General features: G+C 55.3%; 112 protein-coding genes (2 of these 112 running past the window's edge). 59 read left to right on the top strand and 53 right to left on the bottom strand.

Going from position 1 to position 115,343, the window contains the following annotated elements:
* The 26 genes from P0120_17900 to P0120_18025 form a co-directional block, all read right to left on the bottom strand.
* Window positions 1–911, bottom strand: the 5' portion of a protein-coding gene (locus tag P0120_17900) for a hypothetical protein (GenBank protein ID MDF0676186.1). It extends 328 nt beyond the left edge of the window; only the first 911 of its 1,239 coding nucleotides appear in the window; its start codon is at window positions 909–911; its stop codon lies off the left edge, out of view.
* A 2-nt stretch (window positions 912–913) separates the two neighbouring features.
* Window positions 914–1,600, bottom strand: coding sequence for a phage tail protein (locus P0120_17905; protein ID MDF0676187.1), 687 nt, complete (start codon window positions 1,598–1,600; stop codon window positions 914–916).
* 8 nt (window positions 1,601–1,608) lie between these two features.
* Window positions 1,609–2,850 carry a baseplate J/gp47 family protein gene (locus P0120_17910; GenBank protein ID MDF0676188.1) on the bottom strand — a complete coding sequence of 414 codons (1,242 nt, stop codon included), beginning with the start codon at window positions 2,848–2,850 and terminating at the stop codon, window positions 1,609–1,611.
* A gap of 21 nt (window positions 2,851–2,871) precedes the next feature.
* The gene (locus P0120_17915; protein MDF0676189.1) at window positions 2,872–5,928 is read right to left on the bottom strand and encodes a putative baseplate assembly protein; all 3,057 of its coding nucleotides are present in this window, start codon (window positions 5,926–5,928) and stop codon (window positions 2,872–2,874) included.
* The gene (locus P0120_17920) at window positions 5,928–6,323 is read right to left on the bottom strand and encodes a GPW/gp25 family protein (protein ID MDF0676190.1); all 396 of its coding nucleotides are present in this window, start codon (window positions 6,321–6,323) and stop codon (window positions 5,928–5,930) included. The genes P0120_17915 and P0120_17920 overlap by 1 nt, the downstream gene beginning before the upstream one ends.
* Before the next feature lie 14 nt (window positions 6,324–6,337).
* Window positions 6,338–6,739 carry a PAAR domain-containing protein gene (locus P0120_17925; protein ID MDF0676191.1) on the bottom strand — a complete coding sequence of 134 codons (402 nt, stop codon included), beginning with the start codon at window positions 6,737–6,739 and terminating at the stop codon, window positions 6,338–6,340.
* A gap of 3 nt (window positions 6,740–6,742) precedes the next feature.
* Window positions 6,743–7,390 (bottom strand): phage baseplate assembly protein V, encoded by a 648-nt coding sequence (locus tag P0120_17930; protein ID MDF0676192.1) that lies wholly within the window; start codon window positions 7,388–7,390, stop codon window positions 6,743–6,745.
* On the bottom strand, window positions 7,387–8,436 hold the full coding sequence (locus P0120_17935; protein ID MDF0676193.1) for a contractile injection system protein, VgrG/Pvc8 family: 1,050 nt from the start codon (window positions 8,434–8,436) through the stop codon (window positions 7,387–7,389). Before P0120_17935 ends, P0120_17930 begins: the two co-directional genes overlap by 4 nt.
* Before the next feature lie 29 nt (window positions 8,437–8,465).
* On the bottom strand, window positions 8,466–9,134 hold the full coding sequence (locus tag P0120_17940) for a LysM peptidoglycan-binding domain-containing protein (protein ID MDF0676194.1): 669 nt from the start codon (window positions 9,132–9,134) through the stop codon (window positions 8,466–8,468).
* Window positions 9,125–10,303 (bottom strand): hypothetical protein, encoded by a 1,179-nt coding sequence (locus tag P0120_17945; GenBank protein ID MDF0676195.1) that lies wholly within the window; start codon window positions 10,301–10,303, stop codon window positions 9,125–9,127. Before P0120_17945 ends, P0120_17940 begins: the two co-directional genes overlap by 10 nt.
* Window positions 10,304–10,360: 57 nt before the next feature.
* Entirely contained in the window at window positions 10,361–10,888 is a 528-nt protein-coding gene (locus tag P0120_17950) for a phage tail protein (protein ID MDF0676196.1), read from the bottom strand.
* 201 nt (window positions 10,889–11,089) lie between these two features.
* Complete coding sequence (locus P0120_17955; GenBank protein ID MDF0676197.1) at window positions 11,090–11,467, bottom strand: hypothetical protein; 378 nt, start codon at window positions 11,465–11,467, stop codon at window positions 11,090–11,092.
* Window positions 11,468–11,473: 6 nt separating this feature from the next.
* On the bottom strand, window positions 11,474–11,908 hold the full coding sequence (locus tag P0120_17960) for a phage tail protein (protein MDF0676198.1): 435 nt from the start codon (window positions 11,906–11,908) through the stop codon (window positions 11,474–11,476).
* Between the two features lie 42 nt (window positions 11,909–11,950).
* On the bottom strand, window positions 11,951–13,132 hold the full coding sequence (locus P0120_17965; GenBank protein MDF0676199.1) for a phage tail sheath subtilisin-like domain-containing protein: 1,182 nt from the start codon (window positions 13,130–13,132) through the stop codon (window positions 11,951–11,953).
* 13 nt (window positions 13,133–13,145) lie between these two features.
* A complete protein-coding gene (locus tag P0120_17970; GenBank protein MDF0676200.1) occupies window positions 13,146–14,390 on the bottom strand; it encodes a phage tail sheath subtilisin-like domain-containing protein in 1,245 nt (414 codons plus the stop codon).
* Window positions 14,391–14,417: 27 nt separating this feature from the next.
* Window positions 14,418–15,266, bottom strand: a complete 849-nt coding sequence (locus tag P0120_17975) for a Pvc16 family protein (GenBank protein MDF0676201.1) — start codon at window positions 15,264–15,266, stop codon at window positions 14,418–14,420.
* Window positions 15,256–17,502 (bottom strand): AAA family ATPase, encoded by a 2,247-nt coding sequence (locus P0120_17980; GenBank protein ID MDF0676202.1) that lies wholly within the window; start codon window positions 17,500–17,502, stop codon window positions 15,256–15,258. Before P0120_17980 ends, P0120_17975 begins: the two co-directional genes overlap by 11 nt.
* Window positions 17,503–18,330: 828 nt before the next feature.
* On the bottom strand, window positions 18,331–18,717 hold the full coding sequence (locus P0120_17985; GenBank protein MDF0676203.1) for a hypothetical protein: 387 nt from the start codon (window positions 18,715–18,717) through the stop codon (window positions 18,331–18,333).
* Between the two features lie 156 nt (window positions 18,718–18,873).
* Complete coding sequence (locus tag P0120_17990; protein ID MDF0676204.1) at window positions 18,874–19,203, bottom strand: DMT family protein; 330 nt, start codon at window positions 19,201–19,203, stop codon at window positions 18,874–18,876.
* Between the two features lie 202 nt (window positions 19,204–19,405).
* Window positions 19,406–20,293 carry a hypothetical protein gene (locus P0120_17995; GenBank protein MDF0676205.1) on the bottom strand — a complete coding sequence of 296 codons (888 nt, stop codon included), beginning with the start codon at window positions 20,291–20,293 and terminating at the stop codon, window positions 19,406–19,408.
* A 275-nt stretch (window positions 20,294–20,568) separates the two neighbouring features.
* Window positions 20,569–23,079, bottom strand: coding sequence for an excinuclease ABC subunit UvrA (gene uvrA, locus P0120_18000; GenBank protein ID MDF0676206.1), 2,511 nt, complete (start codon window positions 23,077–23,079; stop codon window positions 20,569–20,571).
* 34 nt (window positions 23,080–23,113) lie between these two features.
* Entirely contained in the window at window positions 23,114–24,709 is a 1,596-nt protein-coding gene (locus P0120_18005; GenBank protein MDF0676207.1) for an ATP-binding protein, read from the bottom strand.
* A 39-nt stretch (window positions 24,710–24,748) separates the two neighbouring features.
* On the bottom strand, window positions 24,749–27,088 hold the full coding sequence (locus P0120_18010; GenBank protein ID MDF0676208.1) for a DNA methyltransferase: 2,340 nt from the start codon (window positions 27,086–27,088) through the stop codon (window positions 24,749–24,751).
* 125 nt (window positions 27,089–27,213) lie between these two features.
* Window positions 27,214–28,269, bottom strand: a complete 1,056-nt coding sequence (locus P0120_18015; GenBank protein MDF0676209.1) for a Fic family protein — start codon at window positions 28,267–28,269, stop codon at window positions 27,214–27,216.
* Entirely contained in the window at window positions 28,266–28,508 is a 243-nt protein-coding gene (locus tag P0120_18020) for a hypothetical protein (GenBank protein ID MDF0676210.1), read from the bottom strand. The genes P0120_18015 and P0120_18020 overlap by 4 nt, the downstream gene beginning before the upstream one ends.
* Window positions 28,505–31,219 (bottom strand): DEAD/DEAH box helicase family protein, encoded by a 2,715-nt coding sequence (locus P0120_18025; GenBank protein ID MDF0676211.1) that lies wholly within the window; start codon window positions 31,217–31,219, stop codon window positions 28,505–28,507. The genes P0120_18020 and P0120_18025 overlap by 4 nt, the downstream gene beginning before the upstream one ends.
* Before the next feature lie 208 nt (window positions 31,220–31,427).
* Between P0120_18025 and P0120_18030 the strand changes: the two genes are divergently transcribed.
* The 6 genes from P0120_18030 to P0120_18055 all read left to right on the top strand — a co-directional run bounded on the left by P0120_18030 (window position 31,428) and on the right by P0120_18055 (window position 38,655).
* Entirely contained in the window at window positions 31,428–32,204 is a 777-nt protein-coding gene (locus P0120_18030; GenBank protein ID MDF0676212.1) for a class I SAM-dependent methyltransferase, read from the top strand.
* A 9-nt stretch (window positions 32,205–32,213) separates the two neighbouring features.
* Entirely contained in the window at window positions 32,214–33,833 is a 1,620-nt protein-coding gene (locus P0120_18035) for a radical SAM protein (protein MDF0676213.1), read from the top strand.
* A 201-nt stretch (window positions 33,834–34,034) separates the two neighbouring features.
* The gene (locus P0120_18040; protein MDF0676214.1) at window positions 34,035–36,101 is read left to right on the top strand and encodes a universal stress protein; all 2,067 of its coding nucleotides are present in this window, start codon (window positions 34,035–34,037) and stop codon (window positions 36,099–36,101) included.
* Between the two features lie 160 nt (window positions 36,102–36,261).
* Window positions 36,262–37,590: a radical SAM protein gene (locus tag P0120_18045; protein ID MDF0676215.1), complete on the top strand. Its 1,329-nt coding sequence runs from the start codon at window positions 36,262–36,264 to the stop codon at window positions 37,588–37,590.
* Between the two features lie 39 nt (window positions 37,591–37,629).
* Window positions 37,630–38,139 carry a DUF4149 domain-containing protein gene (locus P0120_18050; GenBank protein MDF0676216.1) on the top strand — a complete coding sequence of 170 codons (510 nt, stop codon included), beginning with the start codon at window positions 37,630–37,632 and terminating at the stop codon, window positions 38,137–38,139.
* Between the two features lie 195 nt (window positions 38,140–38,334).
* Complete coding sequence (locus P0120_18055; GenBank protein ID MDF0676217.1) at window positions 38,335–38,655, top strand: response regulator; 321 nt, start codon at window positions 38,335–38,337, stop codon at window positions 38,653–38,655.
* Between the two features lie 116 nt (window positions 38,656–38,771).
* On the opposite strand, the gene P0120_18060 is transcribed toward P0120_18055, so the two are convergent.
* A complete protein-coding gene (locus P0120_18060) occupies window positions 38,772–39,710 on the bottom strand; it encodes a hypothetical protein (protein ID MDF0676218.1) in 939 nt (312 codons plus the stop codon).
* Between P0120_18060 and P0120_18065 the strand changes: the two genes are divergently transcribed.
* The 17 genes from P0120_18065 (at window position 39,699) to glnA (ending at window position 56,782) form a co-directional block, all read left to right on the top strand.
* A complete protein-coding gene (locus tag P0120_18065; protein MDF0676219.1) occupies window positions 39,699–40,478 on the top strand; it encodes a reverse transcriptase domain-containing protein in 780 nt (259 codons plus the stop codon). The two genes, P0120_18060 and P0120_18065, sit on opposite strands and share 12 nt — an antisense overlap.
* The gene (locus P0120_18070) at window positions 40,426–40,902 is read left to right on the top strand and encodes a group II intron maturase-specific domain-containing protein (protein ID MDF0676220.1); all 477 of its coding nucleotides are present in this window, start codon (window positions 40,426–40,428) and stop codon (window positions 40,900–40,902) included. Before P0120_18065 ends, P0120_18070 begins: the two co-directional genes overlap by 53 nt.
* A gap of 325 nt (window positions 40,903–41,227) precedes the next feature.
* Window positions 41,228–41,800, top strand: coding sequence for an LPS export ABC transporter periplasmic protein LptC (gene lptC / locus P0120_18075; GenBank protein ID MDF0676221.1), 573 nt, complete (start codon window positions 41,228–41,230; stop codon window positions 41,798–41,800).
* A 64-nt stretch (window positions 41,801–41,864) separates the two neighbouring features.
* Window positions 41,865–42,380: an LptA/OstA family protein gene (locus P0120_18080; GenBank protein MDF0676222.1), complete on the top strand. Its 516-nt coding sequence runs from the start codon at window positions 41,865–41,867 to the stop codon at window positions 42,378–42,380.
* Window positions 42,377–43,159 (top strand): LPS export ABC transporter ATP-binding protein, encoded by a 783-nt coding sequence (lptB, locus tag P0120_18085; GenBank protein MDF0676223.1) that lies wholly within the window; start codon window positions 42,377–42,379, stop codon window positions 43,157–43,159. The genes P0120_18080 and lptB overlap by 4 nt, the downstream gene beginning before the upstream one ends.
* A 19-nt stretch (window positions 43,160–43,178) precedes the next feature.
* Window positions 43,179–44,687 carry an RNA polymerase factor sigma-54 gene (rpoN, locus tag P0120_18090; GenBank protein ID MDF0676224.1) on the top strand — a complete coding sequence of 503 codons (1,509 nt, stop codon included), beginning with the start codon at window positions 43,179–43,181 and terminating at the stop codon, window positions 44,685–44,687.
* Between the two features lie 43 nt (window positions 44,688–44,730).
* Window positions 44,731–45,069, top strand: a complete 339-nt coding sequence (raiA, locus tag P0120_18095) for a ribosome-associated translation inhibitor RaiA (protein ID MDF0676225.1) — start codon at window positions 44,731–44,733, stop codon at window positions 45,067–45,069.
* Window positions 45,070–45,235: 166 nt separating this feature from the next.
* On the top strand, window positions 45,236–46,114 hold the full coding sequence (gene rapZ / locus P0120_18100; GenBank protein MDF0676226.1) for an RNase adapter RapZ: 879 nt from the start codon (window positions 45,236–45,238) through the stop codon (window positions 46,112–46,114).
* A gap of 343 nt (window positions 46,115–46,457) precedes the next feature.
* The gene (gene pilM, locus P0120_18105) at window positions 46,458–47,564 is read left to right on the top strand and encodes a type IV pilus assembly protein PilM (GenBank protein MDF0676227.1); all 1,107 of its coding nucleotides are present in this window, start codon (window positions 46,458–46,460) and stop codon (window positions 47,562–47,564) included.
* Entirely contained in the window at window positions 47,561–48,118 is a 558-nt protein-coding gene (locus P0120_18110; GenBank protein ID MDF0676228.1) for a PilN domain-containing protein, read from the top strand. Before pilM ends, P0120_18110 begins: the two co-directional genes overlap by 4 nt.
* Window positions 48,118–48,762: a type 4a pilus biogenesis protein PilO gene (gene pilO / locus P0120_18115; protein MDF0676229.1), complete on the top strand. Its 645-nt coding sequence runs from the start codon at window positions 48,118–48,120 to the stop codon at window positions 48,760–48,762. Before P0120_18110 ends, pilO begins: the two co-directional genes overlap by 1 nt.
* 156 nt (window positions 48,763–48,918) lie before the next feature.
* Window positions 48,919–49,401 carry a pilus assembly protein PilP gene (locus P0120_18120; GenBank protein ID MDF0676230.1) on the top strand — a complete coding sequence of 161 codons (483 nt, stop codon included), beginning with the start codon at window positions 48,919–48,921 and terminating at the stop codon, window positions 49,399–49,401.
* Window positions 49,398–51,374, top strand: a complete 1,977-nt coding sequence (pilQ, locus tag P0120_18125) for a type IV pilus secretin PilQ (protein ID MDF0676231.1) — start codon at window positions 49,398–49,400, stop codon at window positions 51,372–51,374. Before P0120_18120 ends, pilQ begins: the two co-directional genes overlap by 4 nt.
* Window positions 51,375–51,620: 246 nt before the next feature.
* Complete coding sequence (gene aroB / locus P0120_18130) at window positions 51,621–52,730, top strand: 3-dehydroquinate synthase (GenBank protein ID MDF0676232.1); 1,110 nt, start codon at window positions 51,621–51,623, stop codon at window positions 52,728–52,730.
* Window positions 52,731–52,828: 98 nt separating this feature from the next.
* The gene (locus P0120_18135; GenBank protein ID MDF0676233.1) at window positions 52,829–54,616 is read left to right on the top strand and encodes an NAD+ synthase; all 1,788 of its coding nucleotides are present in this window, start codon (window positions 52,829–52,831) and stop codon (window positions 54,614–54,616) included.
* A gap of 359 nt (window positions 54,617–54,975) precedes the next feature.
* On the top strand, window positions 54,976–55,314 hold the full coding sequence (locus P0120_18140; GenBank protein ID MDF0676234.1) for a P-II family nitrogen regulator: 339 nt from the start codon (window positions 54,976–54,978) through the stop codon (window positions 55,312–55,314).
* A gap of 58 nt (window positions 55,315–55,372) precedes the next feature.
* The gene (gene glnA / locus P0120_18145) at window positions 55,373–56,782 is read left to right on the top strand and encodes a type I glutamate--ammonia ligase (GenBank protein MDF0676235.1); all 1,410 of its coding nucleotides are present in this window, start codon (window positions 55,373–55,375) and stop codon (window positions 56,780–56,782) included.
* A 43-nt stretch (window positions 56,783–56,825) separates the two neighbouring features.
* Here the strand turns inward: glnA and P0120_18150 are convergent, their stop codons facing one another.
* The gene (locus P0120_18150) at window positions 56,826–57,218 is read right to left on the bottom strand and encodes a hypothetical protein (GenBank protein MDF0676236.1); all 393 of its coding nucleotides are present in this window, start codon (window positions 57,216–57,218) and stop codon (window positions 56,826–56,828) included.
* A gap of 185 nt (window positions 57,219–57,403) precedes the next feature.
* Here P0120_18150 and P0120_18155 point away from each other — a divergent pair, with 185 nt between their 5' ends.
* From P0120_18155 to P0120_18195, 9 genes are all read left to right on the top strand, one after another.
* Window positions 57,404–58,168 carry a CBS domain-containing protein gene (locus P0120_18155; GenBank protein ID MDF0676237.1) on the top strand — a complete coding sequence of 255 codons (765 nt, stop codon included), beginning with the start codon at window positions 57,404–57,406 and terminating at the stop codon, window positions 58,166–58,168.
* Between the two features lie 86 nt (window positions 58,169–58,254).
* Window positions 58,255–60,090, top strand: a complete 1,836-nt coding sequence (locus P0120_18160) for an ABC-F family ATP-binding cassette domain-containing protein (GenBank protein MDF0676238.1) — start codon at window positions 58,255–58,257, stop codon at window positions 60,088–60,090.
* Between the two features lie 163 nt (window positions 60,091–60,253).
* Window positions 60,254–60,532, top strand: coding sequence for a type II toxin-antitoxin system prevent-host-death family antitoxin (locus P0120_18165; GenBank protein MDF0676239.1), 279 nt, complete (start codon window positions 60,254–60,256; stop codon window positions 60,530–60,532).
* Window positions 60,529–60,969, top strand: a complete 441-nt coding sequence (locus tag P0120_18170; GenBank protein ID MDF0676240.1) for a type II toxin-antitoxin system VapC family toxin — start codon at window positions 60,529–60,531, stop codon at window positions 60,967–60,969. The genes P0120_18165 and P0120_18170 overlap by 4 nt, the downstream gene beginning before the upstream one ends.
* Window positions 60,970–61,848: 879 nt before the next feature.
* On the top strand, window positions 61,849–62,217 hold the full coding sequence (locus P0120_18175) for a DUF2934 domain-containing protein (protein MDF0676241.1): 369 nt from the start codon (window positions 61,849–61,851) through the stop codon (window positions 62,215–62,217).
* Window positions 62,218–62,433: 216 nt separating this feature from the next.
* On the top strand, window positions 62,434–62,604 hold the full coding sequence (locus tag P0120_18180) for a hypothetical protein (GenBank protein ID MDF0676242.1): 171 nt from the start codon (window positions 62,434–62,436) through the stop codon (window positions 62,602–62,604).
* A gap of 55 nt (window positions 62,605–62,659) precedes the next feature.
* The gene (locus P0120_18185) at window positions 62,660–62,983 is read left to right on the top strand and encodes a BON domain-containing protein (protein MDF0676243.1); all 324 of its coding nucleotides are present in this window, start codon (window positions 62,660–62,662) and stop codon (window positions 62,981–62,983) included.
* 547 nt (window positions 62,984–63,530) lie between these two features.
* Window positions 63,531–63,812 (top strand): hypothetical protein, encoded by a 282-nt coding sequence (locus P0120_18190; GenBank protein ID MDF0676244.1) that lies wholly within the window; start codon window positions 63,531–63,533, stop codon window positions 63,810–63,812.
* A 14-nt stretch (window positions 63,813–63,826) separates the two neighbouring features.
* Window positions 63,827–64,684: an HDOD domain-containing protein gene (locus P0120_18195; GenBank protein ID MDF0676245.1), complete on the top strand. Its 858-nt coding sequence runs from the start codon at window positions 63,827–63,829 to the stop codon at window positions 64,682–64,684.
* A gap of 170 nt (window positions 64,685–64,854) precedes the next feature.
* Here the strand turns inward: P0120_18195 and P0120_18200 are convergent, their stop codons facing one another.
* From P0120_18200 to P0120_18225, 6 genes are all read right to left on the bottom strand, one after another.
* Window positions 64,855–66,426 (bottom strand): HDOD domain-containing protein, encoded by a 1,572-nt coding sequence (locus tag P0120_18200; protein MDF0676246.1) that lies wholly within the window; start codon window positions 66,424–66,426, stop codon window positions 64,855–64,857.
* Window positions 66,427–66,558: 132 nt separating this feature from the next.
* Window positions 66,559–67,149: a hypothetical protein gene (locus P0120_18205; GenBank protein ID MDF0676247.1), complete on the bottom strand. Its 591-nt coding sequence runs from the start codon at window positions 67,147–67,149 to the stop codon at window positions 66,559–66,561.
* Window positions 67,146–67,595 carry a hypothetical protein gene (locus P0120_18210; protein MDF0676248.1) on the bottom strand — a complete coding sequence of 150 codons (450 nt, stop codon included), beginning with the start codon at window positions 67,593–67,595 and terminating at the stop codon, window positions 67,146–67,148. The genes P0120_18205 and P0120_18210 overlap by 4 nt, the downstream gene beginning before the upstream one ends.
* Window positions 67,596–67,619: 24 nt before the next feature.
* Window positions 67,620–68,183 (bottom strand): hypothetical protein, encoded by a 564-nt coding sequence (locus P0120_18215; protein ID MDF0676249.1) that lies wholly within the window; start codon window positions 68,181–68,183, stop codon window positions 67,620–67,622.
* Window positions 68,184–68,220: 37 nt separating this feature from the next.
* A complete protein-coding gene (locus tag P0120_18220; GenBank protein ID MDF0676250.1) occupies window positions 68,221–68,613 on the bottom strand; it encodes a hypothetical protein in 393 nt (130 codons plus the stop codon).
* Between the two features lie 335 nt (window positions 68,614–68,948).
* On the bottom strand, window positions 68,949–71,228 hold the full coding sequence (locus P0120_18225) for a hypothetical protein (protein ID MDF0676251.1): 2,280 nt from the start codon (window positions 71,226–71,228) through the stop codon (window positions 68,949–68,951).
* A 64-nt stretch (window positions 71,229–71,292) separates the two neighbouring features.
* Between P0120_18225 and P0120_18230 the strand changes: the two genes are divergently transcribed.
* Window positions 71,293–72,978 carry a hypothetical protein gene (locus P0120_18230; GenBank protein MDF0676252.1) on the top strand — a complete coding sequence of 562 codons (1,686 nt, stop codon included), beginning with the start codon at window positions 71,293–71,295 and terminating at the stop codon, window positions 72,976–72,978.
* A gap of 587 nt (window positions 72,979–73,565) precedes the next feature.
* Here P0120_18230 and P0120_18235 read toward each other — a convergent pair.
* Window positions 73,566–74,405 carry a transposase gene (locus tag P0120_18235; protein MDF0676253.1) on the bottom strand — a complete coding sequence of 280 codons (840 nt, stop codon included), beginning with the start codon at window positions 74,403–74,405 and terminating at the stop codon, window positions 73,566–73,568.
* Between the two features lie 24 nt (window positions 74,406–74,429).
* Window positions 74,430–74,678, bottom strand: coding sequence for a hypothetical protein (locus tag P0120_18240; protein MDF0676254.1), 249 nt, complete (start codon window positions 74,676–74,678; stop codon window positions 74,430–74,432).
* 339 nt (window positions 74,679–75,017) lie between these two features.
* Between P0120_18240 and P0120_18245 the strand changes: the two genes are divergently transcribed.
* The 12 genes from P0120_18245 to P0120_18300 all read left to right on the top strand — a co-directional run bounded on the left by P0120_18245 (window position 75,018) and on the right by P0120_18300 (window position 85,430).
* Window positions 75,018–75,356 (top strand): hypothetical protein, encoded by a 339-nt coding sequence (locus tag P0120_18245; protein MDF0676255.1) that lies wholly within the window; start codon window positions 75,018–75,020, stop codon window positions 75,354–75,356.
* 172 nt (window positions 75,357–75,528) lie between these two features.
* Window positions 75,529–77,778, top strand: coding sequence for a phosphoribosylformylglycinamidine synthase subunit PurL (gene purL / locus P0120_18250; protein MDF0676256.1), 2,250 nt, complete (start codon window positions 75,529–75,531; stop codon window positions 77,776–77,778).
* Window positions 77,779–77,799: 21 nt separating this feature from the next.
* Window positions 77,800–79,230, top strand: a complete 1,431-nt coding sequence (purF, locus tag P0120_18255) for an amidophosphoribosyltransferase (GenBank protein MDF0676257.1) — start codon at window positions 77,800–77,802, stop codon at window positions 79,228–79,230.
* Window positions 79,231–79,250: 20 nt separating this feature from the next.
* Entirely contained in the window at window positions 79,251–79,604 is a 354-nt protein-coding gene (locus P0120_18260; protein MDF0676258.1) for a PilZ domain-containing protein, read from the top strand.
* A gap of 159 nt (window positions 79,605–79,763) precedes the next feature.
* A complete protein-coding gene (locus tag P0120_18265) occupies window positions 79,764–80,294 on the top strand; it encodes a TlpA disulfide reductase family protein (GenBank protein MDF0676259.1) in 531 nt (176 codons plus the stop codon).
* A 148-nt stretch (window positions 80,295–80,442) separates the two neighbouring features.
* A complete protein-coding gene (locus tag P0120_18270) occupies window positions 80,443–80,685 on the top strand; it encodes a hypothetical protein (protein MDF0676260.1) in 243 nt (80 codons plus the stop codon).
* 44 nt (window positions 80,686–80,729) lie between these two features.
* On the top strand, window positions 80,730–81,332 hold the full coding sequence (locus P0120_18275; protein MDF0676261.1) for a hypothetical protein: 603 nt from the start codon (window positions 80,730–80,732) through the stop codon (window positions 81,330–81,332).
* Window positions 81,329–82,153: a tetratricopeptide repeat protein gene (locus P0120_18280; protein ID MDF0676262.1), complete on the top strand. Its 825-nt coding sequence runs from the start codon at window positions 81,329–81,331 to the stop codon at window positions 82,151–82,153. The genes P0120_18275 and P0120_18280 overlap by 4 nt, the downstream gene beginning before the upstream one ends.
* Window positions 82,150–82,587, top strand: coding sequence for a hypothetical protein (locus P0120_18285; GenBank protein MDF0676263.1), 438 nt, complete (start codon window positions 82,150–82,152; stop codon window positions 82,585–82,587). The genes P0120_18280 and P0120_18285 overlap by 4 nt, the downstream gene beginning before the upstream one ends.
* On the top strand, window positions 82,584–83,639 hold the full coding sequence (locus P0120_18290; protein ID MDF0676264.1) for a methyltransferase: 1,056 nt from the start codon (window positions 82,584–82,586) through the stop codon (window positions 83,637–83,639). The genes P0120_18285 and P0120_18290 overlap by 4 nt, the downstream gene beginning before the upstream one ends.
* Before the next feature lie 380 nt (window positions 83,640–84,019).
* Window positions 84,020–84,439: a DUF393 domain-containing protein gene (locus tag P0120_18295; GenBank protein MDF0676265.1), complete on the top strand. Its 420-nt coding sequence runs from the start codon at window positions 84,020–84,022 to the stop codon at window positions 84,437–84,439.
* Between the two features lie 118 nt (window positions 84,440–84,557).
* Window positions 84,558–85,430, top strand: coding sequence for a hypothetical protein (locus tag P0120_18300; GenBank protein ID MDF0676266.1), 873 nt, complete (start codon window positions 84,558–84,560; stop codon window positions 85,428–85,430).
* An 11-nt stretch (window positions 85,431–85,441) separates the two neighbouring features.
* Here P0120_18300 and P0120_18305 read toward each other — a convergent pair whose 3' ends face one another.
* Entirely contained in the window at window positions 85,442–86,779 is a 1,338-nt protein-coding gene (locus P0120_18305) for a hypothetical protein (protein ID MDF0676267.1), read from the bottom strand.
* 209 nt (window positions 86,780–86,988) lie between these two features.
* On the opposite strand from P0120_18305, the gene recG reads away from it, so the two are divergent.
* From recG to P0120_18335, 6 genes are all read left to right on the top strand, one after another.
* Window positions 86,989–89,529 (top strand): ATP-dependent DNA helicase RecG, encoded by a 2,541-nt coding sequence (recG, locus tag P0120_18310; GenBank protein ID MDF0676268.1) that lies wholly within the window; start codon window positions 86,989–86,991, stop codon window positions 89,527–89,529.
* 7 nt (window positions 89,530–89,536) lie between these two features.
* On the top strand, window positions 89,537–89,857 hold the full coding sequence (locus P0120_18315; protein MDF0676269.1) for a hypothetical protein: 321 nt from the start codon (window positions 89,537–89,539) through the stop codon (window positions 89,855–89,857).
* Window positions 89,857–90,801, top strand: a complete 945-nt coding sequence (locus tag P0120_18320; GenBank protein ID MDF0676270.1) for a Ppx/GppA phosphatase family protein — start codon at window positions 89,857–89,859, stop codon at window positions 90,799–90,801. Before P0120_18315 ends, P0120_18320 begins: the two co-directional genes overlap by 1 nt.
* Window positions 90,802–91,310: 509 nt before the next feature.
* A complete protein-coding gene (locus tag P0120_18325; GenBank protein MDF0676271.1) occupies window positions 91,311–91,508 on the top strand; it encodes a hypothetical protein in 198 nt (65 codons plus the stop codon).
* A complete protein-coding gene (locus P0120_18330; protein ID MDF0676272.1) occupies window positions 91,487–91,645 on the top strand; it encodes a hypothetical protein in 159 nt (52 codons plus the stop codon). The genes P0120_18325 and P0120_18330 overlap by 22 nt, the downstream gene beginning before the upstream one ends.
* 90 nt (window positions 91,646–91,735) lie before the next feature.
* Window positions 91,736–92,800: a sugar-transfer associated ATP-grasp domain-containing protein gene (locus P0120_18335; protein ID MDF0676273.1), complete on the top strand. Its 1,065-nt coding sequence runs from the start codon at window positions 91,736–91,738 to the stop codon at window positions 92,798–92,800.
* A 67-nt stretch (window positions 92,801–92,867) separates the two neighbouring features.
* Here P0120_18335 and P0120_18340 read toward each other — a convergent pair whose 3' ends face one another.
* Together P0120_18340 and P0120_18345 are read right to left on the bottom strand one after the other, a co-directional pair.
* Complete coding sequence (locus P0120_18340) at window positions 92,868–94,358, bottom strand: class I SAM-dependent methyltransferase (GenBank protein MDF0676274.1); 1,491 nt, start codon at window positions 94,356–94,358, stop codon at window positions 92,868–92,870.
* A gap of 77 nt (window positions 94,359–94,435) precedes the next feature.
* Window positions 94,436–94,813 (bottom strand): cupredoxin domain-containing protein, encoded by a 378-nt coding sequence (locus P0120_18345; protein ID MDF0676275.1) that lies wholly within the window; start codon window positions 94,811–94,813, stop codon window positions 94,436–94,438.
* A 287-nt stretch (window positions 94,814–95,100) separates the two neighbouring features.
* On the opposite strand from P0120_18345, the gene P0120_18350 reads away from it, so the two are divergent.
* The 4 genes from P0120_18350 to scpB all read left to right on the top strand — a co-directional run bounded on the left by P0120_18350 (window position 95,101) and on the right by scpB (window position 98,573).
* Window positions 95,101–95,565 carry a hypothetical protein gene (locus tag P0120_18350; GenBank protein MDF0676276.1) on the top strand — a complete coding sequence of 155 codons (465 nt, stop codon included), beginning with the start codon at window positions 95,101–95,103 and terminating at the stop codon, window positions 95,563–95,565.
* Window positions 95,566–95,831: 266 nt separating this feature from the next.
* The gene (locus P0120_18355) at window positions 95,832–96,890 is read left to right on the top strand and encodes a pentapeptide repeat-containing protein (protein MDF0676277.1); all 1,059 of its coding nucleotides are present in this window, start codon (window positions 95,832–95,834) and stop codon (window positions 96,888–96,890) included.
* Window positions 96,891–96,972: 82 nt separating this feature from the next.
* Window positions 96,973–97,779, top strand: coding sequence for a segregation/condensation protein A (locus P0120_18360; protein ID MDF0676278.1), 807 nt, complete (start codon window positions 96,973–96,975; stop codon window positions 97,777–97,779).
* A complete protein-coding gene (gene scpB / locus P0120_18365) occupies window positions 97,776–98,573 on the top strand; it encodes an SMC-Scp complex subunit ScpB (GenBank protein MDF0676279.1) in 798 nt (265 codons plus the stop codon). Before P0120_18360 ends, scpB begins: the two co-directional genes overlap by 4 nt.
* An 80-nt stretch (window positions 98,574–98,653) precedes the next feature.
* Here the strand turns inward: scpB and P0120_18370 are convergent, their stop codons facing one another.
* The 10 genes from P0120_18370 to P0120_18415 form a co-directional block, all read right to left on the bottom strand.
* Window positions 98,654–99,532, bottom strand: coding sequence for a fatty acid desaturase (locus P0120_18370; GenBank protein ID MDF0676280.1), 879 nt, complete (start codon window positions 99,530–99,532; stop codon window positions 98,654–98,656).
* 275 nt (window positions 99,533–99,807) lie between these two features.
* The gene (asnB, locus tag P0120_18375) at window positions 99,808–101,745 is read right to left on the bottom strand and encodes an asparagine synthase (glutamine-hydrolyzing) (protein ID MDF0676281.1); all 1,938 of its coding nucleotides are present in this window, start codon (window positions 101,743–101,745) and stop codon (window positions 99,808–99,810) included.
* Window positions 101,746–102,159: 414 nt separating this feature from the next.
* A complete protein-coding gene (locus P0120_18380; protein ID MDF0676282.1) occupies window positions 102,160–102,444 on the bottom strand; it encodes a PqqD family protein in 285 nt (94 codons plus the stop codon).
* 118 nt (window positions 102,445–102,562) lie between these two features.
* Entirely contained in the window at window positions 102,563–103,642 is a 1,080-nt protein-coding gene (locus P0120_18385; protein ID MDF0676283.1) for a hypothetical protein, read from the bottom strand.
* A 129-nt stretch (window positions 103,643–103,771) separates the two neighbouring features.
* Window positions 103,772–103,972: a hypothetical protein gene (locus tag P0120_18390; GenBank protein ID MDF0676284.1), complete on the bottom strand. Its 201-nt coding sequence runs from the start codon at window positions 103,970–103,972 to the stop codon at window positions 103,772–103,774.
* Between the two features lie 29 nt (window positions 103,973–104,001).
* Window positions 104,002–104,316 carry a tetratricopeptide repeat protein gene (locus P0120_18395; GenBank protein MDF0676285.1) on the bottom strand — a complete coding sequence of 105 codons (315 nt, stop codon included), beginning with the start codon at window positions 104,314–104,316 and terminating at the stop codon, window positions 104,002–104,004.
* Window positions 104,317–104,407: 91 nt separating this feature from the next.
* Entirely contained in the window at window positions 104,408–105,160 is a 753-nt protein-coding gene (locus P0120_18400; protein ID MDF0676286.1) for a hypothetical protein, read from the bottom strand.
* A 13-nt stretch (window positions 105,161–105,173) separates the two neighbouring features.
* The gene (locus P0120_18405; protein ID MDF0676287.1) at window positions 105,174–105,776 is read right to left on the bottom strand and encodes an acyloxyacyl hydrolase; all 603 of its coding nucleotides are present in this window, start codon (window positions 105,774–105,776) and stop codon (window positions 105,174–105,176) included.
* A gap of 196 nt (window positions 105,777–105,972) precedes the next feature.
* Window positions 105,973–106,737 (bottom strand): tetratricopeptide repeat protein, encoded by a 765-nt coding sequence (locus tag P0120_18410; GenBank protein ID MDF0676288.1) that lies wholly within the window; start codon window positions 106,735–106,737, stop codon window positions 105,973–105,975.
* A 52-nt stretch (window positions 106,738–106,789) separates the two neighbouring features.
* Entirely contained in the window at window positions 106,790–107,212 is a 423-nt protein-coding gene (locus P0120_18415; protein ID MDF0676289.1) for a hypothetical protein, read from the bottom strand.
* Between the two features lie 196 nt (window positions 107,213–107,408).
* Here P0120_18415 and P0120_18420 point away from each other — a divergent pair, with 196 nt between their 5' ends.
* Both P0120_18420 and P0120_18425 read left to right on the top strand, forming a co-directional pair.
* Window positions 107,409–109,118 carry a SagB/ThcOx family dehydrogenase gene (locus tag P0120_18420; protein ID MDF0676290.1) on the top strand — a complete coding sequence of 570 codons (1,710 nt, stop codon included), beginning with the start codon at window positions 107,409–107,411 and terminating at the stop codon, window positions 109,116–109,118.
* Between the two features lie 24 nt (window positions 109,119–109,142).
* Window positions 109,143–109,997 carry a hypothetical protein gene (locus P0120_18425; GenBank protein ID MDF0676291.1) on the top strand — a complete coding sequence of 285 codons (855 nt, stop codon included), beginning with the start codon at window positions 109,143–109,145 and terminating at the stop codon, window positions 109,995–109,997.
* A 35-nt stretch (window positions 109,998–110,032) separates the two neighbouring features.
* Here P0120_18425 and P0120_18430 read toward each other — a convergent pair whose 3' ends face one another.
* Window positions 110,033–110,398: a response regulator gene (locus tag P0120_18430; protein MDF0676292.1), complete on the bottom strand. Its 366-nt coding sequence runs from the start codon at window positions 110,396–110,398 to the stop codon at window positions 110,033–110,035.
* Window positions 110,399–110,752: 354 nt separating this feature from the next.
* On the opposite strand from P0120_18430, the gene P0120_18435 reads away from it, so the two are divergent.
* A complete protein-coding gene (locus P0120_18435; GenBank protein MDF0676293.1) occupies window positions 110,753–111,325 on the top strand; it encodes a DUF882 domain-containing protein in 573 nt (190 codons plus the stop codon).
* A gap of 329 nt (window positions 111,326–111,654) precedes the next feature.
* Window positions 111,655–112,995 (top strand): ArsB/NhaD family transporter, encoded by a 1,341-nt coding sequence (locus tag P0120_18440; GenBank protein MDF0676294.1) that lies wholly within the window; start codon window positions 111,655–111,657, stop codon window positions 112,993–112,995.
* Window positions 112,996–113,001: 6 nt separating this feature from the next.
* Here the strand turns inward: P0120_18440 and P0120_18445 are convergent, their stop codons facing one another.
* The 3 genes from P0120_18445 to P0120_18455 all read right to left on the bottom strand — a co-directional run.
* Window positions 113,002–114,543: a DUF4403 family protein gene (locus P0120_18445; GenBank protein ID MDF0676295.1), complete on the bottom strand. Its 1,542-nt coding sequence runs from the start codon at window positions 114,541–114,543 to the stop codon at window positions 113,002–113,004.
* Window positions 114,544–114,767: 224 nt separating this feature from the next.
* On the bottom strand, window positions 114,768–115,070 hold the full coding sequence (locus P0120_18450; protein ID MDF0676296.1) for a cupin domain-containing protein: 303 nt from the start codon (window positions 115,068–115,070) through the stop codon (window positions 114,768–114,770).
* A gap of 99 nt (window positions 115,071–115,169) precedes the next feature.
* Window positions 115,170–115,343, bottom strand: the end of a protein-coding gene (locus P0120_18455) for an SNF2-related protein (protein ID MDF0676297.1). The gene runs 3,702 nt beyond the window's last position; only the last 174 of its 3,876 coding nucleotides appear in the window; its start codon lies off the right edge, out of view — the gene reads right to left on this strand; its stop codon occupies window positions 115,170–115,172.

Raw genomic sequence — 115,343 nt, forward strand, 5'->3', positions numbered from 1 at the left:
AATGCACGGTCAGTGTTAGGAGCAGTTTGATACATCCAAATACCTGCTGTACCGCTCGGACCCTGCCTGACCCGCATTCTATCGGTTACATCGAAGCTGAATCCTGGAGTTGGCGTACCGATGCCGACCTTGCCGTCTTTGGTGATATTAAAGACATCGCCTCCTCCGGCCGTCCACAAACTCAATCGTCCTCCTGGACTATTGGTAATCTCCACTCGATTCCCCAACCCTTCATTCGTCGAAAGCCGTAAGTAGGCTTGCCCACCCGATGACTCAAACAAACCGACCGCGTCCGCTGCAACCACGTGAAACTTGTGGCTCGGGGTTGTCGTTCCGATGCCGACGTTGCCGGTCACCGTTGCATTTCCCGTGACGCTCAAACTGTTTGCCGCAAGGTTTACCGTCGGATCGATAGCGCTGCCGGCAATTTTTCGAACGGTGCTGTCGACACTGCCGATGGTTCCACCGCCGTCCAACTTCACCTTCGCGAGCACAATGACGGAGCCGTCATTCACCGGGACTGTTGTTCCTGCTTCCACCAGAGGACGTTCCGTCGTACGCGTATAGTTATCGATTCCGCCTACAGTGTAATGGTCACCTGCGTCGAAAACCTCTTCGTATTTGGCCGTGATATACACATCCGCATTCGATCCAAACGCTGTGAGGTCTTTCGATTGGGCATCCAAGAGCACAAGTTCCCGCCCGTCTTTATCAATCGCCATTCCTGAACTAATGCCGATGATCTTGTCGGCGGACTTTGTCACCTGAAGTCCTCCGTCTGCTATCCCCCAGGTGTGCAGCAACTGGTTATGCCGTCGCCGCATATTCATGTGATACCCCTGCTCATCCGTAAAATCCTTCTCGACAAGAAACTGCGAAGTGAAATAATTCAGCCGTTTAACATCCGCCATGGTCAATCCTCCCCTTGAGCTGTCCCTAACAGGGTATCGACGCCGACCGTAGAGTGCCGTCCAATTTGCATACTTGGGAACATCGGGATGAGTTCATAAAACGTGTGCGCCGGCTTCTCCAGATCGATCAGTGCACGGGCAATCTCCATTTGCCGCTCTTGTACCGTCGGCGCAACTCGCGGCAGCGAAATCTTGACTCGGAAAAAATGAGGCTTTTCACCGCCGAGATCCATATCCACGCCGATGGTCGATCGAACCCCGATTTGTACGCCCTCGTCCTCCTCTTCAACCACGGTCGGAATACTGACGGTAAAAATCGACAGGAGATCCTGTAAATTCTTCTTGGTTCCGCGCCACCGGTACAACTGCGCAATCTTTGCGACAAATTCGCGTTGCTCGGTCACACCGACATCGGCGCGTAGACTAAAGGCCGTCCAGCTTGCCAGCCATGACAAGAATTCTTCCGGTGTCTGATAGGGATCGAAATACTTCGTGACCCCTGCAATGTTTTCTTCTATCCCTTGATCTGGAAACGGAACCCCCGTTTCCGGAAACTCTACGCCGTCTTGCCGACCAAGCAGAATCTTCTCAAAGGCAAGCAACCATTGTCCGAGATACGGATCTTCCTGGTAGATCGCCGGCAGAGACTGCACGAGGCTGCTTGCCGATTGTGTGGTTTGCGTGGTCATGAACCTCCTCATACATTTGTCGTTGCCGGATCTGTTCCTTTCGGAAGAACCAACGTAATATCGTCCGGCACCACGTCGGCATCGACCAATTCGTGAGAGCGAATTTCAACGGCACTCAAATCCCCGGCTTCATTGTATTGCAACCTGTCCCGATCACCGACACCGACGATGAATTCGTCGAGCGCTTTCTTCGTATTGGGATCGACGGTTTTGGTCACGAAATCGATACCCGGCAAGGTGTCGAGCAACTCGTAGATGTCGGAAACATAGACGTTTCGACCGAACGGCCACCCCTGTCCATCACGACCTCCGGACAAAGGATGCATAAATTGCCTGAGACTCTTGACGGCCTGGTCCCGTCCGACATCCTCATAGACATTGAGCTGTTGTCGGCTTGCCTGTGAATCCACCTCTTTTCTGACTGTGTAGGATCGTAAGGTCATGCCGTCCGTGATCAGCCACCGGCTCTGCGCCGTTTTGACCGAGATGGTTGTCTGTGAGGATAACGTCATCCCCACCGCATCGAAACGGCTCCTCAACTCACCGGACACGGTTCGGTCATCCAAATCCGCCTGAACGGCGGATGGAAGGCTGAATCGAAATCGATCTTCGATCGCATCCGGCGTAAGCACCAGTGTCAGCCGCACACGAACCGTCACATAGGTCGGTCCGACGACATGAACGCGGGTCGTCAATAATCGGCGTGGCTCCAGATCGGCCGCCACCTTCTGCATCAACTCGCGCGTCGGCTGTGGTGTGTTTTCCTGACCGGCCGGAACGATCACGACGCTGACATGACCCGGCTCATCGATCTCACCGGCACGAGCATTGCCCGATTCCAGATTGCGCCGAGACAGACATCGTGTTCGCACAATCGTGGCATCGGCCTTCAATGCCGATCGCTCAAAATCCTCGCGCGTCACGGCGCGATTGGACTCACGAAAGGCCGACACCGTCTCTCGGACTGCATCGGCCATCTTCGTTTTGAAGAGCGGATCCGTCTGGTCCGGCGCCTCCCAGCTTGGACCGTTCAGCAACCTCAAAAAGGCCAGCCTATTGGCATCTGTCACGCGGTTCACCCGATACAACAGCATCTCGGTAATGGACGCGAACAGCTCGATCAGCGTGATACCGGGATCCGACGGATTATGGTTGGTCCATTCCGGCGCGTATGTCGGAATCAACCTTCGCGCTTCTTCAACCAGATCGGTGTACGTCCGGTCATCGAGATTGGGGAGTTGTATCGGCATGGTGGCTCCACCTGTTCTTCATCACGCCTCTTCAGAAATCAACGCAATCTGATGCAGGCCCGAATAAACTAAGAATCGCCCGGTTGCGGTAACCGCTTGCAGGTCCACATCCGGCAAATCGGCGACGAGTTTCAGCGTCAATGATCGAACATGATCCACGCCGGAGATCGTTCCGAGTGCGGCATAGATATCCGATTTGCTTGGTTCACGACCAAATGCCCACCCATTCCCTTCCTGGCCTCCGACCAGAGGATGCAAAAATGCGGCAAGCCGATCTTGCGCAGCCTGCTCGACACGACGTGCTCCTTCCAAGGAAACGAGAGCAATTTCCACGGTAATATTGACCTTCACATAGAGTGGCCCGACCACTGCCACTGTTGCCGTCGGTACACTGTACCTCTCCAGATAGCTCTGAACGCGAGTCATGAGTTCCAGGCTCGGCAGAGGTTTCCCTTCACTCGAACGCGGCACGATCACGACACTGACCGCTCCAGGCGTTCTAGGTTTCGTATCGAGCGGATCATCGATCAGATCACGCAACGGCACACATTTGGCTCTGGCGACATCGGGAGACGCCAGAACGGCTAAATCTTCATAATCTTCCAGTGTCACGGCCCGCCCACGATGACGGATTGCACGTGGAGCGCGATTCAGGAGGTCTGCCGGAAGTTCAGCTTCAGCTCCCCCAAATGAGGCGTCGAGATTCGTCACCTTATCGACATAGGGAATCGTCGTGTTGAGTTGAACGATCGTGTCGGCCGACTTATTGCCTGCTATGCCGCCGCCGGTTTGATACCGCGCCATTCTGATATTCCCGATGCCGGTCGGAGGACCCAGTCCATTGACTCCATTGCCGAAACGAATTTCTCCAGTCGAGTGGTTCATCACATAATGCCGATCCCGCGGACCCGAACCGTAGAAATCGGGCACTTCATGCCAACGCACCCAAATCTCTTCTGGACGTCCGGTCGGATCGAGCAACACAGAAACGGCGTCCGCTCCCTCTTCCCGTTCAAGAGTCGCTCGCTCTGCGGCAGTCGCCATCTCCAGTTCACGTACTTCCAGCCGTTGACCGGCCAACACCGGAGAGTGTGCCGTCGAAAACCGCTGATTCTCATCCGCGTTTCCAGACCCAAGGATTTCATTGGTCACAGATATCAGTTGCGACGCCATCGCGGTATTGAGAACGACCTGCCGTATTTTCGGCACGAATCGATAGTCACCGGACTCCCACTGCGCACGAAGCCAGTACCGCTCGACTCCAAAAGCTGATCCCGATACAAGCCCTGCCGGAGGTAAGAACTCCACCAATCCCGGTCTCGTCAAATCTTGTGTTTCATCGCGCACGCTGATTGTTTGCCAACCGTGTCCATCCTTCATTTGCCACACCAGACGCGGTGACGACGCCGGAGAAGGGTTATCCAGCTTCGCCCCATAGATCACTTCACGAATTCGGACGTACAGGCTTATCGTATTATGAGGGAACGTTGCGCGGGATGGAGGAAGAGTCAATCCGAAGTACAATGTCGGATACGAGTCTTGCGCCGGTCGAAACGGAGCAAACGTCCTACCCGTGACATCCTCATACGAGAAATCATTGTATGTCACCACGGCACTCAGCGGAGTTGCTGCCGTCGTCAAGCTATACCCCACCGTCAATCGGCCGATCGATGGCGGAGCGAATGTTGCTGGAATGAGCTTGTACCCCTTCTCGGGGTGAGCCGGATCGATCAGTTCGAAGTGAGCATCGATACCGTAGTTACCCGATGTCAGTCGCACACGTAACCAGTAGCTCTCGACTCCCTGGACCGTCATCGGCATGACCGTCGTCGGCAACGTCAGCACGACAGTGCCGGATTGAGTGAAGGCGCGTGTCGTATCGGAAAACGTGGTCGCTCTTGTCTCACTGCCTGCGGTAGCCGTTCCTATCCCAAACCAGGTGTTGCCGTCCCAGCATTCCCACGCCAACTTCGGATTTCCATCGGTCCTCGGGGCCGGAATCCCAGATGTCGGATCCGTCAAGGTGATGGTCAGCGTGACCTTCGCGCCGGCCTGCGAGAAGGCATCTTTGCCGGCTATATACCATGCATCGCTGAACCTCGGCTTTTCTCCGAATGGATAGAAATCCTTGGTGGTATCCACCGGAGCCGCATCGGCAAAGGCGTGATCCACGGCCAGTCCGTCTTTCCCGACTGTGGTCTGCATCGTAATCGACTTCACTTGCGGCAACTGATCGGCGCGCACCGTCCCGCTTTGGGCTTGCCCTGCCGGCGAAATGGGCGTCGCTAATCGACACCGTATCCATCGACTGGTCCTTTTCCCTACGGCCTGCCTAGAGAGGGAAGACAACCCTGTCGTAAACACAATCTCGCCGCTTTTTGTCAGATCGGCCGTCCCATCGTTAGGCAATAGAGGAATTCCTGCCGCCCCGTCCCAGCTTTCCCACATGATCTTTCGTGGATCCGGGTTCTCGATGGGCTGATCCAGCACGATGCTGAGTGTCACACTCTTCAAATTGGAAACGCCTAACACCGCATCCTGCCCCAAATATGTGAGATGCTCGATCGGACGACTTCCTCGAAACGCCGGTACGCCGACGTCCACAGAGGCAGAACTGAGTCCGCTGAAATCATCGTACCGGTCGTACGCCGGTTCGCAGACGAAGATGGAGGTTAACTGCGCCGCTGTCACCACCAGTTCCCGCTCCGTCTCAAACACGACAGGTTCTTGTTTCCCTTCAGCCGGAGGAGCCGAGACCTGGGTCCCTTGAGGGACCACCCCGTCTACGACACTCCCTTGAGCTAATGAGAACGTAAGCGGCACCTGAGCTGATTGCGGAGGAGTCAACGACGCGCCAAGCAAATCCAGGAACGCAAGGAGATTTTTCTCCGGCACCTTATTGAGTCGCTGAAGGATAATTTCCGAAAATCGCCCGACGATGCCGACCAACGCTGCGCCGACACCTTTGGCCAGATCCGCCTCCGGATAGCCGGCCGTGTAGGTCTTCACTAACTCGCGCACCTGCACCACGATGTGCGATGTCGTACGGTGATCGATGAGAGGGGCCTGGCCCGACATCAGACCGCACTCCTTTCTAGATAGAACGGATAAACCAAATTGAACGCGTTATTCGTCGCGCGAACCTGATAGTCGACACTGATCAGCAGGACCTCTCCACCGTCATCCGGCGCTACATGTACCTCCACCACATCGATGCGGGGTTCGAACACCAACAGCGCATCGCGTACGGCTTGCGCCGCACTGCCCGCTGTTGCGGCGCTATTGATGTCAAAGACCAAATCATAAATGCCACATCCGAAGTCCGGACGCATGACCCGCTCGCCTTTCGCGGTTCCCAATATGATCCACACAGATTGCCGAACGCTTTCCTCATAGGCCGCAAGCGTGAACGATCCCTGTTCATCCACTGAAACCGGATACCCTATCCCGATACCCAGCAGCGGCCTGGACATGCTTTTCCCTCCTTTCATCCGATCAACACCGTGCCGACGGCAATGACCTTACCAACCGGCATATCCGCGGGATCGTTGCATGTCATCGCCATATCACCGTTCCGCGCAACCATTTTGCCGTTGATCCTCACCGTTGGACTTCCAAGCTTGATGGTCGCCCTGTTCGCCGGTGGGTTTTGAAATGCGGTGCCCGGCGGTGTTGGAACATGAGACGGTGTATTATCCGCCGTGCTGTCAATGGTGGCGGCCGGCTGGCCCATGATGTTGACATCGCTGCTGAGATTGCCGTTGATGATACCCGTAAATGGATGGGGCAGCGGCGTGGGCACAGGAGGACCCGTCGGCGCCGGAACCATGACGATATGAATATCGACCGCAACAATCCGGTCGTTTTTTTTGGCCGCAGGTTGTCCCATTGCTCAATTAATGTTCACGACTTGTCCTTTGATGTTCATCGTCGCACCGGCCTTCACATCCATCCCCGCTCCGGCTTCGATCTTGGTGTCAGCTGAGGATTTGATCTCTATCTGCCGGGCGTTCAACTTGATGCTTCCCTTGGACGCCGACAGGACGATATCTTTATCCGCCGTGATCGTAATTGTATTCTCGGCTGTATCGAAGACCACCGAATTGTTCCCGCTCTTATCCACAATTTCTATTTTTTCTTTGCCGTCCTCATCGGTCAGTCGGATGACGTGACCGCTGCGCGACTTGATGACACGAACATTGTTTTTCCCGTCGCCGTTTTCAGCCGGCGGCGCGTCTCTCCCGTTCCAGAGTGCACCGACTACATAGGGGAACCGTGCATCGCCCTGCTCGAAGGCGACGAGCACTTCATCATTCACTTCCGGGAGAAAATATATCCCCCGCTCGCTCCCTGCCATGGGAACCGCCATGCGCGCCCAATAGCCTTCCTCTTCATCGCTCAGCCATGGAAACTTGAGTTTCACCCGGCCCATTTTGTCGGGATCTTGATTGTTGGTCACAATTCCCACTACGACGCCGGTTGTTTTTGACGTCACAGCTTTTGGTCCCTCTCTATCACTGAGAAGGTCGTACAAATTCATACCGCATTCCTTCGAACCGTAAAGCGGGTGGTATACCCGCTTTCTCCACACCGATGACTGACTGCCGTGACATAATATTGCCCGCTGAACTGTTTCCCCAAACCGCCGAGCGTAATCACCTTCCCGGCCCGCAAGTCGGTCCGCCCCTGGCACACACCTTCTCCGGTAATAAATCCCAAGACCGATGCATTGATAGCGGCCTTGGCGACTGCATCCGCCTCCGCTTGTGTCATCACAGGACTATCAGTCGTTATCCCTATTGCGGCGCCGAATGCCCGTTTCGCCACCGCAGCCCCACTCCTCGATCCGCCCATTTTGGTCGTGACATTCGCTTCTCGTCCCACGCCGACCAACGCTTGTTTCTGTTTAGGATCCCAGCCCCGGACGGTCGTTTGATCGACCTGTCCGATCGAAGACAACCGTGAGGAAAATTCCATCAAATCATCTTTCAGCGTCAGCGTGAGAACACTCCCTTCCGCATTGGCGACAGGAAGGAAATTCAGCGTCTTGTCGTCGATTGTGAGGCCGTACTGGATCCGTCCGGCTCGCTCGATCAAAAATTCCATATCGGTTTGATTCGCCTGGAACACATAATCATATTGCACTCGGCTGTCCTTCGTGTTCGCTGAAAGGCCCGTTTCCTGTGCGATTTTTTTGGCAATGGCGCTATCCGTCTGCTTCAGGAACGTGCGGGACTTCCGACCGCGTTGGAGACGATGCCGACGATCGTATCCCCGCACCGTCATCTTCGGCAATGTAGACCAGGTGCACTCCACCTCTATTCCCGTGATTTCACCCTTCATGACAGAGGCCAGATCCGCTCCATACCCAAGCTTGATTTCTACCTCATTCCCGACGGCAAATTGTTGTTGATCGAGGATCAACTCCCCGGACGCCGCATCTGAGTTGAGGATTTCCATGGCAAACATGCCGGGGAGATCTACAGTGTCATCGACGGTGATGCTGACAAGCTCCACTTCAGGAGCCAGTGCTTGCCCATTCGTAAAAACCTTCACCGCCGGAACGGGCAGCCCTGAACCTGCCATTTGTTACCCCCCACTCCGTAAAGCTGCCTTCAATTCGTACCTGGAATGGACAACCGACGACCGATTTCAAGCCGTCGTGGATCATCCAGAGAATTGGCGTCTGCAATTCTCCGCCACATCCTAGGATCGCCGTACATCTCCGCCGCAATACTGCTCAATGTATCGCCTCGTTTGACCAACCTTGTCGTGAAGTCGGGATCAGTCTCCTGCTTATCTTTTTTCGGGTCTTTGTATTCCTTGAAAATCACGGACAATTCCGCCCGAACCGGAACCCCCTCGTTCGTAAACAACTTGAAAGTCTGTGACAACTGGGTGATCACTCCGATAAACGGGAAATCAGAATTATGTGGTGGAGCGCCTCCCCACAAGACCATGACCGCAGGAGGACGGTCTCGTTTGCGCTCGATTTGAGTCAAGGCGACCATTTTGTTCGTTTCTTGACGGACATCCCTGATCAGTTTTCCCCCTAAAGCCGATGGATCGGTGACATCATAAAAAAGATTCAGCGTGAGGACACGATTGTCGCCGCCACCGAATGTCAACGGTGGCGCATTCAAAGCTCTATCTGCAGACCCGTTCCATGTCACGGACTTAGAAATCGAATAGGTGTTGGGATTGAACAACACATGGAAAGCCCGGCTTTCAACCGGATGCCCATCTTTGTCCAACGGAGCAATTTTGATTTTTTCTAACGCCATCCATCCACTCCTCGTCGTTCACGCTCGGCAATCAGTTGACGAGCAATCACGCGACTCACCCTTTCGGCTAGGGCGCCGATGTCAACCTTCGCCTCCTGCGGACTCGTCGCAGACTGCTGTGCCGTGTGAGCTTGCGTGACGAGGTTCGGCACCGCTTCAGCCGGTCTGGCTTCACGATCCTGGCGCTGCATGACCCGGCGACTGAGATCGCGCAATGCCTCTTCTACGTTCTCTATCGAGCGTGCCCGCGTCTTCCACACCATCAGATTTACGTTCGCTTCTTCGGAAGAAGGAGACACACGAGAATATTGCCCGTTCGTTTGCATACGGCTCGACAGCCACGGCATCTGTTCAACTTGTCTTCCCACTCGCTCGGTCATGACGAACGGACCGGCACGTGGAGGCGACAATGACCCTGGCCCACCACGCTTCCCATGATGAGTGAGAGGAGACGCCAGACCGGCGTCTCCTCGCGGCGCATCGAACATGTTTTGAAGCGGATTCGCTTTCCGAAGAACCAACTTCTCTTCTGTGCCGGCTGATCCGGCATCAGAAGGAGACAGTGCCGCCGCTCGTATTTTGGATGACTCGCGCGACCGAACGGGACTCTGTTGGTGAGTCACCGGTTGAAGTGCCCCGCTCTGTCCTCCTCTCACTGATCCGACCGACACGTCTGCCTTCTCTTCGGCGCGATGAACCGAATGGCTCGCTCGTGGCATCTCCTCGTTGGTTTTGGCGCTCAGTTTCGGAGCCCCGCTTGCTGATGAAGGAGCGGCACCACGATGCGGCCGCCGACTGACCCGGAACAATTCTGCAGAAGAGGAAGGGAGCGGTTCACCGGTGACAGCGCCCGAGGGCGACGAAAAAGATGATGCGGTTAAACGTGGCAAACCGGTCACAGGAGGTGGTGCGATACGTTGTTCCTCATTTCCATCTCCATCCACCCCGGGCATTCTCAACACGAACCCGTTGGATTCGAAGGGGATACCGTCGCTGTTTCGACAGCGGGCCATCACCGGCTCCAGAAGGGGGAACCGTTTGCTCAGCCAGGCGACCGTGCGCGCATAGATTTCCTCTGGATGCCGCACGTCAACCACACCGATCGGGTGTGTTCTCCGCCGAATCAAACGCACTGCGAGAAGAGAAGGCTGATCTCCCCTCCGATCCATCTTATTCGCTCCGATATGTATTGCATCCTGCGGCTCATCCATGCCGACAGAGTTCCTTTACAACAGTTTGGCCGTTGCAGCGCCGATGCCTGCGGCCAGCGCAGCCAAGGCCGGCCGACTCAGACCGCGATGAACGAGTTCAACACTTTCGAATGCCACTTCTGCAGAACCCGCACGGAAATCGGGGCCCGTCCATTTCACGGGGAAGGCATCGGTAAAATTCCACCAGATCACGGGAATGGCTTGCTTATCCAGAAGATAGATCGTCCCGTTTCTGCGTTCGACCTGTCCCTTCGCCACATCCTGATGCCAACTCCAAAGCCCGAACAGTTGCGTCAATCCATGTTTGAGAATCAAAGACGGATATTTGGTCGGGCCGGCAAAACGGTGCTCATACTCATTTAAGCCGCCTTCCCGATAAGGAGTCGTTTCAGTCTCTACTTGTAACCCGCTGCATTCGGAAAAACTGCCGACCAGAATCCCTTCCACTTCGACAAGAAAATTGTGCGACTGGTATGGATCGAGACGCACTCCCAATAGATTGCTTGCCAGACCGGCGGCGGCATTGATTCCGAAGGATGGCATGGGTCTGTTTTCTCCTCTTCCACCTTATCTTGGGGATGTTTCATTATCCCCTCAGTGTTTCCCCTTGTTCGTTGAGCCGTTGATTGATTTTGGCGATTTCTGCCACCCATCGCCGGCGTTCGAGATGATCGAACCCGACAATCTGCTCATGCGGCCAGTGAAAATGATACGAAATATACGCTACCTCCTCGTATAGCCGCTCTAAGGGGTAGCGCCAGATTCCCCCACAGTACTCAGCTCCACGGAAAACTGCTGTTCACAGTGCGGACATTGAGTGCGGACGTGGCTGTGACCGTTTTCATTGATTCGCCGATAGAGATCCTGCAAATATGCCAAATCGGCGGCAAACAACCCTTCCATCATTTTTGGATTGATATGGTCGAGCGTCCCGAGCCTGGTCACCACCCGAGAAAGGAGGATGATCAACAAATACCCCGGATTCGCATGCACTCGTGGGTCTTTCAATGGAATAATTTCGTCGTACGCTGTGGCCAGACGCATCACGCCTTCTTTATGCATTCCTCCGGCGGCGTCCACATAGCCAACCGGTAATGTGAATGGAAATTCAGTCTGTACCATAGCGTCCTACGCTTTCTTCAGCTCCTCATGAGTGATTTCCAAGGTTTCAACAGCCACCGCTGTCCCGGTCGCATTCAACGATGGACCGGTCCATTTTGACGGCCATCCTCCCAAAAAGTTCCAACGAACCTTCTCGACGCCGGCTTCGTTCAGGAGAATGATCGATCCGTTCTTTCGTTCCGTCTTGCCGTCGATAACGGTCTTGCGCCATTTCCACAGCTCATCGGAGTCTGTGATCCCACGTTTGAGCGTGAGGGCAGTATACTTATTCAGTCCGCTCAACTTTCGCACATGATTAGGATCGGTACCTTCGCGATAATCGACGGGGTCCGTGCTGGAATCCAGGCCACCACACTCCTGAAAGCCCGCTTGGGTAATCCCATCGATCTCGACCATAAAATTAAAGTCGCGATAGGGATCTGTTCTTGCTCCTGTTGCCATAAGCACCCTCCTTATCCGGTTGATTGCGGTTGCCGGCCGCCGCTACGTAAGCTCTATATCTCTCGGGACCTCTCTGCTCCCAAGACGATGAATAATCCGCAAGACAACAAACTCAGCGGGAGACCGCGGAGCCAATCCCATTTCTGTGACGACCATTCCCGCTTCACGAACATCGGGTGGGTTGGTTTCCTCATCACATTTGATATAAAAGGCTTCTTCCACCGTTTGTCCTCGAAGCCCACCGGCACGCCATAAACCGACCAAATAAGTTCTGAGCTCCCGCCCTATCCGTACCCACAAACGCCGGTCGTTGGTTTCAAACGTGGCCCATGTCATATTCTGATCGATCCAGCGACGCACGGTGAGAATCAGCCTGCGCACGTTGATATACCGCCAATTGGGATCCCGGCTGAGTGTACGTGCACCCCAGACACGAATTCCTCGTCCGGGAAATGCCCGCATGACATTGATGCCTTCTGGATTGAGTTCATCTTGCATGCGATTGTCCACAGAAATTTCTACATCCAGCACACCCAATATTTCCTCGTTCGCCGGCGCCTTAAACACCCCGACTTTGGCATCAGTCTGTGCCACAATGCCTGCAACGTGACCACAAGGAGGCACAAATCGTCCATTCGATGCTTTGAGCCAGGGATAATACAAAGCCCCGTTGATCGGCTCTGCCTGCCCCAATCCAAGAGTGTGCCGTTGGACGAGTACCCCGACTTCCGTCGCATCATCCTGTAACGCATCCAACAGTGCCAGTCGGTTGCCATGCGTCGCGCAGTGGATCAACGCGTCGGATTGAACCCGCATCACGGCCTGTGCGTCCAGCCGGGCATTCGGCCGTTGCAAGAGCATGGCATCAGGCACTGCGACGAGATCGAGATCATTCAACGGTGCTAACGCCTTGATTGCATCCTTCAACGACCCCTCCCGATCTTTTTTCAGATCGAGGTCCGCGAGCACCACATAACAACGAAGGCCTCCGTTTTGAAAGAACCCCGACACGGCATCAGCTAAATAGCTGCCGGCTCGGCCATCAGGCTGCGTGACGAATTCAGCCTGGCGGTGGATGGAGAAGGGAACATTGGTGGTGATTCCCTTCTTCACCCGCGCATCCGCAAAACCGACAAACCCCGGGACACCGGTCGGCAGTTTCGCTTCCGGCTTGAGAAAGACCTCTTCCCGATAGACCCCAGGACTTTGATAGAGCGATGCCATCCGGGATTCCGCCTTACTTGCCTTGAGCCGCCGCCTGGCTGATGCGGAAAATCACAAACTCCGCCGGACGGACAATGGCCACACCGATTTCCGTCACCACTTGACCCAGTTCACGCAGCTCGGCGGGATTGGTCTCCGCATCGCATTTGACATAAAATGCTTGCTCCGGTGTCGTTCCGAACAGTGCCCCTGAACGCCAAACATTCGTCAAAAAGGCTGAGACATTCCGGATGATTTTCTGCCAGACCGCAGGGGTGTTCGGCTCAAACACAACCCATTGCGTCCCCTCACCAATAGACTTTCGCAGGAACAACAAGGTTCGCCGCACACTGATATACTTAAGGTCCGCATTCGCGTCTCCGCCGACCGTTCGCCCTCCCCATACCAAAATGTTGTCGTTGAGCGAGCGAATGCAATTGACGCCTTTGGGATTCAGCCCATCTTGATCGGCCTTGCTCAATGGCTGTGTGACGTTGAGTGCACCGAGAATGGGCTCATTGGCCGGTGTTTTGTGGACACCACGTTGCGTATCCACACGCGCATAGATACCCGCCAAATGCCCGCTGGGCGGAACTGCCAAGGTTCCATCCTCATTAGGCTTCTGCAATTTGGTGGCAGGATCGAACGCCTGAATCCAGGGGAAATACCAGGCTGCAAAATCGGTTTTCTTGGGCATCAGGCCGGCATCAGCCGCTGTCTTCGTCAACTTCGTTAAATCATCGGTGCTCGACGGGCCGTCGAGAATGGCAAACCGATCGGCTGTTTGGAAACAGTGTGAGGCGATCTTGTCGCGTAAGGCATCGTCGGTTATACCGGGAGCAGCTACAAGCGCAATTTCATCAATTGCCGAAAAAGCTCGCAGCGCATCATCCAGCTCCGCGCTATCCTTGATCCGCGCGACAAAACAGCGGCTTCCCCCATTGTTGAAAAACCCGTACACCGCGTGCGCCAAACGCCGGTGTCCCTCGTCAATCGCAGGACTTGGATCGGCGGTCTTGGGACCAGCTGAATCACCCACCAGACCGCCGAACGCTTGTGTGAACTGCGTCCAGTTGGCAATCAGCTTCGGCATCTTGCTCAACGTCGGCAAAGAGAAGTCGACGAACTTGGTGGCGGGCGCTTCGTCTTCGGCGACGAGATGAATCTTGTCCGGCACGATCCCGATAAAACCGGCTGTACTAGTGCTCACACCGGCGATCGCCTTAATGGCCGACGGCACTTCTTCAACATACACACCTGGTGAGAGATAGCTTGGCATAGGTCGTCCTCCTTGTAGGCCTATTAACTATGTCAACCGCACGTCGTAATTGCTCTGAGCCGATGCTGGAACCGTAATACCGACTTGTTTTATTGCCGCATCTTTTTGAACGCGCAAGGTATACGCGCCCGCCCGCATCATTCTGATGTGATATCGTCCGTCGACATCCGTGGTCGTGGCCATATTACTTTCGACAACCACGATCGTAGCGTCAGTCACAGGGCCACCTGTCGCATCCGTTACCCGCCCGCTGATACTGAAGAATTCGAGCCGAGTGGCCGGCTTTATTTCCTCTGCTTCGAGTGAGGTCCGCTCACCCACGTGAACCACTTCGGTCATCACAAGGGGGGCGGTTACCAGCGTGAACGGTTGCATTGCAATCGTGACCGTCACCGTGATGGATGGCCGGAGATGGTTCCCAATAGCTGCCCAAAATTCATGAGGGTCCTTCAACCCGTCGGGTTGTGCGGTGACCATCGGTAGCGGTGGCTCTTGCCCGACAAGACTTCCCTGCAATAAAGAGGCTGGAATCGTTGGATATTGTGAAAGCGCCATCAATACCTGGCTGAGTATCCGCTGCTCCTGCAGCGCCGGTTCTTCTCCCCCGACGGGCCATGCCGTGATGAGATATGAACAGGCCACGCGCTTGGGTGACCGGACCATGGTCGCTTGCCCATTGTTCCGCTCAATGATCGGTTCGTTACTCCGCAGCTCCAGGTTCTCGCGAATATCGTAGAGAAAGACATCCACCGTCAGCTGCGTGGGAGCAAACGGCGCTGCTGGGTGGTCGAAGACAACTCGTGCCGTCTTTAAGGGTTCCGGAAGATTCGGATCCTCCAAGATCTTTTTCAATGTCAGGCTCAAATCACGAATCATGCTGCGATGCAACTCCTGGCTCACTCCACACTGCATCATTCCACGTTCGCCCTAACTTTTGGTGCTCACGCCGGGCTGCCTGTATAAGGTGGGACATCCTGATCATCCCACCGTCGCTTGCAGCATAGAAGGCGGCGGCCAGTGCGATATTCTTAATATTCCCGCCCGCCAACCTGACCTCCCGTGCCAGCAAGCACAAGTCCACGTCGCTTGCCAGCGGTGCTTCGCGCGGGAACATGATTTCCCAGATGTGTCGGCGATGCATCTCATCGGGAAAGGGAAATTCCACTATCACCTGAATTCGTCGGACAAAGGCCTCGTCCATCTGTTGACGCACATTGGTTGCAAGGACGGCGACACCTTCGTATTCTTCCATTTTTTGCAGGAGATACCCGACTTCAATATTGGCATACCGATCGTGAGCATCCCGGACTTCCGTTCGCTTGCCGAAAAGCGCATCGGCTTCATCGAAAAATAAGATCGCATTGGTGCGTTGGGCAGCGGCAAAAATCCGATCGAGGTGCTTTTCCGTTTCTCCGATATATTTGCTCACCACTTGTGAAAGATCGATCTTGTATAAGGGGAGATGGAGCTCCTTTGCGATGATTTCTGCCGCCATTGTCTTCCCTGTTCCCGGCGGGCCTGAGAACATTACATTCAGCCCCTTACCCATCGAGAGTTTGCGATCGAACCCCCACTCGCCAAAGACGATATGCCGGTGCCGAACCTGCTCGGAAATTTCTTTCAATTGCGCCAGTTGATCCGGCGGCAACACAATGTCGTCCAAGGTGTGTTTCACATCGACCTTCCGCACCAGCTTCGCCAAATCCTGCCCGGACTGCGCGCATGCGGCGGCAAAGAGATCCGCCACCGTAGCCTGGGACCTGTTGGAAGAAGGCGAGGCATCGTCCGATGGGACTGCGGTCCGCCACTGGGCTGCATTGGAAGCCGCCACCACTGCATCCGAGATCTGATCGGGCATCAACCGGTACCGGCTCGCCAGCGCATCCAAATCAGAGACATCGAGTGGGACGCCTGCGATCTCCAGATTGTGGCTCCAATGGGCACGACGTTGGGCAAAGCCCGGCATTCCGACGGGGACAGCGATCACACCGGCTGAGCCGCTCCCGGAAGGCATCCAGGCCTCGCCTCCCGTCAGCATTGTCAGGCCTTCAGCTTGGGCAAGCACCGCCTCAAACCGTTGGTACTGAAGGATCCGGTCCGGCGCGCGAAGTACCTCTATGCCGTCAATGCAGAGAATCGCCTCGTGCAGCATCGCATCGCGCAACGCCAGTTTGAACAGTTGTTCAAAATCCGCTCCAGACCCCAGAGCCCGCGCCACATCCAGCACCAACAGCGATGCCCCCATGCAACCGACCAAGGCCTCAACCGTGCGAAGCGTCCAGGCACTGCCGGGCCCATGGAAATAGAGCTTGACGGGCCGCTGGACATCGAGCGATCGGCGAATCACCGTCAAGAGCGCCTGTTGATGTGCGGCCTCTTCCGGCATGTCTGCCTGTAAACCGGCTCGAGAGGCTCTCTCTGTGATAATCCGGCAATAGGGGGCCAACCGTGAGTCCAGGCGCTCTTGACCCAGCAAGAAATTGGTGACCTGCTCGTCGACTTTCAGGTAGTGGCTCAGCAGCGGCGGCTGAAGTTGATTCGGATCAGGGATCAATCGGAGCAGATTGTGGTGGAGCAGCGGAGCGGTAGATGAGAAATGCTCCCGCCGATCGAGCTTGTCTTGGACGGTGACACAGAGGAGATTCAATGCCAGATCAACGGTCGGCCGACGTCGACTGACGTCGTCCTGCAGATAGGCGTATAGTTTCTCGTAACGCAGGTCGAACTCCGGTGCCAATGCGATAAACACGACGGCGATATCGAAGGAGGAGAGGCGACAGGCTTCCGCTAATCGGGAGAAGCCGGAAGGCAGCGGCAAATGCTCTGAAAATGTGTTAGACCCGCTGTGCCCGAACAGCGGCTGGCTGGGTGGTTGGGCAAGGAGTCGATCAACGTCACGTGGCGTGATGTAAAGGCCCCGGAAGGAGTCGTTGGCTGATCCCGTCCCATAGACCTCCTGTCCGGCCGCCAGCGCGCACCGAATGCGTTCGTCCACCCAATTGAGCCATGGGAGCAGCTGAGAGATGGCTTCCGACTCGTTTAACGAAAACCGGTTTGAGCCGGCGGTTTCCTTGGATCCTACGGCGTGGGTGTTCGACTCGCCGGCGCTCATTCTCGGCCTAACTTGTCCCGAGGCCGATAGCCTGCCTGTAATGCCTACTGATTCGCTCCCATATTGATGCCTCGACATCCTGTGCACTACTCCGTTGGACCTCGTCATCTAGGTGCTGTCGGGTCACCCAGAGGGCTTTGGGAAAAGAAGACTCACTTTCCGAATCGTTACGGATCATCTGTGCCATGGATGAACTAAGCGAGACCGGACCTTCGGCTCGTTCCTGAGCACGCCGGTCATCATGAAGCAGGAAATCGAAGGCGTTATGGCCGATCTCGGAGTAGTTCGCACAGCGCCTTTCGAACGGAGCCTGAATCCCCTGAATCGTGTCTCTCAGAAACCATCCTAATGGCGTGTTCTTATAAGGAGTCCATCGTACATGTCGATGGCTCAGAACACCTGATCCACATTTCTTTTCCCCTACAGCACATTTAGTGCCAACCTTAATCTCTCCCATCGATCACCGCATGAGAAGTACATGAATGTCCTATCACAGGATCACAAATGGTACACGGGATCCTGGTATTCGTCTTGAGCTGAGCTAATTCGCAAGGGCGCTGTGTGCATAAGCGCTCGTTCTGAGGAATACTTAGCCTCACACACCGGACGCAATTTCTCTCCTGGCCGCCGAATTAAGGTCAAAGTCGATGCCCCCCTCGGTCCTGCATCCGTGCGTTCAGAAGGTCCGCCGCTAATTCAATTGTTTCAGAAGGTCGATTATTTCGGCACTGGCAGGAATCAGAACTCTGTCACAGGAGCTGTGAACTTCCTTAAGCTGACCACGACACCGTGAGTGGTAGGAGGGTCAGATACAATTGAGACAAAACTCTAGCTGGAGGTGAAACAATCAGCCGGCAGCGTCCTCGCATCGCACGAGAACGTCAGCATCAAATTGCCGAGATCTCTCTTCGGATCGATGATGATCGCAGGAATGTTGTCGATCGCAGCTTCTTCCAGCAAGGCCAAACAGAGGCCTGTCTTCCCGCTGCCGGTCATCCCGACGCAGACCGCGTGCGTCACCAGATCTTTCGAGTCATACAGCAGCCATCCCGGCTTGGCTTGCTTCGTAGCGAGATCATACGGTCGGCCCATATAAAACACACCGAGTTTTTCAAAATCTTCTGCGGTGGATGGGACAAGCGGGGATGACGACGCGGATTTCTTCGTGGTACCTTCGCCCTTCACACTCGAGTCGGTCTTCTTTGCCTTCGGCATACCTATATCCCCCTTCGCTCACGGATCGGGATAAATTTCGCGGTATTGTAGTGGTCTAACGGATGAGCTTCAAGCAGGCGCGGAACGATCAACCGAAATGACTATGAGCCCATGAATTGGGGGCAAGAGACAACATGTTCTTAACTCGGAGGACCATCACCATTCTTTGAAGATGACGAACACTGCCACGACAATCAACGCGAACCCCACCACATAGTTCCACTTCATCGCTTCTTTCAGGTAGACGACCGAGAAAATCGAGAATACGACCAGTGTGATCACCTCCTGGATCGTCTTAAGCTGCGCCGCGCTGAACTCCCCGTGACCGATCCGATTGGCCGGCACTTGAAAACAATATTCGATAAAGGCAATTCCCCAACTCGCCAGAATCACCGTGAACAAGGGATAGTCCTTGAACTTCAGATGGCCGTACCAGGCCAGCGTCATGAAGACGTTCGAAATCGTCAGCAACGCGACAGTCTGCATCGGACACACTCCTCCTTCTTTTAAGCAAGGTGGGCCTATTGTCCCTTGAATTCGCGTGGCGAGAAAGCAAATGAGCAAATACCGGAAGGATCTATCAACTCACGGCAAGGGTCATAAAGAGGTTGGCGATGCTCAGAAACAGGATCGCATCCATGAAACTATCTCCTGAGCTAAGAAAATATTAAGTGCAGCACATTGCGCTTCAGTATTTGACGGCTTGTTTTTCGATCCAATCCAGCGCGGCGTCAACATTATCGAAACATTCAGCCAATGGCTCTTTACCTTTCCAATTCTTCCTTACGGTCAAAGCATATTTGCGGAATTTAGCGTCAAGAACTACAACATCGGCATATGGGACCACACTGACTGCATGCTGCAAATCCACCAGGTCTTGTTCAGTAGGATGCGCCTGAGTGTCGGCTGTTGTTGCATCCGATAGCGCTGCTTCAAAAGCCAGGGCGCGGAACTTCTTGATGTTCATTGCTTGAAGATATTGTCGTTTTGATCCGTCGGCTATTACCAAGCCCCCAGGGAATTGAGATGGAAGTAGCATCTGAACGAACTGCTTCTGCTCTTGTCGAGATAAACCTTTTCGTCCAACCGTCGCCTGAACTGTCGATTTGAGTTTCGACTTGATACTGGGATACTTCGATTGCTCAGCAAATGCTCCATGAAAGAGCTTTGGCCTCTTGAAAAACCAAACCAATCCTTCCTTCCTAATATTCTCAATATCATGATGCCTACTTAATTCCGGGAAAATAGCAAGAACCCCTTCACAGAATGGGCTGCGTTTGCAGTAGGGTATTCCAATTGAATTGAAGAAATCCTCAGCGACCTCGTCTTCTTGCAGATCAGTCTTCAGCCTAATCCAGACACATGGAACTTCCTTTGAAAGCATTTCGATCTTTTTGCAAAGGTCTATAGCCCTATCTTTGTTACCATCTCTTATCGCTTCCTGGACATACCAAATAGTCAAAACCAGGGTGCAAGCTCCGCTTTTGCAGAGCAAGACAAGCCTCTCTCGCTGTGACATACATGAAGGCGCTTGGAGTAAATTGATAATCGCCCACTGATCCAAGAACAACGTCAAGGGAGGCATTATTCTCCTGAATCAATATCAAACGTGGCTGAGGGCCATTAGCGCCATCAACCATCACTACCCCTTTCCTTTCTTCGAGGCGGGCGGAAGGGATGAGCATGAAGGCTTCGCTGTAGCGTTAGCTGCCATCCGGAAGCAGTAATGGTGCTGGGCGCCGTTCTGTCAGTTCGTCCGGTAAGGCGCACAGCCAATAGCAGGGAGATGAGGTAGGACGACGGGGTTCATCGCATTACGGCGAATCCGGAATGTTCACCCTTCCGCCCGCCTCACCCCACCCCCGCTTCTTTCAACACCTGTCCCGTATACGACCGCTTCGCCTTCGCGATCTCTCTCGGCGGTCCCTCCACCACAATCTCACCGCCGCGATCGCCGCCCTCTGGCCCCAGGTCGATGATCCAGTCGGCGTTCTTGATGACATCCAGATTGTGTTCGATCACCAGCACTGTATTCCCCGCTTCGACGAGCCGATCCAACACATCCAGCAATCGCTGTACATCGGCGAAATGCAGACCCGTTGTCGGTTCATCGAGGATATACATGGTGCGTCCGGTTGCGCGTTTAGAGAGCTCGCGTGACAGCTTTACTCTTTGTGCTTCGCCGCCGGAGAGCGTTGTCGCCGATTGGCCGAGCTTCACGTAGTGTAAACCGACATCATGCAACGTCTGGAGCTTCGCTTTGATCAATGGAATGTGCTCAAAGAACTCCAACGCATCGTCCACCGTCATGTTCAGCACATCGGCGATGCTCTTACCCTTGTGCAGAATCTCCAGCGTTTCCCGGTTGTAGCGTTGCCCCTTACACACCTCACAGGTCACATAGACATCTGGCAGGAAGTGCATCTCGATCTTGATGAGTCCATCACCTTGACAAGCCTCGCACCGTCCCCCTTTCACGTTGAAGCTGTATCGCCCTGGTTTATAGCCTCGGACACGGGATTCCGGCAGGTTGGAATAGAGATCACGGATGTACCCAAACAGGCCGGTATAGGTAGCCGGGTTTGATCGGGGAGTCCGGCCGATCGGCGACTGATCGATGTCGATCACTTTGTCGAGCGCATCGACTCCTCTCAATTCTTTGCACCCATCGATTTTCGGCTTCTTGTGATAGAGCAACTGGGAGAGCGAGTGAAAGAGCACTTCCAGCACCAAGGTGCTCTTGCCCGACCCCGATACGCCGGTCACGCATGTCATCAGGCCTAGCGGGATTCGCGCCGTCAGGTTTTTTAAGTTATGTTTCTGTGCCCCGACTATAAAAAGCATACCTCTGGGCTTTCGCTGTCGTTGCGGCACGGACACAGTCTGCGCGCCGCGCAGGTATTGGCCCGTCAGTGAGTTGGGATCGCCCATGATCTGTTGAGGCGTCCCTTGCGCGATCACATGCCCTCCATGCGAACCGGCACCAGGGCCCATGTCGAGAACATGATCGGCGGCCTGCATCGTTTCGGCATCATGCTCAACAACCACCACCGTGTTGCCGAGATCCCGCAGCCTCAGCAATGTCTGCAGCAACCGACGATTGTCGCGCTGATGGAGTCCGATCGAAGGCTCGTCCAGGATGTACAATACTCCGACCAGGCCCGATCCGATCTGAGTGGCCAATCTGATCCGTTGCCCCTCGCCCCCGGATAAGGTCGCCGCGGCTCGATCGAGCGTCAGATAGTCCAAACCCACATTGACGAGAAAGCCCAACCGTTCACGAATCTCTTTCAGGATCCGATGCGCGATCACCAGTTCGCGATCGGTAAACTTCAGGGACAGAAAAAAATCCGCCGCCGCGCGAACCGAAAGGCTGGTCACCTCGGCGATCGATTGCTTGGCTAATTTAATAGACAAACTTTCAGGCCTCAGCCTTGCCCCATGGCAGACCTGACAAGGTTCCAATAGCGTGAAATCCTCTTCCTTCTGATCACCCTGCATCATGGCATAGCCGATACCGTCGCAAGCCGGACAAGCTCCGTGCGGGCTGTTGAAGGAAAATATCCGTGGGGTGACTTCCGGATAGCTCACACCGCAGTTGATACAGGCCAGCTTGTCACTATAGAGCCTCGTTCGAGCATCTTCCGTTAACACCCCGACCAAGCCTCCGGTCAGCTTGACCGAGGTTTCGACGGAATCTGCCAGTCGCCGCATGAGCGCATCGCCGGATTTCATCACCAGCCGATCGACGATGATTTCGATCGTGTGTTTCTTCTGTTTATCAAGGGCAATGTCTTCACCCAGATCGACAATTTTGCCGTCGACGCGAGCGCGGACATAGCCCGCCTTTCGCATCTCCAGCAGTTCCTTCCTGTATTCACCCTTTCGCCCACGCACGATCGGGGCCAGAATTTGAAACTTTTCCCCTTCCGGCAGCGAGGCAATCGCATCGACCATCTGCTGGACAGTCTGCGCGGTGATCTCTTCTCCACATTGGAAACAATAGGGACGCCCGACGCGGGCAAAGAGTAGCCGAAGATAGTCATAGATTTCCGTGACCGTGCCGACGGTGGAGCGGGGATTATGGCTGGTGCTCTTCTGCTCGATGGAAATGGCAGGAGACAAGCCTTCGATGGAATCGACGTCCGGCTTCCCCATCTGTTCGAGGAACTGTCGGGCATAGGCCGACAATGACTCGACGTAGCGCCGTTGACCTTCTGCATAGATGGTATCGAAAGCAAGCGACGACTTACCCGACCCACTCAAGCCGGTGATGACCACCAGCTTGTCGCGCGGAATCTCCACGTCGATATTCTTGAGGTTGTGCTCCCGCGCACCCTTGATGATGATGGAGTTGCCCATGGGGAAGTGGATTATAGCATGCGACTTCGGATGGCTACCGGCGCTTGCGGGATCTGCGGGGAGTCCGATCGAGCGCTTCACCCCAGTGAGTCAGAAATGCCGTCACGAATTCGTGTTCTTCAGCCGGCGGCACGGCCAATCTCGCCAAGGCCAACGACACCGTCAGCGCGATGTGGTACCCCTCGGAACGGGACGCGACAGCTCGGCGATAGGCCGGATGCGTATCGTTGATGACGACGGTCGATTCGACAAGACGCCCAAGGTCAGGATCTCCCTCCAACGATTCGAATCGAATGCTGAGTCCATAGCGGCCAGGCCGAGGCCGTCCCTTGGCCCCTGGAACGACGGCGACGCCGGGAGAAGGTTCCTGTCGCGGGAGCGGCTCTTCCTCCACCTCTTCGACCGGTGCTTGGATTTCAGCCAGTTCCTGGAGTGCCTCTGCAGGGGAAACAGACTCCACTGAGGCCTCCGTCTGAGCCATAACCGATAGTGAAAGCAGTGCCTGTCCATCTTCGGCGGAGTCCGTCGGCTCAATGGGCAATCGCTTCTGACCCCCGGCTCGTTGTTCGACCAGCGAAGCCAGCAGCGGAAATTCATCGGCCAGTTCCACCAAGACGGTTTCCAGGTCTCGTTCCATCGGCCGTACGGCGCGGCGGTTCGCCTTATCAGCGGATTCTCTGATATCGCCCCAATGAGCCAGTTGCTGCGAGACCGCCTCCTGGATGGCCTTGCGATATCCCAGGTACAGCGCGCCCCGCGAGCCGACACGAACGAAGTCTCCTTTATTGAGCGTGAGGGCGGCGGCGAGGGCCGGCGCTTCGATCATCCCAGCCATTCTGTCGGGCGCAGCCGGCGTGAGACCAAGCCAATCCCATCCGCGCTTAATGACCTTGCCGAACGTACTGATTGCCATGCCGCGCTGGTCATCCGGGACCGGTGTCTCATGCCGCGTCAGGTAGCCGATTGCGGTCGGTCTGCGCTTGCGCGCCAAGCACACGGCAATTCTCGATACCTCGGCGCCACGGGCGTGATGGCGAGCCAGCACTCGACCGTTGACCTCGAAGCAAAACCCTTTCGGATAATGTTGACTCAGAATCTCGTCGAACTCGGGCTCGAGCAGCGGCTGGTACTGTCGGCGCAGCGTCCCTTCGAGATAGCCTTCGTCCAAGAGCGGCGAGAGCGCATTGTGGAGCTTCAGCTGCACCGCCGTGCCATGATCGGTCACCAACCCCAATGGGGGAATCCATTTCCACGGCGCTTTGTGCCGTCCCGCCAAGTGCCAGCGGCTCGCCACATGTTCCTTGCCACGTCTGGTTTCGGTAACGACGTCTTCACAGACCAGCAGACCAAGCTTGATCCCAACTCCGGCGAAGCCGATACCATGCCCCCGCGTCTTGGTGCTGGCGGCGAGATCGTGGTAGCGCACCAGGTCTCTTCGTCTCATCCCCGATCCGTCGTCTACGATGGTCAGCGTGGATAAGGCAGGTTCCGTCTTCAAACGGAGGCAGGTGGCGCCGGAATCCAGCGAATTGGCCACCACTTCGGTGAGGATGGTTTCTTCGAGCGCGCCGGGATAGGCATCGCGCAAGTCTTCGAGCAGGTGCTGCAAGTCAACGCGGGTTTCGCCCAAGGGAATCACCTCTTCTAGTCGTTGGCTTCAGCCAGCCATTCATCCCACCGTCACCGGTATGAGTGTCATCGTGTCGTTGCCGAAGATATCGATGACTTTGACGGCGATGATGTAGCGGCCTGGCTTGTCATATGTGTGCGTGGCGGATTTCAATTCAAGGTCACGGTTCTGGCGTGTGCGGAAGCTCTGCCATTCGTTCTCGAAGATGTAGGCCCCTGTCCACCGTTCTTCAAACTCGTCGGCCGTCAGGCCAAGTTCCCGTTGAGCCGGTTCCTGTCCGGGCAAAAAGCCCTGCACGCCTCCGAGACCGGTGCCGAACGGAACCTTAATGATCTCCTTCCGGCTTTCATAGTTGAAATCCACCGCCCAGTAGTCCACCCAATCGGTCCATTTCTTGGTCAAGACGTCGCGGGTGACAACACCCTGCTTGTCCTTGCTGATCTTGATGAGCTTGCCGGATTCGCAGACCACCTCGCTTTTGCCTTCTTTCAACTCAGTTTCTATAGACTGTGCGATACCCTGCGAGTAGTAGACGGAGAAATCCGTCAATTCAACGGCCAGAGTCAGCCTGTATTTCTTGTCGAAACGTGGCGTCACTTCGATGTAGGCCACGTCGTGGAACCGCACCTGCCCCTTTTCCACGGCGCGTTTGTCAAAGACTTCCGGCGGGATCGTCTTGGGCGCGAGGTCAATGCCCTTCTGCTTCGCCTCGTCCAGCACGGCTGGAAACAAACCCATCTCGAATTCGAAGGCCAGCACGTCCACGCGGGAAGCGTTTCGCTTGCGGCATTCCGTGATGACCTCCTCCACGAACAGCCGCCCCACCGGCAAGTTGATCGGGCCGACGACCACAAGCCGCCCACCCTGCTTGCCATGAAAGAAGCCCGTCTCAGACAATGGCTCGGCCTTGTAGGCTTTCAAGACCAATTCGCGGAACTCCGCTTCCTTCTTCGCCAGCACCTGTTCCTTCTTCTTGCCGGTGAGGCGGCCAGCCACGTTGAGATAGGCCTGACGTTCATAGCGACCCAGGTTCAGGACTTCAAAGGCGCGAAAAGGTTTGCCGGAGGCTTTGAGCTCACGCTGGACTTGAATGAGCCGCTTGCGCGTCGTGTGAATCCCGAACTTGCCCAGGTCGGTGGCGATCCATTTGCGCCCGAGCTTTTCCGCCACGGCAGCGGTCGTGCCGCTGCCGCAGAAAAAGTCCGCCACCAGATCGCCTTCGTTGCTACTGGCTTTGAGGATGCGCTCGATGAGGGCTTCTGGCTTTTGGGTGGGATAGTCAACTCGCTCCTCGGCTGCCGAATTCAGTACTGAAACATCAGTCCACACGTCGTGAACTGCAACGCCCTTGAGTTCGTTCAGAGGCGTCTTTAGGCGCGGCGTTCCAGTTTTCGTGAAAGCGATTCGCCCGCGAACCATCAAATCGTCAATTCCTTCTTGGTCGTATCCCCAATGTCTCCCGGGCGGAGGCTCAATGCTTTTGCCCTTGAAGATTCGGGCTGGGCCTGGGCCAGCGCCGCTGAGATCTGACAAACGATGAATTGTTCCATCTTCGTCTGTTAGAAAATCATGACCGCGCGCCGTCTCTTCGGTTTGTGGGACACTTGGCTGATTCCACACAAGGCTGTCGCCTTTTGAGTAGAAGTAAAGCAAGTCGTGAACTCGTCCGAGCTGATTGACGCCTTTGCGGCTGGACGTTCTTTGCCAGACGATTTCGTTTCGGAACATTTCCGTCCCGAAGATTTCGTTCATCGCCAAACGGATGAACCCATTTACCCGCGGATCGCAATGCACATAGATACTTCCTTCGCTGTGCATCAAATCGCGCATGAGCATGAGGCGTTCGTAGATCATGGCGATGAACGAATCCGCGCCGCGTCCCCAGGTATCGCGGTAGGCGATTTGTTCGAGAAGATTGGGCTCCTTGTGAAAGGTCTCCCCGCCGATCTCGATGTCCATGCTGAAATCCGCTCCCACGTCGAAGGGCGGGTCGATATAGATGAGCTTGAGGCCGCCGGCCTCCTCGATCTGGCGGCGGAGCGCGCCGCTTTTGAGGGAGGAGAGAATTAGCTTGTTATCGCCCCAGATGAGCTTGTTGGTCCAGCCCTTGATCTGCCGTCCGCCTAGGTCAAGATCCAGCTCCCCGTCGCGCTGCTCTTTTCGTGGCTCATCAATGTGTTCGAGCGTCTGAAAAGGCAGGATCGTGGTGCAGACTTCTCGGCTTTTGCCGTTCCAGACGAGTTCGACCTCGCGTTTGTCGGCGAACAGGAGAAACCGATACTTCTCCGGCAACGGCTTGCCCTGCTCGATCAGCTTGATCAGATCGCGCTTCTCTGCGTCGGAGAGGTCGTACCGCTCGGAGTCATGTGGTCGTGCCATAAAAGTATGTTCGGTTAATCAATTCGGTTAGTACTCTCTTTATTACCCTCTTTTGAGGGTAATACCCAATTCATCCGCCCGACATCCGTCAATTAGCTCTTCTTTTAGCTCTTTTCGGTCAGCCATTAGCTCTTTTCCCCCTTCAGGCACCAGAGCGCCCCAGGACCACGCCCGATGGCTTCGATCCGCCCCTCTTTCCGCAGCCGGGCCATCACCAGGCGGATGGTCGCACGGCTCACTCCAGGACATTGCCTGGCCACATCCTCGACAGAAAACTCGCCCACCATATGGTTGATCGCATAGGAAACCAGTTCTGCCTTCGCTGCCGGCCCGGTGCTTTCACGCCCCGCCCTTCGTTCGAACTCAGTATAGGCCATATTGATCACATCCACGGTGTACGAGAAAAACGGGAGCACGTCGTGGCGGCTCTCATGCCAGCCTTGGGAGCTTTCATGCAGACGCGCGTAATAGGATTCCTTGGTCGTTTCAATCAGCCGCTCCAAGCTGATGTATCGCCCGACTTCGTAGTCAAGCTGGTACAGCGCGAGCAGCATGAGTAATCGGGAGACCCGGCCGTTCCCGTCGGCAAAGGGATGGACGCACAGGAAGTCCAACACAAGCGCGCTCACGGCCAGAATCGGTGTGACCTGCTTCTGCTCCAGCACATGCTGGTACAGCAGGCAGAGGTTTTCAATCGCCTTGGGGACTTCCTCAGGTTCGACCGGCTTAAAGCGAATCTCCGTTGTGCCGTCCGGATAACGCGCCACGATGTGGTTGGGGCGATCCTTCCATTCCCCCGCCCTCGGATCGACCTCGCCGTGGATCAGCCGGTGAAACTGCCTGAACGTGTCCGGAGCGATCGGGATTTCACAGGCTTTGGCGTGAATCCATGCCAGCGCCCTCCGGTAGCCGGCTATTTCATTTTCAGACCGGTTCGTGGGCCTGGCCCGCCCCAACACCAGAGGCCGCAAGCGATCCCGCGCGACGGTGACGCCCTCGATACGGTTCGATGATTCGACGCTTTCCACTAACGCCATTTCGCGGAGGGCCTTCAGCACCTGTGGAGTCTGCTTGCCGTAGAGAGCCTGTCGCCCTCGCGCCGCGGCGATGTCGGTCAGCGCCGTGACCAGCCGCTGTGGAATGCCCAATTCAGATAGCCGGACGGTCCTGAACGAGTTCATGCGGCGGCGGCTTCCTGTTCAAGAAATGAGAGATCCAGATCGTGGACGCAAATCTGCGCGGTCATGAGTTGGTGAAGGAGGGTGCGGAAGAAGCCAGTAAACGATCGTGGTTTTTTCTGCGGCGACTGGCGGGTGAACAATTCCTGCTTACCTCTGGCCTCGGCGAGATCGGTCAGATACCACGTCGTCTGTGTGGGCAACGTGGGCGGTTCGGCGGCGAGTTGGCGGAGCGTCATCATGGCCGGCTCTTGTACTCCGTAAAGCTCGCGGCAAGCGCGGCGAAGGTGCCCGGTGTGTGCTGCTCGAAGCCAGCTTGATCGACGAAGACAAAATCATACCGCCGGCCATCCTCCTCGGCGGCGGTCACATCGGCGCACCATTGTTTGAGGCGGGCCATCTTCTGCGGCAAATCCAATTCCTCGCGCCCCTTGGTTTCTACAAGCCAGACCGTGCTATCGGTGGTCCGTACGATGAAATCCGGCGTGTAGCTGGAAAGATCGCCGTCGGCCTTCACGTAATCGAGCTTGAAGCCGACCGCCAGGTAGTTCTTCGCGAATGCCGCCACGTCATCGGCCGATTCAAGAAAGGCGGCAAACGACAATTCAAATCCTCCAGAGTGTGGCTCGCCGACCGTCTTGGTGAAAATGGATTTTTTCGCCACGAGGAATGGACGGTGTTCGGTGCGGAAGGGACGTGTTTCCTTCAGGCGAATCTTGGCTTCGATGCGCGTGATGCCGCTGTCTTGAATGGTGAGGGCATTGATAGCGGCCTTGAAAGCGTCGTAGAGGACTTTGCCGGACTCCGGCTCGGAGAGGTTGCGGAGCACCACGGGATCTTCGAGGTTCACCGGCCCCCCGTCAAAGAGGTGCTCACGCATGAAGGTCTTCACCTTCCCATACAGCAGGTCATAGCCGCCGACAAGCCGCAAGTCCTTGAGCAACTGGCGCGCGAAGAATGCCACGACGGAACGGAAATCGGCAGGCCCGGAGCCGTCGAGTTGGATCGTATGGTGAATCTCTGAGTCAAGCATCGTCTTGAAGACGATTTCTCTCGTTTCCTCCGGCGTGAACGGTTTGAGAGGAAGCCTTTTGTTGCCTAAGGCTGCTGGGTCGAGGTCATCGAGATTCTTGAACTCGCGGTGGAACCGACGGGTAAGCTTAGGGAGCGGAATGTCGAGTTCTTCAAGATTCTTCGCCTGATTCTCCCGGTCCACTTCAACGATGAGCGAGTCTTGCCGTGCTGTGCCACCGCCCATCGGCACCCGCTCGAAGCTCACGCCTTCGCCCTGAATGGATTCGACGAATTCCATGAACGCGGGGGTACCCATCACCGAGACGGTTTCTTTCGTATCCGTGCCGAAGTACATCCGACGGAGGCCGCGCCCGAGGGTTTGCTCCGGCAGGATTTGGCTTTCCGCCGTGTATTCCCGTAATCCGACGATCACGGTGACGTTGCGTACGTCCCAGCCTTCTTTGAGCATGAGGACGGACACAATGGCCCTGTAGGGAGATTGCCAGGAATCGATTTCGTTGGACTGTTTGCGGAGCAGTTCGAGTTCTTCCTTCTTCTTGCCTGAAGTCGCCTCGGAAATTTCGCCGTTGTTTTTAGTGTGGATGACTAACACCCCACCTTGCAGTTCGGGACAGATCTTTTCGAGGTAGGCTCCCACATCGTCGCAGTTGCGGGTGTCGTCCACCATGACAAAAAGCACGGCTTTCTTACCAAGTGCCTGGTGTTCGGTGTAACTCTTCCGCCATTCCTCAATCCCGAGAGCCAGGTAGTCGGCGTATTTCTCCGTGAAGAGGGCGCTCGTTCTTTCAATCAGCCGGGCGCGGCTGGCCGCATCGGGAAGGACGGGATGTTTCACGACGTTTTGATGGATGGCCTCCACGAGCGGATAGTCGGACACGGTTTGCACGAAGATCGCCCCGTTGTTGTGCCGTGGTGTCGCAGTCACGTCCACCTGCAACGCCAAGCGGCAATCTTTTTGGAGCATCTTGTGATGGATATCCTGAATGGATTTGAACCAGGCCATCTTCGGGTCGTGGATGTGGTGCGCTTCATCATTGAAGACAGCCAGTTCCTCCACCTCACGGACGATCTCGCCAAGATCGGTCTGGCTATCGGTGGTTTTGCCGACAGGTTTAGGACCGAAGGGTGACAGGAAGTAGTCACGTAGGTCGTCGTCCTCCAGCGAAGGATCGGCCACGTCACCGAGGAACACGCGGTGGATGTTGGTCAAGAAGAGGTTGCCTGTATCACGGACCACGCGCACATCATCCTGGATGTGCAGGGTGAGCTGAAAGTCGTCACGCCAGTTGCGACCCTCGTGACCATTGCCCGGGAGAATTGGGTCATTGAAGAAAATCTTGAGGCCGTCGAAGTCCGCCCGCAGCCGATCGAGGACGATGATGTTCGGCGCGATGACCAGGAAATTGCGAGACAGCGTGGACTCCGACTCATAGAGCTTGTGGAAAAAACTCCAGGCAATGAGGAGAGAAAGGACTTTGGTTTTCCCTGCGCCGGTCGCCATTTTCAAGACATAGCGCGGCCAGTCTTCATCGAACATGCCGGAAGAGACGGCTCCAGAAGCATCGAAACGAAGGAGATCATACTTGTCTCGGGCACGACGGACCTCGACCAGCCAGATCACTGTTTCTACTGCCTCGCGTTGGGCAAAGTAATAGCGGAAGGGAGACAGCGACCCATCGGCATTTTCGATCAGATGTTCACTTTCGAACCAGTGACGGAGTAAGGCTGCTGAGGTCGCGGATGCATCTGGATATTTCTTGTCTCGCCATGTAAATACCTCCTGTCGCACCTTCGCCACGAGCGGCGGCAACAGCTTCTCGTAGGCCGTGTTGCGGAGTGTTTCGTCGGCCGGAAACCAGCGTTGCTCAGGAACAAGGGGGGTGTACGGTGAAAGTGGAAAGTCAGGGTGAAGGGCCATACTTTTTTAGGCTACTTACCGATTTGGCCGGGAAGGATACCCGGTTCTGCATGGGAAATCACCATGTTGAATGTCTATGGTTATGAAGCGCTGCTTGACCGCCCTCATCTTCAGTCTGCAGAAAGTCACCTTATTTATGGCACTTTGGACAGAATGGGTTCGGTTTAGCGGCTTGACAGCGTCTTGAACCGGGTGCTACCACCGTTACATGGTGAAAACCGACCATCGTCCATTGGCCAAAGACTCCCAGACTCCCGCCAAGGTCGTCTCGACGTGGTCCGGCCAGGCTCGCGAGGATGCGGTGCAGCGGATGTTCACCGCTATTGCACGAGTGTACGACCTGAACAACACGCTGTTGAGTTTCGGTCTGCATTACCATTGGAAAAAGATCACTGCTTCCTTCATTACTCCCGTCGGACGGGGAACGGCGCTCGATGTCGGATCCGGCACAGCCGACCTGGCGCTCCTTGTCGAGTCTCGAATGGGACCCAAGGGACGTGTGATCGCATCAGACTTGAACCACGCGATGCTGGCCGAGGGCTTCAAGAAGATCGGGGGTAAGGGCCTCACCGACAAGATCACCTGTCTCCAGGCAAGCGCAGAACATCTAGGATTTGGAGACAACAGCTTCGATGCGGTCACCACCGGTTTCTGCATGCGGAATGTTGGAGATTTGCCGGGAGCCGTGCGAGAGATCCGCCGTGTGATGAAGCCCGGTGGCCGCTTCGTGTGCCTGGAGTTTTCGCGTCCGGTGTTCGGTTGGTTGCGAACGCTCTATGATTGGTATTCCTTCAAACTGCTGCCCTGGATCGGCACCATGGTCGCCCGCGATCGCACCGGCGTCTATGAGTACCTTCCGGCGTCGATCCGGACGTTTCCCGACCAAGAACGGCTGTGTCAAATCCTACGCGATGCCGGGTTCCGTCAGGTGTCGTACAAGAACCTCAGCGGCGGCATTGTCGCCATTCATGTCGCCACCAAATAGTCTGACGCTGTGAATTCGATCCTCTACATCTTCCTCCCTTGCAAGAAGGTCTATCCCGTCGGGATCACCTACTTGGCGGACTTTATCCATCGGCGAAAGCCCGACGTCCGTCAGCGCATTCTCGATCTCTCGTTGTTTCCAGTCAAGCATCGAAGCCAGGCCATCCGCAATGCGGCCACGGAGTTCAAGCCGGACCTAGTCTGCTTTTCTTGGCGCGATATTCAGATCTTTTCGCCCCATGAAGGCGACACCTCGCTGGAGCATGCGTTCAATTTTTACTTTGCCGGTAACCCTCTCAAGCGGATCACCGCCTCGATTGAAGGCGTGAAGCAGCTCTACCGCTACTACAGCCATATCTCTACCATCCTGTCGTACCCTGCCCTGATCCGTAAAGAGTTCCCCAAGGCCCAGATCATGATCGGAGGCGGGGCTTTTACGGCCTTCGCCGATCAATTGATCGAAAAGCTCCCGGAAGGAACCATCGGCATCCTCGGTGAAGGGGAAGACGCCATACTCAAAGTTATCGAAGGCCGGTCAATCGAGGATGAGCGGTACATCGTCAAAGAAGGGAACCAGATCAGGAAAGGCCGACAGGGCTCGCCGGCGCTGCTCGACGCGCTGACCGTCGATTTGCCCTACCTCACGTCGATCTTTCCTCAATATGGCGAATATATCAGTGAGTCAATCGGGGTGCAGTCGAAACGAGGCTGTCCGTACGACTGCGCCTTCTGCCTCTATCCGTATATTGAAGGCAAGCGAGTCCGCTACCGACCACCTGATATGGTGGTCAAGGACATTGCCCAACATTACCATCAGTGGGGCGCCCGCCGATTCTGGTTTACCGATGCCCAATTCATCACCGGGAAGGAAGCCTATCCTCAATGCACGGAGATCCTCGAACGGATCGTGGCTGAGAAACTCGACATCGAATGGTCCGGCTACATCAGAACCTCGCTGATCACCCCGGAACTCGCGAAGCTGATGGTCCGTTCAGGGGTAGGTGATCTGGAGGTGGCCATTACCTCAGGCTCGCAAGAGGTTCTGAATAATCTCCACATGGGGTTCAAGCTGGAACGGTTGTATGACGGCTGTCGCTATCTGGCGGAAGCCGGCTTTAAAGGCAAAGTCATCCTGAACTACTCCCTCAATAGCCCCAAAGAAACGGAAGAGAGCCTTCTCCAGAGCGTGGAGGCCTACAAAAAGGTCGCCTCAATCCTTGGAGAAGAGCGTGTTTTCCCATTGATGTTTTTCTTGGGTATCCAGCCGAATACCGACCTTGAGCAGCGATTGTTGGAGGAGGGATACTTGTCAGCCGGCTACAACCCCTTGATGCTGACCCCGACGAGTATCAAAAAGTTGCTCTATAATCCTGCCCCCCTCAACAAGATCATCGCCAAGGCCTGTCTCCGAGCCTGGGAACGGAAGCAAGGGAGCCGTGATCCCCGGCGATGGACTGGATCTCTGTCACAAACTTCAGAATCACCCACCTATGCCGACCAGAACCTCAGCCGGGGTATTGAGGGTAATTCGGGGCGGGACGCGCTCCTCTCACTCGAAGAAATTATTCGTTCTCGCCGACCAGTTCCATCCCCTTCACAGACACCTGAGCCAAGAACTTCGACCGGGTAATTTTTCTTCGAATGCGTCCGAATCACCATATTGAACCCATATTTCTCGATCTCCCGCTTTCGTGACGCCTTGCATTCCGATTTGGGCCAGTGCTATCATTTATTTTCTTTTGAGAAGTGGGGCAGTACGTCAACCATTTGGTTTTTCAGATAATTACAGTCCCCTTCCTCTACCTAACTCGCGCCTTAAGGAGGCGCCGTAATGTATAAGACCATCTATATTCCAGTCGATAACTCTGACCATTCTAATACTGCGGTGGATGTCGGCGTCCAGCTGGCCAAAACCTTCGGCTCGAAAATTGTGGGAAGCCATGTCTATGCTGCGAAAATGCATGACAAGCGCTTCAAGCAGATGGAAGCCGGATTGCCGGAGGAATACCACGATGAAAAGGAGCTCGACCGGCAGCGCCAGATCCATGATTCGCTGATCACCCGTGGACTCCAAATCATCACCGATTCTTACCTCGACTACGTCGACAAGAAATGCAATGAGGCCAATCTTCCTATCGAGCGCCGATCGCTCGAAGGGCGGAACTGGAAGGTGCTGGCTGAGGACATCAACACCAACGGGTACGATCTCGTCATCATGGGAGCATTGGGGGTCGGTGCGGTCAAAGACAGCGTCATCGGCAGCAACACCGAACGTGTGGTCCGCCGAGTCCGCAACTCCGATATGCTGATTATCAAGAACACCCAGCCGTTGAAGAGCGGCAAGATCGTCGTCGCCGTCGACGGCAGTCCTTACTCGTTCGGCGGGCTGATGACCGGCCTCGCTCTCGGCAAGGCGCTTAACATGCCGGTAGAGGCTATCTCTGCTTTTGACCCCTACTTCCACTATGCCGCCTTCCACAGCATTTCGGGTGTCCTTAACGAAGAAGCCGGGAAAGTGTTTCGTTTCAAGGAACAGGAAAAGCTGCACGAAGAAATTATCGATAGCGGCTTAGCAAAAATCTATCAGTCTCATCTGGACATTTCCCGTGAAATTGCCCAGGCCGAGCAAACGGATGTGAAAACGACGTTGCTGGACGGAAAAGCCTTCGAAAAAATCATTCAATATGTCCGCAAGGATGTCCCGGCCTTGTTGATCGTCGGACGCATCGGCGTTCACAGCGACGACGACATGGATGTCGGCAGCAATACGGAAAACCTACTCCGGAGCGCCCCCTGTAACGTGCTGGTCTCCAACCGCAAATATGTTCCTCCGATCGACACCCAGGCTGAGTACACGATCGCCTGGACGGAAGAGGCCTTGCGACGGATGGAAAAGATCCCGGTCTTTGCACGAGGCGTGGCAAAGACCGCCATTCATCGGTACGCAATAGAAAAAGGCCATACGATCATCAGTAACACCGTCGTGGATGCCGCGGTAGGTCACATTCTACCCAAGGGCGCCATGGACGCCATGCGCGCGCTTGGTGGGAGCCTGGACGCGGCGGGTATCGACCGTGACAAGATGCAGGCCGACCAGGCCGTAACGAAGGATCTCATGGGTCCGACCTTGAGCGGAATCATGACCCAGATCGTTGAAGAGAAGCCGAAGGAGGTCGATGCGTCCACCCAGGCCTACCTGGACCGTATGAGTCAAAGTTATTTCGTCTGTGACGGGTGTGGCTATATCGGGAAGGGGGATACTCCGGTCAAATGTCCGGTGTGCAGTTCAGATGGGACGAGATTCAAACAGGTCGACAAGAAAGTCTTTGAGGTGGCGGCGAAAGCTGAAGGCGAGCTGGAAACCGACGTTGCCTACGACGATGTGCCGATACAGTGGACCAAGGATGCGAAAGAGGCGATCCGCGCCGTTCCTGCCGGATTCCAGCGGAGGCGGGCGAAGGCCAAGATTGAAAAGAGCGCGCGTAAGCTGGGCATGACGACCATCACGCTCGAATATGCGGCGCCGATGGTCAAGGAAGCCGCAGCTGAAGACTATACCCCCATTTTTTCCAATAGGGGAACCGGCACATCGCCGACAGCGGAAGCCGCGCTTGCAGCCGCGAATGGGAATGGCTCGAATGGTCATGTCGAACCGGCCTCACCTTACACCTGGACTAGCGAGGCACAGGCCAGATTGGATCGGGCTCCCGAAGGTTTCATGCGCGATTGCACCAAGGCGCTGATCTTGAAGCATGCTGAGAGGACCGGAGCAACCGTGATCACACTCGAAGTGGCAAATGAAGGCATCGAACAGGCGAAGGGGTACATGGCGGAAGCTATGAAGACCGGGAATCTCAAAGACATGATCGCCGACCTCACCGGCAAGTCCTCGACTTGAGTGTTGAGTTGTGAATGTTGAGTTGTGAGTTGCAGTCGCTTTCCCAGACCTCGTTGCTTACCCAGACCGAGAACTAAACACTAAAAACTCAGCATCCAAAGCTCTTCTTATGGGTAAATCTCTTCCTATCTTCAATGGCCTTTCAGGCACTCTAGGCTCTTTGCAGCAACAAATTGGGCAGTTCTTCACTCCCACCTCAAATGGGGACGAGCCCTTTGACGGTCGGACGGTTGACGACTTCAAGCCCTACCTCGTTGCGCTGAACTTGACCAAACGCTGCAACCTCAAATGCGATCACTGTTATCTCGATGCGACGACCAAAGCAGCCGGTGGGGACGATGAGCTGAGTACCGAAGAATGTTATCGACTCATCGAGCAGATCGCGGAGGTGAATAAGGGTTGTCTCCTCGTCATCACAGGCGGCGAACCACTCGTGCGACCTGACATCCTCGATATTGCCCGTTACGCAGTCAAACTCGGCTTCATGGTCGTCTTCGGGACAAACGGGATGCTGATCGATGACCGACTGGCCAAGACTCTGGTCGAGATCGGTGTGATGGGCGTGGGCATCAGTATTGATTCTTTACAGGCCGCCAAGCACGACGCCTTTCGCGGCGTACCGGGGGCCTGGGACGCGGCAGTCGCCGGCATTGAAGCCTGCAAGCGGAACGGTCTTCAATTCCAAGTCCATTTCAGCGCTCAACCGATGAACTATGCGGAACTACCGGAGGTTGTCGACTGGGCGCACCGACTCGGTGCTCGCGTATTGAATGTGTTCTTTATGGTTTGCACTGGACGAGGAGAAGAGCTGACGGATATCACTCCCGCTCAGTACGAAGAGGTGCTTGGATACCTCGTTGAATGCCAGGATAATTACAAGGGCATGCTGGTCAGGGCCCGCTGCGCTCCGCACTTCAAACGGTTGGCTTATGAGAAGGATCCCAATTCCCCGATCACCAAAGCCACTGGATACATGGGGGGAGGGTGCCTCGCAGGCACTAACTACGCCCGGGTGACGCCCAACGGCGAACTGACTCCCTGTCCCTATATGCCGCTGTCCGCCGGAAATTTGCGTTCTCACAGTTTCGTCGATCTCTGGGAACGCTCGGATGTCTTCAATTCGTTCCGGTATCCTCAGCTCAAAGGGAAGTGCGGCGACTGCGAATACAGCGACATCTGCGGCGGCTGCCGAGCCCGTCCCTATGTTGACCACGGCGACTGGCTCGACGAAGATCAGTGGTGTCTCTACGCGCCGAAAGGCGGTGAGAAAATCAAAGTGGCGTTCAATGTCTCGGAAGAGGCTGATGTCACATGGGACGAAGCGTCTGCTCTGAGATTGAGCCGTATCCCCTACTTCCTACGCGCCATGGTCAAAAAAGGTGTGGAAAAGCACGCCCGTGAGAACAATGTTCCACTCATTACCGTCGAATTGATGGAGGAACTGCGCAAGAAGCGATTCGGCAATGACGCGCCGGTTTTCAAATTCTAACTTTTTACTTTTCCCCTTTCACTTTCCACGCTGCTGACCATGGACGCTCTTCAGAGCATTACGACTGATCTCAACATCCTCATTCCGATCGTCAACCACTGGTTTCATTTGCTTTCGGCGGTCATTTGGATCGGCGGCTTGGCATTCCTTGTCATGGCTGTGACACCCGGGCTGCAAAAAGCCGTTCCAAGGGATCAGATCAAACCCATCACGGACATTTTTTATCAGTACTACAAAAAGGTCGCCGGCCTTCTATTAGTCGTCCTGCTGTTCACCGGCGGCATAAACCTGCATTATGTCAATCAAGTCATGGTTTCACAAACCGGCAACGGGGTGCAACACCACTCCAAGTACCTCATGGTCTTCATGATTAAGCTTCTTCTCGTTCTAGGCCTCCTCACCCTGTTCCTCTACACCGTCATATTCAAGTCAGATGACGAAGCCGACGACGAGGAATCTTATGAGGCCATCCCCTTCCAGCGGGCCGCCCTCTGGATGGGTTTCTTCATCATCCTCTGCGCGGCGGCCATGAAGCATCTGCATCAATAGCCCTCCGACGCCTGTCCAAATTTGTTTCAAAACAATCCTGCCTTCTCAAACGAGACAACCCCTGTATCAGCTTGAGACAGTCCCGCATCCCATGCAATCGCGTGTTTCCACACTGTTCGTTAAACAATCAATCACTTCAGCATTTGTCTATTGATCGATAGAAGAGGAATGAACGTTGCTTGTTCTACTGGATAGATGGTTGTGGTATTTTTTCAAAATGCGAACGCTAGGGTCGAACGGAGAACGTCGCATTCCGTATTGGTTGTGGAGGATGACCCTGATATTGCGATGGTCTTGCAAGACTTGCTCGAATTTGAAGTGTTCCATGTGGACTGTGCACAGACCTGTCGTCAGGCCTTCTCGTTCATAGATCAGAACGTCTACGACGCAGTCCTCCTCGATCTCGGACTTCCGGACGGAGATGGCTGTTCGATCTTGCAGAAACTCCAAGGTTCCCATCCCTTGCTTCCCGTGATCGTCTTAGCCCGTCTTCCGCAGTTTGCCGTGGGAAACTGACGCGCTTGCTTTTCTGCTGTCCTGAACGCCGCCTGATTTCAGGGCCTGCTCTCAGGCCAGGGCGTGTCGTGCAGCCCGCCCCCTTGCCCGGACGTGGGCAGCCGGCAGCGCCCCCATCAGGGACGACGGGCAACATCCCCGGGGTGCGTGTCGAGCGGGTGCGGCATGTGGGCGCTGGCGACCGGGGCTTGCTGCTCTGGAAGAAGCTGGGCCGGGCCGCCAGGAGAACGGAGCCAGCGAACGCCAGCCTCACCCGCTGCGTGCTCCGCCTGGAACACACACTGGGCAAACTGGCCGAACCGGGGGCACTCGGCAGAGCCAGGGCCCCACAGAACGTCGCGCGGCAGATCGGACGGGTATTGAGCCGGGCCGCCGCCCGGTTCACGGTCACCGGCAACGCGGTCAGCGGCGGAACAGACGCCCGACGCTCCCTCCCCATCACACAGAACGAAGCCCGGTCCCACTGGGCGCGTGAACCCGGCGGCCACGCCCGCCGCGGGACTGCGCGTGATCCCAAGACCGTGGGGAAGACCGCGAGCCAGCTGACCGAGGGCGAAGACCGTTTCCGTCTCGACACACACGCCGTGGGGCTGCGCCCGCTCTTCCCCCAGAACCAGGCCCGGACTCACGCCCACATCCTGGTGGGTGTCCTGGCCCTGACGCGGTGGCGATCGCTCCCGCAGGGGATGAACGCAGCGGGGCTCGGCACGGCTCCGAGGACACGCGTGGAGGAGAGGCGGGCCCGGCAATCCCTTGCTGGGCCCCGGCCAACACGGGAGAACACCCTCCGGCTCAGGATGGGAGCGACCGCTCCCAAGGACCTGACGGGGCGGCTTCAGCGGATGACGCTGCTGCTCCCCAACCAACCCACGGGACTCGAACAGGTCGTGACGACAATGGCCTAATCGTCCGGCTACCGTATGGGACGAACTCGTTGCAGACGTGTTAACTGCGGAAGACGGGCTAGGAGACTTGAGCGGCACGAAGGGCCAAACGGAAGGGAGAGCCCCCCAGTCGTGAGTCTCGGAAGGGCCCGGCGCCAGATGGCCAAGCAAATGGAGCTCCCGCTGGAGGAGAGGGGTGAAGCCCCTCAGGGTCAGCGAAGCGGCGAAGCCCGGACGACGAGGAACGGATACGGAGGCTCAGGAGACAACCGCCTGATGGAGCAGGTGGTTGCGCGCGACAACTTCACGGTGGCGGTGAAGCGTGTGAGGCAGAACCAGGGCAGCCCCGGCGTAGACGGGATGACCGTCGACGAACTGCCGAAGCACCTGGTCGAGCACTGGGAGGGCATCCGAGCGCAGCTATTCGGCGGCATTTACCAGCCGAAGCCGGTGCGGGAAGTGGAGATCCCCAAGGGCGAGGGCGGGGTGCGAAAGCTGGGCATCCCGACCGTGCTCGACCGGGTGATCCAGCAAAGCCTCCTGCAGGTGTTGCAGCCGAGGTTCGAGTCGACCTTCTCAGAGCACAGCCACGGGTTCCGCCCGGGGCGTAACGTGCACGCCGCTGTGTGTGAGGCGCAGCGCTCCATCCGGGAAGGGAAGCGAGTAGTGGTGGACGTGGACATCGAGACGTTTTTCGACCGCGTCAACCACGATGTGCTGATGGGGCGGCTGGAGAAGCGTATCGGGGATATGCGGATGCTGAGGCTCATCCGGCACTATCTTAGAGGCCGGGATGATGGCCAACGGGGTGGTGATGGAGTGATACGAGGGCACACCGCAAGGCGGTCCCTTGTCGCCGTTGCTGACGAATGTGCTCCTCGACGACGTGGACAAGGAGTTGGAAAAACGCGGGCTCAGCTTCGTTCGCTACGCCGATGACCTGAACGTGTACGTCAGGTCCAAGCGGGCGGGTGAAGACGCTATGCAGACGCTACGGCGACTGTACGTGCGGCTGCGGCTCCGAATCAACGAGGTGAAGCGCGCGGTGGTGCGCCCAGGGGATCGTACGTTCCTTGGGTACAGCTTCTGGTATGCCAAGGGGGGCGAAGTCAAACGATGCGTAGCCCGCAAGGCCCTGGTCGCGATGAAGGAGCGAGTCCGAGGCATCACGGCCCGGAACGGTGGCCGGAGCATGAGGACCCGGTTCGCGGAGCTGCGCAGCTACCTGGCTGGCTGGAAGGAGTATTTCCGGCTGGCGGAGACGCGGCGCGTCTTCAGTGACATGGACGAGTGGATCGCCATCGATTGCGGATGGTGCAGCTCAAGCAGTGGAAACGAGGGACCACCATCTACCGGGAGATGAAGCGCCTCGGAGCGACTGAGGATGCGGCCCGGCGGGTGACCGCAAACTCGCGACGTTGGTGGCGCAACTCCGTCAAGCTGCTCAACACCGCGCTGCCCACGTGCTACTACGACCGGATGGGCGTACCGAGACTGGCCCGCTAACCTCAACCGACCAAACCGCCGGATACGGACCCGTATGTCCGGTGGTGTGGGAGGGGATCAGCGGACGATCCGCTGACCCCTATCCCGATTCAGTTCCCTGACAGGCGTTTACTTGACAGGTCGTGCATGCTACGATCGTGCCAGGTGTCGCCATACATCTATCACGGGGGAATTCCTAGAGCATGTGGGAGCTTGTAGCGAGACGGGCTCTGCTGGCCATGAGTGTGCTGTTAGCTACATTTCTCGGCTATCTTCTCTTCAGAAACGCAGATTCGGTGCCGAGTAGCCGACCCATCGCTCCAGAGTCGGTTGAACAAGCGGATGCCAAGATCATGGGGTTCACCTTCACGCAATCACAAGGCGATGTCGTTCAATGGCAGGTGCAAGCGAAACAAGCCCGATTATTTGAGCAAGATAAGCGTGCCGTTCTGCGTGACGTTGCTCTCACCTTCTACGGCACAGGAGGAGACGAGGTGATTGTGCACGGGGAAGAGGGAACCCTGGATACCGCGACCAAGAATTTCAGGTTGGCGAATCGTCAAACGCCCATTGTCGTGGAGACGACGAGCGGCTATACGATTTATACCAACCACTTGATATGGATTGACCAGGCACGAGAGATCCGGACGCAAGATCCTGTGCGGATGGTAGGACATGGGCTGGAGGTGAGAGGACAAGGACTGGTTGGGCGGCTGGAATCCGAAGAATTTGAAATTCTACAGGATGTGCATGTGGATTTGGCTCCTTCTTCTTAGCGGCTTCTTTGTCGGATCCACCTCGGCAGCTCCCTCAACGGAACCTGTGAACCTGAAGAGGAGTATGGAGGCTCCTGGTGTCCCAACCACCATCACGTCAAAGAAAATGACGGTACGAAACCAAGACAGCCAAGCTATTTTTGAGGAGACGGTTGTCCTGACCAGGGGGCCTCTGATCGTCCATTCCGATAAGATGGTTGTGCTATTCACTGCCCGAAACCGCGCCTCTGCGCGGCCGTCCGAAGAAGGGACAGATCATCCTGAATCCGTTCGGAATTCCACGGCTCCCAAAGAGCATAACACAGTCTCGACGATGTCGAATCGCTCCGTGAGTCGTGTCGAGGCGACCGGGGACGCCCATCGTGTCAGGATCCAATACGAGAACGGCAACGCGACTTGCCAAAAAGCCGTGTATTTCGTTGATGGAGAGAAAATTGTGTTGACGGGCGATCCTGTAGCTTGGGAAAAGGGTACGCGTGTCAGCGGTAAACAGATTACGATTTTCTTGGCAGAAGAGCGGAGCGTGGTGGAAGGAGGCTCACACGTCCGCATCGAAGGTGAGGGACCCAACCAGCCATGACCCGGAGTGCTCCTGCAGAATTTGACGCGCTCGTGGAGCCGATTGCGGCGTCGCCGGGAGGGTGCCTACGTGCTACTGGACTGGTAAAAAGTTTCCGTGGCCGCAAAGTCGTCAAGGGTGTCGCCGTCGAGGTGTATGCTGGCGAGGTGGTTGGACTGCTCGGTCCGAATGGAGCAGGCAAGACCACAATCTTCGACATGATGGTCGGCTTGTGCCAGCCGGATGAAGGGGAGATCACCTTCCTCGGTGAAGCAGTGACCAACCTGCCGATGTACAAACGAGCGCGTAGGGGAATCGGCTACCTACCTCAAGAATCGTCCGTTTTTCGACGCCTCTCGGTGGAACATAATGTCTTGGCGATTCTTGAAATGCTGGGGTATGCTCGTAAAGAGCGAAGTCAACGTGTGGATGCCTTGCTCAAAGAATTAGATCTCATCAATATACGAAAGAGCATGGCCTATGCCCTCTCAGGTGGAGAGCGCCGACGTTTGGAGATTACGCGTGCGCTAGCGGCCACACCGTCGTTCATGCTCTTGGATGAACCATTTGCAGGGATCGACCCGATAGCCGTCGCGGATATTCAACAGATCATTACGCGGTTGAAAGAAAAAGGGATCGGCATATTGATTACCGATCATAATGTACAGGAAACGCTTTCAATCGTTGACCGTGCGTACATTATCAATGAAGGATTGATCTTGGAGGCGGGGACTCCCGAAGCCATTGTGCAGAGTCCAACGGCCCGAGCCGTTTATCTTGGCGAGCAGTTCAAGTTGTAGGGGGATAGCAGAGGCATCGATGAAACTCCGTCTGGTTCCACAACTCTCGCAAAAGCTCATCATGACGCCTCAACTGCAGCAAGCGATTAAGCTGTTGCAGTTGTCTCGACTTGAACTGCAGCAGAGCCTCACTCAGCATCTCCTGGAAAACCCTTTACTGGATGAAATTCAATCCGATGTCGACGAGAGCGAGTCCTTGGTCACCGAGGAGAAGGTCGAGGCTCCGCCTGCACCGGAAGGACAGGATCGGTCGGACGCAGGGGTTGAAACGCGTGAAGAACAAGGGTCGCCGGAGGAGTTTTCTGCTTCCGGATGGGAAGAATACTTCGGCAGAGATCGACGGAGCGGCGAGTCTGAATACTCTGCGGCACAAGATGAGTTTCCTTCGTACGAGCAAACGGTAGCCAAAGCGACGTCCCTCGAGGAGCATCTTCTCTGGCAGTTGTCCTTGTCCGGGCTCGGGGATCGAGAAAAGGAACTTGGTCGTTTGATCATCGGCAATCTAGACGATGATGGTTATCTACGCATTCCATCGGCTGAGGTCGTGGTCGGGACCGGTTTCACCGAATCCGAAGTCGAATCTGTTCTCAAGGACATTCAGACTTTCGATCCGACCGGGGTTGGTGCTAAAAATCTTCCCGAATGCCTTTTGCTGCAACTCGGGCATTTAGGTCGGAATCCATTTGGGTCACTTGGGTCTCCACCTGGAGCGCTGAAAGGATCGGTTATTGAAAGCATCGTTTTGCATCATTTGAAGGACTTAGAAAAAAAACAATATGCCAAGGTTGCGAAGGCCTTGAATATCACGATCGAGGAAGTCTTCCAAGCCACCAAAATCATTGGAGAACTTGAGCCCAAACCGGGGAGGCCGTTCGCAAATACCCAGAACTACGTTATCGTGCCTGATGTGTTTGTAGTCAAGAATGAGGAGGAGTGGGTTGTGCTCTTAAACGACGATGGGCTGCCGCGGATGAGGATCAGCCCGTATTACAAACAGCTTATTTCTTCCGGACAGGGCGGAACTCCGGAAACCAAAGCGTATATGGATGAAAAATTGCGGGCCGCTCAGTGGGTTATTCGGAGCATCGAGCAGCGGAATCGGACAATCGTGAAAGTGGTTTCCAGCATCGTCAAGTTTCAAGAGAAATTTTTTGACCATGGCGTCCAATATCTCAGGCCCTTGGTTCTCAAGCAAGTGGCGGAAGATATAGGGATGCATGAATCGACGATCAGTCGTGTGACGGCCAATAAATATATGTATTGCCCACAGGGTATGTTGGAACTCAAGTTCTTCTTCAACGCTGGACTTCAGCGGGCTGATGAGCCCTCAGGTATGCATTCCTCCATTTCCGTCAAGGATATGATCAAAACAATGGTGGCTGAAGAGGATGCGGAGCGTCCCTTGAAAGACGAAGAAATTGCAGCTCGGCTTCGAAAACAGGGGGTACTTATCGCACGGAGGACTGTGGCTAAATATCGGGGGGAATTGAACATCTCATCCGCCAGTCAACGTAAACGATTTTTTTAATCACCGTTGCTTCGCATCCAACCAGGTCTAAGTGGAGGTGGGCATGAAGCTGAGAATCACAGGTCGCCACATGGATATCACGCCAGCGCTTAGAAGCTATGTAGAAACCCGGTTCGGTCGCCTGGATCGGTACGGGTTGAAGGTCGGATCGCTTCAAGTGGTATTGGGAGTCGAGAAGCTCCAGCATAAGGCTGAAGTCACTGGTGCGGTCAGTGGCAAACGAGTACAAGCCAAGACATCAACGCCGGAAATGTATGCCACTATCGATGCACTCGTCGACCGTGTGGACGCGCAGTTTCGGAAATGGAAAGATCGCCTTGTCAATCATAAGCCGACCAAACCGAAGAGATCACGATCGAGTTCCCAGGTGAGTCTCTCGTGAAATTTCGCTCCCTCTCATCCCTGGCGCGCTCAACGTGCCCGAGCGGCTCGGCGAAACCAATGTGTCCATGGAGGCACAGCGCGCTCCACCTCGCTGAATCGGGGTGATACTGACCGCGACTCTCAATGGAGTATCTCGGGCATGCCCACCGAGGCAAGTGCGACCTATGGCCCGGCTGAATCTGGTCATCATAAGCGGGTTGTCCGGTTCTGGTAAAACGTATGCCCTCAAGGCATTTGAGGATGCCGGATATTTCTGCATCGATAATCTTCCCCTTGCCCTCCTCCCGACTTTTGTTGATCTCTGCGATCAGCAGCATAGCGAAATTACTAACGTTGCTCTTGGGATTGACATTAGGGAGCGTGCGTTCTTTTCGGATTTCGGCAGTATCCTGGAAAGGGTGCAAGCGCTTGGCCATGCCGTTCAGTTGTTTTTCCTTGAGGCACGTGAAGAGGTGTTGATCAGACGCTTTTCAGAGTCCAGGCGCCCCCATCCACTCTTGCCAGACCTCCCTGTCTTGAATGGGATCCGATTCGAAAAGGAACGCGTAGCCGAACTCCGGAGCCGAGCTGATCGGATCATCGATACTTCCGATCTGACGGTCCATGAGCTTGGTGAGTTACTTGCCAAGCAATTGCTAGGGGAGTCATTGGACAGAAGACTCACGATCTCAATCATGACCTTCGGATATAAGTTTGGGGTGCCGTATGATATCGATTTGTTGTTCGATGTGCGATTTCTTAAGAACCCCTTTTTCGTGCCTGAGCTCAAGCCTCTCTCCGGAGACGATCCCCTGGTCCGAACCTTCGTTCTGACAGACCCCGAGGCCGAATCACTCATGGAACACCTCGAAGCCCTGCTGAAGTTTCTCTTGCCGCTATTCCATCGAGAGCGGCGTAGTTATCTGACCATCGGTATCGGATGTACCGGTGGACGTCATCGCTCGGTGGCGGTTGCCAATCGGCTCCGAGAACGCCTCTCCGCCTTGGGATACGAAGTCGGTCTCAAACATCGAGATATCGACAAGATGCAGACTGCTGTTTGAACCACGGCCATCATTATCCTGCTGTACCCCCGGTCGGTTCCTTGACAGGTAGAGCATACTGACTATACTTACCCTTGTGAGCAACCAAAGACGAAATGATAGTGTAAATGCTGCGGTGAACAATCCTAAGTATTCGTACAATGAAGCGAGGTTCAAGGCCAATCAGGTATGCGAATTGTTCGACATTTCTAAAGCGACTCTCTTTCGTTGGGAACGGGAGGGTGTCATTACCCAACCCGCTCGCGATTGGAGAAATTGGCGGCTCTATACAAGAAAGAATGTAGACGAAATTGCGAAGGTTATCCGCGTCCGAAAGGCTGTCGCGTAAAGTGGCAGGTAGCGCATGTTGACTTCACTCAAGAAGCTCGTGGAAACCGATGTCATCACAATGCTGACCCCCCGCAGACAGTTAGTGGGGCTCGATATCGGATCAAGTGCGATTAAGGTCGCTCAACTCAAGGAAAGTAAGGGACGGTACTTTCTCCAAAAGTTCGGTGTGAAACCGCTTGAGCCGGAAGTGATTGTAGATGGGACGGTCATGGACGAAGGGCGTGTGATTTCGGCTATTGGAGAATTATTTGAGGAAGCCAACGTCAAGAATAAACATGTCGCCATCTCGATTTCGGGGCACGCTGTCATTGTGAAGAAAATCACTTTACCGCCCATGCCGGATGAAGAATTGGAAGGACAGGTGAAATTGGCAGCGGAGCAGTACATACCCTTCGACATCAACGAAGTGAACATCGACTTTCATGTCTTGCCGTCGGATGCCTCAGAAGATCAGCAGGAGGATATGTCGGTGATTCTTGTTGCCGCTAAGAAAGACAAGATTAATGAATTGACCGAACTCGTCAAGGCTGCTGGACTTGTCCCCATGGTCATGGACGTTGATGCGTTTGCGGTCGAGAATATGCACGCGATTAATTATCCGATGGCGAAGGAAGAAACGACCGCCCTGGTGAATCTCGGCGCGAGCGTGATGAATGTGAACATCGTTCGTGCCGGCTCTTCGTTGTTTACACGTGATATTCCGTTGGGGGGCAATAGGTACACCGAAGCGATTCAACGCGAGATAGGGCTCTCCTTCGAGGAAGCTGAGGAGAGTAAGAAAAAGGACCGAGGAGGTGATTCCGGCGGGGTGTCGGTCACCGGTGTTATGGACAGTGTGAATGCGGAAGTCGCGTCCGAGATCGCTCGGACGATTGACTACTTCAAGACCTCGTCCGCCAACGCTGAGCTCAGTCGTGTTCTGGTCTGTGGTGGCGTAGCCCGGGCAAAAGGGCTGATTCAACAGCTCGGCGATCGGATGCAACTGCCTGCCGAAATGGCTGATCCCTTCGCCGAGATTGATGTTACAGGGTGCGACATCGATCCTGACCTATTGGCTGACTTAGCCCCGTCGGCAGCCGTCGGTGTCGGGTTGGCATTGAGAGCGGTGGGAGACAGATGATTCGGATTAACCTCCTTCCAGGTGGGCCCAAAGGAAAATCAGCCAAACCTCAGTATGACGTGCGCGCACAGGCACTGCTCGGCGTCGGGATTATCCTGGTCGCGCTGGCCGGGTGTTGGTGGTATTCGGCTTCATTGGACAGTGAGCTTGAGGCTCGACAGGAGGAAAAGCGAGATAAAGCAAAGCAAGTTGCCCAGCTGAAAGACCAGGTCAAGCAAGTACAGGATTTTGAACAAAGGAAAAAGCTACTTGAGGACAAGAATCGGATTATAGATCAGCTTGAGCAATCCAGAATGGGTCCGGTGAAGGTGCTCGATCATGTGAGTCAGAGTTTAGAGCCGCTTAAAGTATGGCTCACGAAGCTGGGTGTGGCATCCGATACGGTTGAATTGGAAGGGAAGGCATTAACAAACGACGACGTGGTGGAATTCGTGAACAACTTGCGACGTACGGAGTATTTTGCCGGCATTAATCTGCAGGAGAGTAAGGCTGCAGTAGAAAACAAAATTAACTTGTACCAGTTTCGTCTGGCATTTCGTCTGAAGGGATCCTGATGGCTTTGCCGCAGCTCAAGCTTGATGCGCTTCGCAATGTGCCGGCTTCGCAAAAGGCCGCGCTCTTATTCTTGCTCGTCGGCGGCATGATTGCTGGCTTCTATTTCTACATTGCAGAACCTAAGTCTGCGACCATCACGGCGCTCGAGGCCGAAAACACTAGGCTGGAGGGTGAAATTCAAACACTCACAATCAAAGTGAAACATCTCGACGAATTAGTCGCGGCGAACAAACAGCTCGAAATTGAATTGGCTAAGAAGAAAGAGCGTCTCCCTCCGGAAGAAGAAGCGATCATGCTGCTGAAGCAAGTGTCTGACCTCGGGGTACGATTGGGACTCGATATCAAACTGTGGAAACCAGGCGCCCAGACTGAAGATGGGTCGAAGCTTTTCGTCAAGATGCCGGTCAGTGTGGAGGTGGCCGGGGTCTATCACACTGCCGCGCTATTTTTCGATCGGATCAATCGACTTCCTCGGATAATTACGGTGTCGGGCCTTAAGATGGGGTCTCCGAAGATTGAACAAGGACGAATTGTATCACAAACGACATTTGACCTGGTGGCTTACGCCGCGCCTCGGGAAAAGCCGGTTTCCGGAGCATCTCCTTCGGCTAATGCTCCCAAAGTAGCTCAAGTTGGGAAATAGTGAAATCGTGACATCATGTACGTCTTGAATATCAGAAAGAAGCCTAAAGAATATTCTCTGATAGTGAGTGCCGGCCTGGTATGCGCGTGTGTCATCTTTTCGGGGAGTATGGATGCACAGGCCGAGTCTTCTCCTCTTCCTGGCCTGATGACTCCGATGCGGCAAGATGCTCTCAAGCTGTCTTCTGTACCGGAAATCCAGAGGACGGCTCCCCAAGCTGTAGAAGCGCCCCTGTCGGGATCAAGTACTCCGGTGGCTTCCCAGCTCTCCGCGCCAGACGGGGTGGTTGGAGGCGGGTATGATCCTTCCGGTCGTCGGGATCCATTTGCTCCTATCGTCCAGGAGCTTCAGCCGGGGAAAACGGATACAACTCTTCCACCATTGCAACGCGTGACTCTGACAGAGCTCAACCTTATTGCCATCGTATGGGGGGCATACGGCTATACCGCTATGGTGCAGACACCAGAAGGACATGGGTACACCGTTCGACGGGGAACAAGGATCGGGCAAAACAATGGAGTCGTCAGCGCAATTACCGAGCGCGGCATCATTGTCCAGGAACGGTTCACTGATGTGTATGGCAAGAAGCAGGAGCGAGAACATGTCAAGCTCTTACATCCCAAAGAGGGCTCAGAATGAAACCACTACTTTTGCCGGCGGATAATTCTCGAACCGTTGGATCTTTCATCGAAGTCTTGAGGCTGTCGCTTGCCGCTCTGACCATAATTGCCCAGACGCCTGCGTTGGCCGAAGAGATCGACGTGATAAAGCGGAGTGATGCCAGGCGAGCCGAAATGGCTAGGACACGATTGCTGGCGCAGGCCGTGACCGCTATTGAGGTCCGTCCCGAAACGGACCTGGTGACCGTAGTAGTTGCCGGAGATGGCCAACTATTTCCTGAAGCCAATTTTTTAGATGAATCTCGCTTAATCGTCGATATTCCTGCGGTATCGTCCACTCTTAGACGATCAGTAGTACAGGCCGACCACTACCTGCTCAAAAAAATCAGAGTGGGACACCACGCTGATAAGGTCAGGCTGGTGTTCGATGTCCCCGAGCGCCCGGTTTTGTCTCTTGCTCGCGAAGATAATAAGGTATTGATCACATTGAGGCCGAGCGAGCGGAAAATATCCTCTGTTGTCGCTGCGCGCGTCGATGGAGGAGAGATCGGCCCATTCCACCCCCAGACCCGTAAGGGGCTATTCGTGCCGGGAGGTCGCGTGGTCAAGAAAGCGACGCGAATCGTGCGGCCCCTCCAGTCTCAGTTTACGGTGCAGCGGGTTCAGATGGTTGGAGAAAGTGCTCCAGCTGAAAAGGACGACAGATCCGATGACATTGTGGCAGGGCAAACACGATTTGTCGGTCGGCGTATCTCCCTCGATTTTCAACAGGCTGACATTACGAACATTCTTCGATTGATCGCCGAGGTCAGCGGCTTCAACATCGTCGTTGGAGAAGGCGTCAAGTCGAAGGTTACCATGAAGCTGGCGAGCGTGCCTTGGGACCAGGCGTTGGATATGCTCTTGAAGATGAACGGGCTCGGCATGATTCGCCAAGGTAGCATTGTGTGGGTCGATTCGCTGGCGAACATTGCCAAGCAGCAGGATGAAGAAGCACGGGCTAAGGATTCCAAGACGAAGGCCGAGGAACTGGTCGACCGTGTCTTCTATATCAGGAATCTCCAGGCCCAAGAGGTTATGACATCGCTGCGGCAATATTTAAGCCCACGGGGTGTCATGCAATTCAATCAGGGTAGCAACGCACTTATTGTGCGAGAGACCGAGACGAAGTTGGCAATCGTCAAACAGCTCGTGGAAGGACTCGACCTGGAAGTCCCTCAGGTTCAGATTGAGGCGCGCATTGTTCAAGCTGATACCGTTTATGCTCGAGGGTTAGGGATTCAGTGGGGATTCCAGGCGGGGAATGCCACACCCACCGATTTCTTTGGCGTCTCGAATCTTATCGGGCCATTTGCCCCGGCTGCGAATGGGGCTAGTACGATCCCTAAAACCTTCCTGGTTAATCTACCGGCCCAGGTCGGTGGATTGCCGGCGGTCCCGGGGATTGGGTGGACCTTTGGGAAACTAAATGGCGATTTTGCATTGGACATGCGGCTCTCCGCCGGAGAATTGCTAGGCCTGACCAAGGTGATCGCAGCGCCGAAGATCACTACGTTGGACAAGCGTGAAGCAAAGATCTCTCAAGGCGAATCGATTCCATTCCAAACGACATCCTTACAGGGTACGCAAACAACGTTTGTCGATGCGAATTTGGAATTGAATGTCACGCCTCAGATCACCTCACGCGATCCCAAGGAAGATGGGAAAAGAATCTTAATGCGTGTAAGAGCCACTCGGAATGCGGTCGGGGCACGGAGCAACCCTGCCGGCCCTAGCATCGACCGACGGGAAGCCACCACGCAGGTAATTGTTAGGGATGGTGAAACAATGGTGATCGGCGGAGTCTTCGTCGATACGCAGGCCAACAACGTGCAGGGCATTCCCTATCTGTCTCGTATGCCGGTTCTTGGTTGGTTGTTCAAGAACAAATCCGAATCAGTTTCAAAACAAGAGTTGCTCATTTTTCTCACGCCAAGTATTATCAAGACTTAGAGTCGGCTTCATCTCTGTGATGGGCAAAAGCCTGGTGATGTGAAATCACATCACCAGGCTTTTGCTTTTGTGCCACGGTGATCGCGACAACTCCCGACCAGAGTTGTGATACTCGGCCGGGAACGTGACCGTCTTTTTAGTTCGTCGGGGCTGTGCTACGATACTTCTCCCTTTGAAGTTTCATACGTGGCTCGGGAATAGAATCGACAGGAAATTCTCAGGCTCCATCAGCGACTGGGTTACGAAGTGATTCCAACCTCAACGGTTAAGGTTTCTCTAGCTGAAAGGAGCTACGAGATCACCATCCGAGCCGGACTTTTAGAGAGGCTTGGAAGGGAATTGAAGAGATATGGGGTACAAGGAAAGGTCGGAGTTGTGACAGATCGGCATGTCGCTCGGCACTACCTGAAGAGTAGTCTGAAGGAAATCAAGAAGCATGGGATTGATTCCGTTCCGATCATTCTGGCTCCAGGAGAGCGGTCGAAAACGCTGAAGACCGTGGAGCAGATCCTCGACGTGTTGGCACGTCATCGATTCGAGCGGTCGTCTATGGTCTTGGCGCTCGGCGGTGGTGTTGTGGGCGACATGGCCGGCTTTGCTGCTTCGATCTACCAGCGTGGTATTCCCTACATTCAAGTGCCGACGACTCTTGTGGCGCAGGTCGATTCGAGTGTCGGAGGAAAGACGGGCGTCGATCATCGGCTTGGGAAGAACCTGATCGGGTCATTTTATCAACCATGCGCCGTATGGATAGATCCGTTGACTCTTCATACCTTGCCCACTCGGGAATTGGTCGCTGGTCTTGCCGAGGTCATTAAGTACGGGATCATTGCGGACGAGTCCTTCTTTGCCTATCTGCAGCGGCACATGTCCGAGCTGCGGAGGCAATCGCCTGGTATCGTTGCGACAGTGGTGAAACGATCCTGTGAGATAAAGGCCGAGGTGGTGGCTGCGGATGAACGAGAATCCGATCGCAGACGCATTCTCAACTATGGCCATACCATCGGACATGCCCTTGAAGCGTTGGGGGGGTATAAGTCATTCGTTCATGGAGAAGCGGTGGGCATTGGATTAGTACAAGAAGCCGAACTCGCCTGTTTTCAGGGGATTTGTTCTCGTGCTGTGGTCGAAGAGATTCGGCGTACTGTGAAGGAGGCGGGGTTGAGTGACCGTATGCCACGGTGGACATCGCAGAAGATATGGAAGGCCATGCTTCATGACAAAAAAGTCTCGGGAGGGCGAGTCATTGGGGTGTGGCCGGAACGTATCGGACAGGTACGGATAGGACCGATTGAAAAATACGTGTTTGAGCAATGGTATTCAGTTTCACGAATCTTTCCTCACGGTCATGCCTAATTACGCATCGCTTGCCCCAAGGGCGGAGTCGATATGAACCTATCTCTTCTGTAAAGTGCGCTTGGCCATCGGGGAGAGGCCGGTTTTGCCGGAGTTCTATGCGGACGTTGCGAATCGCGATGGCACAGATGAATCCGACCGTCGGAGATTTGACCGGCAACGTCCACCGCATTACAACCTGGCTGCGAGACGCGAAGAAGGCCAAAGCCGACGTAGTTGTATTTCCTGAGCTGGCCATTACCGGTTATCCGCCCGAAGACCTGCTTCTCAAGTCGCAGTTTGTGACGGATAACCTACTGGCTCTGAATGAGATCACCCAAGTCTGTCGCGGTTTGGTTGCCGTGGTAGGGTACGTGGGGCGGGAAGAACAAAGCGACTCGCATTCCCCCCGACGGTCGATTGTCTCAGCCGGACGGCATACGCTCTACAATGCGGCAGCATTGATTGCCGATCGCAAGTTAGTCGGTAGTTACAGAAAGTGGTGCTTACCCAACTATGGGGTATTCGATGAAAGCCGTTATTTTCGTCCCGGGCGGAGACTGCCGTTGCTCCTCGTCAACGGCACGACAATCGGGGTGAACATCTGCGAAGATATTTGGTTGCCGGAAGGGCCTACTCGTGTACAAGCAGCGGCCGGCGCTGAGGTGATCGTCAATATCAATGCCTCTCCCTTTCATGTCGGCAAAAGTCGTTCGAGGGAGCAGATGCTGGCGACGAGAGCGAGGGAAAACAGAGTCGTTGTCACGTATACGAACATGGTTGGAGGGCAAGACGAGCTTGTCTTCGACGGGAACAGCTTGATTCTCGACCAAGCCGGCAATGTGATCGCACGTGGTCACGCGTTTAGGGAAGAGTTGCTTGTGGCCGATTTGAATGTAGATGCTGTTTCGCGTGGACACATAGCGCATGGGCGAAAGGCGGCATCGACCGGAAAAGTTGGTTCAGCCGTCGATCGTCTCGTGGTGAACGAGGCGGCGAGAAAAAAGAGGAATCGGCCTCGAATCGTGCCAAGGCTAGCAGAGTCATTGGATAAGATCGAGGAGGTGTATCACGCCCTGGTACTGGCCGTGAAAGATTATGTCCGAAAGAATGGATTTACGCGAGTGGTGATTGGGCTGAGCGGCGGAGTAGATTCGGCAGTGACTGCGGCAATCGCTGCGGATGCCCTTGGTGCCAAGCAAGTGCTCGGTATCTTCATGCCATCTCCGTACACCTCACATGAAAGTGAAGAGGATGTTGTGGAACTCGTACGGTGTCTCGGTATCGACTTGAATACCATCCCGATTACTCCGACCTTTGAAGCCTATCGACAGTCTCTGGCACCGTCATTTGTCGATTACTCGGAGGACGCGACCGAGGAAAACCTCCAGGCTCGCATTCGCGGCAATCTACTCATGGCTGTATCCAATAAGTTCGGGCATCTGGTTTTGGCCACTGGAAACAAAAGCGAGGTAAGTGTGGGATACTCGACTCTGTACGGTGACATGGCCGGTGGGTTCGCCGTCATTAAGGATGTGCCGAAGACGATGGTCTACGGCCTGGCGAGGTTCCGTAATGAACTCGGTCCGTCGCCTGTGATTCCCAAACGCATCCTGGACCGACCTCCGACCGCCGAGTTGAGGCCGAATCAAAAGGATGAAGATTCTCTTCCACCGTACGCTGTTCTCGATCCCATTCTTCAGGCGTATGTCGAAGAAGACCGCTCGCTCGACGACATCGTCGAGGCAGGGTTCGATCGCGCAACGGTTTCGCGCGTGGTCCGGATGGTCGATAGCAGCGAGTTCAAGCGACGTCAGGCACCTCTTGGTGTCAAAATCACTCACCGCGCCTTCGGCAAGGACCGACGGATGCCGATTACGAACGGCTACCGCATCACGCAGCCATAGCCTTCACTGGTTCTGTATCCTAAGCTACCGTTACTACTCAGACATTTATCCAGTGAGTCCGGATAGGATTGAATCGCTTGGGCTTCTTTGCCCCATGAATCTCCTACCGTAGGCATTCAATGCGCACAACATGGGCCATAGAGGTTGAGCAATTTTGAGGAATTTACATGATTTCCACGTTGAGTGAGAGGAAAGGATGGGCTATGATGGCTCCCCCAAAGCAGAGGGAAAGGTGGAGCGGCCGTGACGTTTGCGCGACGAGAGGCATGACTCGGCGGTGAGTTGCGCACAGTTCCTGAATGGGTCCATCTGAGAGCCGTCTGGGGGTCCTGAGCTGGTCGGGCAAGGAGGGCATCGACATGAAGCTGGTAGAGGCTATCGTCAAGCCGTTCAAACTTGAAGAGATCAAGGATGCCCTGTTGGAAATCGGTGTTCAGGGGATGACTGTATCGGAAGTCAAAGGGTTTGGGCGTCAGAAAGGCCATAAGGAAACCTATCGAGGTCAAGAGTATACGATTGAATTTGTTCCCAAGGTGAAAATCGAGGTAGCTGTGACGGATGCCCAGGTGTCTCGAGTGATTGAGGCCATCACCAAGGCGGCGAAGACCGGTAGTATCGGGGATGGAAAAATTTTTGTTCGAGAGTTGAACGAGGTCGTGCGCATTCGGACGGGGGAAACCGGAGAAACCGCGCTGTGACGGTATAGGATCCAGGCGCTGGAACAGGATCGCGGAGGAACTTCAAAGGAGGACGGGGATGAACGTGCGGGAGGTATTGGAGTTCGCCAAGAAGCACAGGGTCCAGATGGTCGATCTGAAATTCGTGGATCTGCCGGGAATGTGGCAGCATATGACCATCCCTGTGAGCGAGCTGACGGAAGGGCTGTTCAAGGACGGGTCCGGCCTTGATGGATCGTCGATTCGCGGCTGGAAGGCCATCAACAACAGCGATTTGTTGATGGTGCCGGACCCTGCCACGGCATGCCTCGATCCTTTCACCGCGGTCCCGACGCTCAGCCTGACCGGAAATGTCGTGGATCCGATTTCTCGGGAAAATTACGAACGAGATCCCAGGTTTATCGCGCAAAAGGCTGAGAAGTATCTCCAGAGTACCAAGATCGGCGACAACTCATTCTGGGGGCCGGAAGCCGAGTTTTTTATCTTCGATCATGCTCGTTACGACCAAACCAGCCACAGCGGTTTCTACTATATCGACTCGGAGGAAGGCGCCTGGAACATGGGGCAAGAGGGAATCAACCTGGGGGGGAAGATTCGGCATAAGCAAGGGTATTTCCCAGTGGCTCCGGCTGACACCCAGCAAGATATCCGTAGCGAGATGGTCCTGGAAATGGAAAAGGTCGGCATCGAGGTCGAAAAGCATCATCACGAGACGGCCTCGGCCGGGCAGGCCGAAATCGATATCCGATTTGATTCTCTCGTGCGGACCGCGGACAAGATGATGCTGTACAAATACATCGTCAAAAACGTGGCGCGTCGACATGGGAAGACGGTGACATTCATGCCGAAGCCGCTCTTCAGCGATGCCGGATCAGGGATGCACACGCACCAGAGCATCTGGAAAGAAGGGAAACCGCTCTTTGCCGGGAAGGACTATGCCGGCATCTCACCGCTCTGTTTATATTATATCGGTGGCATTCTGAAGCATGCGCCGGCGCTGGCGGCGTTTACGAACCCGACGACGAACTCCTACAAGCGTATCACCCCGGGGTTCGAAGCGCCGGTACTGCTGGCCTATTCCAGCCGGAACCGATCGGCCGGCGTCCGAATTCCGATGTACTCCCCAAGTCCGAAGGCCAAGCGGATCGAAGTGCGGTTTCCCGATCCGTCCTGTAATCCCTATTTGGCATTCTCCGCGATGCTTATGGCGGGGCTCGACGGCATTCAGAACAAGATCAACCCAGGCGAGCCTGCTGAAAAAGACCTTTATGATCTCGATCCGAAGGAGGCGGCGAGTATCCCAACCATGCCCGGGAGTCTTGATGAAGCGATCAACAGCTTAGACAAGGATCACCAGTTTCTGCTCAAAGGAGAGGTGTTTACCGAGGATCTGATCGATGCCTGGATCGGTTACAAGCGGAACAAGGAGATCGATGCGATGCGTCTGCGGCCGCATCCGTACGAATTCTTCCTCTATTACGACGTCTAGTCTCAGAGAGCCGTCGACGGGCACAAGACGCACAGGTTGAGGGTTAGCGTTTCCCACAAGCCGTCTTCCGGAGCGCATAATTGGCGCTGCGCTCATCTACCGGCTGCCAGTTCCCGCTTTCGATGTAGCCGGCTGCTGATCTGCCGGTGCCCATGTGGCGGGAAAATTCGATGACTTGCAGGACGCGTACGCGAGACTGCTCACAGTCAAATTCCTTGTGGGTCTTGAAGGACAAGAATCGTGTGGTGCTGTTCCATTTGAGATCCGTTAATTGCCAGAGCGTTGCATGAGTCCCCATGTGGTGAATCGTTTTCGGATCGAAGTACAGGGTCTCGAGACCGATAGGTTGGTACTGTTTCTCGAGAGCCTCCCATCGGGCATAGACCGGGCCAGAATTGAGTAGTATCAGCAGGGCGATGAACACTAATCTCTTCATGGCAGTTGATCCCGTTCGGCACCGATCGAATCAGCCGGCTCTATTCGGATTGGATTGAATAAGGGGTCGCAGCGAAAAAATCAAGGAGCAAGAGCCGGATAAGGCGGTGTGCAAGAGTGCATCTCAGGAACCTCTTGAGCGTCCTCTTCACATAGGGTATTCTTGCGCTCACAACCAGGAGGAAAATGATGCCGAAACGAGTTCGTACAGGGTTGACACGGAGTGATATTCTCGATCGATATGTCGAGCGGTTCAAGCAGCAGCTCGTGAAATTTCAACCCTTCCTCTCGCGTAAGCGCGGGTCGGCTTCGCTTGAAGATTTCGACGAAGCGGCGGAAGAGTTGATCAGTCAGGTGTTCGGCGCTGCATCCGATGAATCAGAGGCCTATTTCTTTGCAAAGACGGGAGAATCGGCACTATTGCCTGAAGAGGCGCAGGAAAGCGGGACCCACGATGTGGAACGTGAGGGTCTCCAACAGCGCCGCCAAGTGCTGGAAAGCTGTCTGGCTGATCTCGAATTACGTCGACGACTGCAGGCAACGAGGAAAGGGAAAGGGATCGAGGCGGCGGTTGTTGAAGACTATATGTCGCATGACGTGCGAAGCATCCACCGGGATGCGAGCATCAAACAAGCGGGGCAGCTTTTGCAAAAGCATAAAGTAGGTTCGCTGATCATTGACGACGGGTCGCGGTATATCGGCATCGTCACTGAGTCAGACTTGATACGCAAGGCCATCGCCAAAGGGCTTGACCCGAATACCACGACCGTCGCCACCTGCATGAGCCGGCCACTTGTTACGATTGAAGAAGATGAGTCACTCGCCGAAGCCATGTCGCTGATGAAGAAGCAGAGCATTCGACACCTGCCGGTGACCGCCGATGCCACAATCATCGGGGTACTTTCGGTCTCTGACCTCGTTCGCGCGTTTGAAGAACAAAAAACTCCGTAGTCTTCGTACAGCAAACCGCTAGTAGTTGCACAAAACGAACGACGAAAAGCTCCGCCTACTAAGGTCTCAATCGGATACCTACCACCATGCCACCGATTATGCTGCTCAGTTGTGAGTCTGTCGGCAAGAGCTTCGGGATCAAACCGTTGTTTAGTGAGCTGTCACTCGGACTCTGCGAAGGCGATCATGTCGGGTTGATCGGTCCCAATGGGTCAGGGAAGTCCACGTTGCTCAAGATCCTGGCTGGTATCGAAGAGCCGGATAGCGGCACTCGGTCCATGCGGCGGCAGCTCCGGATCGGCTATGTCCCGCAAGAACCCTCGTTTGCCGAGCAACACTCGGCCGAAGACGCGCTGGCCCAAGTCCTTCTGGACGAGGGGTTAGACCCACATGAGCAGGGAGCATGTATTGTAAGAGCGCTCAGCCTCGGAGGGTTTATCCGTGCCGACCAACCAATCTCAACGCTCTCCGGAGGATGGAAGAAGCGGCTGGCGATCGCACGATCGCTGATGTTGGAACCGGACGTGCTGCTCATGGATGAGCCGACCAACCATTTGGACGTCGACGGCATCCTCTGGCTTGAAGGTCTGTTGAAAGCCGAGCCTCATGCGTTCATCGTTATTAGCCACGACCGGCGCTTCCTAGAATCGGTGACCACGAGGATCTGGGAATTGAATCGCCGATACCCCAATGGTCTTTTTCAGGCGAACGGGCGGTACAGCGAGTTTTTGGAGCAGCGCGATGCGGCATTGCAGGCCCAGACCGACTATCAGGCGTCGTTGGCCAATCGAGTGCGTCGGGAAGTGGAATGGCTCAGGCGAGGCCCCAAAGCCCGCACGACCAAAGCCAAGGCCAGGATCGATTCGGCCGGTCGGCTGATCGACGAACTGAACGATATTGAATCGCGCCAGAGGAACGCATCGGCCGGAATCGACTTCACCGCGTCCGGGCGAAAGTCGAAACAATTGTTGGTGGCAAAGGGGATAGGGAAATCGCTTGGCGGCAAACCGATCGTGTCCGGTCTCGACATCATGATGGGGCCGGGCGAGCGGATCGGCCTCCTTGGCCCCAATGGCAGCGGCAAGACGACCGTCTTAAAACTCTTAGCCGGAGTGTTGGAGCCAGACTGCGGTACCATCACTCGTGCCGATCGGCTACGAGTGGTAACCTTCGAACAACACCGCGAGTCATTGGACCAGCAAGCCACGTTGCGGCGCGCTCTCGCTCCAGCCGGCGGCGATGCAGTTGTGTATCAGGATCGGTCCGTGCATCTGGTCTCATGGGCGAAGCGGTTTCTTTTCAGACCGGAACAGCTGGATCTGCCGGTCTCTCGCCTGTCCGGTGGAGAGCAGGCTCGGTTGCTGATCGCGCGGCTGATGCTTCAACCGGCAGATCTCCTGATTCTCGACGAGCCAACCAATGATTTGGATATCCCGACCCTTGATGTGCTGGAAGACAGCTTGGTGGAATTTGTCGGGGGGCTTGTGCTGGTGACGCATGATCGGTGGTTGCTGGACCGCGTCTCCACCAGACTCCTCGCGTTGGATGGAACAGGCCGTGCCGAATGGTTTGCCGACTATGCCCAATGGGAAGCCGCGCAGGCGAGAAAAGAGGCGGAAGAAAGAAAACCTGAGATCTTGGAGGAGCCTTCTCTACCGACGAAGTCATCGAAACGAAAAGGCTTGTCGTATAAAGAACAAAAAGAATGGGATCAGATCGAAACGAAGATTCTTGGGGCCGAGGAGGTTGTTACAGCTTGCCAAGCTGCAGCCAATGATCCGGCCATCGCTTCTTCCGCCGTCGATTTGCAGGCGCGCTACACAGCCCTTCATGCCGCGCAAGCCGACGTCGAACGTCTCTACGCCCGCTGGACCGAATTGGACGAAAAACGCACACAACCGATCAGCAACACGTCAATTTAGCGATTGTAAGACCTCGCCACTCAATCCTTTCAGAGGTTTCCAGTGACAGGTTCCCGGCCGGTTACAAGATCCAATCGTATAGGTTTGCTCACATTTGTGATTGACGGTAAGTCGATCTGTCTAGTAAAGTAGTAATGTCACTACAATAGGTCGAGAGATAAAAATGCAGATCGGTTTACGAAAGGCGAACCAGCAGTTTTCTCGGCTCGTGAAGGCTGTGAGGGGCGGGCGAGAGGTGTTGTTGACGGATCGCGGGAGACCACTTGCCGTAATAAGACCGGTCCGTGGTGATGATGAAATGGAGTCCACCATTCAACGCTTGGAGGAAGCCGGGTTTCTGCGTGCTGCAGAGAAGCGAAGGAATCTTCCCGCGTGGAACCCTAAGTCCGTGAAGGGCGCACCACTTTCAAAGACCGTTCAAGAAGAACGAGATAAGCGGTGACCTTGGTGCGCTGGGCTTATTTCGATACCAGTGTGTTGGTCAAACGGTATATCAAAGAGGAAGGCTCGGCGGTTGCTCGCCGGCTCCTTCAACGGTATCGGTTCCTTTCATCAGCCATTGCTCCGGTCGAAGTCCTGTCTGCATTGAGTCGACGACGTACGGCCGGTGAACTTGCACATCGGGATTTCCTTGCCATCCGATCAAGGTTGCACAAAGATCGACGTTATTGGGAACTTGTGGAGGTTGGAGCCATCGTTCTGAGCCAAGCCGAGGACCTTGTCCAGAAGACTGGTCTGCGGACGCTCGATGCTGTGCACGTAGCTTCGGTGCTGAACTTCCAGGGGGCTTCTGGCATTACGGTTCCATTCGTCACTGCCGATATCAAGCAGCGCGATGTCGCTGAGACTCTTGCCCTCAACTTGATTTGGGTCGAGTAAAGCGTTGCCCGATGTCATGGTCGATTAAACACCGAGTCTCGACCTCGTTGTTTCCCCCTGAATGATTGTGCTGCACCTCACAAGAAAGAATTTGAATGGAGAGCCCCTCCCTTAATACACGAGACCAGATTCGACTCTAACTACGCGTCTCGCGTCCATCCCGATAAAGTTTTCGAACAGCAGGCAGATGAGACTTAATTCAGGTGTCTGGTATTCCAGGGCCACCTCACTTGGATTCTGCAGTAGCCAGTGCGGTCAGAAACGAGTTTAAGAAACGTCTGGATATTCAATATCTTGAGTTGCCAAATCTGAACTGCGCCGCAGTTGAATCTGGGGAAACCCGGTGTTGTTGCAGTGGACCGCAACTGCTCTCGGATTGCGACATCTCTTACTTCGCCGCTTCGGGAGAAGCCTGGCAATCTGCGAGCGTCAGAAAGAGCGATGCGAGTACGGTCCTGTAACTTTTCATCATGTTTAGCATGGCATGGATCTCTCCGAGGGCTCACTCGGAGCATCCCGAGCATGCCGATCGATGCAAGCCTAGGCGATCTCCTAGTTCATGATCGATGGCGCGTCGGATAAGGTGACAGCATGGTTGATGAAACAGGTGATTTAGAAGCGGGTAATGGAAGTGCGCTTCAAATGCGGGGGAGAGAATCGTGTTTGTGCGATTGCTGCCTCCGGGTTGTTGGGCTCTGACCGCTGACCATCGTGTGGTCTACATTCACCGGAGGCAAAGTCGCCGTTGCATCAGCGTTGGCCATGGGTACTGCCACGATGATCAAGCAGTTACTGTTGTCGCGAAGCGCGATATTAGATGCTAATCGTTCATGATGAAGGATTTCGGCAATCACAAACAGATGGGCATGGGGAGAGGAGATGGCACGAGTACGTTCGAACAAAAGTAAAAACAAGTCATTTAAAGAAGAGGAAATAAAGGCCGGTCAGTTGGACGAAAATCCCGCTCAACACCATACATTGCAACCAGCCGCTAGATCCAAAGAGCGCCAAGAGCACAAGCGGATACAAGAGGAGTCGTCTGCTGATTTGCGGGAATTCGAAAAGCTTTCCGAGCAAACGCCTTTTACTACCACTAATGGACATCAAGGTATCGAGGATGATTCTGCGACGCATCGTAGAATCGCGGAGCGGGCGTTTATTCTGTTTCTAGAGAGTGGCTGTGAGCATGGCAACGATTGGTCTCATTGGTTTGAAGCGGAACGGCAGATTAACGAAGTTCGAGTGTAGCCACAGGACGGTAAGTTTCATAAACGCGCAACGATGGCGACATTATGCGCAGCGGAAATTAGTACGATGGAGGAACCGGGAACTCTGCGGGATAGTTCGCTTTTATGGCCGGTGCCTTGCTCGGGGGCGGCGTCGTGTGGTTGTTTGCCTCTCAGCCTGGCTCGGAGCTGCGCGACATGTTGCGCCATTACGTGAAATTGAGCGAAGGATGACCTGATGGATAAGAGGCGGGAGGCATGGAATACCGTGGTGGAACGCGGCAAGGAGGATTATAAGAAGGGAGAAGAGACGATCCGCGATGCCGGCGTTCGGCCTAAGGAATTTGCAAGCCAGAGACAGAACGCGGTCGAAGAAGCAACCAATGAGCCGTCACGCAGCCACGGATAGCATACAACTGAATAGGTTAACCATAAATTATTCATAAGGGGACAATCCCGTGAGGATGCTATCACTTGTTCTCGTACTTCTTGTTCTCGTACTGAGTGGGGTGAGCGAGCTCCTAGCCGGTGAGGCCTCGGCCGCCAGAACCGACTTAGAACGCTTGAATGATGATTCAATCACGGCGAACGTACAGGGGAACCTGGCGGGCGATAATGTGTTGGATTTTGCCAGGGTCGATGTGGAGACAGAACGAGGGGCCGTGATTCTCAGTGGCGTGGTGCCAACCTCAGAGCAGAAAGCTCGCGCGGAACAGCTGGCCAGGCAGGTACGTGGCGTCAAGCAGGTCACCAACAAGCTCCAGGTCCGGACGGCCCAGCAGCCGTAAGCGCATCGGGCATGAGCACGAGACTGCGAGATGCCGACAGAAACTAACCTCTCCGTGATTGCAGGCCATGGGGCGTTGCGAATCGAGGCCGTTACAAATTGAGTGTCAGAGCTTGTCCTGTGCATTCCGATAACAAGCCCACTGCACAGAGCATCTCTCGCGGCGCCCCAGGCTCTGCTGGCCCACATTCTTCACGAGCTCTTGTGCTGTGATCGCGGATTCGCCACTAGGACAAGCCTGGACGCGATCCAACAGCGTCCAGGCAGGTGGGCTTGCCGTTCGGTCTGCCGATATACTGTTTCAAGTAAGCCTCCCTTCCTCGCGGCTCCGCACGCATGTCTTGCCGGGCGGCAGCGCGATTTGGTCCCTCAACTGAACTCAGGACCCGGAGCTTTGTTGGAGGGCGACGGACTGTCGTGAATAACGTGCGCTAGAGCTTGATCATGTAGTGAGTGCTTCTGCAGCCACCGGATGGTGTGAACAGTCCTTTGTCCGTTAAGTCTTGAGGATCGCGGGTGGTGGCTCTTGACGCGCCGGCAATTGACGTATGTTGCTTGGCATTCATGCCACCTGCGAAGCCGTTCGGCCATTTCTCCAGGATGCGGCGAAGTGCAGCAGCTGGCCGGTCATTGAGCTGATTTTTCATCCGGTCGAACAGTCTGGTTTTCTTCAGGGTGAAATCGATCTGTTTCTCGGTCTAGATCTGTGCCTCGGTCAATTGAGCCGAATGCATTCCGTATTCGGCTCATGGGAACCGCTTCTATTACAGTTCTACCCATTCATGGCCGATAGAGAAGGCGGAAGCCGGTCTCCATCGATCCACAAGTGAAAGGGATTCTCACCATGCCTTTGGCGAGCGAACTGGTTCAGTCCTGCACCACCGTGTTCACCCTGCCGGAGATCTACTTCCGCGTGCGAGGTGTGGTGGACGACCCTAATTCGACCATGGACGACCTTGCCGAGGTTCTTAAGCTGGATCCGGCCATCTCAGCCAGGCTCCTCCGCATTGTCAACAGCCCCCTCTATGGATTTCCCAAGCAGATTGACACCATTTCCCGCGCCGTCAACATCGTCGGTATGCAAGCCATCAACGACCTGGTTACTGCAACGACGGTTGGGCAGACCTTCTCCGGAATGCCGATTCAACTCATGGAAGTCCCGATGTTCTGGCGCAAGAGTGTGCTTTGTGCCTTGCTCGCCGGAAGGATTGCTGAATCCTGCGGCATCGAAGACAGTGAGCGTTTCTTCATCGAAGGTCTGCTGCGCGACATCGGCCATCTCGTCCTCTACCAGACCGTCCCGCAGCGGGCTCAGTCTGCTCTCATTGAAGCGGGCTACCTCGGAACCTCTCTGGCCGAGGTGGAGCAGTCCAATATTGGGTGCGACTTCGCGGAAGTGGGGGCCGAACTCATTCGGGCCTGGGGGATGCCTGTGCGAATCGAACAGGCCATTCGCTGTCAACTGAGCCCAAACGATGCCGGTGAATTCATCATCCATGCGTCCATCGTTCATCTGGCCGGCGTCGTCGCCGATTACGAAGAGCTCGAGCCGAATCGGCGCCCTGCTGTCATGCCGATCAGCCCCTATGCCATCACCGCCACAAGGTTTGCAGCGGCCAACCTCCCGGCACTGCTCACGGACGCCCGGGCCAAGCTGCAAGATACTTTAGCGCTTATCCATCCTCGCGCCATGGCCGCGTAACTCTACAGACATTGTCCATGATCAGAAAAAGGCTCGAATTCCGGTGAATAGGAGTTCGTCACCCGATTTGGCTACTGTAAGGGTCTTCCGATTCAAGGGGATTGTCTCTTGATGGAACTCAGGCAAGCGACCTATTACCGTGGGAACGCCGCGTTGTCGCAAGCGCCAAGCTACAATACGCCGGCCAATCGATTCAGACTCAGCGTTGTCTGGGCGAAAAACAGCTGGAAGACCTGGTAGTCTTGAGATAGCACCGGTTGGCTGGTGGTTACTCGATCACAGTAGATGAGCCCAATCGGTTTTGCTCCAACCCGCAACGGCGCCACGATCGCCGACGTCGGTCTCCAGACCTCGATAAAATCCTGTTTGAGAGTCCCGGCCATCTCGTCTAAAAAGTTGGAAACAAGGAGTGGATCGACTCGCTTGAGAACCCTGAGGAAAAACTGATGCTCCCGGCTAAGTGAACCTGAAAGGGACCGGAGGTAGAGTGCCGGAGGTGCCACCCCAAGCACCAGTCTTCCAACAAGCAGATCACTATCGTTTTGGTTCAGAAGCGCCAGGCCTATACGGTCAAATCCGGCGTCCCGATGTAGGGATTGCACAAATGCCCCGAGTAGGCCGTTGAGGTCTCTTGCAGCTTGGAGCGAGGCCTGAAGGGCCTGGAGTGTTTCAAGCGGCTTGGTCCGAACGGGAGCAACCGGTTTCTCTCGCGACGTGAGCATTGCCTGTTCTTTGCCAACCGTCGGTTTGACGGCGGGCGGACGAGGGATCGCTTCGGTGGCATCCTGCTCGTTTAGTGGTGACATGGCCTCCTGGAAGGAGTCGATTGCCAACCCCATTGAGCGGATGAGTTGGCGCCCCCGATCCATGGCCCGAATCATCAAATCAGCGAAGGAGCCGGAAGAGAGGCCGCTTACGAGCCGGAGAGTCTTCTTGGCGTCCTCCAAAGTGGGTTGCAAGGCTGGACCGGTGAGCACCTCGACCAGCCGAATGGAGCCGACGACGATACCTCGGTAGGTTTGGAGCCCACTGTGCCAATGTTCCATCGGCAGTTCTTCTGGATGACGGAAGAGCTCGATCACGTCGGCCGGTAGGTTCCACATGTGGGCCAACGCTTGGGCCAAGATCATTCGTGGTACACCAATGAGGCGCGTCTCTTCAAGTGTGCATTCCGATAGGTGCCTGTGTTTCTTGGAAATAGCCTGGAGAGCAAGAAAGAGGTCCGGGTCCTGGTAGGCGATGGCCAAGTCTCCGATCGAGTACAGGAGGGCGCCTGTAAACAACTGCCCTGGCTGTGGGTATCCAATGGCCATTCCCAGTTCACCGGCATGGGTCGCAGAGATGAGGGACTTGGCGATCAAGGTTCGGAACTCGTGTTGACGAACCGGCCAATGTTGCAGCTGTTCAACAAGATGTGCCGCAGCGACGAGGGACCGAACGGTGTCGAGCCCGAGCCAACTGACAGCATGGGGGACCGATATGATCGTCTGCTGTGGGCTGTAGGCGATGCTGTTCGCAACTTGCAGAACTTTGCACGTCAACCCATGGTCTCGGCTGATCACCTGGGCAAGATTCACGGCGTTGGACTGAGGTCCCATGTGATTGAGGATTTGCTGACAAGTTGACTCCAAAATTGGAAGACAGCGGCTGGATTCGTCGAAGAGAGGTCTGAGTTGCTGATGGAGGCGAGGGCGGATTGAGGCGATGATGGACGATTCCGTGGCCGCATTTGACGAAGTCATAGGGGGAGCCTGGTTGAGCGTCAGAAGCTCTATCGGTCAAAACCCTACCGAGCTTAAGGGCATGAAACTGTGAAAGAAAGTTCGCACGATCGTGCATCAAATGATCCAGGGTTCCTGGTGGGTCCTCGCAAGCTATTCGACCGAGTGGCTTTCCAGGAAGACCGCTTGCTCCAGCGTGCGGAAGAACCGCTGGTAGGGCAAGGGATCTTCAACGGCGCGAAGATAGGACTGAGCGCTGGCCCGCACGATGAGCTGCGAGTCGTTGCGGTTGCGGACAGTGACGGTCAGTCGCACAAGGTCGCTGCGGTGGTAGAAGGGGCCCCAATCTCGATAGTTTCTGGTGAGGAACAGGAGCGTGTCCGGCTGATAGAGGAAGTAGGATGGGTCGGGGAAGGTCGGTCGCTCAAATGCAGCGTATTTCTTTGCCGACACGATTCCCAGTTCTTCATCGAGCACTTCGATCTTGCAGTTGAAGTCCTGCAAGGTCATGACGATCGCCTCGAGCATCTTTCGCCGATCATTGGTGTCGAACACGCGTGATTGCGCGGCCCGGACCTTCACCTGACTGTCCTCGGACAACCAGATCTGCGACCGCGCGTCCGATTGCTTGTCATGCCGCATTTCATAGGGCGAACAGGCCGGGGACCACACCACCCCGGCGAGCACTATCAGAAGCAGCCATCGGAGCAGAGATAGCGATCCCGGTGATGTATCGGTGGTCATGACGATGGGGTCGACTCCCCAGGGAGAAACAGCGCCCGTTGCAACACGACGAAAAAGTTCTGATACACCTTTGGGTCTTCAATGGGTTGGTTGTTATAGATGACGTTGGCGCGAATACTCATTTTCCCCGCCGTCTGTTCCTGCACCGTCACGGTGATCGTGACGACGTCATAATAGTTCGGTTCGGCGAATCGCGCGGCGGTGACAAGTCCCAGGTCTTCATAGGCCCGTTCAATGATGAACCCCAGATCTTGTAGGGTCGCGATGACGGCTCGGATGGTGGCGTTGCGGTCCGTCACATCGAAGGTCCTCGTCTGGCGGCTGCGGATCTCCATCTGCGCATCAGTCAAGAGGAACAAATCTTGCTGGGTTTCCGGCGCGGCGCACCCCTGCAAGGAGACCACTCCGGCAAGCAGGATGCCGACGCAGATCATTTTGCTGTGCATCGTGAGCCTTTCCATGGGGTGGCTTCAGATTCGATGAGCCTCCAGAAACACGGATTTGGAAAGCTTCGCGAAAAATTGTTGATACACCACCGGATCGTTGACCATCTCCATATATTGCGCACCGGGCGGAATGTAATCGTAATCGACTTGGCCATCTCCCTTCCAGACGACCCGGTAGAATGCAATGCGAACTTCGTGATGAGTTGCGTCGGGGTTGAGCGGGCGGGACACGAGGGCCGCGACGATCTTGTGATGTAGGTCTACCGGTTGCCGGACTTTCCCGAAGGAGAGGAAGAACCATACCGTCCTCCCGATCTCTTGACCGTACTCACGGGCACTTCGTTCCTTCACCGCGCGCAGGAAGCCGACTTCCCGTTGACTTTCATCAATTTGAAATCCCAAATCCTGAAGCAGAGCGGCCGAAGCGGAGAGCAGTTCGTGCTCATTCGCCGTTTCGAAAAACCGGGTCTGCATCGCGCGATGCGTCAGAATCTCCGGCGTCAGCGCAAAGAAATCGGACGGCTTAGTACTGGAAACACAGCCGCTGAGAAGCGTGAGTGTCAGGATTGAAAGCCACCACCTGCCCATCACAGCAACTGTGGCGGGGATGCATCCCACCGGCCGATCAGAACTGAGTGGCGTTGTAGGCAAAGTCCCTGACCTTTTTCTCTTCGTCGTACTTAATGATGATGGTGAGCGTCCGTTGGCGCTGCGTGCGCACACTGTCATTTGCGGCGTTGCCCAGAATGATGATCGTCGCATAGGACGACCTGGTCGAGTCTACACGATCGGTCGAGACCCTATCATAGATCCAGACCTCTCGTCGGTTCTCGTCCGTGGTCACGATGTTGGGAGTCCCAAGGAGTTCGGCAACCTTGGAAGCAGGCATCCCGACTTTGATTTCGCCCTGCACCTTGCCGACGGTGAGGCGGTCTTCTTCTTTCGAGACGGGTTTCCCGCCGCAGCCCGCAGCGACCATGAAGAGACAAAGGCTCAGGATGCTCCATGTAGATTTCATTGAAATTTCCCTTTCTGTCGGCTCTGTGTGACGCGGACTCGTCTATGAGGATAGGCTACTGTCCCTAAGACTGTCTGTCAACGGGCGAGATCAGAAAAGCACGTAATAGTCGGTGGCCCGTCATTTCCCTCTTGCCATAGCGAGCTTCTCGCAGCAGCTTGCCGGGAAAACCAAACTCACCTCAGAGTCCGCAGTTAGCCCTCGCCGTCAAAGCGCTACATTAGAAACATTCGTAAAATCAATGTCTTGAGTGGAATCATAGGCTTGATCGCGAAAGTCTCGATGGGCAATCTCGGAATACCGGAGCAACGATGTTTCTTCATCCTTACCCACCGTCACACCTTCCCAAACGTCCTCGAAAAAAACTCCTTCACCTTTCCCATATGCGCCTGGACATCCGTTTCCAGATGTCTTGCTCCTGCTTGCCAGTCGTCGGTGGTGTAGCCCACCCGGCGGGAGAGGAAGATGAATTCGTCGGAATCGACTGGGGGGAGGACGCGGTCTTTGGCATTGCCACGGACCATGCGGAGCCCGTCGATCAACATCCGGATGAAGAAATAGGCTTTGCGGAGTGTCTCACCGTCTTGCCTGGTGACAATAGTACAATCGAGGAGGGCAGCCAGCGCCTGCATGGTATTTGGGGTGCGCAGGACAGGAAGCCGATGGCCGTGCATGATCTGAAGGTACTGGATCGCATATTCGATATCGACAATCCCGCCGGGGCTATGTTTTAGGTTGATCGTGTCTCGCTCCACGAGTTGCTTCAACTGTTGCCGGCGCAAGTCGAGGGCGACAGGAAGATCCCAAGGTTGACCATTGTAGACATAACTATCACGATGGGCCTCGACTCGCTTACCCAGAGCCGCATCGCCCGCCACATACCGCAATTTGATCAACGACTGGCGCTCGAACGGGGCGGCGAGGCCCTGACCACTGTAATAGCTGGTGATTTCATCAAAGGGATTCGTCAGTGAGCCCTTCCCGCCGTGGGGTCGGAGGCGTACGTCCAGATGAAAGATTCCCTCTTGCTTGGCCTCGATCCACTGTAAGAGTTCCGCGCCGAGTCGCTCAAAGTATTCGCTGTTCTCGATCGGTTGCTTGCCGCCGGTCCGGCCTGCGTCGCTATAGACGAACATCACCTCAATATCAGAGGCATAGCCCAGTTCCTTGCCACCGAATTTGCCAAGGCCAAGGACGGTAAAGGGACAGGGTTTTTTATTCGCCAAGCGAGGTGGGCCATACAGCTTGTTCAGTTTGGCTTGGCAGTCCTTCAAGCTTCGATCGACGATGACTTCAGCCAGTTGAGTCAGGGCGGCGGAGAAATCCGGCAAGGCAGTGTCCGGTTCGACGATATGTTTCATGTCGATGCGGAACAGCTCGCGATCCTTAAAGCTGTTCAGCGCCACCTTTCGGGCCTCGTCGGTTTTGGCCCGATTCACCAGGCGATCAAGTTCTTTGCGAAGCGTCGCTCGCGGCGTCATGAGGGGCGCATCCCGGTAGTCTTGCAGCAGCGGTAGGAGGTTGCTGTATTGGCGACGCAGAAAGTCTTCCCAGAGAAAATCACTGGCGCCGAGCAGACGGGCGAGCAGCGGAAAGGTCTTCTTATCGCTGAGAAAGGCCAAGGCTTCTTGCTGGACCTTGCCCTTTGCCTGTTGCACCGTCAGATCGAGGAACTGATCAAAGGCTTCCAAGGCCTTGGTCGGGTCGGGAGCCCAGGTGAGGGCATGGGTGAACTGCTTGATGAGGACGGCCGTCAGACGCAACTGTTCCTGATCGGTCGCATCGGTGAGCTTTTGGCCGTGGCGGTTGCGGACATAGAAGCGATCATGAATCTTCCCGTCCTCAACGTCGAACTGTGCTTTGGAGATATAGACATCACGCATCGCGAGGGCGTTGGCAAAGGCGTACAAAAAGGCCGGAGTATCGTCTGATCGGATGTCCATGACGGTGTCAGTGGGCGAGTGGCTGTTGTCGAACATGATCTGTACCGGATTGAGCAGACCGCTGAAGGACCCGCGTCGCCTACCGAGTTGTTCGACCAGACGCCGATTCACCGCAAACCGTGCCTCTTCGAATTGCCCTGTGTCGAGCAGGGTGATCACCGAATGGAGCGCGTCTGACAATTGCTCCTGTTGAGCCATGTCCAGCTCTGCGCCTGGTACCGGAAAGACGCGGAAGATATCCACGATTTTTTTTCTGTTCAGACCCGGGCTGCCCTTTGCGCGGACACGCGGTCCGTATCCTGTCCAACCGGCACGGGCGGACTGCGGGGCGGTCTTTTCGGAGAACGTATAGATGTGTCCTTCCTCAATGTTGAGGCCGAATGCCGAGAGCAGGCCGCAAATCGTGGCGAATTCGGAGAAGTGGTCGTAGGCCACGATCGTGATCTCAAACCGCTTGTCCGGCTGTTCGGCAAAGGCGACGTTGCAGGGATGTTCCGGCGTCAGTTGAGCGGTCAATCGGACATGCCGGGCAATCGTCGGAGGCTCGAACCGCCGGAAGTACTCCTGGTCCATGCGGGCGAAAAAATCTTGAAGGATATCGGATGGAATATCAGGGCAGAGCAGACGAACCGAGTTGAGAAGCGATGTGCGATCAGGAGAGCCGATCGGCATAGCTTTCAGTATACCCGAATGGTTTCATTGTGCGTAGAGGAACGGGTCAGTATAATGCCGCGCCATGAGTCGTTCCTCTGTACCGCCGCTATTCCCACGGGCTCAGTCCCCGGTTCAGAAACTTGCGTCTAAACCGGATCCCAGCCCCGTCTTGCTTGCTCCCAAGCGGAATGTCGAGGAAGTGCGGGCCATTTTGTCGGCCTATGGTCTACGTGATCTTGATCAGGCCGACCGCAACCTCGATGCGATGGCGGGTGACCCGATCCAGCGCCGGCGGCTGGCCGATATTCTCCCGATATTGATGGAATCCATTTCCCGGACGGCCGACCCCGATCAGGCGCTGAACCACTGGGAGCGCATGTTGGCGAACGTATCCCGCACTTCATTTCTCGACTATCTACGCAGTTGGCCCCGCATGCTCGATCTCCTCTGTGTGATCTTCGGCAGCAGCGACGCCTTGGCCTTTACGCTGATCCGAGACCCCACGTTGGTGTATTGGTTGGCTGAGGAGGAAGTCTTGTCACGACCTCCGACGCGAAAAGGGATGGAGGGCGCGCTTCGCGAGAGCATCGGGCACCTGACTTCCAAGGAACTGAAGTTGGACGCGCTGCGACGTTTGCGCCGACGGGAAATGTTGCGCATCGGCGTGCGGGATCTCCTTCGTCTCGCCACAGTACCGGAGACGACCGGCTCCTTGTCCGACTTGGCCTGCCTGCTCATTCATGCCGCCTATGAGATTGTCGATTCCGATCTCAAGCGGCAGTATGGCATTCCCATGCATCGAACCCGGCAGGGACGATGGGTCGAGACGAAGTTTGCCGTGATCGGAATGGGCAAGCTCGGGGGACACGAACTGAATTACAGTTCCGACGTCGATCTGATCTACCTCTATGAGTCGCATCATGGAGAAACCAGAGCGCCGAGAGGGGTGCGTGCCGCCATACCGGCCGGCGTCGGCATTTCCAACGAAGAATATTTTGAGATTCTTGCCCGCGAATTGACCAGGGTCTTGATCGAACCCACCAAAGAAGGCCACGTTTTTCGAGTCGATTTGAGATTACGGGCGGAGGGATCCGTCGGTCAATTGGCGCGCTCGCTGGAAGCGTATCGGAAGTATTATGCCGCACGTGGACAGGTTTGGGAACGATTGGCACTACTGAAGGCTTGGCCTGTGGCAGGTTCCTACGAAGTCGGACAGGTGTTTCTCAAGCTGGTCAAGCAGTTCGTGTTGGGAGAAAAGATGGATCGGGATCAGGCATCGGCGATCGTACAGGATGTTCGTGCGGTCAAGGATATGATTGACGCCAAAATGACGGACCGCGGCCATGCGCAACGCAATGTGAAGCTGGGGACCGGCGGAATCCGAGAGATCGAGTTTTTCGTACAGACCATTCAAATCTTGGTAGGGCGGAAGGTGCCGGCACTACTGGATCGGAGCACGCTCGGTTCGCTGAACCGGCTGGCTCAGAAGAAACTGCTTTCGATCGAAGACCGTGATGCCTTGACGGCCGCCTATCTGTTCCTACGCGATGTCGAACACAAGTTGCAGATGGTCCATGATCTACAAACCCACGCTCTGCCACACGACGGTGTTGAGCTTGAGAAATGTGCCGTGCGGATGGGATATATGGAGAAGGATCGTATAGAAGCCCGCAAGCGCTTCGCGGCAGACCATGCCAGACATACGAAGGCGGTGCATGATCAGTTTGTCTCGTTTTTCTGTCAGCCCGAGCGGTCTGCCCTCTCTTGAAAGCTGCCTTGAAACCAGCGAGTTAAGAACGGGAATTCCGCAACTGGGTGTAACAATGTACTCGGTAATCGTGAATTCGTAAGGTCTCTATCTTTCTGGATAGGAATGCTTCGTGTTAGGGAGCGAGTTTGAATCAACTATTCGGATTTTACGTCGACCCTCGTTGCGTACAAGGAGGTGCGCTGATGGTCTCGTTGAACAGGATTTGCGGATTCTTTCTCATGTTAGGGCTCGTCAGCGGCTGTGGGGGTGATCGCCTTGTCGGAGTAATACCGGTTCCAGCGTCATCGCCAACGGGAACGGTGAAGGGGCAAGTCGTGTCACTGGCGCACGGTTCGCCGGTAAGCGGAGCAACCGTGAAGACGAAAGTAGGGACAACCACAACCGCTGTCGATGGGAGATTTAGCGTACCGGCGCCTCCAGGAGATCGTACCATTGTTCACGTAGAAGCGAACGGATTCGCCGAGGCCTTTCCTGTGGCTCGCGTGATATCGAGACAAGCGACCAACCTCGGTGTGAAGCTTGTGCCGACCGGTGCGACGACAACGGTATCCGTGGCGGAGGGTGATACTGTCTCGGTGCCCCATTCACCGGCTCGCGTGACGATTCCCGCCAATGGTTTGGTGCCGAAAGCGGGAGGGACGCCGGCAGGGACAGTCCTGGCGGTCCGGTGGGATCAGTGGCCAGCAGCCCAGTGCGGTGCTGGCCGTCACATTCGCCTCGCTGCAAGAGCCCGCGTCCATACTCACGGTCCGGGGGATCTGCTCGGTATTCACCAGCACCTGCGTCAGCATCGGCTGGGCTTGCTGCTTGTCATTCGACTCATCGGTGACGTCGGCCGCGACAATAATCTGAGCGGTGGTATCCACGGCAGCCTGACAGTTGTACCCTTGGACGACACTCCCTTTGGCGTCCGACGCCGGCATGATCCGGCTCTCCGGATCGGTGAAGTTACGCTGGGTCTTCGGGTGCGGCCCTGAGCGGGGCAGCTGCAGTGGCCGATCTGTGGCCCTCGTGTCCTGCGCCTCCTGCTCCAGCACCGCCTTGGCGGCCCGAATCGTCTGGAGCCGCTGTTCACGCCGGGCGAGTTCGGCAGGCCGTTCATCGCCTCGCCGGTCCGGGCCATAGGTGGCATCATCCCGGGTACCGGCGGCCTCGGCCTGCTGGAGCAGCGTCTCAACCTCGGCTTGCACCCGGGCCTCCTCCGTGACCATGCGGCCGTAGCTCATCGCCTTGTGCTTCAAGGCATTCGCTTTGACCTTGGTGCCATCCAAGGCGATGTGGCCCAGCTTGACCAAGCCTGCCCGCGGGCAGAGCTTCAACACCTGGACGAACAAGTCGGCCAGCGCCGTCAGATGCTGTTTCCGAAAGTCGCTGAGCGTCCGGAAATCCGGCCGCTGGTTCGCCGCCAGCACCCGAAAGGCCACATCCTCCTCCAGTTCCCGCGCAATCTACCGCGACGCCGGAACTCCAACAGCGTAAGCATAGAGCAGCACCTTCACCAGCAACTGCGGATGATAGGGGGCCGTGCCGCGCGTCACCCCGCCATAACTCGCCAGGATGGGATCGCGGTTCAGGGCCTCCACCAGATCCGTCACGAAGTCCGCCAGGTGGTCCTCCGGCAACCAGTCGCGCGGCGACGGCGGCAACAGCCACAGGTCGTCGGGTTCGTAGGGGCGAAAGGTCCGAGTCGTCATCATGCAGCCGCCTCACTCCTCACTACGTAGATGCACGAATCCACGGCCGCACACAAGTGGGGGCCAATGTCGGACAGGCTTCTAGTGAGCGGGACGAAAGGTTATGCGCGGTGCAGATCGGTCTGCGATACAGTGTCCTGCGTACAGCAAAGCCGTTATGAAGGGGACGCCTCGTTGTTTCACCTGGGCCAGTCGATGCTAAAATCGTCGGTGGGTTATGCTGAGATCTCTGGTCTGAGTGTAGAGGATTGAAGATAGGAAGTGGTCGCGGTAAAGTGTCGTGTCAGTTGGTGCACATCAGTCTTACATTTCTTTTCATTCATATAAATGAGGAGGGTCGCGATGAGACGTGGAGGAGCAGTGTTAGCGGCAGTTGGTCTGTTGATCTTGGGTGCTGGTGTCAATGTTTGGGCCGCGGCAGATGACGGCAGTCAGGTAAAGATAATCAGTCCGGCAGAGGGGGCTGTCTTGAAGGGCGGTGATGTTGAAGTCAAGTATGAACTGACAAAGGGTAGCAAGGCGACGCATGTCCATTGTTTCGTGGACGGGGAATATCAGAAGGGATGGAAAGGGACGGTCACGGGAATGCCACCCGGAACCCGTGAGATTAAGCTCGTGGCGGCGGATAAGGATCACGAAACCTTAGCCGCTGAATCATCCGTTAAGGTGGAAGTACAGTAGAAAAACTGGGTTTTACTATCTCAAGTCAACTCAGCGGCGAGGCGCGAGACCTCGTGCCTCGCCGGTCATGCTGTGCAACGCTTGCGACTGCGGTATGTGTCTTCTGGAGTTGAACAGTCTATAGATCGGAATATCCCGTGGAAGTCTTTATCGCTGTGACCGCGAGGTCGTAATGAAGGCCGGTATGCCGCCCATCACCAAGGATCTCATCACTCAGCACAATCTGAAGGGCGATGAATACCAAAAAATCGTCGACATCTTGGGGCGTGAACCCAACCTGACGGAGCTCGGCATGTTCTCTGTGATGTGGTCCGAGCACTGCTCCTACAAGAGTTCGCGTGTGCACTTGAAGAAACTGCCGACGAGCGGGCCTCGTGTCGTGCAAGGGCCGGGCGAAAATGCGGGGGTAGTCGATATCGGCGACGGGCTGTGCGTGGTCTTCAAAATGGAGTCACACAACCATCCGTCGTTTATCGAGCCCTATCAGGGTGCTGCCACGGGGGTCGGTGGAATTTTGCGTGACATCTTTACCATGGGAGCGAGGCCGATCGCGCTGCTCGACTCGCTGCGATTTGGAGAATTGCACTCCCCCAAGAATCGCCATCTCATGAAAGGGGTCGTCTCCGGCATTGCTGGTTACGGCAACTGTATGGGAGTCCCGACCGTGGGAGGTGAGATCGTCTTCAATGACATTTATGCCCTCAATCCGTTGGTCAATGTGTTTTGTCTCGGTCTTGCCCATCAGGACAAGATATTTCGTGGCACGGCTGCCGGCGTCGGGAATCCCGTGATCTATTTCGGCTCAAAGACGGGGCGCGATGGTATTCATGGGGCGACGATGGCGTCCGATTCGTTCGACGATCAATCGGAGCAGAAGCGGCCAACTGTCCAAGTTGGTGATCCCTTTGCGGAAAAATTGCTGCTGGAAGCCTGTCTTGAACTGATGGAACGCGATCTACTCGTCGGGATTCAAGACATGGGCGCTGCAGGGCTGACGAGTTCCTCCTGCGAAATGGCTTCCCGCGCCGGCAACGGGATCGAGTTGGACCTCACAGTGGTGCCACGGCGCGAGTCCGGTATGACGCCCTACGAGGTCATGCTATCCGAATCTCAAGAGCGTATGTTGATGGTGGCAAAATCCGGCAAGGAAGGCGAATGCATCGAGATTTGTCGGAAGTGGGATCTGGACGTCGCGGTGGTCGGGAAAGTGACGGCCGACGGTATCTTGCGTGTCCTGGATCAGGGAAAGATTGTCGCAGAGATTCCGGCGAAGGCATTGGCTGACGACGGGCCTCGATATGAACGGCCCTACCAGCCGCCAGCCTATCAAGATATGCTGACGAATCTGAACTATGATGCCATCCCAGATGTGAAGGATGCGAATGGAGCATTGCTGGCCTTGTTAGAGGCGCCGACGATCGCCAGCAAGCGGTGGGTGTACGAGCAGTACGATCATATGGTGCGGACGAACACCACGGTACGACCAGGGTCTGATGCGGCGGTGGTGCGCATCAAGGGGACGAAGAAGGCTGTGGCGATGACGGTCGATTGCAACAGTCGCTATTGCCTGTTGAATCCCTATGAAGGAGCTCGGCTGGCCGTGGTCGAGGCGGCGCGAAATCTCGTCTGTTCCGGTGCTGTGCCGATCGGTCTGACGGATTGTCTCAATTTCGGCAACCCGGAGCGGCCCGATATCATGTGGCAGTTCGTCATGGCGATCGAAGGGATGAAAGATGCCTGCGAGCATTTCCAAATCCCCATCGTGAGCGGAAATGTCAGCTTTTACAACGAAACCAATGGACTCTCCATTTACCCGACCCCCATGCTGGGCATGGTCGGGCTGATCGATGACGCTGAGCGGTCGATGACCCAGTGGTTCAAGCAGGAAGGCGACGATATTATTCTGTTGGGTTCCTCTCGCGAGGATTTGGGTGGATCGGAGTATCTCAAGGTCGTTCATGCTCGCGAACAGGGATCGCCGCCTTATTTGAATCTGAATACGGAAAAGGCCCTCCATGATTGTGTGCTATCACTGATTCGTGATGAGCTGCTGCAGTCCGCGCACGATTGCTCGGAAGGTGGTGTCGCCGTTGCATTGGCGGAGAGCTGTATCTCGGGACCGGAACGGCCCCTGGGTGCTGTGGTAAGATTGACTAGAGGCCGGCTTCGAAAAGACGCCGTTCTTTTCGGCGAAAGTCAGTCGAGAGTGGTGGTATCTGCAAAGCCTGCCCATCGTCAGTCCATTCTCGATCATGCGAGGCGTTTTGGCGTCCCGATTGAAATAATGGGGACCGTCACCGGTGGACGGCTGATCGTGGATGTGGGAAATGAGGGATCGATGGAACGTATGATCGCTCAATCGGTGGCGATACTGCACGACCGATGGGGTCTTTCTTTGGAGCGAGTGCTGAATCAAGTCTAGTTTTGCGGACTGCCAAGTATCATGAATAAAGAACTGCCGATCGTCTCGCCCGATAAATTTCACGACGAATGTGCCGTCTTCGGCGTCTACGGCCACGAAGAAGCCGCTAATCTGACGTACCTTGGACTGTACGCGCTGCAGCACCGCGGGCAAGAGGCGTCCGGGATTGTGGCAGGAGATGGCGATCAAGTCTTCATGCAGAAAGGCATGGGCTTGGTCGCCGACATTTTTCACAAATCGGTGCTGGAGAAACTGCCCGGCCATATGGCCATCGGTCACAATCGTTACTCCACGACAGGTGGCCACGATTTGAAGAATGTTCAGCCGTTGACCGTGAATTTCGCGCTCGGGAATTTGGCCTTGGCTCACAACGGCAATCTCATCAATGCTCAGATGCTCCGACACGAACTTGAAGCCTACGGGGCGATCTTCCAGTCCACCTCTGACAGCGAGGTCATTATCCACCTCATCGCGCACTCGCGAGCAAACTCCTTTCTCGCACGGGTCATCGATGCTTTGAGTCAGGTGCGAGGCGCATTCTCGGTTGTGTTGATGACTGACAACGGTCTTATCGCCGCTCGTGATCCCTACGGCCTCAGGCCTCTGTGTATCGGGCGCCTACGAAGCAGCTGGATTGTGGCGTCCGAGACCTGTGCATTTGACTTGCTCGATGCCGAGTACGTTCGAGAGGTGGAGCCGGGCGAGCTGATCGTCATCAGCGATCAAGGGCTCGACAGCCACTATCCGTTTCCGAAGAAGGATCCGGCCATGTGTGTGTTCGAGTATGTCTATTTTGCCAGGCCTGACAGTCGAATCTTTGGGGCAAACGCTGTCTATGCTACGCGCAAGGGGCTGGGGAGGCAGTTGGCTCAGGAGTCGTGGGTACCGGCAGATGTCGTGATTCCCGTTCCTGACTCCGGTGTGCCGGCCGCGCTTGGCTATTCCGAAGGGGCGGGAATCCGGTTTGAAACGGGGTTGATCCGCAACCACTATGTTGGGCGGACCTTCATTGAGCCGGAACAATCGATTCGCCACTTTGGTGTCAAGGTGAAGCTGAATGCAGTGCCCGAATTGTTGGATGGGAAACGGGTGGTCGTCGTCGACGATTCGTTGGTTCGTGGCACGACGAGCCGCAAGATCGTCAAGATGATCCGAAAGGCAGGGGCGAAAGAAGTCCACATGCGGATCAGCTCACCGCCGATCATCTCGCCCTGTTTTTACGGAATCGACACACCGACGAAAAAAGAGCTTATCGCCTCCGATCACTCAACGGAAGAAATCCGCAAGTACATCACCGCCGACAGTTTGGCGTATCTCAGCCTTGACGGCATGTTGAAATCCGCTCCAGGAACGCCCGGTCAATACTGTACGGCCTGTTTTACCGAGCGTTATCCCATCCCATTTACCCGCGCGGAAGAGCTTCAGCTAGGCTTGTTCGAATCAGCGCACTGAGTGATTTCTGTGCGGAAGGCATGACGCCTCCAGAAAAAGACGACAAGAAAGCGCTGCAGCCACGAGGTAGGCATCGAGTGCCGGTCGACTATCCCGCTTTCTTCTCGGGAGATGAAGGATCAGGCGATGGAACGGTGACCAATCTCACGATTGCCGGATGTGAAATCCGGAGTCATGCCCAGTTCCCTATCGGAGCAGGTCTGAGTCTCCGTGTGCAAGCTCCGGAGGCTCGTCCTCCGATTATCATCGACCTCGCTATCGTCCGTTGGAAGAATGGTGATCGATTTGGGCTCGAGTTCGTTCGATTTGGAGGCAGAACCAAGGAACAACTCGAGGATATGTTGAACCAGCGTGAAGGCCCCGCCGAAGATTAGTTTTCCCCCTGCCCGCAGTTGCTGCTCCAAAAATTGCCATGGTAGGATGCTACATCCAATAGCTGATTGTATGAGCGACGGGAACGGTTCTACTATGACGACGAGGATCATGGTCGAGCGTGGGCGAGATCAGGGGTGTTCGTTGAAAGGGAGGTCGTGATGAGACAACATATACTGGCGTTCGGCCTGTTGGTCATCCCAGTACTGTGCACGCCACCGGTTTCCGCGGCGGGATTATTCCAAGTGGGAGAGAATGCCCCATCCTTCGCCCTTACTGCTATCACCGGTGAAACCGTATCGCTCCAGTCCTATAAAGGTAAAGTTGTGGTGCTGGGACTCTTTCACATCTGTGAGCCTTGCATGATACAGGGAACCGCCTTGCAGAAGGTCCATGAGTCTACGCAAGGCAGGAACGTGGCGGTGTTGGGTGTCAATTCATCGGGCAATGCGAAACGGGAGGTAGGAGAATTCTTATCCGGCTTCCCGGTCAAGATCACGTATCCCTACCTTTTAGATCCAGCGAAGGTGACGGATAAACTGTACGGTGGGGGAAAGTTTATCCCAAATGTGTATGTGATCGACCAGAAGGGAGTCATCCGCTGGCAACGAGTCGGCAATATGGACTTGGCGGGAGCCGACGTGATTGTTGCAGAGGTTGAGAAGTTGTTGGCGGGCGAAAATAAGATGTAGGGGGCAGGGTCGGCTGTTTCTCTGTGCTCGCTGACCGTCCGGCGAAACACCATCGAATTTAGAAAGTAGGCGGTGGTCGATCAATGCGTGCAATGAGAGAAACAGCCGACCCTGCCCACGCATAAGAAAGAGTGTAAAGAAAGAGGAAATGATGGATGAGATGGAGGAGGGGAAACAAAAGTTTCTCGAAGTGGTACAGGGAATCGACGGGTCTGTCCAAGTCGTGATTCCTGTCACTCCCTCCAACAGTATGTTCTTGATCTCGCTGACGAAAGGGCCGAATCGTAAATTTATCACTGTGCCAGAAGACGACATAATCGACTTGCCTCACGAAGCGAGCATCCGGACGAAAGTCACCAAAACGATCAAGGACGCCATCGCAGCTCTGTGATTTCGATGTCATGAATTCCCAATAACAAGCCGTCGTTTCTTGCCATGAAACAAATCTTGCCCGATATCTGGCAATGGTCGTGGTTTTCCGACGAGAAGCAGCTCGATTTCAACGGGTTACTTCTCGTGATCGGGGAACATAAAATCCTGGTAGACCCACCCCCTATGACGGCCGAGGCGAGAGCGGTCGTCCGCCGACATGAACCGATGGACTACATCATCATCACGAACCGAGATCACATCCGAGAGGCTGCGGCCTATCAGGCAGAGCTCAAGTGTCAGCTGCGAGTGCCGGAAGCCGATGCCGCCCAGATGGATGTAAAACCGACGAAGACTTACAAAGATGGTGAGCTATTACCCGGTGGGATTTGGGCTATTCATCTAAGGGGGCAGAAGTCTCCGGGAGAATCGGCATTGTTCATTGAACGGGGGCAAGGTGTGCTGATCCTAGGGGATGCGTTGATCGGCAAACCGCCTGGGGCCGTGCGCATGCTCCCTGGTGAAAAGTATGCAGACCTCGCGAAAGCCAAGGAGGGACTTCGCCGTCTTCTGAAATACAACTTCGATAGTCTTCTTGTCGGAGACGGCAGCTCCATCCTTGTCGGTGGGAAACAGCAGGTGGAACAGCTCTTGTCAGTGACGTCATGATATTGCGTAACAGCCTATCCGAAGAATTGAATCGACAAGGCAACGAGCATTTCTCGCGAGGGTTCTACACGGAAGCCTATACCTGTTACGCCAAGGCGTTAGAATATGATCGGCTCACCGGTGATCAACGTGCCCTGGTCTCCACACTTGGTAACCTGGGTAACATTTGCGCTGTCAGCGGACGGCGGAATTCTGCCCAGGCGCATTATCAGGAGGTGTTGGAACTGCAAAAGCTTCTTGGTGATGAAAAGGGAATTGGAACGACGCTGGCAAATTTGGGAAATCTTAGGGCTGATGCTGGCGAATGGGATCGGGCACAGGCATATTATCTCGAGGCTCTCGACCTTATGACCAAGACGCATGATGAGCCGGCCCAGGCCGTCCTGTTCTCGGACCTTGGTCTGGTAGCTCGTGAAACTGGTGACTTTGAGGAGGCGATTCAGTTTTACGAACGGTCGTTGGAGTTGATGCGTCGGTTGGGCAATCTGGGCGGGGTTGCGGACGCCTGGCGCATGATAGGCCGCACGTTCTTGATACAAAAGCGCTATGATGAAGCTATTGCCTGTTGTCAAACCAGCCAATCGGTCGCCGAGCGATTACGAGATGAGCTTCGTGCCGGTGGAGCCCGATACGTGCTGGCTCACTGTTATGAGGAAATGGGGCGTTTGCAGGAGGCAGCAGATCTGCTTGAGCAGGTGGTGCACATGGATCGCAAGTATCGCCTGCCGAAACTGGAAGAAAACACGCAGCGCCTAAAAACGCTTCGCGCCCGCCTCGCCGATCCGTATCAGTCGAAGGCCAGACGAGGGATGCAAGCATGATGGAACCGGCCTTTTCAGGTTGGACACAACTTCGCGCTGACCTGGTGCGATCATTCCCACAATTCTATGAGTTGGAGGCTGATGGACCGCTCGTCATGGATCTTGGGGAAGATGGTTGGCTCTTGGAGGTCAAACCGGAGGGCAAGGTCCTGTGCCAGTACGGAGTCGCAATGGAAGATGTCATGGCGCTCATGTCGGAGGGGACGCCGGAGGATTTAGGAACCGATGAAGTAGCCAAGCAGGCCAAGTATTTCCTTCAGCCCGCTGTCGCCAAATATCGGGCGCTTCTCCTTCAATCCGGGTTTGTTGAAGACACCGAGATGACCGATGAGTTCGTGGCGGTCACGTTTGCACGGCCTGTCGATCTGCAGAATCGCGCTAAGGTGGAAGACCTCCTACGGTGGTGCTGCCGCCAAATCGGAAACGCATCGTGACTCAACGAATCACGACATTCGACGAATTTCGGGACGCTGTCTCAGCCTATCAATTGCCACGAGTGTTGTTGGCCGCGCTGGAGCTGGATCTTTTTACGACTGTCGGTGACCGATCGTGGACGATGCCGGATCTCGCCAAGGACCTCAAGGTCAGCGAAAGGGGTTTGAGCATCCTTTGTCGTAATCTCGCGGCCGTCGGTGTATTGCGGAAAAAAGGAGCTAGCTATCGGAATAGCCGACTGGGAGCCACAGCGCTGAATGCCGACCATCGCGCATATCGCGGCGGTTATTTGAATTTAATCGAACGCCATTGGGAGGACTGGGTACGATTGTTGGAATCTGTGCGGAGTGGCTTGCCGATAGATCATGATACTCCAGACAGTCCGGACTACCGTCGACAATTCACGTGGGCCATGCACCACAGGACCTTGGAGATTGCCCCGGCGATTGCCGCCCAGGTTCCTTTAGCACGCTCTAAAACACTGCTGGATCTCGGTGGAGGGCCAGGCACCTACGCGATGGCGTTTCTCGCCAGGAACCCAACGCTTCACGCCACTGTCTGTGATCGAGCGGCCGCGCTTGAGGTCGCCAAAGAAATTGCCGGCACTCACAAAGCGAGGCGGCGACTCTCTTATCTTCCGCTCGATTTCTCCAAAGAACCTATTCCTGGTACGTACGATGTGATCTGGTATTCGAATGTACTGCATATTTATTCGCCCGAAGAGAACCAGGCCATCTTTCGTCGGGCCTTGGTCTCATTAACGCCCGGTGGTCGATTTATCATCCAAGACGCATTTCTCCACGATCGCGAAGGTTTGTATCCAGTAGAAGCAAGTTTATTTGCTGTGTCGATGTTATTGTTTACGGAAGGCGGAAATACCTATTCAGCCTCGGAGACAGCCACGTGGTTGAAAGATGCTGGATTCGTTGCGGTCAAATCGCTTCCCATCAAGAAGGGGACGGAGGATTGGGAGGACGGGATTCTAGAGGCGTCGGCCCCGGGCCCATGCCCAAAAACGACCGTCCGCCGAATACAATCAAGAAGAAGTTGAAGAGCCCACTGATTATGTTAGGTATAAAGGAAACTCCCACCTCTGAATCTTTTGTCAGTACTTGAATGATTGTTGCTACGTCCAGTGCCAATCCGACCGTGGCATAGATCACACAAACCATAGCAGCCCATCGGAGCTGAAGCCAAATCAATACCGCGAGTGCCAGAGGCATGAGGATGAAAAAGCCGATTCTCCAAGCCATGCCTGGTTTTGTGGATGTGCCATTGTCCACTAGGAAAAATCCTGTCTCGACGACAAGGGTGCCTATCAGCAGATTCAGCAAGGCCGTTTGTTTCATCTAAAGACTATAGACCGTAGAGGAAAACGTCGGCAATGGTTGTCTTGTTGCGTTCGGTTTGAAAGTGCTAACCTGCTGCACCATGGAGATCAAGGAACAGATTACAGGCCAGTCATCCACGCAAGTCTGTCTACTGGTCTATGATGCAGAATGCCGATTGTGCGTGTCCACAAAACAGAAACTCGAAGCGCTAGGAGTTGTGCAAGCAGGATCGGACGTTCGATTCCTTGCGTATCAGAGCGAAGAGGCAAAGAAGATGTTGGGGCCGAACTATCGTTCTGGTCGTCCGGATGTGGCTTTTCTGATTCAACCCTCAGGAGAAGTGTTCCAGGGGCTCGACGCGTTTCTCCCGCTCGTCCCCAACCTCCCAGGTGGGAAGCTTCTGCTGTGGTGCTTACGGTTCCCTCCTGCTAAGCGGCTGGCCGAATGGGGTTATCGCATGGCTGCACGTCATCGGTATCGATGGTTTGGTGAAGCCGAGCCCCTCAGCCGACAAGACTGAGGTAAGCGGTTCCTTTCTTCTCCGAGATCCCCCTCCTCCGAGGGGATTCTTCCTACAGCGAGGAATTTACGACCGACCGACCCTCTTTCAGAATGCGTTCAACTTTTGAGGAGGGTATATGTTGCGCAGATGGGACCTGTTTCCTAGTTTTTCCGGTCCAGTCCATGTGACTGATCAACTGCGAGGCCATGCTTACCATAACTCTTCGAAGATTCTTAGCTGGTTAGTCGCACTCGTCTTGTGTCTCTCATTCTCTATCGGCCAGGCCTGGGGCGAGATCGGCACAGAAGAAAAAAGGGCGATTGTGGCTGCAGGGTTCGGGTACCAAATCGGCACCGTCTCAACGATTGCGGTAAAGGTGTATGACGCTGAATCGGGCGACATCTTGTCCGATGAAATCTATGAACTAGCTGTCAAAGAAAGCGACGGCGTGAGATCGAACCGCGGGCCTCGAATTTTTGCCGGTGGAGTCGGCCTTGGCGCTACCGATCTCTCCAATTTCGTGTTGCGGGTATACGATGCAAATACTGGAGTGTTCCAATGGGAAGGCCGCCTCAATCTTGTGCAATCCGACTGGAAGGCAGGGGGAACGGTCGTATCGACCGCACTGCCGCGGCAAGCAACCGTTACGTGGGTACACTTTGTTGAAGCGACTACGGAACAGCCGGTGTTTTTACTGCGCGCAATGGACGCGGCGACCGGCGTGCTTGTGTGGGAGGATGAGTTTACGACCGTCCGTACACGAATTCCGCGAGCCCAGCCGATTGCAAGTCGATCGATCCAGCTGGACAGCATTCCACCCGCGAGTCCCCACACCTTTAACTTCAGAATTCGCATGTATGATCCCAGCGGAAAGAAGGTTCTCTGGGAGGATCAGCTGTCTCAGCTGGGGACCGATGAAGGGGCTGAGCAGTCGCATAGCGATCAGGCCTATATACTTCCCGCCTGGCCTGATCTACCGCAAGAAGAGTCCGCAGCGGGATCGATCTAAGCAGAAAACAGTTACGACCGGCTTCGGTCGAAGCTCTCGAGCCACTGTTGGTGGAACTGTTCGTAGGAGACAAACAGCTTGTTTTGAAGTGCAGCAGCCATGGTCGACTTGGCTTGTAACGCCTTCAGCAACTCATCGACGGCGGCCATCCCCCATCGCTCAATCAAGTAGCGTGTTGCCGAGTTAGCCTCTAAGTAGGCCACTGTCGACGTACCAGCCGGCAGTGCGCCCCACGAGCCTTCCAGATAGGTCAAAGGAATGACTTTCATGTCTCCCTGCATGACCTGATCAAGCTCGGGCCATGCATCTCCGGCCAATTGCATAGCAAGGCCTTCGTTCAACCAGGTCGGCATCGCCCCGCTGCTTGCTCCTAAGCGATCGTGGAGGAGGGCGTGAACATACTCGTGACGGAGCACGCTCGCCAACGCCTTCCGATCCGTGGTCGCCCCCTGAATGGGAATCTGGATGCGCCCAAGAGAAGGGTCATAGAGGCCATCGGCCCAAGCCGGGCTTCCGGTCGCCCCTTGAAACGAATCCTTGGCATGGAGGACGACCATGATTGGTTTCGAGGGGAAATGACCGAACTTCTGTCCAATCTCTCGGTAGGCCTCTTCGAGAATCTCAAGAGCTGAGATCCAGGTGCTCTGGTCTTCCTCACCATCGAACTTCACAACAAAGTGAGTACTGCTTCTTGCAGTCATGCGGGATTCAACCGACTGAGTGCGACGAACCTTCGTCGTGACGGCGGCGAGATAGGACTGTAATGCCGGGTCCTGCCTTGCTCGGTCGGCTGCTTGGGCCAAGTGTTTCGCCGCTTCCTCCAGTTTGTCCTGTTCTTGCAACAAGTCGGCCGTGGCTAAGTGAGGAAAGGGGTCCTCTGGAGCCACCTTCATCAATTTCATCAGGAATTCCGCATTCAGTGCGGGGTCTCGTTGTTCCCAATAGGCATGGGCAAGATTCATGAGGATCACGGGATTCGAGTCGTCAAGATCCGCAGCTCGTTTGAACGCTTTGACTGAAAGCTGAGTGCCATTGAGTCGTTCCTGCTGCAATCCGAGATTGCTCCACAGGATTGCGACAAAGGGCTTGGTGTTTGCGTCCGACAGGACAGCCGAAGGGAGCTCTTTCAGTTTCGTTTCGGCGAGCGACAAGTTGTGTTTTTCGATCTCATCGCGAATGGCTTCCAGCAGGCCCTCATGAGGGCTAGGCGGCACCACGCTTTGATCGAGTACGCGAACAGATTTCGCCTCACTTTCGGACGACCTGGGTTGCGGCGGAGCGGGGGGAGGAGCTATCGGCTCGATGGTTTCTGTGAGTTGCACCGGCTGTGGCGGAAGGACAGGCTTCAAGAATAGGTTGTATCCGATCACCGAAGCTAGACCGACTGCAAGCGGTATCAGAATATGTCTGATGTTGCGACGATACATGTGTGCTTGAGGCCGAGTGTAGCACCCTAGGAAAAGGTGACCAAGCAATCCAGTAAAACTGGCTGTGCGCTCGGATACGAGGTTTGCTGGTGCGTTGAGCGATGAAAAACGCTGTGCTACGATCCTTCCATATGCAGCCTCCCACTGAATTGACTCTGCCCACGCCCCTTCAGGAGTGGTTGGACCGCATCGCACGACCTATTGAATTTGCGAGCCGAGATAATTGTGCCCACCTAAAGGCCATCACAAATCTGAGTTCATTTGTTTCATCACAAGTCTTGTCTGCCCTTCGCCAAAACGTTTACCCCAAGGCCATTGAAGCCCGCTTGATTTCATTGCGCGACCTCTTCATCGATTTTCAGCCGGCGCTCCCCTTCGATGAGCAACGTCGACGATTACAAGCGGCTGCGCTGCTCATTAAGGCGCTTCGAGCGGTTGATCAACCGAAGCCTATTCGGATGAAAGCCTCGCCGACGCAATCTTCCAGTCACTCCGAAGTGACGGGTGTCGGCAGATCCGATCTCTGGAATCTTCCGGTCAGGTTCGTCAAAGGTGTCGGGCCAAAGCGCACGGATGTCTTGCAACGATTCCACATCGGGACGGTGGAGGATGCGCTCTGGACCATCCCGTGGCGTTACGAGGACCGATCGGTCATGACACCGATCGGAAATCTTGTCCCGGGAATGATGGCCTCGATTTGTGGGGCGATCGGGACATGCGAGGCGAAACGGACAAGAAGTCGGCGGTTGAGTGTAGTGGAAGTCGGCGTCGAAGATCGGTCCGGGCGAATGCAGGTGGTCTTCTTCAATCAACCGTATTTGGAGGAAATTCTTACAGTCGGGACTCGCGTGATGATGAGCGGGCGGGTGCTCTCAGGTCGACAGGGATGGATGGTTCCACGAATGGATGTGGCGCAGTATGAAATCATCGGGGAAGATACCGAATCGACGCTGCATGTCGGTCGAATCGTTCCGATCTATCACGAGACCAAAGGATGGACCTCTCGCCAGATGCGAGTGTTGGTGAAGACTCTGTTGACGGACCATGGAATTCAGATTGTTGACCATTTGCCTGTGCCTCTTCGGACGCGGCAGCGGCTGATCCCGATCCATGAAGCGCTGCACGATGCTCATTTCCCCAAGACCGGCGCCGATCCCCAACTCCTGGAGCGAGGGAAGACCGCGGCGCATAGGCGCTTGGCGTTCGAGGAGCTCCTGCTGCTCCAATTGGCCTTAGCGACTAGGCATCGATCGGTGCATGAAGAGCCGAAGGAGCTGCGGTTCAATCCACGGACAGTTCTCTTGCAACAGCTCGGTCGTCTCTTGCCGTTTCACCTCACGACTGCACAGGATCAGGTCATTCGCGAAATATTCCGAGACATGATTTCGCCGCGTCCCATGAATCGCCTGGTGCAAGGCGATGTGGGGTCTGGGAAAACGGCGGTCGCCTTGCATGCGCTGGTGATGGCCTGTGGTTCAGGCTACCAGGCCGCGCTGATGGCGCCGACCGAGATTCTAGCGGAACAGCACTATCGAAACCTTTCCGGAACGTTGGGGGACCTGGGACTTCACACGATGCTCGTGCGTGGAGGAGAGAAGTCCTCGGTGAAAAAGACCCAGGTTGAGCGGCTGGCATCGGGCGACATTCAGGTGGCAATCGGCACTCATGCCCTCACTCAACAGGGGGTGAGGTTCAAGAACTTGGGATTGGCGGTGGTCGATGAGCAGCACAAGTTCGGCGTCCTGCAGCGAAAGACCCTGATCGACAAGGGCTACAAGCCGGACGTGCTTGTCATGACGGCCACGCCCATTCCCCGGACATTGGCGATGACGGTGTATGGTGACCTTGATGTCTCGGTGATTGATGTACTGCCGCCGGGACGAAAGCCGGTCCGGACATTTCTTTTTCATGACGCGCAGCGACGGCGAGCCTATCAAATTGTGCGCGATGAATTGCGTGCCGAAAGACAAGCGTATGTGGTCTACCCGCTGGTGGAGGAATCGGAAAAGACCGACCTCCAGGCAGCGATTCAGGAAGCCGAACAGTTGCAGAACGGGGAATTGTCAGAATTCCGTGTCGGACTGTTGCATGGGCGCATGAGAGCTACCGAAAAAGAAACGGTGATGGCCGACTTTAAAGCTGGAACGATCCAGGTGTTGGTGGCAACAACGGTGATCGAAGTCGGAGTCGATGTGCCGAATGCGACGATCATCATGATCGAACATGCCGAGCGGTTTGGCCTCGCACAACTGCACCAATTGCGCGGACGAGTGGGGCGGAGTAACCACCAATCCTATTGCCTCCTGATGGCACAGAATCCGCGACAAGGAAGGACCCAGTTGGGAAGACGTGCGATGGGAAGTGAGGAGTCCGTGTCTACGGCAAGGGAACGGCTGGAGGCGCTTGTCCGGTCAAACGACGGATTTGTGATTGCCGAGGAGGATTTGCGGATCAGAGGCCCTGGAGAGTTTTTTGGGTTGCGCCAATGGGGGATACCGGAGTTTCGCGTGGCGAATTTGGTGCGAGACGGTGACCTGTTGCAGCAGGCCAGGCAGGAGGCCTTTTCGCTGCTGAATTCGGACCCAGGATTGAAGGACCCGGCCCATCAAGGGTTGCGTGACGCGATGTTGAGGAAATGGGAGAAGAAGCTCGAACTTGGATCGATAAGCTAGGACATCGATGGGATTTCTCCAGCGACTGAAAGATGACTTACGAGCCGGGGTCGCCACCCTGCGCCTGGGGACGGTCCATGCTGCAGGCCGCGCATTGGAGGAAACGGAATTGCTCCGCATGAGGCTGGAGATCCGCAAGCTCAATCAGCAACTCTCCGATCTGTACAAAGACATCGGCGAACGGGCTATCGACATGAAGGAGCGAGGCGAAACGTCGGAGCGCGTGGTGTACGATGCCGAGATCGTGCGTCTCGTCAAGGAGGTTGAGGTGCTCAAGGAGTCGCGGAGGAAACTGGAAGCCGACATGGAAGAGATTCGGAACGAGTAATGACCGGGGCGCGTCAGCATGTGCAACGACTCGCCGGTATTGATATCGGCACCCTCACCTGTCGTTTGTTAATTGCGGATCTAGCGCTTGGACAACCTCTCCAAGAAATCCGCTCTGACCGGCGCATTCTCCGCCTCGGCGAAGGAGTCGATCGGACCGAGCGGCTTAGTTCCGACGCAATGGATCGGGTCATCCAATGTCTACAAGAATGGCGCAAAGTCATCAACGGGTACCAGGTCGAGGGAACCTCGGTCGTGGCAACGAGCGCCGTCCGCGATGCGACAAATCGAGATGAATTTCTTGAGCGAGTCAAACGAGAAGCTGGGTTTGATGTTGAAGTGATTTCGGGTGAGGAAGAAGCGAGGCGGACGTTGCTTGGCATTCGCTCCGGCTTGCCAGCCGGGGTCACGGACATCCTCGCATTGGATATTGGTGGCGGGAGTACCGAGTTCATCTTCGATCGCTCGGGACAGAAGCCAACTATCCACTCGATCGATATTGGAGTTGTCCGTCTCTGCGAACGGCTTTTGCGTCATGATCCTCCGACTGATAATGAAGTGAGACAGGCACGTGAATGGGTGACCAGAGAGACGAAAGCGGCAGTTGTCGACATGAGTAACTCTCATCAGGCGACATTCGTCGGTACTGCCGGTACGATTACCTCCCTCGCCGCCATGGCTCAGAAACTTCCAGCCTATGAGCCGGCACGCATCCATAACTATCGGTTGAAGCTCGAAACGATTCATGAATTGGAACAGACACTGCTCAACAGAACGAAAGCCGAACGGATCGGTTTGCCGGGGTTGGAAAAGAACCGCGAAGAAGTCATCGCCGCCGGAGCGATCATCATCAGGACTGTGATGGAGGTGTTGGGACTTATGGATTGTTTAGTTAGCGACTGGGGGCTTAGAGAGGGGGTTGTGATAGATTTATCTCGTAAATAACGTAGGAGATTGCCTCTTGTCTGACGAAGCCGTCATTATTTTTTCGATAGTAGGAGCAGCTGCCTGCTACCAAGCCTTCGTCAGTTTCTTGGTGGTTAAGTGTCGATTCATCGAACCGAGGGCACGGAGGATCCAATTACTATTGATCTGGATTGTGCCATTGCTTGGGGCTTTAATTTGCCATGCCGTTGTTCGATCGCATGGACCTTCATCCCCGACTAACGACTCCATGGTTAGGCACTACGAAGAAGTAGATGAGTATGGTTGGCCGAAAAGCGCAAGACGGTACAACAATCAGAGGATTGATAATCCTGTCGAGGGAGAAGGAGACGAATAGTCGAAGGTGTAAAGGACTCCATTTCTATAGGTATCACCGATAGCCTTCGTTCCCGGTGAATTGCGCTCTCGGCGCGCCGCCGGGTTCGTCGGCAAGAGAACGGTGCCGAAATTGCCCCGGAGTGAGGAGTCTTGTACACTTCAAACAACGCTTCGAGTCGGAAACGCGGACTATGCAAAGGTATTCCAGTCAACCAGATGATGAGCGGATTGCCGCCAATTTTCGCCAGGCCATCGAGTTGACCGAACTCGGATTAGCTCTGCGTCGATCCGTGCTGCAACAAGATGAACCGCAGGACGATGACATGGTAAAAGTCATGCGTGAGATTCGACGCGCAAAAGAACGAGCATGGCAGAAGAACCACTCTTAGCCCAGGCCCTCTCCACCATCATTAGTGAATTCAATCGCTGCGGTATTCAGTATGCGCTGGCTGGAGGCTGGGCATACAGTGCGTTGGTCGAGCCACGCGCAACGACCGATATCGATGTCCGCTCTCGTTTCCACTAAATCCGCATTTTCGTTTCATTGAGGGGCACATGTGTGGCAACATGTATTCCGAAACTTGAAGAGGCATGACAGGTCACTCGGGACGACAGTATGTCTCTCAACATCAAGTCGGCAGTGAAAGCCGTGCTTCGATCCTGGACGAGCTATGCCTACAATCATTATGCTGACATTAGAGACGCCACGAAGATACTGAAGAGCATTGAGAGCTATCGAGGCAAAACGAGGAGTCGTGATAAGAAGTTATGCGATGACTATGCAACGGAGGTCCTCGGACATCGACACTTCGCTCCCTGGCTGTATGTTTATACGGCTGTTTCAGGCGGGTTCAAAGAAGGCTGGATGCCGGAAAACTACTATGGCTCGGTCGTGGTTCCCAAGCTTCAGGGGCGGTATGGAAGGGTTGCGGATCTCAGAGGCCTTAATACGGTCATGCTTCAGAGCGATGCCTTTCCGGACCTGCTCGCCTACGCGAACGGGATCTTTTTTGATACGGCCTACAGATTTGTCTCGCCGGACGCAGTTCAAGATAAGCTGTTCAAGAATCACGAGCGAGTCGTGTTCAAGCTCGATAACTCGCTCCAAGGGAAAGGGATACACTTTTTCACTCGCGAATCATTCAGCGTCGAAAAGATACACCGGCTTGGGAACGGTCTGTTTCAACACGTCATCCAACCGCATAGGCTGTTTGCAACGTTCGTAAAACATTCCGTAGCGACCCTACGAATCACCACTGTGTACAAGGATGATGGGAAGGTTTCCGTTCGAGCGTGTCACTTGAGAATGGGGAGTGGCGAGGAAACCCATGTACAAGTAAGGAGTCAGATCAGAGTACCGATTCACATCGAGAGTGGGGCGTTTCATGACGTAGGGTACACAGCGGAATGGCTTGAGACCAGGGTTCATCCGACGAGTCATGAGACGTTTGCCGGGAACGTGATTCCTGCTTTCAAGGCATGTGTTCGCACCGTGACCGAGCTGCATCAGAAAGCTCCGTACACCCGTTGCATAGGTTGGGATGTGACGGTCGATGAAGAGGAGAACGTCCGACTTCTGGAATGGAATGCGGAGCATAACGGCATTAAGTTCAGCGAAGCCACCCAAGGGCCTTGCTTTGCCGATTTAGGCTGGGAACGACTAAGAAAAGAGCGCTTCTAAGCTGAGCACTATGACGTATCGCCTAGATCGAGCCGAGGCCGATTGAGAACGGTTGAGAACCACATTTCTACTTCTGCGTATACCACCGATAGCCTTTGTTCTCGGTAAACTGCACTTTGGGAGTCCCGCCGGGCTTTTCCAGCAAGAGCACTTTGAAGTCCTGAAGGCCGAACCAGGCAGGATCGGCGAGGTCATGATAGTGGAGGCCTTGAAGCTTGGGGAGCATGTCACCCAAGGTCTGTTGCAATTCCTTCTCGGTATAGGCGCGCACGGCGAAGGGTCGGTTGATCGCCTGACAGAATCGTTGAATGGTATACGTGGCGCCAGTGCAGAGGACTTTGGTGTCCGACTTGAGTTCTAGAAACTGTGGGAGAGAAAGATACCGTTCTTGAAAACCGAGCCAGCGCACGGCCTGCCGCAGGTGGCTGTATTGAACCTCGTATTCTGTATGTCCCGGCAGCTTCACCGGCGCCGGCCATCCATCCTCAATGCCGAACTCGGTGAGAAATGCTCGGCCCCCCGGTTTGAGCACGCGCCACAACTCGGCGACGAAGCGAATCGGTCCTAAGTTAAAGATCACCGATTCAGGCGGGTCGCTTTCGAGCGGAAGGCGAAGCCGTTTGATCCAATCCAGTGCTTCTTGGTGTTGTACGGTCTCTCCGACTCCGCACGTCAGCTCTTTTCTTCCCAATTGTACGGGTGTCATGTCCGCCATGTTCTCATTGTCGATCACGATGTCGATGGAGTGATCGGCGAAGGGGAGCGATTCGGCATTGGCCCTGGTGCCGGAGACATTCCAACCACCGGCTTTGGCTCGAGTGACTTGAAGTTTGAGGAACGGTTGCGCAATATCGAGCGACAGGTATGTGACTCCTTGTTTTTCAAAGGGCAACAGGTCCTTGCCAAGCTCCTGTGCGAGGTAGCCGAGTCCCCCGCCGATCTCCAGAAGGACTTTTGGTTTGGGATTGAACCAGCCCAGTCGCCTCAACTGCCGGATAAGGAGACGTCCATAGGTCAAGCCGGCCAGTGCTTCGCTCGGTTCACGGAAGAGATGTGAGACGGTGGTTTCGATCAGGTCAAAATGACTGTCATCTTCCTCGCTTTGGCCAAGTTCGTGACGATGGAATTCTTCCAGGTGCTCCTCACCCTCGAACCCTTCCCGACCCGACCAGCTTTCGCGGACCTGCTGCAGAAGGGTATCCCACTTGGCTTTGTGTCGATGGCCTCCTGGCGGGGCAGTCCCGAAATAGCAAAGGGAATAGTTTGGCGTGGCCCATCGTTCAAGGTGCCACGACCCCGGTTGCCCGTCCGGCCCACAGACCTTCGTGCCATATCGTTCGACGAGCGTACCGACAGTCGCATGGCCGTTCATTGCCTTGAGCATATCCAGGCCGGTCCGGTTCAGACGGATGAGCGGCAGGTTGTCATCAAGCGGCGCAAGCCACCATTCGTCCGGGTGATGGTGATAGGCGACGAGGTCGGGAATGTGCCAGGCAAGGAGGCTCAGGGCCTCTCCAGTCAAGCTCCAGGGTTCATGGACAGCGGCAGCGGGTTTCATGGCAAGCAGCTCTTGGCGATGAGTTCCAGCAGCCTACAGGAGCACTCAGCAATCGTGCAAGATGATGATCGGTGTATTTACAACTGAGACGGTGTTGAGAGACCGTCAGTCACGACCAGCTGGCCTCGCATGATGGGATGGATCCCACAGTGATAGGGGTAACGGCCGGCCGGCAAGCTCGGCACAGTAAAGTGTCCTCCCGGTGAGACCGTTCCCGAATCGAATAGGCAGGGGCTCTCGTCCTTCACGCAGTCATTGTGGGTGACGGTATGGTGGGTCGGTGTCGGATTATCCCAGCGAATGGGTGTGCCGCTCGCCACAGTGGCGGTGGCAGGAACGTAATAGGGTGATCCGTTCTCCATGAGAATCTGTGTGGTTGTCGAAAGGTTCAGGGCCGGCACACCCGCGCCGGCTCCGATCGTTAGGGCAATCGCCACGATGCACACTCGGTTCATGTCGGGGGGTAACCCTTGCCAGACGGTTTGTTCGTAAGAGCCGGGGACGACGACGATTCAGGCTCGTTTTCTCGTGGCTCCCGTCATAATAGCATGGGATTGAGGCGGAGCGTTCTGAAATCCTTCCACCTTGCTCGTCGGCTGGCAAGATCCTTCTCCTTTTGAGTCCGATGAAAGTCGGAAATGGCTGATCGATGGAAATCAAGATCGGGGTGGTTGCAAGAGGCTGTTCGTTCATGCTAGATGGAGGCCGTTGCGCCGCGCTGAAACGAAGAGGAGGAATCGGAATGGCGAACAAGAAGAAAAAAACCGTAGCGAAAAAACCGTCGCGGGCGAAAAAAGCTACACCGACGCCGAAGAAGAAAGCGGTCAAGAAAACGGTGAAAAAGCGTACGGCTGTCAAAGCGTCCAAACCGGCATCGAAGAAACGGACCGCCAAGAAAGCAGCCGGCAAAGCTGTGAGGAAGGCCGCGCCCAAGGCCAGCCCACCGAGCACATCAGCTAAGCAAGTCGCCGGTGAAGAGGACGTGACTCCACGCAAGCCTGTGGTGGCCAAACCAGCCATGCCTATGGAACCGGGGGAGGCCGATCTCGACGATGACGATGAAATCGTCAGCGATGACCTGGAGATGGAGGGTGAGATCGAAGAAGACGACGTCCAAGAAGAATTGGATCTCGACGCCGATGACGACAGGGACGCGCTTATTGATAAGTCCGACGATTTGTTGGACGACGATTACCGACACAGCTGATATCTCGTCCTTCAGTGATCGTCCCGGCCCTGTCTATAATGCCTCCCGTTCGATGCAATTGACCATTGGCGGAAGCAAGGGGCGTGAGGTCTGCATTCATCGCTTGTACGCACCGCCGTTGAAACCGATTAATTCCAGCGGCGGTGTCTCATTATCCCCAGAACATTTCGGCGCTTTCCCCTTGCAATACGGACAGAACCTTGCTTCGCCTCTGCTTATTTGGAACAGATGCCGGACTTTGGAAGCAGAGGTGGTCTCGTTGGTATGTGGCTTTGGCGCTTGTAAACGCCATTACGACAACCCCACCCGAAGCCGATGCTGTGTGCATTGTCGAGGCACCTGCGAGTGGAATTGACGCTGGTCTTGTGCTCCATCTTTCGTCCACCTGTACGTCGGCTGAGCGAGAAGCCCATGCAGTACTTGGCGAAGTCATCATGGATGCGATCGCCAAGGGGCGTCCTGTCGATCTCCTTGGTGTGATCGTGCGCGGGGATCTTATCTTCGATCACCTTGCTGTACAAACAACGTCAGGTTTATCGTTACCTGCGTCGGAGATAACGAACCAACAAGATCGTGCCGGCGGCAACGGGCAGCGACTCGTTCGCGAGGCACTGAATCTAAGAGATTCCGTGGTATTGGGCGCAGTGCGCCATCGGTCAGCTGACGGCATGCTTCGGTTTGAAGGACCTGTGAACTTTTCCCGGTCTCATTTCAGGGAGGGCGTAGATCTCTCGCGGTCAGTCTTCCAGGAACGAGTCGAACTATCCGCCGCCACTTTTGATAAGGAAACCTATTTTGTTCGGGGACAGTTCGCCCGGCAGATGGACTGTCGTGAAACCAAGTTTGGTTCCAGCACCAGATTTCATCAATCAACGTTTCGAGGTTCGGTGGACTGTACCGGTGCGCTTTTCGACGGCATGGCAGAATTTCTGGAAGTGACTTTCGAGCAATCGGCTACGTTTGCGCGATCGAGGTTCGGCCTGGGGACGGGATTTTCCGGGAGTCGTTTCAAAAGTCGGGTCAGTTTCAGTGAAGCGATCTTCAGCCGGGAGGCTTTTTTTGGGTTTGCGGCATTTGAAGATGAAGCGGTATTTTCCGCTGCCCAGTTTCTAGGGTCAGTGGATTTCTCAAACGCTGAATTCAGACAACAAGACGACCTGGCAAAGGCACGTTTCGATCAAGCACCGCGTTTAGCCCAAACAAAGCGGATTGAATCAGCTCAGCCTGCTGGTCTTTTTCAGACCAGGAATGGACAGTATGCTCTCACCTTAGCCTTTCTTATCGTGGCTGCCTTGCTTGTCGCATATGCCGTAAGACTGAAATGAAGAGTAGTTGAAGAGCATTCGAGTATCCCCAATATATAGGTTCAGGCTTGCCCGTTGCCCCATAAGTTGATATAACGACGTCGTGGACTCACAGGCCGAAGATTTCGAACAAACCGAGCTTCCGTACCAGGTCCGCATCGAAAATTTCGAGGGCCCACTGGATTTACTGCTGCATCTCATCAAAAAGAATGAGATCAACATCTACGATATCCCAGTTGCGATGATTGCCCAACAATACCTCGAGTATCTGGAGGCCATGGAGGAACTCAACCTCAACGTGGCGGGTGATTTTTTGGTCATGGCAGCGACGTTATTGCAGATCAAATCCAGAATGCTGTTGCCGGTGGATGAGACGGCCGACGACGACGAAGATGGGCCGGACCCACGGGAAGAACTCGTTCGACGCTTGCTCGAATATAAGGCTTTCAAAGAGGCGGCACGTCAGCTCGACCAGCAGGAAACGGTGTGGCGCGAGATCTTTTGGCGTGAGCAAGCTCTATCAGTCGAAGAGGTTGAGGAGGATCTTCCATTAGAGAACGTCTCGCTGTTTGATCTCGTTGATGCGCTCAAGGAAGTGCTGGAACGGAATCCGAGCAGCCGGCTCATCGAGATTGTTCTCGACAATCTCACGGTTCGCGAGCGGATGAACCTCGTTCTGGAAATGCTCGAAGGCAAAGACTCGGTCTCATTTGCCGCGCTGTTCCAGGGATCGTGCCATCGAATGGTGGTCGTTGTGACGTTCCTGGCGTTACTTGAATTGATGCGATTGCGGGTTGTTCGTGTATTCCAAGGGGAAACGTTCGGACCGATTCTGGTTTCACGGACGTTCTCTTTAGTGCCCGATCCGGCAGAGCTTGATGATGTCGATGTAGAATGGAGGGGAGCATGACTCCACTGATGGTGGATGTGGTTCATCATGTGCCGGAAGCCGACGCGATGAATATCGGAGAGATGAATGGATCCCCTCATGATCAGAGCTTCGATGACAATCTGGTGCAAGGCCTGGGCGAGCTCCAGGCGATTCTGGAGGCATTGCTTTTCGTTTCGTCCGAACCGCTGTCCTTGTCGCGTCTTGTGTCCGTGATGGGGAACGTGTCGAAGGTTGAAGTGGAAGAGGCGTTACGAATTCTCGGTCAGGCGCTTGAGCAAGAAGGGCGCGGGGTGCGACTGGCTGTCGTCGCTGGCGGGTACCGTCTTGTTACGAAGCAGGACTATGGCTCTTGGATCAAACGGCTGGACAAGGCCAAGACGGCGGCAAAACTGTCCAGATCCGCGCTGGAGTCATTGGCGATCATTGCCTACAAGCAACCGCTGGTGCGGTCGGAGATCGAAGAAATCCGTGGGGTGGAAACCTCCGGTGTATTGCGTACGCTGTTGGAGCGAAAACTGGTGAGAATCGTCGGACGTAAAGAAGTCCCCGGCCGTCCAATCATGTATGGGACGACCAAATTCTTTCTTGAACATTTCGGCTTAAGCGATCTCTCGCAGCTACCCCCACTTCGGGAATTCAAAGAACTGGGTGAGGCAGAACAATCACTTCTTCCGATGGAGGGAGGGGATGTTCTACCCGAGGGCGGGTCGATCGAGACGCTCACGGCAACTGAAGAACCGTCGGTGGACGAACAACTTCAAGCGCCTGTCCCTTTCGATGAGGTATTGGATCCTCTCCCTACCGCTCGGTAGCCAACGAATTTCCCTATAAGATCAGGATGGTAAGTCCCGTTTTCGGGCCGGCCTCCTGCTCCTTCACATCCGCTTGCCGCCTAGAGATTTAAAGCTCTGGGATCAGCCGCATTGGCGGTGCGGAGCGACCAGGCTAATCCGAGAAGTGAAAGCGTAAAAATAAGCCATTTCGATGGGTCGAAATTATACCAGCGGGGGCCGTTTCGGTAGTCGCTTTGATGGGTGTGGTGATAGTTGTGGTACCCCTCACCGAAGGTCAGCAGCGAAACCAGCCAGCTATCGCGACTGGAATCCGCTTGACTGTGCGGCTGGCTTCCCCAGAGATGACAAACTGAATTGATGCAAAAGGTCGAATTCAGCACGGCAAAGGTCCGACCGACGCCGGCCAGCATAAAACAGCCTATCCCGGCACTCAAACCACCGTAGAGAAAGCCCACGAGAAACGGGAATGCCAGACCTGAGAGGACGATCGGTGTGTAGTAGCGATGTTGCCACATCACGACCGGATCTTGCCGGAGCCGAGTCGCGTATTTCTCATCCGAATAGCGCTGGTCGGAGAAGAGCCACCCGCAGTGGCTGTGCCAGAATCCTAGTCGAGCGTTGTAGGGATCTGCGTCTTGGTCGCAGGCAGCATGGTGGCGGATGTGATCGGCTCCCCACCGCAGAGCTGATTGTTGCAGCGCCCACCCCCCGGCGATGAGTAATCCAGCCTTGACCCAATCGGGGCACATGAAACTCCTGTGCGAAATCAAGCGATGGTAGCCGACCGTAATGCCGAGTCCGGTGATGATGTAGAGGAAGCCAAACATGGTCCAGTCGACCCAGGTGTAGCCATAGATGATGCCGAATGCCGGCACTCCGATAAGCGCGCTCCCCACAATAAGACTGAACAGTAATACCGTTATGTAGACGGGATAGGTACGCCTCAGCCCGCTGACGGATTGTGAAGCTGGTGTCATACGTGATTACGCAGGAGGGAGTATGCGCTACCCAGTCAGATGTTGAGAATGTGACGTAATTGTCATGCAGACATTTGGACTCGATGATCCGAGCAGTATCCTTTGGACACTTTACCAGGACATATCAGAAATAGCTACTATTGGAAGGCCCCTGTAGCTAACACATCATCTGTCCGGTTTTTTCTCACACGATCTGTCGGGTTGAAGGTGCGTCCTCAAGGAGGGCCACCCTAATCGGACAGATCATCTTCTGCAAAAAGCGGACAGATGATGTGCTAGCTACACTCAAGGACCGGTAGCTGGACATCGATGCTCTGCTTCAGGAAAATGCTGCGGAACCACAGTTCGACTCCCAAAATCATCCAGAGCGATGCGACATAAAATCGATAGTCTTCGTTCCCTCGGCTGTAACAGTTCGCCATTAGCTGGTAGTCGGCCCACACTTTACCGCCATCAACCCACCCCATAGAGGAGACGGACAGTGAACGGAAGATAGCCATCATCGGTTCGGCGATGAGCGCATGGGCAAAGACACAGGAGAAGTCAGCTTTGTCGACTCTCTCGCGTACCGATGCGGGAAGCATTTCCTCAAGGGCGTGACGCAGAATGAACTTGGGTCTGTTCCTCCAGCGTTGCGCTTCCGGCAAAGCAAGAGCAAACTCGATGAGCCGTCGATCGTTGAATGGATGACGGCTTTCCAGGCCGAAGGAGGACGAAGCGCGTTCATCCATTTCGATTCCGTGGACGCCGAGACCATGCATCGTCGATCGGAATAAGTCTTGCTGCGCATAGCTACACCCGCGAGGGATCCAGGAAGCCCGGCGAATGCGTTCCTGCATCTGCGTTCGGCGCCACATTGCCGGTGACATCCAATCCGGCATGCTCGTTCGTCCAAGGAGCTGTTTCCCAAGGTTTCGACATGGTTGTGGAATCAGCGGCAGGAGACCGAATTGCACAAGCGGCAGGGAGAACAGGTCATATGAGAGCTGCTCGTCGTGCCACAGATGATCGGCGCGCAGGCGTCGGAGCAGCGATCTAAACTTCAGGTTGCGCAAGAGATCGGCGTAGTGGAAGAAGCTGCCGGTCAGCCATTCATCTCCCCCGGACCCTGTCAGCAGCACGCGACAACCTTGCTGTTGCGCCAAGCGCCGAAGCGGGACGTTCATGACGCCGTTGGGGTGGTCGGGAAAGTCCTGATAGCGAAATACGTCTTGAACAAGGTCACCCAAGCTTGGTGTTTCTGGCCTGATGCGGTGCGAGCGGAATGGCCCCCGCGCGACCACGTCGTCGATAAATGCATGTTCATCGCAGGGCAAGCCTGGGAACACGAGAGAGAAGGTCTGCAAGTTTTTGTTGAGCTGTGGCTGCAGCCGAGATCCTTTTTGAAGAAGACTCACGACGGATGAGGAGTCGAGACCACCGCTCAATTCAAGACCGATGGGCCGGTGGCTGCGAAGGCGGCAGCGTACGGCTTTTTCGAAGAGATCGAGAAAATGCCGGGCATAGTCGTCGTCGTTCGTGTATCTAATCCGGCGCCCTGGGTCGAACGTCCAATAACGCCGCGCCTCGATCCGACCCGCTCGGACGATGAGGATATGCGCCGGCTCAAGTCGGGAGATTCCTTCGTACAGGGTTTCGGCATTCGTGACGACCATGCTGCTCAGGAATTCAGCGATCATCGCCTCGTTTGGCCGTCGGGGAACGACGTCATGCTCGAAGAGCGGCGGAATCTCCGATGCCCAGTAGAAACTGGTTCCGTACAGACAATAGTAGAAAGGTTTCAGCCCCAGAATATCTCGCGCACAGAATAGCTGGCGGCGGTGCCCGTCCCAGACAACGAAGGCAAAGTCGCCGATGACATGCTCAGGACAATGTTCGCCCCAGTGCTGATAAGCACGGAGCAGCAACTCCGCATCCGTATCGGCGCGAAGGTCAAACCCGGCAGTACTGAGAGAGAGCATAAGGTCTTCGCGATTGTCTATCCGTCCATCCAAAGCCAGACAAATAGTTCCGGACTCATCCAGCCACGGTTGACGTTCATAGAGCGACTCCGGCGTGGTCTGGAGCATTGTGTGGCCGATGCCGATCGGACCTTTGACCCAGCAATCTGAAGCATCGGGCCCTCGGTGGGCCACCCGATAGGTCATACGCTCCAGAAGGGCAAATTCGACAGGTCTACTGTCGAGGTGATAGATCCCGGCGAGACCGCTCATGTGGGCCACCGGAACATGAGTGCATAGCGGCTTACGAACGAGAGCGTGTCACCCAACACGACGCCATCTTGTTCAACCCAAGCATGTCCTTCCAGCTGAGTCTGGTCCTTGCTGACCCCGAGACAAACTGAGACCGGTTGCAGTCTTGCGCGCAATAACCAAAAGAGAAGCAGAGAGCGTGGGAGGCAGCGACCGTTTCCGTGGCTCACCGCTGCTGCCATATCGGCCAACGCTACAAACCGATCTGTTGCCCAGTGAGCATGGGGTATGAGAATCTGACCAAGTCGGGGGGAGGAGGCAATGCGTGAGATGAAGGACGCGACACGGTGAAGGGGTACACAGGAGAGGGTGACTCGCAGGCTAAGAGACAATGCGGTTAATTGTAGGAGGAGCGCCTGTTCGATTAGGGGTAAATCAGCGAGCCGACGGAGTTTGCGCAGCATCGGTCGTCAGCAACCCTTTGGCTAAGAGCCGATCAATCAAAGCCGTCACGTCCTTTTCAAGCCGTGGTGCATCCACATCATACTCGGCGAGGAGGGTGTCGATGGCCAAGGAGGTTGAACCGTGTTCGGCAATAAGGTTCCATACACGAGTGCCCACGGCATCCAGCCCGAAATAGGTCCCGGTGTCGAGATTCAACAAGACAGACTCGCCAGCCAAGTCACGAAATACCACATTGTGCGCAATACGAAGGTGCATGGAACCTCATCCCTGCCCTTAAGAGATGCGGCTCACACGATAGTCGCCGATAACTAACCTGTCAAGATGTCATGCGGCGGAATGAGCGTCGTGGACGTGACGGCGAGGCCGAGCGGTTCTACAGCAACTTCGCCAACACTGCGGCAGCTTCATTTGCTCCGGTCGCGGGCGGAGGTGTGGTTGTCGACGGGAGATCCAAGACCTCTTTGAGTGTTGCCGACCATCGGCCCTGTGTGAAGTCACTCATGGAGAGTTCGACGCCTCTTCCATATCGATGCAGATAGTCCACCAGCGGCTGTTCGTCGGCGAAGTTGTACCTCCGTACGTAGATCATGGGGGTCTGTAATGCGACGGCTTCAACCAAGGTTCCATAGCCTGGTTTGGTCATGATGACATCGACCGAGGCCATCAACGTTTTGAACGAGAGCGGCAGAGATTTGGTGGAGATGAATCGCCTGCTTTCAGACGGAACCGAACCATCGAAGAGAAAACGGTAGCCGCTCAGTGACTCCAATTCTTTGAAAGGGAGTGAAGTCAGCGGAATCCCGCCAAAACCGACAAGCACGGTCTGTTCCCCTGGTTCAAGTGACAGGAGTCCGGCGAGTTGATTGCGCGCCGGAGGCGCCGGTTCGGCGATAGGTCCAATATCGATGAATCGCGAAAAGATTTCCATCTTGGGGGAGGGTGTGATTCGCAGAACAAGATCGGCTTGGCCATAGGCCTGTCGAATCGCCTGAATGATCGGCCGGACGTCGATCGATGACGAAGCGACGTACTGGGATAGGACGAGGTCCCAGGTAAAACTGGCGAGGGTGACGGACGGAATGGCAGCTAGTTTTCCAGCTGCAAGCGCCAGGTATGGGGTATCGGCCAGAACGATATCTGGATGAGCCGCCCGCATTGCTGCGACCTCAGTCCGAAGCCGATCGCCCCAGGTACTGTGGAACCGCTGGTGTTCCTCCCAGGTCGCCTCCATGTCGATCGTCATGGGCCCGTCTTGGACGCAACCGACGTCTTGTTGGACGGGGCTCTCTTCCCATGGAATCGTAAGCCGATCCCTGAAAAATGCAGCTGGGACTGTGGTGCGCAGAAGGACACGAAGGTTGGGCACAAGGCGGCCCAACGCGTTGAGCACCGGCACGACTTGCGCGGCATGACCAAATCCATGTCCTGAGATTGCAGCCCAGATCAGCGGCATGCGAAGTAAGAAGTAAAGAGTGAAACCCGCTTCGCCGACTCAGCGAGGCGAGCGTGAAACGTGAGAGAACCGCAGAATAGTACAAGGAAGGACACTTGTTCCTTTCGCGTATCGATCGCCCCACGTGGTTCAACTGCTGGAGTGGTCCGATTCCATCGGAGTGATGTTGTACATCAGCTCAAGATCGAACTCTTCAATCAATTCATTGAATGCTCTCGCCCCCATATCGGAGCGAACTTCTGCCATGACGAGGTCAATGGCGGGGGCAGCATGTTGTCCATATTGGGTGATGGCTGAGTCGATCCGTTTTCTGGCATCGTCGAGGTTCACGCAGAGACTCCTTTATGGTATGGGCTCCCTCATAGCGACCGTAGCAGCTCCTGCATCTCCGGCACCAGGTCCTTGCCGCCGTTGGATCGTCCAGAAAGTACCGCCTCGATACCAGCAGTAAGAATAGGCTTGGCCTCGGCGTTCCTGCCCAGTCGGATCAACGCCCGTCCTAACATCAGATGAGAGGCTGCATGCGTCGGGTCCAATTGTGTGGCGACCGTAAGATGCTCGACGGCTTCTTCGACGCTGCCGTTTTCCTGAAGGATCTTGTTGCCGAGTCCATAGCGGCCGAGGAACCCCTTGGGATTCTTGGAGACCATCTGACGAAAAGCGTCAATGTCCATCGATCGTGGTTCCAGTGTTCAGGCGGTACTATACCACTGGAACGGCAGCATCGGCCAGATGAGAACGTTGGGTGGAGGGACTCCCCTCTTCCTATGGTGTCGTGGCCGTCGCGACGGGAACAAGAGAACGCGTGGGCGGTGTGGACGCGGGTCTTTTGGCTTTTACAGTCACGGAGCGAATACCGGTGTCTGGGAGCGGTGCACTGCTGGCCATATAGAGCTTGGTGTCCCGAACAAGTTGTTCCGTCATGTCGCTGAGACAGGCCTCCGTCACGTGTCCCTTGAGCTCATCGATCATGACCGGTGTAGCGCCGAACAACTTGTAATACACCGTACCGGAGGAACGGGCTTCGTAGCGCGCGACTTGGCCGTCCCAACGTTCGAGCTCAAGGGCGATCGTTGCGGCATACCCATATTCCAGATCGATGAAGGGCGAGAGCAGAAACATGGATCCCCCGATGACGATGCCTTTGAACGCCGAACCCCAGGAATGAGGCTCGATGGTTTCATCGACGGTGATGCGCGCCGAGACGATCTTGTCTCCGAGCGAATCGGACCTTGTTCCCAGAGGCATTAATGTCGAAAACAGACTGGTTTCTTGGATGCTGCTTAAGATCCGCCGTTCGAGGTCGACGGAAGGATATTGCGACGCCCCGTTTCTTGAGAGGTGAAATGAATTCGTCACGAGCGGGACCCGCTCATCATCGGGCAGCGAGTGCGTAATAGTCTCTTGGAGACCGACTGAGGGTGGTTTGACGTCGATCCATCGGGTGCATCCCGTTATACCGCACAGCATGAACCCGGCTAGACTCAGAACCGACCATCGCAGCCCATTCATTGTCATGAGTATCGTCTCCTCAGAAATAGAATGAAAACCCGCCGAAGGGCAGGCTCGCATTCAGCCCAAGATTCGGGTATGCGGTACCGGCGTTGGAGATATGGTTGAAGCGGTAGCCGACATTGAGGGCGAGGCGAGGCGTGAAAAACCATGAAACTCCAACCCCCCCTGCCAGCATGAAATTGAATTCCGTGGCTTCTTCGCGAACACGTCCGCCAAGATCCGTCCAGAATGGCCCACCGGCGAATTCCACGTACGGACGGATACGACCCAAGGCGACGAACGTATACTTGATTCTCGGTGTGAAACCGACGCCGTGCGTCAGAAGGGGTTCTTCGAACTCGACGTAGACCATCTCCGCACCAAGCGAGACCTGTCCTCGGTACCAGCTATTGCCGACAGGATCGGTGAGCGTCATCATCCATGACGGCATCAGCGCCGGTCCTTGCTGTTTGGTTGTGTGACGGTCGGTCAGCAGGTGGCCGAACAAATAGCCGACGGTCAGTCCGACTTCCTGAGTGCCGACTGTGATCGTGGGTGAGAAGCCTTCAGCTTGGACCAAGGGCGCCGTCATTATCGTTCCGAATACCATGGCGGTGAACCATCGAGTGAGCAAAGCCATACTGTCTCTACGTCAATACCCTGTCGGCTTGTGTGCGGTGAAACTTGATCAACAGGCGTCCAGGCGTGCTGCTCCAAAGGTAGCAGAGGATTGAATTCTGTCCAGGAGGTCGCGCAGTTTGTGGTGATCGGAAGTGAGAGAAAGTTGGACGACGGCCAAGATCGATGAGAGCGGATGGAGTTCTAGGGTGGTAGGACTATCCGGATGGCCCGAGCCGTGAGAGGTGGGCGGAGTCGGCTTGAAGCTCCGGCAACGCATAGCGTTCGTCGAGCGCCACCACACGCGCAAGGCATCGCAGGGCGGAGACAGCATCCTGGCGGGTCTCGTAAACCTTGGCGAGAAGACGAAGCACGGCCGCCTCAGCCGGCTCGTTGCCGAGCTTGATGTAGTGCTCAGAGGCGTTGTTCAAACAGCGTTCAGCTCTTGTGAGGTCTCCCTGGTCGAGGTAACACTTGCCGAGTTGGCTATAGGTGACGGCGAGCCCTTCTTCGTTGCCGACCGTCCGATGATGATCGAGGGCTTGTTTGAATGATGCAACAGCCTGATCCCACTGGCCGTCACGAGCCTCTTGCAGCGCGAGGTTGTTGTACAGAATGCCGAGTCCGCGATTGTCTTGTAACTGATGCAGAAAATCCATAGCCTCGAGATAGTAGGGACGGGCTTTTTCCGGATGGTCGGATGCGATATGCAGGTTGCCGAGGTTGACGAGGGTATGAGCCACAGCTGTGAGATTGCGCTCGGTTCGTTGGATCTGGAGAAGTTCTCGATAACACTGTTCCGCACGCGAAAAATCGTTCATCAGTGCGCAGGTATTACCAAGGTTCCCAAGAGAATCCGACAGCGCTTGCTGACTGCCGGCGATTCGATCGTCGGCCACAGCCGATTCCCAGGCAGCGAGAGCCTGGATCAGATCGCCGCGATGGAGAAAAATCCTGGCGCGGTGTTTATGGTTATCGGTCATAAGAATCGTATTTCGCTCAACGAGGAGCGTTCACGCTTCGCGAGATACGTGTTCAATCGCCGCCTTTGGGTGTGTCTCGCTTATATTCAACCTGCAGCTCGTCTTGTTCCTCCAGCCCCAGACCAGCCTTGAACGATCCGTGCAGCTCAGTGACGTACTCGATATCCCGAGGATTCTTGCCTTCGTGAGAGGTTAGGTAGGATTCAGACAATTTCAGACCAGTCTCAAAGTGACGGGCGATCGTCTCCTCCGTGACCTGCTGCCAGGTGATGTAGATGCAGAAAGCCTGAAAAGAATGGGCAGTAGGATAATGTTTCGCTAGCGCCAGCAATCCCTCATAGGCTTTCCTCGCCGTCGCACCGGCATTGGAAGAAAACGTGTCCTCTAACTCAACGGCTGTATCCCAGTCCGAACCGAGTTCGTACTCGGAATCTTTGAACGCTGTTTGCGCGGCCAAGGCTGGGTCAAATCGCATAGAACCTCGTATTTCGTACAGTGAGTCCTACAAGTAACCTGGAGGATACTGGGGTAGAGGAAAGGAGGTCAATGTGTCTTGCTCAGGCCATAGATTTACATTGTGGTCGGGGGCTCTGTAGACTGCCCCCATCCTTACGATGAGCACTGAGAGTCCAATATCCTCTTCAATCTCTGAGTCGATATCGACTGATCCGGTGGATCGCGTCATTCACTATCATGTCCGTACGAAGCACCACTTCAATCGTTACGCCCGCTCGTTAGGATTTCTTGATTGGGTGAACCAGCCTGATCCGTTCCGACGGTTTGAGGGGGCTGAGCTGATCTCTCTTCCATTGCTCAGCCCTGATGAAGAGCCGCTGTCGCCCGCCTACGAGGCGATTTACGAACGAGGAACTGTTCCTTCTCAGCCTGTCAGCTTGAGAACTTTGTCACGTTTCTTTGAGTTCGCGCTTGCCCTGTCGGCTTGGAAGAAGGTAGGCGACTCCGAGTGGGCGCTGCGGAGTAATCCATCGTCCGGCAACCTGCATCCCACGGAAGGCTATGTGATCTTGCCTCAGCCGAATGACCTCGATCTGAAACCGGGGTTGTATCACTACGCACCGAAAGAACATGGACTCGAGCGTCGGGCTGAGTTTTCTGCTGACTTGGTTGAACGCCTCCTGGGACCTTTTCCTCCAGAGGCCTTCCTCTTTGGGCTCACGTCGATTCATTGGCGCGAGGCCTGGAAGTATGGAGAGCGGGCGTTCCGCTACTGCAATCACGACGTAGGCCATGCAATCGGAACGGCACGAATCGCTGCGGCCACGCTGGGTTGGAACATGGCCTTGTTGGACGCTGTGGACCAAGACACGGTGGCCATGTTGCTCGGAACAGATCGCAAGGAAGACTTTGGAGAGGCTGAACCGGAACACCCTGACTGTCTGGCAGTGGTGTGGCCGCCTCAGCAGGTAAAACGTGAAACGTTAAACATGAAACGTGAAGGAATGGAGTTGCCGTTGTTTCTTGAGACGGCGATCGTCAAAGAGCTGGCCGGCGAAACCTGGCATGGGAAGGCGAATCGATTGAGCAACGAGCACGGGGTCCATTGGGACATCATCGATGACGCTGCAGCGGCATCATGGAAGCTTGAGCGCGATGAACGGTTGGTTCCATTTCCTTCTCCACCAATAACCCCTCACTCCTTACCTCTCACCTCTCACGGTCAGTCGGCCGGCCGGATTATTCGTCAGCGTCGAAGTGCCGTGGCATTTGACGGTAAGACGTCGATTTCTTCTGCAACGTTCTTTCATATGCTTCAGCGGGTTATGCCGTGGGCTGAACTTCCGCAGCTGGAACGGCCTATGCCGTGGGATGTGTGGCCCTATGATCCAACAATTCATCTCATGATATTCGTTCATCGGGTGGATGGGCTCACACCGGGTTTGTATGTTCTCCTGCGGGATAGGAGAAAGTTGTCGTTCATTCAGCATGCCATGAACCCAGAACTGACCTGGACCATCGCGCCGGACTGTCCGGATGGGCTGCCTCTTTATTGGTTACTTGAAGGTGATGCAAAAAGGCTTGCGGCGCAAGTCAGTTGCCAACAGGACATTGCCGGCGACAGTGCCTTCTCGCTCGGCATGTTGGCCGAGTTCGAGGGGACCTTGCGGGACCGAGGCGCCTGGTGGTATCCACGCATGTTTTGGGAAGCGGGATTGCTCGGGCAGGTCTTGTATCTGGAAGCGGAAGCGGCAGGAGTGCGGGCAACGGGAATCGGCTGCTTCTTCGATGATCCGGTCCACGAGATCGTCGGTATTCAAGGCTTAGCCATTCAATCCCTCTATCACTTTACGATTGGCGGGCCAGTGGAAGATCGACGTCTGCAGACCTTGCCACCGTACCACCATCTGGGGCCTCGTTCATAAGGCTCGATGGCCGTGAGGTAGTTCATGTTCAAGATCAAGAAGAAGGCCGACAAGCCGAAGCGGGTGGTGCTCTATAACATTGTCGAGGACTATTCGGAGTTCGACGCTCCGGGAAATGTCACCCTGTGTGCGATGACAGAGCCGGAGGATCTTGCTGCCCATGCCAAGATTCTGTCCGAGAGCTACGATGTCTCGCTTGAGATGATGACAACCTTGCTGGCCACAGGTGGAACCTATGTGTATCCGCACATTGGCGGCATCCTCACTCGAGGATTATTTGCCTGCCGGATTGACCCAGTTGGGCAAGGGCCGAAACAAAGCTGGACCCTGGACCTGATGCAGTTTGCCGAGGCGGAGCAAGTGGCTCGATCCAGGGCATTGCCGATGATCGATGCGGCGTGGGAGGTCCTTCACAAGACTTTGCCGGATGAGCTGAAGGCCAAATTGCAGCAGAAGAATTTGGGTCTGGATTACCGAACATTGGATCGCGCCGTCTCTAAGGGCGGCGACATCAAGTACATCGATTTCCGAAAGGACTGGTCTCCGCATTTCAAGCGGCTCTGCATCATGCCGGATGGTCGGCTTGTCGAAACGGGGGGATTGCAAGAGTTTGCCGAGCTGCATGGCATCACCCTAGACCAGGCAAAGGCGCTGATCGAGCAAGGCGGTACGCTCGAAGTGAACGGCGAGGTGTTAGCTTGTCAGATCGTGAACGGTCAGCCGGCTGTGGCCCGGTTTAGCGCAAAGAACTACGCCAAGGCGAAGGACTTGGTATCCTCGAAGGGTCTGCACTTGATGGACGCCCTCAGTGAAGTGGGATACAACGATCCAGCGATGATGCGCGGTCTTGCGAGGAAAGAATTGACGGGCAACCGATAATTTCGTGAAAGCCGGGACCGGCGTTATCGCGATGTTCACGTAACGGCGAGTTCTTCCTTCACCGCTTCCAGGAGCTTGTTGAGGTCGAATGGCTTTTCAAAGGCGCGACGCGCTCCGAAGAGTTTGGCGACGTCCAGAAAGTTGTGGTCGCCCTGGGCTCCCGTGATTGCGATCACTTTGGCGTCCAGATATTCGCGGGTGAGTTGAAGAGTGGCCTCAAGGCCGTCCGTTTCCGGCATCAACAAGTCCATGATCACGAGATCGACCGGCTCCTTCTGGTAGAGTGTGAGCCCTTTGCGTCCATCCTCTGCTTCAAGCACGCGGTGTCCTGCCTTGACAAGGACCTCTTTCAGCAGCCCTCGGATGGATTGTTCGTCGTCAATGACTAGAATGGTTGCCATACATGCTCTACTAATTTTTCTGATCTTACCTGTAGCCTGCCAGACAGTCTAGAAAGAAAATGATTTCTGGAATAGGTGCAAGAGGTGAAGTGAAGATGAGTCCGATTGGCCTCATGTGTTGCGGCAACCGCAGGCCCTCTGCTGTGATGTGATCAGCGCACTTTTTATAAAATACGAATGCAAATGCATACAACGTTTAATGTTGCAATGGATGTATAGGCATACATATTTAAGATTTGAGATGTCGATTTGGTGCCCTAGAGACAAACCTATTTGACCCAGTTCTTGGTTTTTGCTACAAGGCTGGGTGTTCTTTACAATGCTCACTCTCCACTTTTTGCAGGAGCTATGTCAGTGGACACCATAGACCAGGCCAAACGGCCCTGGACCAGGCGTGCGTTTCTTCAGGTTTCCATGGTGGGGACTCTACTCCTGAGTGGACGATTGGTTGGTCCACAGCCAGTGCAAGCTCGTGAGCTTCCAGAGGGGAGGCTGGCGCTGGTGAATGTGTGGACTAATGAGCGCTTGGACGTCACCTACCGCGACGACGAGGGGAACTATGATCTGGCGGCGCTCGACGACGTGAATTATCTCCTGCGCTGCCATTACACGGGTGAAGTCGGCGCGATCGACGTGCGCGTGCTGGAGCACGTGAATTTGGTGCAGAACAAACTCGGCATCCAGGAAGAAATTCATGTGATTTCCGGTTTTCGGTCTCCCGAGTACAATGCCATGTTGGTACGGACAGACCGACATGTCGCCAAGAACAGCTTACACATGCAAGGACAAGCAATCGATCTTCTAATCCCCGGTGTTCCTCCTACGAAGCTTCGCCAAGCCGCGCTCGAACTGCGGTACGGTGGGGTCGGCTTCTACAAACGTTCCAGCTACGTGCATTTGGATTCAGGCCCCTTCCGACATTGGTAGCCCTTGTTCCTGGGCGCAGCAAATCCTTCCTTCAAACCACACATCGGTTCATGACAAGGATCGTGACAGCGGTTGCGTCTGAACCGGTGTGATCACTCGCCCAGTCTGTGTCTGTCACGAGGCGATCGGGGTCGTTTGTTGTAATGGTCAGCTTTCAAGGGGAATCACATCATCTATATGGCTACAGCTGTGATTGGGAATGAGCAAATGTTCTCGCTGATGGCGTCGGGTGAACTATGAGAAAGACGACTCTGATTGCATTGTCGCGACTTGCCCCGGATAATGTGTGGATTTCTGACCGATCCGTTGTTTTGGCAGCGAGGAGTTGAATGTCTTCTCTCACTGTAGCCCTTCTGATCTTCAGCCTGTGCTATCTGCTTATCATGACCGAACGGCTCCACAAGACTATTGTGGCGTTGTCCGGCGCGGCGTTGATGATCGTGTTCGGCGTGGTGTCGCAAGAGGAGGCATTTTATTCCCATAAATTCGGGGTCGATTATAACGTCGTCTTTCTGCTGATCGGCATGATGGTCATCGTCAACATCGTGCGAGAGACAGGTCTCTTCGAAGTCTTGGCCATTTGGGCGGCGCAGCGCGCGGACGCAAAACCGTTTCGCCTACTGGTCCTGCTGGCCCTGTTGACTGCCGGGCAATCGGCCATGCTCGACAACGTCACCACCGTCCTGCTTATGGCGCCGGTCACCTTGGCGATTGCAAAACGGTTGGAGCTCGATCCCATCCCATTCCTGCTGACCGAAGCCCTCGCCTCCAATATCGGTGGAACTGCCACGCTCGTCGGTGATCCACCCAATATCATGATCGCGAGCAAAGCCGAGCTCAGCTATCTCGATTTCCTGTTCGTCATGGGGCCGATTGCGATCGTCATCATGGCGGTTTTCGTGGGTGTGCTGTGGCTCATCTGTGGTCGATCGATGACGGTGGAACCCCATCTACGGGAGGCTGTTCTCGCTCTGAGCTCACGGGAAGCGGTGCAGGATCAGGCCTTCTTGCGGCGCTGTCTGTTCTTATTGGTCGTCGTCAACGTGGGGTTCTGTCTCCACTCTCTGGTTCATTTGGAACCGGCTACGATCGCGCTGCTTGGAGCGAGTCTATTCATGTTGATCGGCCATGCCAGACGAAAGCCTGAGGATGCCGAAGAGTTGACCTATTTGGCTGAAGTCGAGTGGAAAACCATCTTTTTCTTCATCGGCCTGTTTATCCTGGTGGGGGGGTTGGTCAAAGTGGGCATAATCCGTTATCTGGCTGATCAACTGGTGGCGGTGACACGCGGGAATCTCGCCGGGTCGACCATGGCGGTGCTGTGGGGATCGGCGGCCCTCTCCGCCGTCGTGGACAATATTCCCTATGTCGCCGCCATGAATCCGTTGATCGTCGATCTCGCCCGGTCGCTACATCCGGAGGTGACCGACTACGTCGCCTTGGTCCATCAACCGGACATCATCCCGCTCTGGTGGGCATTGGCCTTGGGGGCTTGTTTAGGCGGTAACGGCACGATCATCGGCGCGAGCGCCAACGTGGTGATCGTGGACATCGCGCGAAAAGCCGGTTACCGGATTACCTTTTGGCAGTTCTTGAAGTTCGGGTTTCCGGTCATGGTCGGGTCCGTGGCGCTCAGCGCGCTCTATCTTTGGCTGGTATTCCTGCGCTAAGTCGAATTACTGCTTACCGTCGACCTTCAGATTGAGCAGCCCGTCGCTCATCACCCGAACGTACAGCGCGTTCACATCGGCGAACACGCCGATGCCCTGCACCGAGGTGACGGTCCCGTGCGTCGTGATGGTCGGACTCAACTCCCGATTCAGGGCCTTAGTCACAAGGTCGCGCATGCGATCAGTCGCCGGAGTCAGACCGAGCACGGCTTCACCCATAACGAGTTCTCTGAGGGAAGAACCGGTGAGCCAATCGGGGCCGCTCTTCTGGATGAGCTGTTCGGAATCGAGGTCCAAGCGGAGGCCACCGATCTGAACGGACTGGGCCAACGTGTTCATTGCAGGTTTCCCCACGAAATACAGGTGGCCGGTGGCGTCTCCCGTAAACGCAATCCGTAGAACAACTTGATTGCCACCACGGCCCAAAATGGCCGCATCGGTGATGTGAATGAAATCTCCTTTCACTGCGACACGTTTTCCCTGCAACCGCGTTGCAAGTGATCGGGACAGCGAGGGATAGTCCAGTGGGATGTCAGCGATGACGTGGAAGCCAGTGGAAGCCAGCCGGTTCGCAAGTGTCCTGGGCATTGTGCTATACAACTGGGCATCAGCGGCGCCATGAAATCCAGTGGAAGCCGGTTCAGTTTCAAGTTGAGGAAGAGCCCCGCCAGCCGATGGTGGTTCGGCACCGAACACGAGAACTGGTTTCGCGGTTATATGAATGGTGTCCTCGATGAGGTCTCCACCCCCTGAAGAGAAGCCGCTGCGCCACACGTTACCGATGTTGAGCAGGAGCCACGCGTCCGGTTCTAGTGATATGGGGTTGCGCAGCGCGTGCCAGACATCTTCCACCCGGGATCTGGCTGTCAGCGTGTTTATGCGTGCGACCGCGTTGCTGAGCCCACCCCGTACTCGCTCTGTCAGCTGATTTTTGACTTCCTGAAACACATCGGTATCGGTGATGCTGATTTTGCAAGGATCAATGGCGTTCAGCAGCACACCGGTTACTGATGCCGACACACCGTAATTCGGTGTCATGCCAACGGTGAGATTCCCATTTAGCGTTGCCCTTTTAGGCCATTCGGTGCCATCGCCACATTGAAGTGGAGGGGCCCCAATCTTATAGCGAAGGGCTGTACTGATGGATAAACTAGAGCTTAGTGGTTCAATGCCCTTCCACCAATCGTGGATCACGCTCCCAGGATTCGTGCTGATGGCTTGAGGGGAACCTGAAGGTGCCACCGCAAAATCATCCCGCTCGGCATAATACTTATACTCGACACCTTTAGGATGCTTGATGGAGTTCCTCCAATGATCGAACTTCTTGGGAATCACGTTGTCATCGTTGGCAGCAAGGATGAATGGCGACAGGTTCACCTGAACGGGAAAGCTGACGGAGGACTCTGTGGCTGGGGAGAGAGGGTTCGGGGTTGCCGGCAGTAGCGTCGGTGCCGGTGGGCGAACGACATACTGCTTGGGGAGACAACCCGTTAATGACAGCAACAAAGACAAGACGACGAGAGAGCTGCCTATGGACCTGGGAAACATCTGCTTTCTCCCTTTAGATAGCTACCGATAGTGAGGTGCGTAGCCTCAAACCGTCTCAAGCCCGGGGAAAGTGAGTCTAGTGGTGAAGAACGGGCGCTAGGATACCAGAAACAGGCTATTGTTTGTCAGGTCCAAAATAGAAGTGCGTCCGCCCAGGTTCCGTAGTAGGTCGAAATCTCACCGGCCCCCAGGTGTATGCCAATAGTACTTCGTAAACCTTCCTTCTAGTCATACCCATACAGCCAGTGAGTCATGAATGAGGAAATATTCTTCACGGAATGGCAAACACCGTTGGGAACAAACACTTCATCGCCCGGCTCTGCGATAATCTCTTCTCCGCCGATGGTGAGCCTGAGCTTCCCGTCGATAACGGTTACCAGCTCGTTCGTCGCATGAACGAAATCATTCCACTCCCTGCCGGGCGGGTCGGTGAACACATCGCAGGAGTAGCCCCGCCGGCTCCAGTCGAGCGCAACCTGGTCACGATCGAGCGGTACGGGGAATTTTTGACGGGTGAGATAGGGCATTGAACAAAGCTATGGGGTTTGTTCACTCTCAAGAGTTTGCATTTGTAAGATCATAGATACGGTTTCGTATCTTTTATTTACGCAATAAGCAATAGTGCATCAATCACCGGTCCAGCTTTGGGCGGTGCGCTTACCAATGCCAAGGTGACCCTCGATTGACTGTTCGTCGAGGGTATAAACAGTGCCGACATAGTTTTGCACAAATAGATACCGAACCACTCTGCAGCATACAGCCAAACGTCTTCTATCAGGAGACAGAACCGCCGACTCAAC

The sequence above is a fragment of the Nitrospira sp. genome, from assembly GCA_029194675.1.
In the GTDB taxonomy this organism is placed as follows: domain Bacteria; phylum Nitrospirota; class Nitrospiria; order Nitrospirales; family Nitrospiraceae; genus Nitrospira_D.

Coding starts and splice junctions, on each gene's coding strand:
- P0120_18450 (MDF0676296.1), bottom strand. CDS start 115,070: ATGCCCTATCTCACCCGTCAAAAATTCCCCGTACCGCTCGATCGTGAC.
- P0120_18055 (MDF0676217.1), top strand. CDS start 38,335: ATGGTTGTGGTATTTTTTCAAAATGCGAACGCTAGGGTCGAACGGAGA.
- P0120_18195 (MDF0676245.1), top strand. CDS start 63,827: ATGCCTTTGGCGAGCGAACTGGTTCAGTCCTGCACCACCGTGTTCACC.
- P0120_18395 (MDF0676285.1), bottom strand. CDS start 104,316: ATGGACATTGACGCTTTTCGTCAGATGGTCTCCAAGAATCCCAAGGGG.
- P0120_18315 (MDF0676269.1), top strand. CDS start 89,537: ATGGGATTTCTCCAGCGACTGAAAGATGACTTACGAGCCGGGGTCGCC.
- P0120_18065 (MDF0676219.1), top strand. CDS start 39,699: ATGGCCAAGCAAATGGAGCTCCCGCTGGAGGAGAGGGGTGAAGCCCCT.
- P0120_18200 (MDF0676246.1), bottom strand. CDS start 66,426: ATGACTTCGTCAAATGCGGCCACGGAATCGTCCATCATCGCCTCAATC.
- P0120_17990 (MDF0676204.1), bottom strand. CDS start 19,203: ATGCAGACTGTCGCGTTGCTGACGATTTCGAACGTCTTCATGACGCTG.
- P0120_17955 (MDF0676197.1), bottom strand. CDS start 11,467: ATGGTACAGACTGAATTTCCATTCACATTACCGGTTGGCTATGTGGAC.
- P0120_18275 (MDF0676261.1), top strand. CDS start 80,730: ATGAAACAAATCTTGCCCGATATCTGGCAATGGTCGTGGTTTTCCGAC.
- P0120_18020 (MDF0676210.1), bottom strand. CDS start 28,508: ATGATGACGCTCCGCCAACTCGCCGCCGAACCGCCCACGTTGCCCACA.
- P0120_18215 (MDF0676249.1), bottom strand. CDS start 68,183: ATGGGCAGGTGGTGGCTTTCAATCCTGACACTCACGCTTCTCAGCGGC.
- P0120_18405 (MDF0676287.1), bottom strand. CDS start 105,776: ATGGCTTTGCTCACTCGATGGTTCACCGCCATGGTATTCGGAACGATA.
- P0120_18400 (MDF0676286.1), bottom strand. CDS start 105,160: ATGACAATGAATGGGCTGCGATGGTCGGTTCTGAGTCTAGCCGGGTTC.
- P0120_17925 (MDF0676191.1), bottom strand. CDS start 6,739: ATGGGACAACCTGCGGCCAAAAAAAACGACCGGATTGTTGCGGTCGAT.
- P0120_17980 (MDF0676202.1), bottom strand. CDS start 17,502: ATGAGCGCCGGCGAGTCGAACACCCACGCCGTAGGATCCAAGGAAACC.
- P0120_18300 (MDF0676266.1), top strand. CDS start 84,558: ATGTTGCGCAGATGGGACCTGTTTCCTAGTTTTTCCGGTCCAGTCCAT.
- rpoN (MDF0676224.1), top strand. CDS start 43,179: ATGAAACTCCGTCTGGTTCCACAACTCTCGCAAAAGCTCATCATGACG.
- recG (MDF0676268.1), top strand. CDS start 86,989: ATGCAGCCTCCCACTGAATTGACTCTGCCCACGCCCCTTCAGGAGTGG.
- P0120_18225 (MDF0676251.1), bottom strand. CDS start 71,228: ATGCCGATCGGCTCTCCTGATCGCACATCGCTTCTCAACTCGGTTCGT.
- P0120_18295 (MDF0676265.1), top strand. CDS start 84,020: ATGGAGATCAAGGAACAGATTACAGGCCAGTCATCCACGCAAGTCTGT.
- P0120_18220 (MDF0676250.1), bottom strand. CDS start 68,613: ATGAAATCTACATGGAGCATCCTGAGCCTTTGTCTCTTCATGGTCGCT.
- P0120_18025 (MDF0676211.1), bottom strand. CDS start 31,219: ATGGCCCTTCACCCTGACTTTCCACTTTCACCGTACACCCCCCTTGTT.
- P0120_18350 (MDF0676276.1), top strand. CDS start 95,101: ATGGCGAACAAGAAGAAAAAAACCGTAGCGAAAAAACCGTCGCGGGCG.
- P0120_18155 (MDF0676237.1), top strand. CDS start 57,404: ATGATGCCGAAACGAGTTCGTACAGGGTTGACACGGAGTGATATTCTC.
- P0120_18270 (MDF0676260.1), top strand. CDS start 80,443: ATGATGGATGAGATGGAGGAGGGGAAACAAAAGTTTCTCGAAGTGGTA.
- P0120_18015 (MDF0676209.1), bottom strand. CDS start 28,269: ATGAACTCGTTCAGGACCGTCCGGCTATCTGAATTGGGCATTCCACAG.
- pilQ (MDF0676231.1), top strand. CDS start 49,398: ATGAAACCACTACTTTTGCCGGCGGATAATTCTCGAACCGTTGGATCT.
- P0120_18080 (MDF0676222.1), top strand. CDS start 41,865: ATGGAGGCTCCTGGTGTCCCAACCACCATCACGTCAAAGAAAATGACG.
- P0120_18320 (MDF0676270.1), top strand. CDS start 89,857: ATGACCGGGGCGCGTCAGCATGTGCAACGACTCGCCGGTATTGATATC.
- P0120_18030 (MDF0676212.1), top strand. CDS start 31,428: ATGGTGAAAACCGACCATCGTCCATTGGCCAAAGACTCCCAGACTCCC.
- P0120_18165 (MDF0676239.1), top strand. CDS start 60,254: ATGCAGATCGGTTTACGAAAGGCGAACCAGCAGTTTTCTCGGCTCGTG.
- P0120_18140 (MDF0676234.1), top strand. CDS start 54,976: ATGAAGCTGGTAGAGGCTATCGTCAAGCCGTTCAAACTTGAAGAGATC.
- P0120_18180 (MDF0676242.1), top strand. CDS start 62,434: ATGGATAAGAGGCGGGAGGCATGGAATACCGTGGTGGAACGCGGCAAG.
- P0120_18340 (MDF0676274.1), bottom strand. CDS start 94,358: ATGAAACCCGCTGCCGCTGTCCATGAACCCTGGAGCTTGACTGGAGAG.
- P0120_18040 (MDF0676214.1), top strand. CDS start 34,035: ATGTATAAGACCATCTATATTCCAGTCGATAACTCTGACCATTCTAAT.
- P0120_17920 (MDF0676190.1), bottom strand. CDS start 6,323: ATGTCCAGGCCGCTGCTGGGTATCGGGATAGGGTATCCGGTTTCAGTG.
- P0120_17905 (MDF0676187.1), bottom strand. CDS start 1,600: ATGACCACGCAAACCACACAATCGGCAAGCAGCCTCGTGCAGTCTCTG.
- P0120_18260 (MDF0676258.1), top strand. CDS start 79,251: ATGACGCCTCCAGAAAAAGACGACAAGAAAGCGCTGCAGCCACGAGGT.
- P0120_18445 (MDF0676295.1), bottom strand. CDS start 114,543: ATGTTTCCCAGGTCCATAGGCAGCTCTCTCGTCGTCTTGTCTTTGTTG.
- purF (MDF0676257.1), top strand. CDS start 77,800: ATGAATAAAGAACTGCCGATCGTCTCGCCCGATAAATTTCACGACGAA.
- asnB (MDF0676281.1), bottom strand. CDS start 101,745: ATGAGCGGTCTCGCCGGGATCTATCACCTCGACAGTAGACCTGTCGAA.
- P0120_17965 (MDF0676199.1), bottom strand. CDS start 13,132: ATGGCATCGCTCTATCAAAGTCCTGGGGTCTATCGGGAAGAGGTCTTT.
- P0120_18245 (MDF0676255.1), top strand. CDS start 75,018: ATGAGACGTGGAGGAGCAGTGTTAGCGGCAGTTGGTCTGTTGATCTTG.
- P0120_17985 (MDF0676203.1), bottom strand. CDS start 18,717: ATGCCGAAGGCAAAGAAGACCGACTCGAGTGTGAAGGGCGAAGGTACC.
- P0120_18280 (MDF0676262.1), top strand. CDS start 81,329: ATGATATTGCGTAACAGCCTATCCGAAGAATTGAATCGACAAGGCAAC.
- P0120_18325 (MDF0676271.1), top strand. CDS start 91,311: ATGCAAAGGTATTCCAGTCAACCAGATGATGAGCGGATTGCCGCCAAT.
- P0120_18345 (MDF0676275.1), bottom strand. CDS start 94,813: ATGAACCGAGTGTGCATCGTGGCGATTGCCCTAACGATCGGAGCCGGC.
- rapZ (MDF0676226.1), top strand. CDS start 45,236: ATGGCCCGGCTGAATCTGGTCATCATAAGCGGGTTGTCCGGTTCTGGT.
- purL (MDF0676256.1), top strand. CDS start 75,529: ATGAAGGCCGGTATGCCGCCCATCACCAAGGATCTCATCACTCAGCAC.
- P0120_18335 (MDF0676273.1), top strand. CDS start 91,736: ATGTCTCTCAACATCAAGTCGGCAGTGAAAGCCGTGCTTCGATCCTGG.
- P0120_18370 (MDF0676280.1), bottom strand. CDS start 99,532: ATGACACCAGCTTCACAATCCGTCAGCGGGCTGAGGCGTACCTATCCC.
- P0120_18185 (MDF0676243.1), top strand. CDS start 62,660: ATGCTATCACTTGTTCTCGTACTTCTTGTTCTCGTACTGAGTGGGGTG.
- P0120_18410 (MDF0676288.1), bottom strand. CDS start 106,737: ATGACCGATAACCATAAACACCGCGCCAGGATTTTTCTCCATCGCGGC.
- P0120_18330 (MDF0676272.1), top strand. CDS start 91,487: ATGGCAGAAGAACCACTCTTAGCCCAGGCCCTCTCCACCATCATTAGT.
- P0120_18430 (MDF0676292.1), bottom strand. CDS start 110,398: ATGGCAACCATTCTAGTCATTGACGACGAACAATCCATCCGAGGGCTG.
- P0120_18150 (MDF0676236.1), bottom strand. CDS start 57,218: ATGAAGAGATTAGTGTTCATCGCCCTGCTGATACTACTCAATTCTGGC.
- P0120_18210 (MDF0676248.1), bottom strand. CDS start 67,595: ATGCACAGCAAAATGATCTGCGTCGGCATCCTGCTTGCCGGAGTGGTC.
- P0120_18265 (MDF0676259.1), top strand. CDS start 79,764: ATGAGACAACATATACTGGCGTTCGGCCTGTTGGTCATCCCAGTACTG.
- P0120_17935 (MDF0676193.1), bottom strand. CDS start 8,436: ATGGCAGGTTCAGGGCTGCCCGTTCCGGCGGTGAAGGTTTTTACGAAT.
- lptB (MDF0676223.1), top strand. CDS start 42,377: ATGACCCGGAGTGCTCCTGCAGAATTTGACGCGCTCGTGGAGCCGATT.
- P0120_18190 (MDF0676244.1), top strand. CDS start 63,531: ATGTTGCTTGGCATTCATGCCACCTGCGAAGCCGTTCGGCCATTTCTC.
- P0120_18230 (MDF0676252.1), top strand. CDS start 71,293: ATGAGTCGTTCCTCTGTACCGCCGCTATTCCCACGGGCTCAGTCCCCG.
- P0120_17915 (MDF0676189.1), bottom strand. CDS start 5,928: ATGTCGGGCCAGGCCCCTCTCATCGATCACCGTACGACATCGCACATC.
- P0120_17910 (MDF0676188.1), bottom strand. CDS start 2,850: ATGCCGATACAACTCCCCAATCTCGATGACCGGACGTACACCGATCTG.
- P0120_18285 (MDF0676263.1), top strand. CDS start 82,150: ATGATGGAACCGGCCTTTTCAGGTTGGACACAACTTCGCGCTGACCTG.
- P0120_18425 (MDF0676291.1), top strand. CDS start 109,143: ATGTTCAAGATCAAGAAGAAGGCCGACAAGCCGAAGCGGGTGGTGCTC.
- scpB (MDF0676279.1), top strand. CDS start 97,776: ATGACTCCACTGATGGTGGATGTGGTTCATCATGTGCCGGAAGCCGAC.
- P0120_18160 (MDF0676238.1), top strand. CDS start 58,255: ATGCCACCGATTATGCTGCTCAGTTGTGAGTCTGTCGGCAAGAGCTTC.
- P0120_18010 (MDF0676208.1), bottom strand. CDS start 27,088: ATGGCACGACCACATGACTCCGAGCGGTACGACCTCTCCGACGCAGAG.
- P0120_17950 (MDF0676196.1), bottom strand. CDS start 10,888: ATGCCATCCTTCGGAATCAATGCCGCCGCCGGTCTGGCAAGCAATCTA.
- pilO (MDF0676229.1), top strand. CDS start 48,118: ATGGCTTTGCCGCAGCTCAAGCTTGATGCGCTTCGCAATGTGCCGGCT.
- P0120_18120 (MDF0676230.1), top strand. CDS start 48,919: ATGCGGCAAGATGCTCTCAAGCTGTCTTCTGTACCGGAAATCCAGAGG.
- P0120_17975 (MDF0676201.1), bottom strand. CDS start 15,266: ATGATTCGTGATTTGAGCCTGACATTGAAAAAGATCTTGGAGGATCCG.
- P0120_18110 (MDF0676228.1), top strand. CDS start 47,561: ATGATTCGGATTAACCTCCTTCCAGGTGGGCCCAAAGGAAAATCAGCC.
- P0120_17945 (MDF0676195.1), bottom strand. CDS start 10,303: ATGGATCGGAGGGGAGATCAGCCTTCTCTTCTCGCAGTGCGTTTGATT.
- P0120_18175 (MDF0676241.1), top strand. CDS start 61,849: ATGGCACGAGTACGTTCGAACAAAAGTAAAAACAAGTCATTTAAAGAA.
- P0120_18135 (MDF0676233.1), top strand. CDS start 52,829: ATGCGGACGTTGCGAATCGCGATGGCACAGATGAATCCGACCGTCGGA.
- uvrA (MDF0676206.1), bottom strand. CDS start 23,079: ATGGGCAACTCCATCATCATCAAGGGTGCGCGGGAGCACAACCTCAAG.
- P0120_18240 (MDF0676254.1), bottom strand. CDS start 74,678: ATGATGACGACTCGGACCTTTCGCCCCTACGAACCCGACGACCTGTGG.
- P0120_17970 (MDF0676200.1), bottom strand. CDS start 14,390: ATGCCAAGCTATCTCTCACCAGGTGTGTATGTTGAAGAAGTGCCGTCG.
- raiA (MDF0676225.1), top strand. CDS start 44,731: ATGAAGCTGAGAATCACAGGTCGCCACATGGATATCACGCCAGCGCTT.
- lptC (MDF0676221.1), top strand. CDS start 41,228: ATGTGGGAGCTTGTAGCGAGACGGGCTCTGCTGGCCATGAGTGTGCTG.
- P0120_17940 (MDF0676194.1), bottom strand. CDS start 9,134: ATGGCGTTAGAAAAAATCAAAATTGCTCCGTTGGACAAAGATGGGCAT.
- P0120_17930 (MDF0676192.1), bottom strand. CDS start 7,390: ATGAATTTGTACGACCTTCTCAGTGATAGAGAGGGACCAAAAGCTGTG.
- P0120_18050 (MDF0676216.1), top strand. CDS start 37,630: ATGGACGCTCTTCAGAGCATTACGACTGATCTCAACATCCTCATTCCG.
- P0120_18385 (MDF0676283.1), bottom strand. CDS start 103,642: ATGCCGCTGATCTGGGCTGCAATCTCAGGACATGGATTTGGTCATGCC.
- P0120_18380 (MDF0676282.1), bottom strand. CDS start 102,444: ATGCACCTTCGTATTGCGCACAATGTGGTATTTCGTGACTTGGCTGGC.
- pilM (MDF0676227.1), top strand. CDS start 46,458: ATGTTGACTTCACTCAAGAAGCTCGTGGAAACCGATGTCATCACAATG.
- P0120_18205 (MDF0676247.1), bottom strand. CDS start 67,149: ATGACCACCGATACATCACCGGGATCGCTATCTCTGCTCCGATGGCTG.
- P0120_17960 (MDF0676198.1), bottom strand. CDS start 11,908: ATGGCAACAGGAGCAAGAACAGATCCCTATCGCGACTTTAATTTTATG.
- glnA (MDF0676235.1), top strand. CDS start 55,373: ATGAACGTGCGGGAGGTATTGGAGTTCGCCAAGAAGCACAGGGTCCAG.
- P0120_18415 (MDF0676289.1), bottom strand. CDS start 107,212: ATGCGATTTGACCCAGCCTTGGCCGCGCAAACAGCGTTCAAAGATTCC.
- P0120_18440 (MDF0676294.1), top strand. CDS start 111,655: ATGTCTTCTCTCACTGTAGCCCTTCTGATCTTCAGCCTGTGCTATCTG.